104 protein-coding genes and 1 riboswitch (2 of these 105 cut by a window edge) are annotated in these 113481 nt (G+C 70.0%); of the genes, 56 read left to right on the forward strand and 48 right to left on the reverse strand.

Annotated elements, in window-relative coordinates:
* A protein-coding gene (locus ACFC14_RS10855; protein WP_376104081.1) for a fumarylacetoacetate hydrolase family protein crosses the window boundary here: on the reverse strand, nt 1-1319 show its 5' portion. The gene continues 268 nt to the left of window position 1, outside the view; the window shows 1319 of its 1587 coding nt (coding positions 1-1319); it begins with the start codon at nt 1317-1319; its stop codon lies off the left edge, out of view.
* Nucleotides 1320-1407: 88 nt separating this feature from the next.
* On the opposite strand from ACFC14_RS10855, the gene ACFC14_RS10860 reads away from it, so the two are divergent.
* Nucleotides 1408-2787, forward strand: coding sequence for an MFS transporter (locus ACFC14_RS10860; protein ID WP_376104084.1), 1380 nt, complete (start codon nt 1408-1410; stop codon nt 2785-2787).
* 123 nt (nt 2788-2910) lie between these two features.
* Here ACFC14_RS10860 and ACFC14_RS10865 read toward each other — a convergent pair whose 3' ends face one another.
* Entirely contained in the window at nt 2911-3621 is a 711-nt protein-coding gene (locus tag ACFC14_RS10865) for an IclR family transcriptional regulator (protein WP_376104086.1), read from the reverse strand.
* 147 nt (nt 3622-3768) lie between these two features.
* Between ACFC14_RS10865 and ACFC14_RS10870 the strand changes: the two genes are divergently transcribed.
* The 6 genes from ACFC14_RS10870 (at nt 3769) to ACFC14_RS10895 (ending at nt 9958) form a co-directional block, all read left to right on the forward strand.
* Nucleotides 3769-5640: an FAD-dependent monooxygenase gene (locus tag ACFC14_RS10870; protein ID WP_376104089.1), complete on the forward strand. Its 1872-nt coding sequence runs from the start codon at nt 3769-3771 to the stop codon at nt 5638-5640.
* A gap of 187 nt (nt 5641-5827) precedes the next feature.
* Complete coding sequence (locus ACFC14_RS10875; RefSeq protein WP_376104092.1) at nt 5828-6811, forward strand: ABC transporter ATP-binding protein; 984 nt, start codon at nt 5828-5830, stop codon at nt 6809-6811.
* A gap of 1 nt (nt 6812) precedes the next feature.
* Nucleotides 6813-7568, forward strand: a complete 756-nt coding sequence (locus tag ACFC14_RS10880) for an ABC transporter permease (protein ID WP_376104095.1) — start codon at nt 6813-6815, stop codon at nt 7566-7568.
* Nucleotides 7569-7608: 40 nt separating this feature from the next.
* Nucleotides 7609-8823: a sensor histidine kinase gene (locus ACFC14_RS10885; RefSeq protein WP_376104097.1), complete on the forward strand. Its 1215-nt coding sequence runs from the start codon at nt 7609-7611 to the stop codon at nt 8821-8823.
* Entirely contained in the window at nt 8817-9449 is a 633-nt protein-coding gene (locus tag ACFC14_RS10890) for a response regulator (protein ID WP_376107162.1), read from the forward strand. Before ACFC14_RS10885 ends, ACFC14_RS10890 begins: the two co-directional genes overlap by 7 nt.
* A gap of 128 nt (nt 9450-9577) precedes the next feature.
* Nucleotides 9578-9958, forward strand: coding sequence for a VOC family protein (locus tag ACFC14_RS10895; protein ID WP_376104100.1), 381 nt, complete (start codon nt 9578-9580; stop codon nt 9956-9958).
* Here the strand turns inward: ACFC14_RS10895 and ACFC14_RS10900 are convergent.
* Together ACFC14_RS10900 and ACFC14_RS10905 are read right to left on the reverse strand one after the other, a co-directional pair.
* On the reverse strand, nt 9955-10374 hold the full coding sequence (locus tag ACFC14_RS10900) for a VOC family protein (RefSeq protein WP_376104103.1): 420 nt from the start codon (nt 10372-10374) through the stop codon (nt 9955-9957). The two genes, ACFC14_RS10895 and ACFC14_RS10900, sit on opposite strands and share 4 nt — an antisense overlap.
* 21 nt (nt 10375-10395) lie before the next feature.
* The gene (locus ACFC14_RS10905; protein ID WP_376104106.1) at nt 10396-12045 is read right to left on the reverse strand and encodes a thiamine pyrophosphate-binding protein; all 1650 of its coding nucleotides are present in this window, start codon (nt 12043-12045) and stop codon (nt 10396-10398) included.
* Between the two features lie 163 nt (nt 12046-12208).
* On the opposite strand from ACFC14_RS10905, the gene ACFC14_RS10910 reads away from it, so the two are divergent.
* Nucleotides 12209-12718, forward strand: a complete 510-nt coding sequence (locus tag ACFC14_RS10910; RefSeq protein ID WP_376104108.1) for a phosphoribosyltransferase — start codon at nt 12209-12211, stop codon at nt 12716-12718.
* Nucleotides 12719-12737: 19 nt separating this feature from the next.
* Here the strand turns inward: ACFC14_RS10910 and ACFC14_RS10915 are convergent, their stop codons facing one another.
* From ACFC14_RS10915 to ACFC14_RS10950, 8 genes are all read right to left on the reverse strand, one after another.
* The gene (locus tag ACFC14_RS10915) at nt 12738-14261 is read right to left on the reverse strand and encodes an ATP-dependent DNA ligase (protein WP_376104111.1); all 1524 of its coding nucleotides are present in this window, start codon (nt 14259-14261) and stop codon (nt 12738-12740) included.
* A gap of 177 nt (nt 14262-14438) precedes the next feature.
* Complete coding sequence (locus ACFC14_RS10920; protein WP_376104114.1) at nt 14439-15209, reverse strand: enoyl-CoA hydratase/isomerase family protein; 771 nt, start codon at nt 15207-15209, stop codon at nt 14439-14441.
* Nucleotides 15210-15221: 12 nt separating this feature from the next.
* Nucleotides 15222-16385: a 1,2-phenylacetyl-CoA epoxidase subunit PaaE gene (gene paaE, locus ACFC14_RS10925; RefSeq protein WP_376104117.1), complete on the reverse strand. Its 1164-nt coding sequence runs from the start codon at nt 16383-16385 to the stop codon at nt 15222-15224.
* Between the two features lies 1 nt (nt 16386).
* Nucleotides 16387-16881 carry a 1,2-phenylacetyl-CoA epoxidase subunit PaaD gene (gene paaD / locus ACFC14_RS10930; protein ID WP_376104120.1) on the reverse strand — a complete coding sequence of 165 codons (495 nt, stop codon included), beginning with the start codon at nt 16879-16881 and terminating at the stop codon, nt 16387-16389.
* Nucleotides 16875-17726, reverse strand: coding sequence for a 1,2-phenylacetyl-CoA epoxidase subunit PaaC (gene paaC / locus ACFC14_RS10935; RefSeq protein WP_376104123.1), 852 nt, complete (start codon nt 17724-17726; stop codon nt 16875-16877). Before paaC ends, paaD begins: the two co-directional genes overlap by 7 nt.
* On the reverse strand, nt 17723-18052 hold the full coding sequence (gene paaB, locus ACFC14_RS10940; RefSeq protein ID WP_376104126.1) for a 1,2-phenylacetyl-CoA epoxidase subunit PaaB: 330 nt from the start codon (nt 18050-18052) through the stop codon (nt 17723-17725). Before paaB ends, paaC begins: the two co-directional genes overlap by 4 nt.
* Nucleotides 18052-19026 carry a 1,2-phenylacetyl-CoA epoxidase subunit PaaA gene (paaA, locus tag ACFC14_RS10945; RefSeq protein ID WP_376104129.1) on the reverse strand — a complete coding sequence of 325 codons (975 nt, stop codon included), beginning with the start codon at nt 19024-19026 and terminating at the stop codon, nt 18052-18054. Before paaA ends, paaB begins: the two co-directional genes overlap by 1 nt.
* A 96-nt stretch (nt 19027-19122) precedes the next feature.
* Complete coding sequence (locus tag ACFC14_RS10950) at nt 19123-19542, reverse strand: pilus assembly protein CpaE (protein ID WP_376104132.1); 420 nt, start codon at nt 19540-19542, stop codon at nt 19123-19125.
* Nucleotides 19543-19635: 93 nt separating this feature from the next.
* On the opposite strand from ACFC14_RS10950, the gene ACFC14_RS10955 reads away from it, so the two are divergent.
* Nucleotides 19636-21756, forward strand: coding sequence for a RecQ family ATP-dependent DNA helicase (locus ACFC14_RS10955; RefSeq protein ID WP_376104135.1), 2121 nt, complete (start codon nt 19636-19638; stop codon nt 21754-21756).
* A gap of 24 nt (nt 21757-21780) precedes the next feature.
* Here the strand turns inward: ACFC14_RS10955 and ACFC14_RS10960 are convergent, their stop codons facing one another.
* A complete protein-coding gene (locus ACFC14_RS10960) occupies nt 21781-22548 on the reverse strand; it encodes an IclR family transcriptional regulator (RefSeq protein ID WP_376104138.1) in 768 nt (255 codons plus the stop codon).
* 159 nt (nt 22549-22707) lie between these two features.
* Between ACFC14_RS10960 and dhaK the strand changes: the two genes are divergently transcribed.
* The 6 genes from dhaK (at nt 22708) to ACFC14_RS10990 (ending at nt 29482) form a co-directional block, all read left to right on the forward strand.
* A complete protein-coding gene (gene dhaK, locus ACFC14_RS10965) occupies nt 22708-23700 on the forward strand; it encodes a dihydroxyacetone kinase subunit DhaK (RefSeq protein ID WP_376104141.1) in 993 nt (330 codons plus the stop codon).
* The gene (dhaL, locus tag ACFC14_RS10970; RefSeq protein ID WP_376104143.1) at nt 23700-24344 is read left to right on the forward strand and encodes a dihydroxyacetone kinase subunit DhaL; all 645 of its coding nucleotides are present in this window, start codon (nt 23700-23702) and stop codon (nt 24342-24344) included. Before dhaK ends, dhaL begins: the two co-directional genes overlap by 1 nt.
* Nucleotides 24341-26830, forward strand: a complete 2490-nt coding sequence (ptsP, locus tag ACFC14_RS10975) for a phosphoenolpyruvate--protein phosphotransferase (RefSeq protein ID WP_376104146.1) — start codon at nt 24341-24343, stop codon at nt 26828-26830. Before dhaL ends, ptsP begins: the two co-directional genes overlap by 4 nt.
* A gap of 148 nt (nt 26831-26978) precedes the next feature.
* On the forward strand, nt 26979-28274 hold the full coding sequence (locus tag ACFC14_RS10980; protein ID WP_376104149.1) for a hypothetical protein: 1296 nt from the start codon (nt 26979-26981) through the stop codon (nt 28272-28274).
* 112 nt (nt 28275-28386) lie between these two features.
* On the forward strand, nt 28387-28815 hold the full coding sequence (gene paaI, locus ACFC14_RS10985) for a hydroxyphenylacetyl-CoA thioesterase PaaI (protein WP_376104152.1): 429 nt from the start codon (nt 28387-28389) through the stop codon (nt 28813-28815).
* 52 nt (nt 28816-28867) lie between these two features.
* Nucleotides 28868-29482: a TetR/AcrR family transcriptional regulator gene (locus ACFC14_RS10990; RefSeq protein ID WP_376104155.1), complete on the forward strand. Its 615-nt coding sequence runs from the start codon at nt 28868-28870 to the stop codon at nt 29480-29482.
* Nucleotides 29483-29576: 94 nt separating this feature from the next.
* Here the strand turns inward: ACFC14_RS10990 and paaZ are convergent, their stop codons facing one another.
* The 7 genes from paaZ to ACFC14_RS11025 form a co-directional block, all read right to left on the reverse strand.
* A complete protein-coding gene (gene paaZ, locus ACFC14_RS10995; RefSeq protein ID WP_376104158.1) occupies nt 29577-31658 on the reverse strand; it encodes a phenylacetic acid degradation bifunctional protein PaaZ in 2082 nt (693 codons plus the stop codon).
* Between the two features lie 11 nt (nt 31659-31669).
* Entirely contained in the window at nt 31670-32539 is an 870-nt protein-coding gene (locus ACFC14_RS11000; RefSeq protein ID WP_376104161.1) for a 3-hydroxyacyl-CoA dehydrogenase family protein, read from the reverse strand.
* Nucleotides 32536-33306, reverse strand: coding sequence for an enoyl-CoA hydratase/isomerase family protein (locus tag ACFC14_RS11005; RefSeq protein WP_376104164.1), 771 nt, complete (start codon nt 33304-33306; stop codon nt 32536-32538). The genes ACFC14_RS11000 and ACFC14_RS11005 overlap by 4 nt, the downstream gene beginning before the upstream one ends.
* Entirely contained in the window at nt 33306-34496 is a 1191-nt protein-coding gene (locus ACFC14_RS11010; protein ID WP_376104167.1) for an acetyl-CoA C-acyltransferase, read from the reverse strand. The genes ACFC14_RS11005 and ACFC14_RS11010 overlap by 1 nt, the downstream gene beginning before the upstream one ends.
* Before the next feature lie 120 nt (nt 34497-34616).
* Entirely contained in the window at nt 34617-36122 is a 1506-nt protein-coding gene (locus ACFC14_RS11015; RefSeq protein ID WP_376104170.1) for a dihydrolipoamide acetyltransferase family protein, read from the reverse strand.
* Nucleotides 36119-37147, reverse strand: a complete 1029-nt coding sequence (locus ACFC14_RS11020) for an alpha-ketoacid dehydrogenase subunit beta (protein ID WP_376104173.1) — start codon at nt 37145-37147, stop codon at nt 36119-36121. Before ACFC14_RS11020 ends, ACFC14_RS11015 begins: the two co-directional genes overlap by 4 nt.
* On the reverse strand, nt 37144-38268 hold the full coding sequence (locus ACFC14_RS11025) for a thiamine pyrophosphate-dependent enzyme (protein WP_376107165.1): 1125 nt from the start codon (nt 38266-38268) through the stop codon (nt 37144-37146). The genes ACFC14_RS11020 and ACFC14_RS11025 overlap by 4 nt, the downstream gene beginning before the upstream one ends.
* Before the next feature lie 152 nt (nt 38269-38420).
* On the opposite strand from ACFC14_RS11025, the gene ACFC14_RS11030 reads away from it, so the two are divergent.
* Nucleotides 38421-38858, forward strand: coding sequence for an Lrp/AsnC family transcriptional regulator (locus tag ACFC14_RS11030; RefSeq protein ID WP_136042309.1), 438 nt, complete (start codon nt 38421-38423; stop codon nt 38856-38858).
* A gap of 195 nt (nt 38859-39053) precedes the next feature.
* The gene (locus tag ACFC14_RS11035; protein ID WP_376104177.1) at nt 39054-40640 is read left to right on the forward strand and encodes a DUF222 domain-containing protein; all 1587 of its coding nucleotides are present in this window, start codon (nt 39054-39056) and stop codon (nt 40638-40640) included.
* Nucleotides 40641-40672: 32 nt separating this feature from the next.
* Here the strand turns inward: ACFC14_RS11035 and ACFC14_RS11040 are convergent, their stop codons facing one another.
* The 3 genes from ACFC14_RS11040 to ACFC14_RS11050 are packed head-to-tail and all read right to left on the reverse strand — an operon-like array spanning nt 40673 to nt 42111.
* The gene (locus ACFC14_RS11040) at nt 40673-41059 is read right to left on the reverse strand and encodes a DUF202 domain-containing protein (RefSeq protein WP_376104180.1); all 387 of its coding nucleotides are present in this window, start codon (nt 41057-41059) and stop codon (nt 40673-40675) included.
* Nucleotides 41056-41412, reverse strand: a complete 357-nt coding sequence (locus ACFC14_RS11045) for a YidH family protein (protein ID WP_376104183.1) — start codon at nt 41410-41412, stop codon at nt 41056-41058. The genes ACFC14_RS11040 and ACFC14_RS11045 overlap by 4 nt, the downstream gene beginning before the upstream one ends.
* Nucleotides 41413-41460: 48 nt before the next feature.
* Complete coding sequence (locus tag ACFC14_RS11050) at nt 41461-42111, reverse strand: HAD-IA family hydrolase (protein WP_376104186.1); 651 nt, start codon at nt 42109-42111, stop codon at nt 41461-41463.
* A 66-nt stretch (nt 42112-42177) separates the two neighbouring features.
* On the opposite strand from ACFC14_RS11050, the gene ACFC14_RS11055 reads away from it, so the two are divergent.
* Nucleotides 42178-43308, forward strand: a complete 1131-nt coding sequence (locus tag ACFC14_RS11055; RefSeq protein ID WP_376104188.1) for a DUF998 domain-containing protein — start codon at nt 42178-42180, stop codon at nt 43306-43308.
* 30 nt (nt 43309-43338) lie between these two features.
* Here the strand turns inward: ACFC14_RS11055 and ACFC14_RS11060 are convergent, their stop codons facing one another.
* Entirely contained in the window at nt 43339-44196 is an 858-nt protein-coding gene (locus ACFC14_RS11060; protein WP_376104191.1) for a MurR/RpiR family transcriptional regulator, read from the reverse strand.
* A 129-nt stretch (nt 44197-44325) separates the two neighbouring features.
* On the opposite strand from ACFC14_RS11060, the gene ACFC14_RS11065 reads away from it, so the two are divergent.
* The 6 genes from ACFC14_RS11065 (at nt 44326) to ACFC14_RS11090 (ending at nt 50115) form a co-directional block, all read left to right on the forward strand.
* Complete coding sequence (locus ACFC14_RS11065; RefSeq protein ID WP_376104192.1) at nt 44326-45222, forward strand: N-acetylglucosamine kinase; 897 nt, start codon at nt 44326-44328, stop codon at nt 45220-45222.
* Nucleotides 45212-46147 carry an N-acetylmuramic acid 6-phosphate etherase gene (murQ, locus tag ACFC14_RS11070; RefSeq protein WP_376104195.1) on the forward strand — a complete coding sequence of 312 codons (936 nt, stop codon included), beginning with the start codon at nt 45212-45214 and terminating at the stop codon, nt 46145-46147. Before ACFC14_RS11065 ends, murQ begins: the two co-directional genes overlap by 11 nt.
* A gap of 43 nt (nt 46148-46190) precedes the next feature.
* Nucleotides 46191-46721 carry a hypothetical protein gene (locus ACFC14_RS11075; RefSeq protein ID WP_376104198.1) on the forward strand — a complete coding sequence of 177 codons (531 nt, stop codon included), beginning with the start codon at nt 46191-46193 and terminating at the stop codon, nt 46719-46721.
* A gap of 43 nt (nt 46722-46764) precedes the next feature.
* Nucleotides 46765-47430 carry an SDR family oxidoreductase gene (locus ACFC14_RS11080; protein WP_376104201.1) on the forward strand — a complete coding sequence of 222 codons (666 nt, stop codon included), beginning with the start codon at nt 46765-46767 and terminating at the stop codon, nt 47428-47430.
* Between the two features lie 148 nt (nt 47431-47578).
* Nucleotides 47579-49027, forward strand: coding sequence for a glyceraldehyde-3-phosphate dehydrogenase (locus tag ACFC14_RS11085; RefSeq protein WP_376104203.1), 1449 nt, complete (start codon nt 47579-47581; stop codon nt 49025-49027).
* Nucleotides 49028-49068: 41 nt separating this feature from the next.
* The gene (locus tag ACFC14_RS11090; RefSeq protein ID WP_376104206.1) at nt 49069-50115 is read left to right on the forward strand and encodes a winged helix DNA-binding domain-containing protein; all 1047 of its coding nucleotides are present in this window, start codon (nt 49069-49071) and stop codon (nt 50113-50115) included.
* Nucleotides 50116-50148: 33 nt separating this feature from the next.
* On the opposite strand, the gene hisC is transcribed toward ACFC14_RS11090, so the two are convergent.
* The gene (gene hisC, locus ACFC14_RS11095) at nt 50149-51258 is read right to left on the reverse strand and encodes a histidinol-phosphate transaminase (protein ID WP_376104208.1); all 1110 of its coding nucleotides are present in this window, start codon (nt 51256-51258) and stop codon (nt 50149-50151) included.
* Nucleotides 51259-51406: 148 nt separating this feature from the next.
* On the opposite strand from hisC, the gene ACFC14_RS11100 reads away from it, so the two are divergent.
* From ACFC14_RS11100 to ACFC14_RS11120, 5 genes are read left to right on the forward strand one after another with little or no spacing between them, the layout of a single operon-like run.
* Complete coding sequence (locus ACFC14_RS11100) at nt 51407-52375, forward strand: PDR/VanB family oxidoreductase (RefSeq protein WP_376104211.1); 969 nt, start codon at nt 51407-51409, stop codon at nt 52373-52375.
* Nucleotides 52376-52397: 22 nt separating this feature from the next.
* Entirely contained in the window at nt 52398-53600 is a 1203-nt protein-coding gene (locus ACFC14_RS11105; RefSeq protein WP_376104213.1) for a Rieske 2Fe-2S domain-containing protein, read from the forward strand.
* Between the two features lies 1 nt (nt 53601).
* Nucleotides 53602-54132 carry a hypothetical protein gene (locus ACFC14_RS11110; protein WP_376104216.1) on the forward strand — a complete coding sequence of 177 codons (531 nt, stop codon included), beginning with the start codon at nt 53602-53604 and terminating at the stop codon, nt 54130-54132.
* Nucleotides 54129-55310: an amidohydrolase gene (locus tag ACFC14_RS11115; protein WP_376104219.1), complete on the forward strand. Its 1182-nt coding sequence runs from the start codon at nt 54129-54131 to the stop codon at nt 55308-55310. Before ACFC14_RS11110 ends, ACFC14_RS11115 begins: the two co-directional genes overlap by 4 nt.
* Entirely contained in the window at nt 55307-56488 is a 1182-nt protein-coding gene (locus tag ACFC14_RS11120; RefSeq protein WP_376104222.1) for a M20 family metallopeptidase, read from the forward strand. Before ACFC14_RS11115 ends, ACFC14_RS11120 begins: the two co-directional genes overlap by 4 nt.
* A gap of 36 nt (nt 56489-56524) precedes the next feature.
* Here the strand turns inward: ACFC14_RS11120 and ACFC14_RS11125 are convergent, their stop codons facing one another.
* Entirely contained in the window at nt 56525-57253 is a 729-nt protein-coding gene (locus ACFC14_RS11125; RefSeq protein ID WP_376104225.1) for a FadR/GntR family transcriptional regulator, read from the reverse strand.
* A 156-nt stretch (nt 57254-57409) separates the two neighbouring features.
* Here ACFC14_RS11125 and ACFC14_RS11130 point away from each other — a divergent pair, with 156 nt between their 5' ends.
* From ACFC14_RS11130 to ACFC14_RS11160, 7 genes are all read left to right on the forward strand, one after another.
* Nucleotides 57410-59077 carry a thiamine pyrophosphate-dependent enzyme gene (locus tag ACFC14_RS11130; RefSeq protein ID WP_376104228.1) on the forward strand — a complete coding sequence of 556 codons (1668 nt, stop codon included), beginning with the start codon at nt 57410-57412 and terminating at the stop codon, nt 59075-59077.
* Nucleotide 59078: 1 nt separating this feature from the next.
* Nucleotides 59079-60518 carry an aldehyde dehydrogenase family protein gene (locus ACFC14_RS11135; RefSeq protein WP_376104231.1) on the forward strand — a complete coding sequence of 480 codons (1440 nt, stop codon included), beginning with the start codon at nt 59079-59081 and terminating at the stop codon, nt 60516-60518.
* A gap of 102 nt (nt 60519-60620) precedes the next feature.
* Nucleotides 60621-62195 carry an ABC transporter substrate-binding protein gene (locus ACFC14_RS11140; protein ID WP_376104233.1) on the forward strand — a complete coding sequence of 525 codons (1575 nt, stop codon included), beginning with the start codon at nt 60621-60623 and terminating at the stop codon, nt 62193-62195.
* Nucleotides 62196-62199: 4 nt separating this feature from the next.
* Nucleotides 62200-63222: an ABC transporter permease gene (locus tag ACFC14_RS11145; protein ID WP_376104236.1), complete on the forward strand. Its 1023-nt coding sequence runs from the start codon at nt 62200-62202 to the stop codon at nt 63220-63222.
* On the forward strand, nt 63219-65144 hold the full coding sequence (locus ACFC14_RS11150; protein WP_376104239.1) for a dipeptide/oligopeptide/nickel ABC transporter permease/ATP-binding protein: 1926 nt from the start codon (nt 63219-63221) through the stop codon (nt 65142-65144). Before ACFC14_RS11145 ends, ACFC14_RS11150 begins: the two co-directional genes overlap by 4 nt.
* Nucleotides 65141-65944 (forward strand): ABC transporter ATP-binding protein, encoded by an 804-nt coding sequence (locus ACFC14_RS11155; protein WP_376104241.1) that lies wholly within the window; start codon nt 65141-65143, stop codon nt 65942-65944. The genes ACFC14_RS11150 and ACFC14_RS11155 overlap by 4 nt, the downstream gene beginning before the upstream one ends.
* Nucleotides 65945-67129, forward strand: coding sequence for a M20 family metallopeptidase (locus ACFC14_RS11160; protein ID WP_376104244.1), 1185 nt, complete (start codon nt 65945-65947; stop codon nt 67127-67129).
* Nucleotides 67130-67151: 22 nt separating this feature from the next.
* On the opposite strand, the gene ACFC14_RS11165 is transcribed toward ACFC14_RS11160, so the two are convergent.
* Genes ACFC14_RS11165 through ACFC14_RS11175 form a run of 3 tightly spaced genes read right to left on the reverse strand, consistent with a single transcriptional unit; the run spans nt 67152 to nt 71494 of the window.
* Nucleotides 67152-68543 carry a hypothetical protein gene (locus tag ACFC14_RS11165; RefSeq protein ID WP_376104247.1) on the reverse strand — a complete coding sequence of 464 codons (1392 nt, stop codon included), beginning with the start codon at nt 68541-68543 and terminating at the stop codon, nt 67152-67154.
* Entirely contained in the window at nt 68540-70006 is a 1467-nt protein-coding gene (locus ACFC14_RS11170) for a S10 family peptidase (RefSeq protein ID WP_376104250.1), read from the reverse strand. The genes ACFC14_RS11165 and ACFC14_RS11170 overlap by 4 nt, the downstream gene beginning before the upstream one ends.
* Before the next feature lie 45 nt (nt 70007-70051).
* Nucleotides 70052-71494: a helix-turn-helix domain-containing protein gene (locus tag ACFC14_RS11175; RefSeq protein ID WP_376104252.1), complete on the reverse strand. Its 1443-nt coding sequence runs from the start codon at nt 71492-71494 to the stop codon at nt 70052-70054.
* A gap of 112 nt (nt 71495-71606) precedes the next feature.
* Between ACFC14_RS11175 and ACFC14_RS11180 the strand changes: the two genes are divergently transcribed.
* On the forward strand, nt 71607-73469 hold the full coding sequence (locus ACFC14_RS11180) for a phosphoenolpyruvate carboxykinase (GTP) (protein ID WP_376104255.1): 1863 nt from the start codon (nt 71607-71609) through the stop codon (nt 73467-73469).
* Nucleotides 73470-73710: 241 nt separating this feature from the next.
* Here the strand turns inward: ACFC14_RS11180 and ACFC14_RS11185 are convergent, their stop codons facing one another.
* The gene (locus tag ACFC14_RS11185; RefSeq protein WP_376104258.1) at nt 73711-75597 is read right to left on the reverse strand and encodes an ABC transporter ATP-binding protein; all 1887 of its coding nucleotides are present in this window, start codon (nt 75595-75597) and stop codon (nt 73711-73713) included.
* Between the two features lie 97 nt (nt 75598-75694).
* Nucleotides 75695-75901 carry an AsnC family protein gene (locus ACFC14_RS11190; RefSeq protein ID WP_376104260.1) on the reverse strand — a complete coding sequence of 69 codons (207 nt, stop codon included), beginning with the start codon at nt 75899-75901 and terminating at the stop codon, nt 75695-75697.
* 127 nt (nt 75902-76028) lie between these two features.
* On the opposite strand from ACFC14_RS11190, the gene ACFC14_RS11195 reads away from it, so the two are divergent.
* Both ACFC14_RS11195 and ACFC14_RS11200 read left to right on the forward strand, forming a co-directional pair.
* Nucleotides 76029-76280 (forward strand): antitoxin, encoded by a 252-nt coding sequence (locus ACFC14_RS11195; protein ID WP_376104262.1) that lies wholly within the window; start codon nt 76029-76031, stop codon nt 76278-76280.
* Nucleotides 76277-76654 carry a type II toxin-antitoxin system VapC family toxin gene (locus ACFC14_RS11200; protein WP_376104265.1) on the forward strand — a complete coding sequence of 126 codons (378 nt, stop codon included), beginning with the start codon at nt 76277-76279 and terminating at the stop codon, nt 76652-76654. The genes ACFC14_RS11195 and ACFC14_RS11200 overlap by 4 nt, the downstream gene beginning before the upstream one ends.
* A 79-nt stretch (nt 76655-76733) precedes the next feature.
* On the opposite strand, the gene ACFC14_RS11205 is transcribed toward ACFC14_RS11200, so the two are convergent.
* Entirely contained in the window at nt 76734-78194 is a 1461-nt protein-coding gene (locus ACFC14_RS11205; protein ID WP_376104268.1) for an MFS transporter, read from the reverse strand.
* A 144-nt stretch (nt 78195-78338) separates the two neighbouring features.
* On the opposite strand from ACFC14_RS11205, the gene ACFC14_RS11210 reads away from it, so the two are divergent.
* Entirely contained in the window at nt 78339-78833 is a 495-nt protein-coding gene (locus ACFC14_RS11210; RefSeq protein WP_376104271.1) for a metallophosphoesterase family protein, read from the forward strand.
* 39 nt (nt 78834-78872) lie between these two features.
* Here the strand turns inward: ACFC14_RS11210 and ACFC14_RS11215 are convergent, their stop codons facing one another.
* From ACFC14_RS11215 to ACFC14_RS11230, 4 genes are all read right to left on the reverse strand, one after another.
* Nucleotides 78873-80621: a beta-galactosidase family protein gene (locus ACFC14_RS11215; RefSeq protein WP_376104274.1), complete on the reverse strand. Its 1749-nt coding sequence runs from the start codon at nt 80619-80621 to the stop codon at nt 78873-78875.
* A 65-nt stretch (nt 80622-80686) separates the two neighbouring features.
* Complete coding sequence (locus ACFC14_RS11220) at nt 80687-82042, reverse strand: ABC transporter substrate-binding protein (protein ID WP_376104277.1); 1356 nt, start codon at nt 82040-82042, stop codon at nt 80687-80689.
* Nucleotides 82043-82107: 65 nt separating this feature from the next.
* Complete coding sequence (locus tag ACFC14_RS11225; RefSeq protein ID WP_376107168.1) at nt 82108-82953, reverse strand: carbohydrate ABC transporter permease; 846 nt, start codon at nt 82951-82953, stop codon at nt 82108-82110.
* Between the two features lie 46 nt (nt 82954-82999).
* Entirely contained in the window at nt 83000-83917 is a 918-nt protein-coding gene (locus ACFC14_RS11230; protein ID WP_376104280.1) for a carbohydrate ABC transporter permease, read from the reverse strand.
* Between the two features lie 159 nt (nt 83918-84076).
* Here ACFC14_RS11230 and ACFC14_RS11235 point away from each other — a divergent pair, with 159 nt between their 5' ends.
* Complete coding sequence (locus ACFC14_RS11235) at nt 84077-85063, forward strand: LacI family DNA-binding transcriptional regulator (RefSeq protein WP_376104282.1); 987 nt, start codon at nt 84077-84079, stop codon at nt 85061-85063.
* 21 nt (nt 85064-85084) lie between these two features.
* Here the strand turns inward: ACFC14_RS11235 and ACFC14_RS11240 are convergent, their stop codons facing one another.
* The 7 genes from ACFC14_RS11240 to ACFC14_RS11270 all read right to left on the reverse strand — a co-directional run bounded on the left by ACFC14_RS11240 (nt 85085) and on the right by ACFC14_RS11270 (nt 90793).
* A complete protein-coding gene (locus ACFC14_RS11240) occupies nt 85085-85438 on the reverse strand; it encodes a Fe-S protein (RefSeq protein WP_376104284.1) in 354 nt (117 codons plus the stop codon).
* A gap of 171 nt (nt 85439-85609) precedes the next feature.
* Nucleotides 85610-86083 carry a 6,7-dimethyl-8-ribityllumazine synthase gene (ribH, locus tag ACFC14_RS11245; protein WP_376104287.1) on the reverse strand — a complete coding sequence of 158 codons (474 nt, stop codon included), beginning with the start codon at nt 86081-86083 and terminating at the stop codon, nt 85610-85612.
* On the reverse strand, nt 86080-87348 hold the full coding sequence (gene ribA, locus ACFC14_RS11250) for a GTP cyclohydrolase II (RefSeq protein WP_376104289.1): 1269 nt from the start codon (nt 87346-87348) through the stop codon (nt 86080-86082). Before ribA ends, ribH begins: the two co-directional genes overlap by 4 nt.
* Nucleotides 87345-87974, reverse strand: a complete 630-nt coding sequence (locus ACFC14_RS11255; RefSeq protein ID WP_376104292.1) for a riboflavin synthase — start codon at nt 87972-87974, stop codon at nt 87345-87347. Before ACFC14_RS11255 ends, ribA begins: the two co-directional genes overlap by 4 nt.
* Nucleotides 87974-89017: a bifunctional diaminohydroxyphosphoribosylaminopyrimidine deaminase/5-amino-6-(5-phosphoribosylamino)uracil reductase RibD gene (gene ribD, locus ACFC14_RS11260; RefSeq protein WP_376104295.1), complete on the reverse strand. Its 1044-nt coding sequence runs from the start codon at nt 89015-89017 to the stop codon at nt 87974-87976. Before ribD ends, ACFC14_RS11255 begins: the two co-directional genes overlap by 1 nt.
* A 63-nt stretch (nt 89018-89080) precedes the next feature.
* Nucleotides 89081-89224, reverse strand: a riboswitch (FMN riboswitch).
* 68 nt (nt 89225-89292) lie between these two features.
* Nucleotides 89293-90156: an Fpg/Nei family DNA glycosylase gene (locus tag ACFC14_RS11265; RefSeq protein WP_376104298.1), complete on the reverse strand. Its 864-nt coding sequence runs from the start codon at nt 90154-90156 to the stop codon at nt 89293-89295.
* Between the two features lie 73 nt (nt 90157-90229).
* Entirely contained in the window at nt 90230-90793 is a 564-nt protein-coding gene (locus ACFC14_RS11270; RefSeq protein WP_376104301.1) for a GNAT family N-acetyltransferase, read from the reverse strand.
* A gap of 98 nt (nt 90794-90891) precedes the next feature.
* Between ACFC14_RS11270 and mfd the strand changes: the two genes are divergently transcribed.
* Nucleotides 90892-94479, forward strand: a complete 3588-nt coding sequence (gene mfd / locus ACFC14_RS11275) for a transcription-repair coupling factor (protein ID WP_376104304.1) — start codon at nt 90892-90894, stop codon at nt 94477-94479.
* A 46-nt stretch (nt 94480-94525) separates the two neighbouring features.
* On the forward strand, nt 94526-95140 hold the full coding sequence (locus ACFC14_RS11280; RefSeq protein WP_376104307.1) for a gamma carbonic anhydrase family protein: 615 nt from the start codon (nt 94526-94528) through the stop codon (nt 95138-95140).
* 126 nt (nt 95141-95266) lie between these two features.
* On the opposite strand, the gene gdhA is transcribed toward ACFC14_RS11280, so the two are convergent.
* Both gdhA and ACFC14_RS11290 read right to left on the reverse strand, forming a co-directional pair.
* Nucleotides 95267-96637: an NADP-specific glutamate dehydrogenase gene (gene gdhA, locus ACFC14_RS11285; RefSeq protein WP_376104309.1), complete on the reverse strand. Its 1371-nt coding sequence runs from the start codon at nt 96635-96637 to the stop codon at nt 95267-95269.
* A 133-nt stretch (nt 96638-96770) separates the two neighbouring features.
* Nucleotides 96771-99482 (reverse strand): phosphoenolpyruvate carboxylase, encoded by a 2712-nt coding sequence (locus ACFC14_RS11290; protein WP_376104312.1) that lies wholly within the window; start codon nt 99480-99482, stop codon nt 96771-96773.
* Nucleotides 99483-99595: 113 nt separating this feature from the next.
* Here ACFC14_RS11290 and nhaA point away from each other — a divergent pair, with 113 nt between their 5' ends.
* The 4 genes from nhaA to ACFC14_RS11310 all read left to right on the forward strand — a co-directional run bounded on the left by nhaA (nt 99596) and on the right by ACFC14_RS11310 (nt 103798).
* A complete protein-coding gene (nhaA, locus tag ACFC14_RS11295) occupies nt 99596-100765 on the forward strand; it encodes a Na+/H+ antiporter NhaA (protein WP_376104315.1) in 1170 nt (389 codons plus the stop codon).
* A gap of 106 nt (nt 100766-100871) precedes the next feature.
* Complete coding sequence (locus ACFC14_RS11300; RefSeq protein ID WP_376107171.1) at nt 100872-101474, forward strand: MazG family protein; 603 nt, start codon at nt 100872-100874, stop codon at nt 101472-101474.
* A 72-nt stretch (nt 101475-101546) separates the two neighbouring features.
* Nucleotides 101547-102797 (forward strand): histidine--tRNA ligase, encoded by a 1251-nt coding sequence (gene hisS, locus ACFC14_RS11305; protein WP_376107174.1) that lies wholly within the window; start codon nt 101547-101549, stop codon nt 102795-102797.
* A gap of 194 nt (nt 102798-102991) precedes the next feature.
* On the forward strand, nt 102992-103798 hold the full coding sequence (locus ACFC14_RS11310; RefSeq protein ID WP_376104318.1) for an SGNH/GDSL hydrolase family protein: 807 nt from the start codon (nt 102992-102994) through the stop codon (nt 103796-103798).
* Here the strand turns inward: ACFC14_RS11310 and ACFC14_RS11315 are convergent.
* On the reverse strand, nt 103767-104309 hold the full coding sequence (locus ACFC14_RS11315; RefSeq protein WP_376104319.1) for a VOC family protein: 543 nt from the start codon (nt 104307-104309) through the stop codon (nt 103767-103769). The two genes, ACFC14_RS11310 and ACFC14_RS11315, sit on opposite strands and share 32 nt — an antisense overlap.
* An 87-nt stretch (nt 104310-104396) precedes the next feature.
* On the opposite strand from ACFC14_RS11315, the gene ACFC14_RS11320 reads away from it, so the two are divergent.
* Entirely contained in the window at nt 104397-105191 is a 795-nt protein-coding gene (locus tag ACFC14_RS11320) for a helix-turn-helix domain-containing protein (protein WP_376104322.1), read from the forward strand.
* A gap of 2 nt (nt 105192-105193) precedes the next feature.
* On the opposite strand, the gene ACFC14_RS11325 is transcribed toward ACFC14_RS11320, so the two are convergent.
* Together ACFC14_RS11325 and ACFC14_RS11330 are read right to left on the reverse strand one after the other, a co-directional pair.
* Complete coding sequence (locus ACFC14_RS11325; RefSeq protein WP_376104323.1) at nt 105194-106423, reverse strand: APC family permease; 1230 nt, start codon at nt 106421-106423, stop codon at nt 105194-105196.
* Between the two features lie 43 nt (nt 106424-106466).
* The gene (locus tag ACFC14_RS11330) at nt 106467-106937 is read right to left on the reverse strand and encodes a PaaI family thioesterase (RefSeq protein WP_376104326.1); all 471 of its coding nucleotides are present in this window, start codon (nt 106935-106937) and stop codon (nt 106467-106469) included.
* Nucleotides 106938-107045: 108 nt separating this feature from the next.
* Here ACFC14_RS11330 and ACFC14_RS11335 point away from each other — a divergent pair, with 108 nt between their 5' ends.
* From ACFC14_RS11335 to ACFC14_RS11370, 8 genes are all read left to right on the forward strand, one after another.
* Nucleotides 107046-107444: a GntR family transcriptional regulator gene (locus tag ACFC14_RS11335; protein WP_136043498.1), complete on the forward strand. Its 399-nt coding sequence runs from the start codon at nt 107046-107048 to the stop codon at nt 107442-107444.
* Nucleotides 107441-108499: a DUF1648 domain-containing protein gene (locus ACFC14_RS11340; protein WP_376104330.1), complete on the forward strand. Its 1059-nt coding sequence runs from the start codon at nt 107441-107443 to the stop codon at nt 108497-108499. Before ACFC14_RS11335 ends, ACFC14_RS11340 begins: the two co-directional genes overlap by 4 nt.
* Nucleotides 108496-109446, forward strand: a complete 951-nt coding sequence (locus ACFC14_RS11345) for a lysostaphin resistance A-like protein (RefSeq protein WP_376104332.1) — start codon at nt 108496-108498, stop codon at nt 109444-109446. The genes ACFC14_RS11340 and ACFC14_RS11345 overlap by 4 nt, the downstream gene beginning before the upstream one ends.
* Before the next feature lie 46 nt (nt 109447-109492).
* Nucleotides 109493-110152, forward strand: coding sequence for an O-methyltransferase (locus ACFC14_RS11350; protein ID WP_376104335.1), 660 nt, complete (start codon nt 109493-109495; stop codon nt 110150-110152).
* Nucleotides 110153-110270: 118 nt separating this feature from the next.
* On the forward strand, nt 110271-111551 hold the full coding sequence (eno, locus tag ACFC14_RS11355) for a phosphopyruvate hydratase (protein ID WP_136043502.1): 1281 nt from the start codon (nt 110271-110273) through the stop codon (nt 111549-111551).
* Nucleotides 111552-111733: 182 nt separating this feature from the next.
* Nucleotides 111734-112216, forward strand: a complete 483-nt coding sequence (locus ACFC14_RS11360) for a septum formation initiator family protein (protein WP_376104338.1) — start codon at nt 111734-111736, stop codon at nt 112214-112216.
* A 47-nt stretch (nt 112217-112263) separates the two neighbouring features.
* Complete coding sequence (locus ACFC14_RS11365; RefSeq protein WP_376104341.1) at nt 112264-112806, forward strand: DUF501 domain-containing protein; 543 nt, start codon at nt 112264-112266, stop codon at nt 112804-112806.
* Nucleotides 112803-113481: the 5' portion of a S8 family serine peptidase gene (locus ACFC14_RS11370; RefSeq protein WP_376104344.1), read on the forward strand. 629 nt of this gene lie beyond the right edge of the window; 679 of the gene's 1308 nt are visible here — the first part of the coding sequence; the start codon lies at nt 112803-112805; its stop codon lies beyond the right edge, outside the window. Before ACFC14_RS11365 ends, ACFC14_RS11370 begins: the two co-directional genes overlap by 4 nt.

The following is a 113481-nucleotide window of genomic DNA, read 5'->3' on the forward strand; positions in this document are numbered from 1 at the left end:
TGCTTGCGGCCGAGGACCGAGGGGTGCCCGCCCTGCGAGAACACGGGGAGGCCGATCTCGGCGACCGCGTCGAAGTCGCGGACCCCGCCGTCGGTCACGACGCCGGCAGCACCACGGGCCTTCGCGCGGAGGGCGAGGATGTCGCCGAGGGTTCCGGTCGTGGCGTCGCCTCGGGCTTCGATGACGATGATCTCGCCGTCTTCCACCGCGTCGAATGCGCGCTTCTGGGCGTTGTAGCCGCCCCCGTGCGTGGCGAAGAGGTCTTCGCGGAACGGCACGAACCGCAGGGTCTTCGCGGTGCCGACGATCTTCTGCCCGGGGATGTTGACGGAGACGCCATCGATGAAGCAGGAGTGGTGTCCGCGCTTGCGAAGCTGTGCGGAGAGTCCGGCCGTCGGAGCTTCGAGCAGCTGGGCGCGCAGCTCGGGCGAGAGGCGCGAGGGGCCAGGAATCGCCGCGTCGGCAGGGGTGCGCGCGGCATTCTGCGACCCCTCACCGGTGGTGGGCGCGAGCCCGGCGGCCTCGGCCGAGCCCCAGGCCTCGGTGCGCTGCAGGTCGTCGACGGCGGGGAGCGAACCGAGGTCGCCGTCGAACGGAACGTCGCCCTGGGTCACGGTCGTCACCAGACGGCCGGATGTCGGGGCTCCGGGGGCCTCGGGTGCGTCCACCTCGACCTCGACGACATCGCCGGGGACGATGACGGAGGAGCCGGCGGGGGTGCCCGTGAGGATGACATCGCCCGGTTCGAGCGTGAAGTGCTGGGACAGGTCGGCGACGAGCTGCGCGAGGGGGAAGATGAGCCCGGCCGTGGTGTCGTCCTGGCGGAGCTCGCCGTTGACCCAGGCGCGGACGCGAAGGGCTGCCGGGTCGACCGTGCGGGCATCGATCAGGTCGGGGCCGAGAGGCGTGTAACCGTCGCCGCCCTTGGAGCGGACGTTGGAGCCCTTGTCGTTCGCGCGCAGGTCGTACAGGCCGAGGTCGTTCGAGGCGGTGACCCACCCCACGTGGGCCCAGGCCTCGTCGAGCGAGACACGACGGGCGGTGGTGCCGATCACGAGCGCGATCTCACCTTCGAAGGCGAGCAGCTCGGTGCCGGCCGGTCGCTCGACCGTGCCGCCGGAGACGCCGACGGAACTGGCCGGCTTGAAGAAGTAGGAGGGGGAAGCGGGGCGCCTGCCGCGCTGATCGGCGCGGGACGCATAGCTCAGATGAATCGCGATGATCTTGCCGGGGCGGTCGATGGTATCCGTCACGGGGCGCCTCCTCGCGCTCGTCTGCGTTGTCGTGCAGGACGCCTTGTGCGTCGTATTCGAAATCATATATCATCGGTTCACCCCTCGGCAAGCACTCCGGATCCGCATCCGCTGCACGCCGTGACAATGCGGTCACAACCAAAGGAGACACCCCATGAGCGGGCAGTCACAGGGTGGGTTCACGCCCACCGGAACCATCGCGACAGCGGCAGACCGGCGCCGCGTCGTCTTCGCCACCGTCGTCGGCACCACGGTCGAGTGGTACGACTTCTTCATCTACGCCACGGCGGTCGGGCTCGTGTTCGGGCAGCTGTTCTTCGAGCCGCTCGGTGCGAACAGCGCGCTCGTCGGCTTCGCCACGGTCGGCGTGAGCTTCCTGTTCCGCCCGCTCGGCGCCTTCCTCGCCGGTCACTACGGCGACAAGCTCGGACGCAAGGCCGTGCTGATGTGGACGCTGATCCTGATGGGGGCGGCGACCGCACTGATCGGCCTGCTGCCCACGTACGAGACGATCGGCATCATGGCTCCGATCCTGCTGGTGCTCCTGCGCATCGTCCAGGGCATCTCGGCCGGTGGCGAGTGGGGCGGTGCCGTGCTGATGGCGGTCGAGCACGCTCCGCGCAAGAAGCGCGGCATCTTCGGCGCCTCGCCGCAGATCGGTGTGCCCCTCGGACTGCTGCTCGCGTCTGGGGTGATGGCGCTGATGACCGTGGTGGCTCCCGGCGAGCAGTTCGCCGCCTGGGGCTGGCGTGTGCCGTTCCTCCTCAGCGTGGTGCTGATCCTCATCGGCTACTACGTGCGGCGCAAGGTGGAGGAGAGCCCGGTCTTCACAGAGCTCGCCGAGCGCAAGGAGAAGGCGCGGATGCCGATCGCGCAGCTCTTCCGCAAGCACCTGCTGCTCGTGATCGTCGCCGCGTTCGTCTTCGCCGGCAACAACGCGGTCGGGTACATGACAACCGGCGGATACATCCAGGGCTATGCCACCAACCCCGAGGGGCCGATCGGCCTCGAGCGCGGTCCGGTGCTCTGGGCGGTCGCCGGTTCCGCGGTCACCTGGCTGCTCACGACGCTGCTCGCCGGGTGGATCTCGGACCGGATCGGTCGCCGAACGACCTACATCATCGGCTGGGTCATGCAGCTCGTCGGAGTGTTCACGCTGTTCCCACTGGTGAACACGGGCGAGATCGGCCTGCTGTTCGCCGGGCTTGCGATCCTGACCATCGGCCTCGGCTTCACCTACGGCCCGCAGGCGGCGCTCTACGCCGAGCTGTTCCCCGCCAGCATCCGGTTCTCGGGAGTCTCGATCTCGTATGCGATCGGTGCCATCGCGGGTGGGGCCTTCGCGCCGACGATCGCCACGGCCATCGTGAGTGCCACGGGCTCGACCGACGCGGTCACCTGGTACCTCGCCGGGATGACGGTGCTCGGCCTGATCGCCACGCTCCTGCTGCGCGACCGCTCGGGCATCCCGCTCGGACCGGACCACGAGGAAGAGCAGTCGGTCAGCCCGATCCGCGGCTTCGCGAAGGTCTGACTCCTTCCGCGCGCTGACCTCGCTCCCGTCGCACTTCCTGTCGCTCCCCGTTGCGGGGACCGACAGAAAATGCGTCGGGAGCGTTCGGCGGTCGGGGGATCGAGCGAGGCGTGCGGGGAAGGGTCAGCCGTCGAGGGCCTCGCGGATGACGGCCGCCGAGCGGTGCAGGCGGGCGGCGATCTGGGCGTCGTCGAGATCCGTCGCGACATGCACCACCGCGATCGCCGCCAGGCGCTGGCTCCGAAGGACCAAGGGCACGGCCACGGACTGCACCGTGGGGATGACCTCGTCGTGGCTGGTGGCGTAACCGCGGACCCTGGTCGCCTCGACGTCGGCGGACAGCGACGTGGGCGCGTCGGCGGGCCACTCACCCACGGGCAGCCGGGCGAGGATCGCCTTGCCGGGCGCACCGACCGTGACGGGGTGCCGCGCGCCAGGACGCTGGGCGACGCTCGCGACCGCGTGCCGCGGTTCGACGCTGGCCAGGGTGATGCACTCGGCGCCGTCGAGCACGGCGAGGAAACACGTCATCCCGAGTTCGTTCGCGATCGCGGTGAGCTCGGGGAGCGCCTCGGCCTGCAGGTCGTGCGCGACTCCGGCCGCGAGGGCCGCCATGCGAGCGCCGAGACTCACCGCCCCCGCCGAGTCCCGCGTGACGAGCCCGTGGTCTTCGAGCGTGCGCAGCAGGCGATAGGCGATGGAGCGATGCACGCCGAGGCGGCTCGCGATCTCGTCGATCGTGAGGGCGCCGCGCGCGTCGGCGAGGACTTCGAGGATGCGGATGCCGCGACTCAGCGTCTGCGAGGCGGGAGAGGCGCTCGGGCTCTCGGGCATGCGTGCGCTCCTCCTTGCGATCGTCAACGTGGCGGTTTACGCTGTGTTCAATAGTAGAACAGTGTGTTCGAATATAGAACACGGATCTGCTGAGCGCAAGACCCGAAGCACAGGACCGACGAAGAAGTCCGGAAGGAATCGACGACGATGCAGTTCCACCACCACGGCTACGTCTCCGCTGACCCGCGCGTGCAGGACGCCGCCGGCGTCGGGCTCGACCGACCGAGCGACCTCCCCGATGAGATCGATGTGCTGATCGTCGGCTCCGGGCCTGCCGGGATGCTCCTCGCCGCCCAGATGTCCCAGTACCCCGGCATCTCCACCCGCATCATCGAGAAGCGCGACGGCCGCCTCCCGCTGGGACAGGCCGACGGGATCCAGCCGCGCAGCGTCGAGACCTTCCAGGCGTTCGGCTTCGCCGAACGGATCGTCGCCGAGGCCTACAACATCGGCTGGATGAACTTCTGGGGCCCGAACCCCGACAAGCGCGGCGAGATCATCCGCACCTCGCGCACCGCCGACTACGCCTACGACGTCTGCGAGTTCCCGCACCTGATCGTCAACCAGGCGCGCGTCCTCGACTACTTCGCCGAGGCCGCGGCGAACGGGCCGGCGCGGATCGTCCCCGACTACGGGGTCGAGTTCGTGGGCCTGACCGTTCACGACGAGGGCGAGTTTCCGGTCGAGGTGCGCATCCGCTACGTTGCGGGGGAGCACGCGGGGGACGAGCGGACCATCCGCACCAAGTTCGTCGCCGGGTGCGACGGCGCCCGTAGCGGCGTGCGACAGGCGATCGGGCGCACCCACGTCGGCGCCTCCGCCGCACACGCGTGGGGCGTGATGGACGTGCTCGTCAACACCGACTTCCCGGACTGGCGAACCAAGTGCGCCATCAACTCCGAGGCGGGCAACATCCTGCACATCCCGCGCGAGGGCGGCTACCTCTCGCGCATGTACATCGACCTCGGCGAGGTCGCAGCCGACGACGACCACCGCGTGCGGCAGACGCCGATCGAGGAGATCATCCGTCGTGCCAACGAGATCCTCCACCCGTACACGCTCGATGTGCGCGAGGTCGCCTGGCACAGCGTCTACGAGGTCGGCCACCGCGTCACCGACGGGTTCGACGACGTGATCGACGAGTCGGGGCGTACACCGCGCGTGTTCCTCACCGGCGACGCCTGCCACACGCACAGCGCCAAGGCCGGCCAGGGCATGAACGTCTCGATGCAGGACGGCTTCAACCTCGGCTGGAAGCTCGGCTCGGTGCTCACCGGCCGCGCTCCCGAGGCGCTCCTCGCGACGTACGGTGCCGAGCGGCGTCCGGTGGCGCAGCAGCTCATCGACTTCGACCGCGAGTGGTCGAGCCTCATGGCACGCAAGCCCGAGGAGATCTCCGACCCCGACGACCTCGCGACCTACTATCTCGCCACCGCCGAGTTCCCATCGGGCTTCATGACGCAGTACACCTCGTCGATGATCACCGGCAGCGACGCGCACCAGGCTCTCGCCGTCGGCTACCCCCTCGGCAAGCGCTTCAAGTCGGCCGAGGTCATGCGCGTGGGCGACGGCAACGTCACCCACCTCGGACACCACGCGAAGGCGGACGGCCGCTGGCGCGTGTACGCCTTCGGCGACCGCACCGGTGAGGCTCTCGCGGCCTGGGCCGCCGAAGCCGAGCCCCTGTTCGCCCGCTTCACCCCGGCGGATGCCGACGTCGACGCCGTGTTCGACGTGAAGGCCGTGTACCAGCAGCCTTTCGAGGAGGTCGAGGTCACGTCGGCGCCGGCGCTGTTCCAGCCGAAGACCGGTCCGCTCGGGCTCACCGACTGGGAGAAGGTCTATGCGGCGGGCCCCAGCAAGTGGACCGAGACCGACATCTTCGCCGCGCGCGAGCTCTCGCGCGACGGCGTGGTGGTCGTCGTGCGGCCCGACCAGTACGTGGCGGCGATCCTGCCGTTGGACGCGGTGGACGAGCTCGCGGGCTTCCTCGACGGGGCGCTGCTGCCGGCACGCTGAGGTATCCGCTCGTCTTGAAGGAGAACTCGCGTTCTGAAGGAGCGTTCCGGCGGATCCCTCCTTCGGAACGCGAGTTCTCCTTCAGAACGCGAGGCCCGGTTCGCCTCTCCTCGGCATGACACGTGTCATGCCGAGGAGATGACACCTCCCTCCGGCGCGGGGAAGCTCCTCCCGCGAGGCTGGAGGCATGAACAACACCTCTGTGGACGGGTCGGCGACGCAGGTCACCGCGCGTCCGGCATCCGAAGCCCCGAACCATGATCCGGTCGTGCTCGAGCTGAACGGCGTCACCCGCCACTTCGGCTCGGGAGACCGACGTGTGCAGGCCGTCCGCGGGGTCGACCTCTCGATCCGTCGCGGCGAGGTCGTCGCGCTGCTCGGCCCGAACGGTGCGGGCAAGACGACGACGCTCGACATGCTCCTGGGGCTCACGCAGCCCAGCAGCGGCAGCGTCCGGGTGCTCGGCGTGGCTCCCGAGCAGGCGACCTCGAGTGGGGCGATCGGCGCCGTGCTGCAGACCGGCGGCCTGCTGGGCGACTTGACCGTGGGCGAGACCGTGCGCCTCATCGCTTCGCTGTACGGAGCGGAAGCAGCCGCGCGGGTGCCGGAGGTCATGGCCCGTGCCGACCTGGAGCACCTCGCCCGCCGCCGCGTGTCGAAGTGCTCGGGGGGAGAGCAGCAGCGGGTGAAGTTCGCGCTCGCGATGGTGTCCGATCCCGACATCCTCGTGCTCGACGAGCCGACGGCCGGAATGGACGTCACGGCTCGGCGGCACTTCTGGGACGTGATGCGGGCCGATGCGGATGCCGGGCGCACGATCATCTTCGCCACCCACTACCTGGAGGAGGCGGAGCAGTTCGCGCGGCGCACCGTGGTGATGCACCGCGGCGCGGTGGTCGCGGATGCGCCGACGGCTCTGCTGCGAGCGAGCCTGGGGGAGCGGACCGTGTCCGCGACGGTCGGCGAGACCGGTGCGGCCGGTGCGGCGCTCGTCGCGACGCTGAGCGCGACGGACGGCGTCGTCGACGTGCGGCTGGACGGCGACCGCCTCAGCCTGCGCGCCGCGGACTCCGACGCCGCCGCCCGCATCCTTCTCGACCACGGCGCTCACGACCTCGAGATCGCCGCACCCACCCTCGAAACCGCCTTCACGGCTCTGACGGAGAACTGACATGCTCGTCTCACCCACCATGCTGCGCATCGAAGGCGTCCGCCAGCTGCGCAACCCCTACACGCTCGCGTTCACCCTGGCGATGCCGGTCGCGATGTATCTGCTGTTCGGTGCCGGGATGGGCTACGGCTCGCTCTCGGCCGGGCACGGCAACGTCTCGTTCTATGTGATGACCTCGATGGCCGCATACGGCACGGCGGTCGCGATGAGCTCGCTGACCTCGCTCGCCGCGACCGAGGCGAAACAGGGCTGGGGCCGCCAGCTCGCCATGACACCGCTGACGACAGCGGGCTACGCGCTGACCAAGCTGCTCACGGCGGTCGCCTTCGCGGCGCTGGCATTGGTGGCGGTCTTCGCAGCGGGGATGATGACCGGCGCGGAGGTCGAGGACGGCTGGCGCTGGGTGGCGACCGCGGGCATCATCCTCGGCATCGGTCTGATGTACGGTCTGTTCGGCCTCGGCGTCGGGCTGTTCTTCAGTTCCGACTCGGCGGCCGCGCTCGCGTCGATCTCGATGACGTTCTTCGCGTTCTTCGGCAACGTCTTCATGCCCCTCGACGGGGTCATGCTCGACATCGCCCGATTCACACCTCTTTACGGTTTCGTCGCCCTGAGTCGCTGGCCGCTGACCGACGGCACCCTCACCACGGGGCAGACGGATGAGCTGTGGATGCTGTTCCTCAACGTCGCCGTGTGGCTCGCGCTGTTCGTGCTGCTGGTCACCATGGGCATGAAGCGTTCGCGGGCGCGGCAGTAGCCGCGCCGGCAGCATCGCGGGACGACAGTAGGTTGGACGGATGACGCAGCACTCGAAGCGGGCCTCCTCGGAACCATCCGGGGAGGCCGGGCGGTTCGCCGCCCTGGGAGCGCCGCCCGCCGCATGGTCGGCTCCGGGAGCGAGGTCGTCGCGCGGAGCGGTCGGGAAGGACCCGTGGGCGCGATTCGGCTGGTTGATGGCCGTGATCTGGCTGGTCTTCCTCGTCTACCCGGTGATCGCGCTGCTGCGCTCCGAGGCGCCGCTCGCGTGGATCGTCGTGGGCTGGATCGCGCTGGTCACGTTCGTCGTGCTGTACGTCAGCGGCTTCATCCATGGCATGCGCGGCGGCGGAGGGTTGGGTCGGCCGCCGTCGGTGCGGCAGTGGGTCACGTTCGCGATCCTCATCGTGTGCGCTCTGGTCTCGGTGCCGGCGGAGGGCGGATCGGCGCTCAGCTTCCTGCCGTTCGTCATGTCGTTCGCCTCGTACGGGCTCACGCGCGTGTGGCACTGGATCGCGACGGTCGGCGCCTTCGCCGTCACGGCCCTCTGTGTCTTCCTGCTGCCCGGCGGACTGAACTACCTTTCCGTCCTGGCGATCGTCGGACTGCTCGGCGTGGTCAACACGGTGTCCACCTGGCTCATCATCCGCTCCGGTGAGGCGGAGCAGCTCGGTCTCGAGTTGGCCACCAGCGAGGGGCGCGAAGCCGTCGCCCGCGACGTGCACGACCTGATCGGTCACTCGCTGACGGTCGTCGGACTCAAGGCACAGCTCGTGCGCCGCCTCATGGACTCCGATCCGGAGCGCGCCAAGGCCGAGCTCGCCGACATCGAGCGACTGACCGCGGAGGCGATCGCCGGGGTGCGGTCGTCAGTGGCGGGTGCGCGGGCGACGACGCTGGTCGAGCAGCTCGCGTCGTCGCGGGACTCGTTCCGGGCGGCCGACATCGACCTGCGGGTCGAGGGGGAAGCCGATGCCCTGTCGCCGGTCCAGGCCATCACGGCGGGGTGGATCCTGCGCGAGGCGACGACCAATGCGCTGCGTCATTCCGAGGCGCGTACCGTGCGGGTGCTGCTGGCGCCGGGGCGGCTCGTGGTCGAAGACGACGGGGTCGGCATGAAGGAGGGCGCGGGGCGCGAGGCGGGCAACGGCATCCGTGGCATGCGCGAGCGTGCGGCAGCGGCGGGGGCGGGTTTCGTGATCGCCGCGGCGCGTGAAGCCGATGGCTCGGGAACCCGCGTGGAGGTGACCTGGTGACGGCCACCGGTGAGGGCACCGGCATCCGCCTGCTGATCGCCGACGACCAGGCGCTGGTGCGCGGTGCTCTGGGTGCACTGCTCGACCTGGAGCCCGATCTCACGGTGGTCGGCATGGCCTCCGACGGCGCGGAGGCGCTGCGGCTCGCGGAGGAGCTGCGGCCCGAGGTGTGCCTGATGGACGTCCAGATGCCGGGCATGGACGGGGTGGAGGCGACGCGACGCATCCGCGAGGCGAGTCCGCAGACCCGCATCCTCGTCGTGACCACCTTCGCGCGCCCGGGTTACCTGCGTGCGGCGCTGGATGCCGGAGCCAGCGGCTTCATCGTGAAGGACACTCCTGCCGAGCAGCTCGCGGAGGCCGTTCGTCGCGTGCATTCCGGATTGCGCGTACTGGACCCCGTTCTCGCAGCCGACAGTCTGTTCGAGGGGGCGAACCCGCTGAGCGACCGGGAGCGTCAGGTGCTGCGCCTCGCCGCGGACGGGCGCTCGGCCGCGGACATCGCGGCGGAGGTGTTCCTGTCCGCGGGAACCGTGAGGAACCACCTCTCCGCGGCGATCGGCAAGACCGGTGCGGCGAACCGGGCACAGGCCGTGCGGATCGCGGTCGACAAGGGCTGGATCTGACCTTCAGTCGTCCGACGGGGGTCGGGTGATCCGTCGGGATCTGGTCCGTCGGAGCTCTGGTGCGACGTCGGTGGCCGCGCGTACGGTGGACGCCGACGGGCGACGGCGCCCGACAGGAGGAGTGCGTGATGGATTGGAAGATCGAACTCATCTTCGTCCCGGTCTCGGACGTCGACCGGTCGAAGGCCTTCTACGAGAAGATCGGCTTCAACGCCGACTGGGACCAGACGCCCGTCGAGGGTCTGCGGTTCGTGCAGATGACTCCGCCGGGGTCGGCCTGCTCGATCGCGTTCGGCACCGGTCTCGGCATCGATCTCGAGCCGGGACAGCAGAACACGATCCAGGTCGTGGTTCCCGACGCCGATGAGGCGTTGGCGCATCTGCAGGGGCTCGGCGTCGAAGCCGGAGGCGTGGAGAACATGGACTGGGGGCGGTTCGTGTCCTTCGACGACCCGGACGGCAACAGCTGGACGCTGCAGGAGCTCCCGGATTACGGCGCTCAGAGCTAGACGGCAGAGGTGGTCGCCGGCATCGACGCGGTGTCGGCGACCACCTCGACCTTGAAGCCTGCGGCGTTCTCTAGCCACCCCGCGTAGTGCTGTTCGCCGCCGGCGTGTGGGTAGCGCTCGGCGTAGAGCGGGTGCCAGCCGTGCGCAGGAGCCTCGGCGATGAGCGCATCCACGGCAGCGGGGGTGCCACCGTGGAACGCCAGATGATTGAGTCCCGCGCGACGACGGTCGTGTGCGGCATCCGACAGATTCGGAGAGGTCGTGAAGGTGAGGTAGGTGCCGCCCGCGGCCCAGGATTCCCCGCCGCCCCATTCGCTGTCGAGCGTGAAGCCCAGGCGATCGAGGATCCAGCGCCATTCCGTGCGCACGGCATCGAGGTCGGCGACCCAGAGTTCGACGTGATGGAGACCCGGCATCCTCCGAGTCTGCCAGTCGCGTCAGGAGTTCACGCGGATGATCTCCTGCTGGTACGGCGCGATGACGTCCCCGGAGATGCGCAGGTCGAGGAGGAGGAAGCGGCGGGAAGCGGCATCCTCGGCGGTCCAGCTCTCGAGGCGGTCGAGGTCGGCGAGCGTGCGCACGACGATGCCCTCCGCTCCGACGGCTGCACCGAACGCGGCGAAGTCCACCTCGGGGATGCGCATCGGTCCCTCGGCCAGCCCCTTGAGGCCGTAGAGGTTGACCTCGGCCCCATAGGCCGCGTCATTCCAGACGACGGCCATGCCCCGGCCACCGGCCGCGCGGACAGCGGATTCGAGATCGGCGATCGCCATCAGCCCACCGCCGTCGCCCGAGGTGAGCACCACGGTCGATTCGCGCCGAGCCAGGGCGGCCCCGACGACGCTCGGCCAGCCCTGCCCGATCGACTGGAAGGCCGTGCCGATCATCATCATCCGATCGGGCGCGGCGACCGGCCAGTACATGTTCGCCCAGCCGATGAAGTGGCCGCCGTCGGACACGACGATGCGGTCTTCGGGGAGAAGCTCCGCGATACGACGCGCGGCCGACCGCGGGTCGAGACGTCCGTCGGCGGCGAGATCGTCGCCGGCCTCGTACGCCCGGGCCGCCACGACGTCGACGGTCTCCCGCCACGGGGTCGACGGCACGGAACCACCGAGCCGGGTCACGAGGGCCTCGGCGGCCAGACGCGCGTCGGCGCGCACGAACCCGCCGACGTGGGCATGAGTGGCCGCGGGGGAGATGTCGACCTGGAACACCTTCGTCCCCGGCGCGAAGAGCTCGCCGAAGCGCATCGTGAACTGGTTCAGGGAGGCCCCGAACACCACGGCGACGTCGGCCGAGCGGATGAGTTCCATCGCCCTATCGGCGCCGAAACCGCCGGTGACGCCGAGGTCGTACTGCGTGTCGGGGAAGACGCCGCGGCCGAGAGCCGACGATGCTGTCAGGGCGCCGATGGCCGCGGCGAGCTCGCCCAGGGCCGCGCCGGCGCCGGAGAGCCACGCGCCGCGGCCCGCGAGGAGGAACGGGCGCTGCGCCGTGCGCAGAGCATCCGCGATCTCGTCGAGCATCCCCTCGGCGAACTCGCCACGCGGGGCGAGGGGAGCGGGCACCCGCGGCGACGGGGCCGCAGGAACGTCGCCGGCTTCGAGGGCCGCGACGTCGTAGGGGATGGCGAGGACCACCGGGACGCGGTAGGTCAGCGCGTGCTCGATGGCGATGACCGTCGTGGCGGCGGCATCGGCTCGGCCGACCGTATAGGTGCGGGCGCCGACGGCGGAGGCGAGCGCGATCTGGTCGACATCCCACGGGCGCGGGCCCGACGTGGGCTCGTCGCCGACCACGAGCACGAGCGGCACGTGCGCCTGCACGGCCTCGGCCAGAGCGGTCAGCGTGTTGGTGAATCCGGCGCCGTACGTCGAGGTGCCGGCGGCGATGCGCCCGGACGCGCGGAAGTGGGCGTCAGCGGCGACCACGGCGCCCTGCTCGTGGCGGACGGCGGTGAAGGAGGCGTCCGTCTGCGTCTCGATCGCGTCGAGGAAGTAGGCGTTGCCGTTGCCCATCACGCCGAAGACGGAGTCGATGTGCTGGGCGAGGGTGAGAGCGACGTGTGCGGAGACGGTGGGCATGCAAAAGCCTTTCGAGACAGGGACGGAGGAACTGCGGGATCCGTATGTGTCTCGCCTCCGCGTCTTCGCGGAGTGCTTCGTGCCTCTTTTTCAGGCACCGGCCGGGCCGGACCCGCTCAGTCTAGCGGCGAGAGTGCATACCGGGATGCGGGAGAATGCAGAGATGACGGATGCGGCGCTCGAGCGCGAGACACTGACCTGGGACGGCTTCGGAGCGGCGACACGAGAGCTGGCGCGGAACATCCTCGCCACGGGCTTCGAGCCGGAGGTGGTCGTGGCGATCGCCCGCGGCGGGCTGCTCCCGGCCGGCGCCATCGCATACGGTCTCGGGGCGAAGAACTGCGGCGCGATCAACGTCGAGTTCTACACCGGGATCGGCACGGTGCTGGATGCGCCCGAGGTGCTTCCGCCCGAGCTCGACATGGCGTATCTCGACGGCCGCCGGGTGCTGCTCGTCGACGATGTGGCCGACTCCGGGCGCACGCTCGCGCTGGCGGTGCAGCTGCTGCAGGAGAAGGGGGCCGACGTGCGGTCGGTCACGATCTACACCAAGCCCTCGACGATCATCCAGCCCGACTTCGCCTGGAAGGACACCGACCTGTGGATCAACTTCCCGTGGTCGTTCCAGGGCACGGTGCGCGAAGAGGACCTGGGGCTCACGCCCTCGGCCTGAGCCGCCCTCACCCGGCGGGTCATCCGCGCAGCAGTGACCGCAGCGTCTGGATCGTGTCGGCCTCTGCCGCGGTCTTGTCCGGACGGTAGCCCTTCACCCGGGCGAAGCGCAGCGCGATGCCACCCGGATACCGCGGGGAGCGCTGCACGCCGTCGATCGCGATCTCGACGACGATGTCGGAGCGCAGGAACACGGTGGACGCCGTGCGATGCGACTCGTGCTCGGGGAACTCGGAGGTCTGCCACCGCAGCAGCTCGTCGGTGAGCCCCTTGAAGGTCTTGCCCACCATCACGAACCCGCCGGAGTCGCCGAACTCGCCGTCGGGATCGCGCGCACCGAGGTGCAGATTCGAGAGCCACCCCCGACGACGCCCTGAGCCCCACTCTGCGCCGAGCACCACCAGGTCGAAGGTCAGCACCGGCTTGACCTTGACCCACGACTTCCCTCGGCGCCCTGCGGCGTAGGGCGCATCGATCGCCTTGACCACGACACCCTCGTGCCCGGCGGCGAGGGCCTCACGCGACAGCTGCTCGGCGGCATCCGCGTCGGCCGTGACGACGCCGGGCATCCGCCATGCACCGGCCACCCGTTCCAGCTCGGTCAACCGGGTCGAGAGCGGCTCGTCGAGCAGGTCGCGCCCATCGATGTGCAGCACGTCGAAGAACCACGGCCGCAGCACGAGCTCCCGCGAGACCTCTGCCCCGAACCGCGACATGGTCTCCTGGAACGGTCGCGGCCCGCCGTCTTCGTCGAGCGACAGCGTCTCGCCGTCGAGGATGATGTCGTGCACCGGCAGCGACCGCACGATCTCGACGATCTCGGGCACTCGGTGCGTGATGTCGGCGAGGCTCCGCGTGTAGACGCCGACCGCGTCACCGTGGCGGTGCACCTGGATACGGGCGCCGTCGAGCTTGTATTCCACGGATGCCTCGCCGGTGACCTGCAGTGCCTCCGACGCCGTCGCCGCCGTCGAGGCCAGCATCGGCAGGACCGGACGCCCCACTTGGAGCCCGACCGCCTCGAGGTCACCGGGTGCTCCGGTGAGGGCGATGCGCGCGGTCTCGCCGAGGTCGCCCGACAGCATCGCGGCCCGTCGGACGACGGCCGCCGGACGGTCGGACGCTCGGGCGATCGCGTCGAGGAGCACGCCCGACAATGCACCGGTGCGCAGCTCGCCGAGCATCGCGCGCACGAGGAAGTCCCACTCAGTTGCGGTCGCCCGCGAGCCGAGATCGACGAGGATGCCGGTGCGGCCCGCCGCCGAGCCCGAACCCGACGTCGCGGCGAGGGCATCGAGAGACGCGTCGACATCGTAGACGGTGAGTGCGGACTCGTCGGCGTGCGCGATGTCGATGGCCGAGAGTCCGCGCCATCCGACGCCCAATCTGCCCTGGCGTGGTGAGGCGAGGAGCAGGCCCATGACGACCGGAAGCTCGGATGGGTCGGCACGTGCGAGCAGTTCGGCGAGGGCATCGATCTTGGCGAGCCGGGACGACGTGGCCCCGACGCGGTCGGTCGTGGTGACCAGCTCTGCGAGCTTCATCCGAGCATTCTCGCACCGGCCTCCGACATCGGAAGGTTCCGTAGACCGGGGCGCACGGCGTGGACAGGCAAAAGCCCCGCATCAGGCCGATTCGCGGACGAATGGCCTGATGCGGCGTGATGGCCTGATGCGGCGTGGTGGCCTGCTGCGCGCGTGCATGCGCCGGACGTCGCGCCCTCAGCGCCCGCGGAACTCCGGCTTGCGCTTCTCCTGGAACGCGGCGAAACCCTCGCGGTAGTCGTCGGTGTCGCACAGGGCGGCCTGCGCGGCGTTCTCGATGCCGACCGCATCCCACAGCGCGAGCCGCTCGTCGCGGATGCGCGCGATCAGCTCCTTGCTCGCGAGGAAGGCCGCCGTGGCGCCGCGGGCGGCCGTCGCGGCGGCGTCCGTCGTCGCCTGCACGACCTCGTCGTCGGGGAAGACCCGCGAGAAGAGCCCCGAAGCCACGGCCTCGGCCCCGCTCATCAGGCGCCCGGTGTAGATGAGGTCGAGCGTCTTGTGCGCCCCGAGCCGGTCGAGGAAGAGCGCGTGACCGCCGGAGTCGAGCGTCGCACCGAGTGCGGCGAACGGGGAGCCGATCTTCGCGGACTCGGCGACGTACACCACATCGGTCGCGATCAGCAGGCCGAGACCGACACCGAGGCAGGCGCCGTGCGCGACCGCGAAGGTCGGTGCGGGGAACCGTGCCATCCGCTGCAGCAGCGGGGTCACCAGACCACCGAGGTAGCCGAGGACGTCGTCGTCTCGCGGGTCGACCGCCGAGATGTCGCGCCCGGCGCAGAAGGCGCGACCCTCGCCGCGCAGCACCAGCGCCCGCACGCCCGCGGCCTCCGCGGCCGCGTAGGCGGCATCCAACTCGCCCAGCGCGTGCTCGTCGAGCGCATTCAGCTTCGTCGGCGCATTCAGCACGATCGTCGCGACGTCGTCGGTGACGGTGAGGTCGATCATGGGGGCTCCTGGTCAGACGTCGTAGTCGACGACCACACGGTCGCTGGTGGGGTGGGACTGGCAGGTGAGCACGAACCCGCGTTCGAGTTCGTCGGGCTCCAGGGCGTAGTTCTCGGTCATCGTGACGCTGCCCTCGAGCACCCGTGCGCGGCAGGTGCCGCAGACCCCGCCCGCACAGGCGAAGGGCGCGTCGGGGCGCACGCGCAGGGCGGCGTTGAGCACCGACTCGTGCGCGTCCACCGGACTCTCCACGGTCGAGGAGACGCCGTCGAGCGTGACCTCGATGCGCACGGTCTTCTCGCCGGTGCGCACCTGCACCGGGCGGGCCGCACGGGCCGGTTCGTCACCGGTCGTGAACAACTCGAAGCGGATGTGCGAGCGGTCGACGCCGACGTCGGCCAGCACTTCGCGGCAGAGGTCGACGAGGGCGAGCGGGCCACACAGGAACCATTCGTCGACGGTGGCGGGAGGGATCAGCGTGCCGAGGATCGTGCGCAGCTTCGCCTCATCGATCCGGCCGGACAGCACCGGTGCCGCCCGCTGCTCGCGGGAGAGCACGTGGTGCAGCACGAGTCGCGTCGGATACCGGTCCTTGAGGTCGGCGAGGTCCTCGAGGAACATCACGTCGAGCGTGGCGCGGTTCGTGTACAGCAGCGTGAACCGCGAGGAGTCGGAGCGGGTCAGCACCGTGTGCGCGAGCGCCATCAGCGGCGTGATCCCGGAGCCCGCGGCGATGCCGACGACATGCCGGTGGTCGAGGTCGTCGAGCCCAGAGGTGAACGTGCCCTGCGGGCTCATCACGTCGATCCGGAATCCCGCGTGCAGCCCCGTCTGCGCCCACGTGGAGAAGAGCCCGCCCTCGTCGCGCTTGACGGCCACGCTGAGGCGCGTGTCCTGCCCGTCGTCGCGGTGCTCCGGCGCGCGGCACAGCGAGTAGGAGCGCCGAACCTCGACCCCGTCGAGCGTGATGCGCAGGGCCACGTACTGGCCGGGAAGGTGGTCGTACTCGTCGGCGAGCGCGGCGGGCACCGTGAACGTCACCTCGACCGCGTCGTCGGTGAGGGGGCGCACGTCCTCGACGGTGAGCGTGTGGAAGCGGGCGCGCTTTCGGGGGGCGGTCTCGCGCGCTGTCGTCGCACGGGGGACGGATGCCGGCGCGGACGTGAAGAGCGACATGTCAGTGCACCTTGAAATGGTCGAAGGGCTCGAGGCACGCGCGGCATTCGAACAGCGCCTTGCACGAGGTGGAGCCGAAGCGGGAGACCTCACGGGTGTCGAGGGAACCGCAGCGGGGGCAGCGCACGCTGAGCGCGAGCCGGATGGGACCGGTCGACACCGCAGCACGGCCGGACGGCGGTGCGATTCCGTAGGCGGCGAGCTTGGCCTTGCCGGCATCCGACATCCAGTCCGTCGTCCAGGCGGGGGAGAGGACGAGGCGCACCTCGACCCGGTCGAACCCCGCGGCCGTGAGCGCGAGGATCACGTCGTCGCGGATCGTGTCCATCGCGGGGCAGCCGCTGTAGGTCGGGGTGATGTCGACCCAGACGCGATCGCCGTCGGCCTCGACCGCCCGGAGAACGCCGAGGTCTTCGATCGTGAGCACGGGGACCTCGGGGTCGGGCACACCGGCGGCGATGCGCCAGGCCGCCTGGGTCGGGGTGAGGGTCACCATGACGCCCCAGGATGCCGTCGCGCGAGCACCTGCATCTCGGCGAGGATGTGGCCGAGCGGAGTCGCGTGGGCGCCGTGCCGTCCGCCAGCGGAGGAAGCCGCGACCGCGGGCACCGACAGCTCCGCCTCGGCGAAGACCGTGGCGACCACACCGTCGAATCCGGGTCGCAGACTCGACGGGCGCACCGCCGCATCGCCGAGTCGCTCGATCAGGTCGTCGTCGCGGAACAGCTCATCGACGTACGGCCAGACGTCTCCGATCGCCCGGATGGTCCGGGTGCGGGACTCCTCGGTGCCTCCCGCGAGGCGCAGCACCCACTGCACCGCGTGATCGCGGTGGTAGTCGACCTCTTTGAGCGACTTCTCCGCGATCGCCGCGAACGTCTCGTCGCTGCTCGCCCGGAGCGCGGAGTAGAGCTCGAACATGTAGGTGGCCACCACGAACTGCCGGGCGATGGTCTGGGCGAAGTCGCCGTTGGGCTGCTGCACGATCCAGGCGCACCGGAACTCGGGCTCGTCGCGGAAGAAGGCGAGGTCGTCTTCGCTGCGGCCGTCGTACGACCCGGCGTAGTGCAGGAAGGAGCGCGCGTGCCCGAGCAGGTCGAGGGCGATGTTGCCCAGGGCGACGTCTTCCTCCAGCTCGGGGGCGCGGGAGATCCATTCGCCGAGCTGCTGGGAGAGGATGAGCGCGTCGTCCCCGAGGCGCAGGGCGTACTCCGCGATGTCTGCCGATGCCGCGACCGCGCCGGTGCCGGAGAGCTCCTGCGAGAGGCGGAGCTCGTCGACCGAGACGTCGCCGTGCACGTCGGTGTCCTCGTGCGCGGTGTCCAGGTGTGGCGCGCTCACAGGTGCGGCACCCCCTCGGAGGCGGTGTAGTAGACGGCGTGGCGGTAGTTCTTGCCGGCGGGGCTCTCGAAGTAGGCGCCCTTGGCATCCGGGTCGCTCGTCGTGATCGCCTCGGCCGGTGCGACCCAGATCGAGACGCCCTCGCCGCGGCGCGTGTAGAGGTCACGGGCGTTGCGGATCGCCATCTCGGCGTCGGGCGCGTGCAGCGATCCGACGTGCACGTGACTCAGCCCGCGATTGGCGCGGACGAACACCTCCCACAGCGGCCACAATTCCCCACCATGGGTCCCTGAGCGTGCCGAAGGGTCGGCTCCCGGAGTCGCCATCACGCCACCGCCTTCGTCTTCAGGGACTGCTTGCGGGCGTACTCGGCCGCGGCCTCGCGCACCCAGGCGCCCTCTTCGTGCGCGGTGCGTCGGCGCTCGAGCCGCTCGGCGTTGCAGGGTCCGTTGCCGCGGAGCACCTCGAAGAACTCGTCCCAGTCGATCTCGCCGATCACGTACTGCCCGGTCTCATCGTCGAAGCGCAGGTCGGGGTCGGGGAGGGTCACGCCGAGGATCTCCGCCTGCGGCACGAGCATCCCGACGAAGCGCTGACGCAGCTCGTCGTTGGAGAACCGCTTGATCTTCCACTTCATCGACTGCGCCGAGTTCGGGGACTGATCGTCGGGCGGCCCGAACATCGCCAGGCTCGGCCAGTACCAGCGGTTCACGGCGTCCTGCGCCATCTCGCGCTGCTCGTCGGTGCCGCGCATGAGGGAGAGGAGGATCTCGAACCCCTGCCGCTGGTGGAACGACTCCTCCTTGCAGACCCGCACCATCGCGCGTCCGTAGGGACCGTATGACGCCCGGCACAACGGCACCTGGTTGCAGATCGCTGCTCCGTCGACGAGCCAGCCGATCGCGCCCATGTCGGCCCAGGTGGGCGTGGGGTAGTTGAAGATCGACGAGTACTTGGCCTTGCCGCTGATGAGCTGGTCCATCATCTCGTCGCGGGTGGTGCCGAGCGTCTGCGCGGCGGAGTAGAGGTAGAGGCCGTGGCCCGCCTCGTCCTGCACCTTGGCCATCAGGATCGCCTTGCGCTTGAGGCTCGGGGCGCGCGTGATCCAGTTGCCCTCCGGCTGCATGCCGATGATCTCGGAGTGCGCGTGCTGGGAGATCTGGCGCACCAGGGTCTTGCGGTATGCGTCGGGCATCCAGTCGCGCGGCTCGATGCGCTGCTCGTTCGCGATGAGCTCGTCGAAGAGGCGCTCCTCATCGGAGATCTCGCCCACGAGGGACAGGTCTGCGGGACTGGTCATCATCGACTCCTCGGCATCGGGTCATCTTTACTGACCGATCGTTAGGTAATTCTGACACAGTGGATGGCCGGTTTCAAGACGGCATCCGCGCGCGGCTCAGTGCGAGCGGGAGATCAACTCCAGCAGAGCGCGCCCGTACGCCTCGGACGGGTCCGGATGCTCGAAGACCGAAGTCGCGTCTGCGATCTCGATCTCGACGCGGAAGGCGTCCTCGACGCGCGTCAGTGAGCGGAAGGTGCCGCGCAGCAGCTCGCGCAGCTGGTCCTCGCGCGGCAGCCAGACCGCGTCGGCGAGCGTCACCGCGTCGAGCGCCCACTCGGTCGTGCCGTTGAAGGCGAGGTCGGTTCCGCTCGGGGTCTGCCTGGCCTCGATCGTCATCTCGCTGACCGTGAAGATCTCGGCCTCCGCCTCGAGCTCGACCTCGTCGGGCAGATCGAGCTGGAAGCGATCGCCCTCTGCCGGGTGCCAGACGAGTCCGGCCTCTCGAAGGGTGACGGCGAGCTCGCGAGTGATCATCCCTTCACGCTAGACGACGGAGGATCGCCCGGGATGCGAGCGGGCTGAGGAGGAGGGGCCGGTCGTGTCGGCGGGGTGAGGCAGAGTGGGGGGATGACCTCCCCAGCCCCTGCCGACACCCGCGATGCCGCACTTTCGGCCCTGCGCGAGCTCGTCGGCCGCCCGGACGCCGACTTCCACGACGGCCAGTACGAGGCGATCGAGGCGCTGGTCGAAGGGCGCCGGCGTGCGCTCGTGGTGCAGCGCACCGGATGGGGCAAGTCGGCGGTGTACTTCGTCGCGACGCTGCTGCTGCGACGCCAGGGCGCGGGGCCGACCGTGCTCGTCTCGCCGCTGCTGGCGCTCATGCGCGACCAGATCGCCGCCGCCGAGCGCGCGGGTGTGCGCGCGGTCGCGATCAACTCCACCAACGCGCACGAGTGGTCCGACGTGCTCGCGCAGCTCGACCGCGACGAGGTCGACGTGCTGCTGGTCTCCCCGGAGCGGCTCAACAACCCGGCCTTCCGCGAGCAGCAGCTGCCCGCGCTCGTCCGTCGCATCGGCATGCTCGTGGTCGACGAGGCACACTGCATCAGCGACTGGGGTCACGACTTCCGCCCCGACTACCGGCGGCTGCGCGACCTGATCGCGCAGATGCCCGCCGACGTGCCGGTGCTCGCGACCACCGCGACCGCGAACAGCCGGGTCGTGGCCGATGTCGCCGAGCAGCTCGGCAGTCTTCATTCCGGCGAGGGCGACGCGGCGCCCGTGCTCACGATCCGCGGGCCCCTCGCGCGCACGTCGCTGCGGTTGGGGGTGCTGCGGCTGCGCGACTCGGCGAGCCGCCTGGCCTGGCTGCTGAGCCACCTCGACGACCTGCCGGGGTCGGGCATCATCTACACGCTGACCGTCGCCGCCGCGGTCGACACCGCCCGGCTGCTGCGCGATCACGGTCATGACGTCCGTGCGTACACCGGGCAGACCGACACCGACGAGCGCGCGGAGTCGGAGGGGATGCTCAAGCGCAACGAGGTCAAGGCGCTGGTGGCCACCAGTGCGCTCGGCATGGGGTTCGACAAGCCCGATCTGGGCTTCGTCCTGCACCTCGGTGCGCCGTCGTCGCCCGTGGCCTACTACCAGCAGGTCGGCCGTGCGGGGCGTGCGAGCGAGAGCGCCGACGTGCTGCTGCTCCCCGGCGTCGAAGACCGCGACATCTGGCACTACTTCGCGACCGCGTCGATGCCCGACCGGGAGCGCGCGGAGCGCGTGATCAGTGCGCTCGGAGACGCCCCGATCTCGACGCCGGCACTCGAGGCGATGGTCGACATCCGGCGGACGCCGCTCGAGCTGCTGCTCAAGGTGCTCGACGTCGACGGTGCGGTGCGACGCGTGCAGGGCGGCTGGGTCGCGACGGGCGAGCCTTGGACCTACGACGCGGAGCGCTACGAGCGCATCGCCGCCGAGCGCCTCGCCGAGCAGCAGCACATGATCGACTACGAGCAGACCGACGGATGCCGCATGGAGTTCCTGCAGCGCGCCCTCGATGACGACACCGCGGCTCCCTGCGGGCGGTGCGACAACTGCGGGGGCGGATGGTTCCCGCGCGAGATCGGGGAGTCCGCGACCACGCAGGCCGCGGAGTCGCTCGACCGGGTCGGTGTTCCGATCGAGCCTCGTCGCGCCTGGCCGACCGGTGCCGATCGGTTGGAGGTGCCGGTCAAGGGTCGCATCGCCGCGGAGGAGCAGGCGGGGGAGGGGCGGGCGCTGGCTCGACTCACGGACCTCGGGTGGGGCGGTGCGCTGCGCGACCTCTTCGCCGCGGGGGCAGCGGATGCCCCGGTGACGCCGCAGTTGCTGCAGGCCTGCATCCGTGTACTCGCCGGATGGGGCTGGGACGAGCGGCCGGTGGCCGTGGTCGCCCTGCCCTCCCGGTCGCATCCGCTGCTCGTCGACTCGCTCGCGCGCGGTCTCGCCGATGTCGGGCGACTGCCCTACCTCGGGGCGCTCGAACCGGTCGGCGGTGGGCCGACCGGACAGCCCGGCGGCAACAGCGTGTTCCGTCTCGCCGACCTCTGGGATCGGTTCAGTGCCGAGCACCTCGACGTTCCGACGGGACCGGTGCTGCTCGTGGACGACCTGGTCGACAGTCGGTGGACGATGACGGTTGCCGCCCGGGTGCTGCGGCAGGCCGGCGCGTCTCAGGTGCTGCCGTTCGCCCTGGCGCTGCGCGGCTGAGGAGGGCCGGACCGGCGATCGCCGTCAGTCGTCGGCGGGCGCGACGCGGGGCGGCCACGAGGTCGCGCCGAGTTCCCGCGAGATGTTCCTGGCGGTCTCCCGCAGGGCGTTCATGATCGCGTCGGAGGCCGGCGTCTGAGAGGTCGGCAGGACCACCGCGACCGCCGCGACGATGTCGTTGGAGGCATCGGCGACGGGTGCGGCGAGCGAGGATTCGCCCAGTACGGCCTCATCGAACTCGCCGGCGGTGCCGCGCTCCGCAATCGCGGGCAGTTCCAGGGTCAGGCGGGCGATGTCGGTGATCGTGTCGCCGGTGAGGCTGCGCAACGGCTGCTCGAAGACGGTCTGCTGGAAGCCCTGGTCGTAGGCGAGCAGCACCTTGCCCATGGCGGAGGCGTGCGCGGGGATGGCGACACCGGTCTCCAGCATCTGCTGGCTGTCATCGGGGCGCAGGTTGTGGTGGATCACGAGCACGTCGGTGAAGTGGGGGGCGCCCAGCCGCACCGAGAGGTCGGTGCGACGAGCGAGCTCCTGTGTCCAGCGCATGGCCCGCGCACGCACGTCGAGGGTGTCAAGGTACACGTTGCTCAGGCGCAGCAGCGTCGGCCCGAGCATGTAGCGCTGGCCACCGCGCTCTTTCGCGACGAGGCCGTGCGAGCGCAGCGACTTGACGATCCCGTGCACGGTCGACGGCGGCAGGCTGAGCGCTGTGGCGAGGTCGGTGATGCCGAGGTGGCGTGCTCCCTGGAGCAGCTCGAGGATCTTCGCCGCGCGGTCGATCGCCTGGATCACGGGGGGAGCCTCCTTCCGGTGCGTCGTCGAGCCGGTGCGTCTGCCGTGCCGGTCTTCAGGATGATCTTGACAACCTGGCAGGCTCCGAGCATATTCGACATTAACGAATTGCTTTCGGATTCTGCGAAAGAAATCCCGAGGATCAAAGGAGATCGAACGATGAAGAAGCTCATCAACGCCCCCGAGGACGTTCTCGTCGAATCCCTGAAGGGGGTGGCTCTCGCTCATCCCGAGCTCTCCGTCGACCTGGAGAACCACGTCATCACGCGGGCGACGCCCAAGGCGCAGGGCAAGGTCGCGATCGTCTCCGGCGGCGGGTCCGGCCATGAGCCGCTGCACGGCGGCTTCGTCGGCACCGGGATGCTGGATGCCGCCGTCGCCGGCGAGGTCTTCACGTCTCCGACGCCCGACCGTGTCCAGGTCGCCACGAAGGCGGTCGATCGCGGAGCCGGCGTGCTCCACATCGTGAAGAACTACACCGGCGACGTGCTGAACTTCGAGATGGCCGCCGAGCTCGCCTCCATGGAGGGGATCGAGGTGGGCAGCATCACCGTGGACGACGACGTCGCCGTGCAGGACTCGCTGTACACGGCAGGTCGCCGAGGAGTGGGTCTGACGGTGCTGCTCGAGAAGATCGTCGGCGCCGCAGCCGAAGAGGGCCGCGACCTCGCCGCCGTCGTGGAGCTGGCCCAGAAGGTCAACGGCCAGGGCCGCTCGATGGGCATGGCGCTCACCAGCTGCACCGTTCCGGCCGCGGGCAAGCCCACCTTCGACCTTCCGGACGACCAGATGGAGATCGGCATCGGCATCCACGGGGAGCCGGGTCGTCATCGTGAACCGCTCGCTCCGGCCTCCGACATCGCCCGACAGCTCGTCGAGCCGATCCTCGCCGACATCGACGCGGCGGGCCCGGCGATCGTGATGCTCAACGGCATGGGGGCGACGCCGCTGATCGAGCTGTACCTCATGTACGCAGAAGTCGCGGCGATCCTCGAGAAGTCCGGGGTGCAGATCGCCCGGAACCTGGTGGGCAACTACATCACCTCGCTCGACATGGCGGGGTGCTCGGTCACCGTGCTCAAGGCCGATGATGAACTGCTGCGTCTCTGGGACGCTCCCGTGAACACCCCCGGCCTGCGGTGGGGTGCGTGATGGCGGCTGTGGACACCGCTGTCCTCACCGACTGGGTCTCCCGTTTCGGTACGGCCGTGACGGAGAAGCGCGACTGGCTCACCGAGCTCGACTCGGCGATCGGCGACGCCGACCACGGCGCGAACATGGCCCGGGGGATGAACGCCGTGAGCGAGAAGCTCGCGGCGGGCGCTCCCGCCACGGTCGATGACCTGCTGAAGACCGTGGGCATGACGCTGGTGAGCTCCGTCGGCGGGGCCAGCGGACCGCTCTACGGCACGTTCTTCCTGCGGATGGGGATGGCGGCCGGTGCCGAGTCCGAGCTCGACGGGCCGGCGCTCGCCGCCGCCCTGCGCGCAGGGCTCGACGGCATCGTGGCGCGGGGGAAGGCCGAGCCGGGCGACAAGACGATGTTCGACGCGATGGCTCCGGCCGTCGATGCGCTCGATGCCGCGCTCGCCGGCGGTGCGTCCGTCGCCGATGCCGTCAGGACCGCGGCGGATGCGGCAGCCGACGGTCGCGACGCCACGCTCCCGCTCGTCGCCCGCAAGGGCAGGGCCAGCTATCTCGGCGAACGCAGCGCCGGGCACCTCGATCCGGGGGCTGCATCGACGGCGATCCTGTTCGACACGCTCGCCGCAGCCGTGGCGGACGGCGCCGGATGATCGGCATCGTCGCCGTCTCCCACAGCGCACAGCTCGGGGAGGCGGCACTGGAGCTTGCCCTGCAGATGGTGCAGGGCGACGGGGTGCGCGTACAGGTCGCCGCCGGCGCGGGAGTGGACGGTGACGGCGCACCGATCCTCGGAACGGATGCGGTGGCGGTGGCGGCCGCGATCGACGAGCTCGCGGCGGACTGCGACGGCGTCCTGGTCCTCATGGATCTCGGATCGGCCGTGCTGAGTGCCGAGCTCGCGCTCGAGCTGCGCGCGAGCGACGTCCCCGTGCGGCTCGCACCGGCTCCGTTCGTGGAGGGGCTGCTCGCCGCCGTCGTCTCCGCCGCGGCGGGCGGAGGGTTGGACGTGGTCGCTGCGGAGGCGACCGCCGCACTCGGCGCGAAGACCGGGCAGCTCGGAGTTCCCGACGACACGGAGCCATCGCCGGAATCAGAGGACGAGCCCGCCGGCGAGGAGCTCGTCCGGCGGGTGCGGGTGCGGAATCCGCTGGGTATCCATGCGCGCCCCGCCGCGCTGATCGCGGAAGCCTCGGCCGGGGCCGATGTGCGGCTGCGTCGTCTTCCCGACGGTCCCGACGCGTCGGCCGCGAGCCTCTCGCGACTGCTGATCCTCGGGGCTCGGCAGGGTGACGAGCTGGAACTGGTCGCGCGTGGGCCGGAGTCCGACGCGGTGCTGGAGAAGCTGGCGGCGCTGTTCGACGACGGATTCGGAGAGGGGACGGACGAAGCGACGCCGACGGCCGCTGCGGCGGGATCCGCGTCCCCGGTGCCCGACGCCCCGGGCTCCGACGCCCCGGTTTCCGTCATCGCGCCCGGTGCGGTGCTGCGGGGACGCGGTGTCAGTCCCGGCCGGGTGGCCGCGCCGCTCGTGCATCTCGCACCGGCGGTCGGCGAGCCGGAGGCGGGCGCCGTGGTCGCTGCGGAGGACCGCGACGCCGAGGTCTCGGCGATCGAGTGGGCAGCGGTGACCGTGGCGGATCAGCTGCGTGCGCGGACGTCTCAGGCGACGGGGGAGACCAGGGCGATCCTCGATGCGTCGCGCCTGCTGGCCTCCGACCCCGAGCTGGTGTCGGAGGCGACGGCGCTCGTCCGCGCGAAGGGCCGCAGCGCGGCGCGAGCGATCTGGGAGACCGCAGCCGCGCACGAGAAGGCTGTGGCCGCGCTGGGAGGGCGGATGGCCGAGCGTGTCGCCGACATCCGCGACGTGCGCGACCGGATCATCGCCGAGATCCTGCAGGTCGACATGCCGGGGGTGCCCGAGCGCGATGAGCCGTTCGTGCTCGTCGCGACAGACCTCGCGCCCGCCGACACCGCAGCGCTCGCCGGAGGGCACTGCGTCGCGCTCGTCACCGAGCAGGGCGGGCCGACGTCGCACACCGCGATCATCGCGCGATCGCTCGGCCTTCCCGCGGTCGTCGGCGTCGCCGGCGCGGTCGGCATCCCGGTCGGCTCGACCCTCCTCGTCGACGGCGGGCGCGGCACGGTCGAGGTCGATCCGACGGCATCCCGCGTCTCCGAAGCCCAGGCTGCCGCGACCGTCGTGGAGTTCGACGGATCAGGGCGCCTCGCCGACGGGCACCGCGTGGCGCTGCTGGCGAACGTGGGCGGCACCCCGGACGCGGTGAACGCCGCGGCCGCGCGAGCGGAGGGCATCGGCCTGTTCCGCACCGAGTTCTGCTTCCTCGACCGGGCCGAAGCACCGACCGTCGCAGAGCAGATCGCCGCCTATCGCGGGGTTCTCGCTGCATTCCCCGATCGCAAGGTCGTCGTGCGCACACTCGATGCGGGGAGCGACAAACCTCTCCCGTTCGCGAATTCCGACGCGGAGGACAACCCGGCGCTCGGCGTGCGGGGGCTCCGGATCGCGCGCCGTCGGCCTCAGCTGCTCGACGATCAACTGCGCGCGCTCTCCCTCGCCGCCGCCGAGGAGCCGGCCGAGGTCGAGGTGATGGCCCCGATGGTGGCCACCGTCGAAGAGGCCCGGGAGTTCGCCGAGCTCGCGCGCGCGGCGGGGGTCGGCCGCGTCGGCATCATGATCGAGACGCCGTCGGCAGCACTGCTCGCCGCCGAGCTGTTCGAGGTGGTCGACTTCGTGAGCATCGGAACCAACGACCTCGCGCAGTACACGCTGGCCGCCGACCGGCTGCTGAGCGACTTGAGTGATCTCAACGATCCGTGGCAGCCGGCGGTGCTGGGTCTGATCGGGATGGTCGGCGCGGCGGGGCGTGCGGCCGGAAAACCGGTGGGCGTCTGCGGCGAGGCGGCCGGCGACCCGGCCCTCGCCCCGGTGCTCGTGGGACTCGGGGCGACCTCGCTCTCGATGACGCCGCGGTCGCTCGGACGAGTGGCCGACGCGCTCCGTGATGTGACCGAGGAAGAGTGCCGTCGGGCTGCCGAGGTCGTATTCGAGGCCGCCACTGCGGAGGACGCCAGGGCCGCAGGAGCCGCCGCTCTGCAGCGGGCCGATGCCCGGTGATCGGGTTGCATATGCGCGCTCCGGCATGTTCAGAATCTCATTCTGATCTCGACATGAAGCAAACACCTCAGGGCGTCGGTGGGAGGCTCTAGGCTCGGCAGCACGGGGGTGCGCCGATGCCGGCGCCGAGTGCGGATCGGAGTCGGACATGTCGCGGTCGAAGATGTTCGTGCAGGGCCTGATCGGTGTGGTCGCGGTCGGGGCGTTGGTGGCGCTGTCGGGGTGCGCTCCGACTCCGCAGTCCACGCCCACCCCCAAGCCCACGGCCGCGCCGGAATCCCCGGCTCCCGATCCGTACGCCGGACCGATCGCCTTCGTCGGCGACGAGCTGGACTGGTTCCTGCTGAGCGCCGAGGAGATCTCCGGCCTGCTTCCCGATGTGGGTGATGTCAGCCCGGCGGTGCCCTCCTTGATCCAGGTGTCCGACGGGGGCGGCTCTGAGCCGGATCCCACCATCTGCAACGCGGTCTACGCCGAAGCCTCGCTGGGCTCCATCGGTGCACGGTCCGTCACGTGGACGACGACCGTTGCCGAAGGGCGAGACGGTTGGCTCCACGTGATGCAGTTCGCCGATGAAGCGGCCGCTACGGCGCGCATGGACCAGTACGCCCAGGCCGCGGAGCAGTGCGGCGAGTTCACCTTCGGCGGGGCGCCTTCTTCCTTCGCATCGTCGACGGCCGAGGGCGACGGGGGCGTCCGTGCCATCGCCGGCTCCCTGATCCTCACCTACCCGGGTGGCGACGGTCACTCCCTCTACAAGACCTATTCGTCCGTCGGAAACGTGATCGTCGAGATGTGGCAGCCGTTCACCGGCGAGCCCGCATTCGACACCGAGGCCGCCGCAGCGCTGCTGCGCGATCGCGCGAGCGAGGCGAGGGCGAACCTGGTCGACGAGCTGACGGAGAACCCGCCGGTTCCCGTCGACGTCCCTGCCGCCGACCCCGCTGCGCCCTGGAGCGAGTGGGAGATCACGACGGCGGGAGTCGGCCCGGTTCGCCTGGGTGTCGAGCTCGATGAGGCCATCGCCGCCGTGCCGGGGGCCCAGGTCGAAGAGCCAGAGTGGGTGGGCGGGACGACGCGACTGATCTCGGCTGACGGCTCGGCCTCGCTGCTGCTCTGGACGCAGGAGGGCGCGAGCGTCGTCTCGGCGGTCTCCGTCGGCGTCGGAAACGTCGCGGGCGAGCCGACCCACGATGGCGCGTCTCTTCCGTCCGCCGGTGGTGTGCGCGTCGGCGATCCCCTGAGCGCCGCGGTGTCCGCCTTCCCTCAGGGCACGGCAGTGCGCATCGTCTCCTCGGGTGAGTACTTCTACGACTGGTCCAGCCGGGAGGGGGTCGTGATGCGGTTCCGACTCGATCGCGACTCGACGGTCGACAGCGCTGCGGTCATCACCGGCATCACGGTGGAGGACGCCACGCTGCGCAAGGGACTGATCTTCGGCTGACCCGCGCGCGAGGAGCCGCCGCGGACAACCCTTCTTTACCGATCGATCGGTCAGTTAGTATGGGCCGCGCGGATGCTGTCGCTGCGGCGTCCGCGCGACGAGGAGGTCGACGATGACGGACGCGACGCCCCAGGCCGCGGAAGCCGTGCGCCCGAGCCGGGCCATGATGGAGCGCGATCGTGCTTCCGCCTCGCTGGGTCTCGTCATCGAACGCGATGACCCCGGTCACGCCGTGGTCTCGATGCGCGTGCGCGACGACATGACCAACGGGTTCCACATCACCCATGGCGGCTTCGTCTTCGCCCTGGCCGACACGGCGTTCGCGATCGCCTGCAACGAGGATGATCGGGTCACGGTGGCCGCGGGCGCCGACATCTCGTTCCTGAAATCGACCGTCGCCGGACAGACGCTGACCGCGACGGCCGTGCGGCGCACCCGCAGCGGCCGCTCCGGCATCTACGACGTGACGGTCGTCGACGAACTCGGCGATCCGGTCGCGGAGTTCCGAGGTCGCTCGCGCACCACCGATCAGACCTTCTGACCTCGCGCTGCCGCTCCCGGCCGACAGCGCGATCCGATGCGAGACTGTGGGGATGTCCGAGATGCAGAGCACGCGACGAGGCCGCCCCGGTTACGACCAGCAGGGCATCCTCGCCGTCGCCGTCGCCGCGTTCAACGAGCACGGGTACGACGCGACCTCGATCGGGAAGCTGGCCGAGCGCCTCGGCCTGTCGAAGTCGGCGATCTACCATCACTTCGGTTCGAAGGACGAGATGCTCGATCTCGCGCTCGACGCGGCGCTCAGCGGGCTCGAGGCGGTGGTGGACGACCCGCTTCCGGCCACGGTCGATCGTGAGGGGTCCCACGCCGTCGCCCGCCTCGAGCACGTGCTCCGCGGGGCCGTGCACGTGCTCGTCGACCAGCTTCCCGCCGTCACGCTGCTGCTGCGGGTGCGCGGCAACACCGATGTCGAGCGCCGGGCGCTCACCCGCCGTCGTGCGTTCGACCGCCGGATCACGGCGCTCGTCACCGAGGCGCAGGCCGAGGGCACACTGCGCGCCGACATCGACGCCAGCGTCGTGGCCCGCCTCGCGTTCGGAATGATCAACTCGATCGTGGAGTGGTACCGCCCAGGCGGACGCGAGGACGCGGACCGGCTCGCCGACGACGTCGTCGCCATCGCCCTCGACGGCCTGCGCCGTCGCTGAGGCCGTCCGCCGAGACCCCGTCTTCCCGCCGAGACCCCGTCGTATCCGAGTCGGAAGGACGGGGTCTCGGCGACAGCCCGGGGTTTCAGCCGGACTACACCGCGGCGAGTTCCTTCGCGACGAGGGTGAGCACGTCGTACGTGGCCACGATCTCGTCGCGCTGGTTCTTCAGCACCGCGTCCCAGCGCACCTCGCCGTACTCGTCGGTCTCACGCGGAGTGATCTGCTTGGCGGTGAGTTCGACGCGGATCTCGTCACCAGGGGAGACCGGGGTCAGGAAGCGCAGGTTCTCCAGGCCCGAGTTGGCGAGGACGGGTCCGGGTGCGGGGTCGACGAACAAACCGGCAGCCCACGACACCAGCAGATACCCGTGGGCGACGCGACCCGGGAAGAACGGGTTGGCGGCGGCGGATTCCTCATCCATGTGCGCGTAGAAGGTATCGCCGGTGAAGGTCGCGAAGGTCTCGATGTCTTCCAGCGTCACCGCGCGTGAGCCGCTCGCGACCTGGTCGCCGATGCGCAGCTCGGCCAGCGACTTGCGGAAGGGGTGGACGCCACCGCTCTCCTCGTACGGCCGTGCCTCCGTGCCCTGATGCCAGACGCCGGTGAGGGCGGTCAGCATCGCGGGCGAGCCCTGCACCGCGGTGCGCTGCATGTGGTGCAGGACGGCGCGGATGCCGCCGAGCTCCTCGCCGCCGCCGGCGCGGCCGGGGCCGCCGTGCACGAGGTTCGGCAGCGGCGAGCCGTGACCCGTCGAGCTGCGGGCGTCGTCGCGGTCGAGGAAGAGCACCCGTCCGTTGTAGGCGGCCATGCCGGTGGCGAGCGCCACGGCGACCTCGGGGTCGTGCGTGGCGACACTCGTGACCAGCGAACCTCCGCCGCGCGCGACCAGGGCACTCGCCTCGTCGAGGGTGCGATAGCCGACGATGCTCGAGACCGGACCGAACGCCTCGATCTCGTTGACGGCTGCACTCTCCGGGTCCGGGAAACGCAGCAGCATCGGGGCGAGGAAGGCGCCGTCCGGGGCGGGTCCCTGGCTTCCGTCGCTGCGCCGCACGTGCGGAGCATCCGTGGAGCCGATGACCAGATCGCCACCGCCCTCCTGCAGACGTGCCACCTGGCGCAGCACCTCGTCGCGCTGCGCGGTCGAGGCCAGCGGCCCCATCGTGACGCCATCCGCCCGCGGGTCGCCGAGCACGATGCGCTCGGAAAGTCGTGCCCGCACGGCGCCGATCACGTCGTCGACGACACCGGCCGGCACGATCGCGCGTCGGATCGCGGTGCACTTCTGCCCGGCCTTGCTGGTCATCTCCGCCACGAGCTGCTTGACGTAGGCGTCGAACTCGGGGGTGCCCGCGACCGCGTCGGTACCCAGGATCGACGCGTTGATGGAGTCGGTCTCGCTCGTGAAGCGCACCCCGCCCGTCTGCACCGCATCGTGCGCCCGCAGCCGTTCTGCGGTGGACGCCGACCCGGTGAAGGCCACGAGATCTCCCAGCCGCAGCTCGTCGAAGAGACCGGGGACACTGCCCGAGACGAGCTGCAGGGAGCCCTCGGGCAGCAGCCCGGAGTCGACCATGATCCGCACCATCGCTTCGGCGAGGTACCCGGTCGGCGTCGCGGGCTTCACGACGGTCGGCACGCCGGCCAGGAACGCCGGGGCGAACTTCTCCAGCGACCCCCAGACCGGGAAGTTGAAGGCGTTGATCTGCACGGCGACTCCGGGGAGGCGTGTGTAGATGTGGCGCCCGAGGAAGGAGCCGTCCCTGGACAGGTTCTCCACCGCGCCGTCGACATAGACCTTCGCGTTCGGCAGCTCGCGCCTGCCCTTGCTGGAGTAGGCGAACAGCACGCCGATACCGCCGTCGATGTCGACCCACGAGTCCTGGGCAGTCGCGCCCGTGCGGCTCGAGATCTCGTACAGCTCCGCCTTGCGCTCGGTGAGCGCGAGCGCAAGCTGCTTGAGCCGCACTGCGCGCTGGTGGAAGGTCAGCTCGCCGAGCGAGGCCTGCCCCGCGGAGCGTGCATGCGCGAGAGCCGCGGCGAGGTCGATGCCCTCGGTGGACACGCGGGCGACGAGTTCGCCCGTCGATGCGTCGCGCACCTCGGTCGCCTCGGCGCCGGCATCCGGTGACCACCAGGATCCCTGCAGATAGCTGGGGAGGATCTCGGTCATGTCAGTTCCCTTCATGAGGCGTCCCATTCGTAGAAGCCGCGTCCGCTCTTGCGCCCGAGGTGGCCCTCGGCGACGAGACGGCGCAGCAGAGCCGGCGGTTCGAAGCGCTCGCCGAGGTTCGCAGCGAGGTACTCGGAGATGCCGAGCCGCACATCGAGTCCGACGATGTCGGTGAGGCGGAGCGGCCCGACCGGATGCTTGTAGCCCAGCGTCATGGCGGTGTCGATGTCCTCGGCGGAGGCGACGCCCTCCTCGAGCATCCGGATCGCCTCCAGGCCGATCGCGACGCCGAGCCTCGACGACGCGAACCCGGGGGCGTCGGTCACGACGATCGGCGTCTTGCCGAGCGCGTGCACCCAGCCGCGCGCTGCGTCCACGAGCGGGGGAGCGGTGGCCGCGCCTCGCACGATCTCGACCAGGGTGGATGCCGGCACCGGATTGAAGAAGTGCATTCCGAGGAAGCGCGACGGGCGATCCAGCACCGCTGCGAGCTCATCGATCGAGATCGAGGAGGTGTTCGAGGCGAGCGCCGCGTCCGGTCCGATCTGCGCTTCGACGCGGGTGAGCGCGTCGACCTTCAGAGCCAGATCCTCCGGCACCGCTTCCACGACGAGGTCACACGCCGCGAACGAACCGACGTCCGTGCCGGTGTCGACGCGTGTCCGATAGGCGTCTCCCGGTTCCGCCGCTGTGCCTCGGGCGATCGAGGCGTCGACCGATTCGAGCACACGGTGTGCGGCGGCCTCGGCGCTCTCCGGATCGCGTTCGACCACGGTGACCCGGGAGCCGGCCAGCAGGAACGCATGGGCGATGCCGGCGCCCATGCGTCCGCCGCCGAGCACCCCGACATGCGCCGGCGCGAGGGGCGTGGTCTCGATCATCGGTCTCTCCGCTCCAGGAAGTCGGTCATCCGCCGGAACTTCTCCGGGCTCTCGAAGAGGTCGGCCTGGGCTTCCAGATCGACGGCGGGGTGGCGGTCGCGGGGCGCGCGGAACACCCGCTTGGTCGCGATGGTGGCGGCCGGGTCGTTGCGGGCGATCCGGTCGGCGATCGTCTCGGCCGCGCCCAGCAGCTCCTCGGGGTCGTGGACCGCCGAGACGAGACCGATCCGCAGCGCCTCCTCGGCCTTGACCGTGCGGCCGGTGAGCAGCAGCTCGATCGCCCTGGCGTCGCCGACGATCTCCTTCAGCCGCCAGCTCGCTCCGGCGGCGGCGAGGATGCCGAGGCCCGTCTCGGGGTTTCCGATCGCGAGCGAGGGTGTGGCGATGCGGATGTCGGCGGCGTAGGCGAGTTCGGCGCCGCCGCCCAGGGCATAGCCGTCGATGGCCGCGATGACGGGCATCGGCAGCTCCGCGACCCGCACGAAGGCGTGCGCGTTGATGCCGCGCAGCGCGTCGGCGGCCCGGCGTTCGCGCAGTTCGGCGATGTCGGCGCCTGCCGCGAAGACACCGTCGGCGCCGACGAGGATCAGGGTGCGCGGAGCCTCCTCGAGCTCATCGCAGAGGAGGTGCAGGGCATCGATCGTGGCCTGGTCGATCGCGTTGCGCTTGTGCGGACGGTTGAGCGTCGCGATCACACGGTCGGGGCGCCGCTCGACGAGCAGCGGCTCTTCGGCGGCTGCGTCCTCGGCTGGCGATTCCGCGGGCATCACACCTTCTCCAGGATCACGGCCGCACCCTGACCGACCCCCACGCACATCGTGGCGAGGCCGTGCCGTGAGCCCTCGCGCTCCATGCGTCCGAGCAGCGTGATCAGCAGACGGGAGCCGGACGAGCCGAGCGGGTGACCGAGGGCGATGGCCCCGCCGTCGGCATTGACCCGCTCGTCGTCGAGACCCAGTCGACGGATGCAGGCGATCGACTGCGCGGCGAAGGCCTCGTTGAGCTCGACGGAACCGATGTCGTCGATGGTCAGTCCGGCGCGGCGGAGCGCCTTCTGCGTGGCGGGCACGGGCCCGAGGCCCATGACCTCGGGGGCTAGGCCGGCGCTGGTGCCGACGACGATCCGGGCGCGGGGCACGAGACCGTGGCGCTCGACGGCCTCGGCGCTCGCCACGACGATCGCCGAGGCGCCGTCGTTGAGGGCGCTGGAGTTCCCGGCCGTCACGACGCTGCCGCCGGCGACCACCGGGCGCAGTCGGGCGAGTGCGTCGAGTGTCGTCTCGGGCCGCGGTCCCTCATCGACCCGCACCTCTCCGGTGGCGGTCGGCACGCCGACGATCTCGGGTGCGAAGCGTCCTGCCGCGATCGCGGCGGCGGCGCGCTGCTGGGAGCGGAGCGCGAAGGCGTCGGCCTCGTCGCGCGTGATCCCGTCGGTCCGGGCGACCTCCTCCGCGGTCTCGGGCATCGTGAAGGTCGCCTTGTCGCGGGCGACGAGACGGGGGTTCGGGAAGCGCCAGCCGATCGAGGTGTCGAACGCCGCGCCCGGCTTGGACCAGGCCTTCTCGGGTTTGGCCTGCACCCAGGGCGCTCGGGTCATCGACTCGACGCCGCCGGCGACGATGAGGTCGGCGTCTCCGGCGCGGATCGCCTGCGCGGCCATCGTCACGGCCGACATGCCGGAGGCGCACAGCCGGTTCACCGTGATGCCCGGAACGCTGTCGGGGAGCCCGGCGAGCAGCACCGCCATCCTCGCGACGTTGCGGTTGTCCTCGCCGGCCTGGTTCGCCGCGCCGAGGATGACCTCGTCGATGTCGATCTGTGCCGCGTCGATACCGGCCCGACGCACGGCCTCGGCCACCACGATCGAGGCGAGGTCGTCGGGGCGGATGGTGGCGAGCGCGCCGCCGTACCGTCCGACCGGGGTGCGCGCCCCTCCGACGAGGAATGCCTCGGTCATGCGGATCTCCTGACTTCGTCGTCTCGGCGGGTCGTCGCCCGGCTCTTCGGTCCGGAATTACTGACCGATCGTATGGTAATTATGGCACAGGCGCGATGCCCGACCGTGGGCGCGGCGGAGTCAGACCCGCCCGAAAGCACGCAGCGGATTCTCGATGAGCTCGGTGACGCGCCGCAGGAACCCCGCGGCGTATCCGCCGTCGCACACGCGGTGGTCGAACGCGAGTGAGAGCTGGACGATACGACGGGCGACGATCGCGCCATCGACGACCCACGGCCGCTCGATGATCCGGCCGATGCCGAGGATCGCGACATCGGGGTGGTTGATGATCGCCGCGGAGCCGTCGACCCCCAGCCCGCCGTAGTTGTTGAGCGTGAAGGTCGACCCGCGCAGCCGCTCCGGCGGCATCGTGCCGGCCCTGGCCGTGGTGGCGAGGTCGCGCAGTGCCGCGTCGAGCTGCTCCACGGTGAGGGCGTGCGCACGGGGGACGACGGGGACCAGGAGACCGCGCTCGGTGTCGGCGGCGATTCCGAGGTTCACGCCGTCGAACGAGATCAGCTCCTCACCGCTGGCGTCGAGTCGCGATGCGAGCACCGGGTAGTCCTCGAGGGCGAGCAGCACGAAGCGCGCGAGCAGCGCCGTGATCGAGGGGGCCTTGCCGCCCGCCGGAGCCATCTGGGCGCGGATGTCCCAGAGAGAGGTGGCATCGACGTCGACCCAGACGGTCGCCTCGGGGATCTCGGTTCGACTGCGCGTCAGCTTCGCGCTGACTGCGCGCCGCAGCGGCGACATGCGCTCTCGGGAGACGACATCGAGTCCGTCGACCGACTCTCCCTTCCCGTTCGCGGCGCGGTGATGCGCGGCGGCGCCGTCGACGGCGTTCTCGACCGCGGCTTGCAGCACGTCGGCGCGGGTGATCGCCCCGTCGGGGCCGGACGCCGCGATCGTGTGCACGTCGAGTCCCAGATCGCGGGCCAGACGACGCACGAGGGGGGAGCGCACGGCCACCGGGCGGCGGGCGGATGCTGCACCGGCGGAGGTCGCGGCGGGGTCGACGGCGGCGGGTTTCGGCGCAGGGGTCGGAGCGGCTGCCGGTGGGGCTGCCGGTACCGATTCCGGTGCGGGCGTCGGTGCGGTCGGGCGGTCGGCTCGGACCGGCGTGGCGGCCGGCCGGCGACGGCCCTTCGTCGTGTGCGCCGTGGTGCCGTAGCCGATCAGCACGTTTCCCGATCCGGCGCGTTCCTCCTCGCGGTACGCCTCGTGCCCGGGGGTGCTCGATGCAGCAGCCTCGGCGGCATCCGGAACCGTTCCCTCCGTGCCCGTGCCCGTGCCCGTGCCCGTGCCCGTCTCCGCCTCCGAGGCCGATTCCGGGTCGGCCACCTCGAGCACCGGCGCGCCGACATCGATGGTGTCCCCGGCGGTGCCGTGCAGGGCGGTGACGACGCCGGCGAACGGCGACGGCAGCTCCACCACGCTCTTGGCGGTCTCGACCTCGGCGATCGGCTGGTCGGTCGTGATGGTGTCGCCCACCGCGACGAGCCACTGCACGAGACCCGCTTCGGTGAGTCCTTCGCCGAGGTCGGGCAGGCGGAAGATCTGCGCGGACGGCTTCAACGGGGCGCTCATACGTCGTCCTCCCAGTGCAGAGTGTCGATCGCATCGAGCACGCGGTCGACGTCGGGCAGGTACCAGTGCTCGAGCTTCGGGGGTGCGTAGGGGGTGTCGAAGCCGGTGACGCGCCGGACCGGGGCAGCGAGGTATTCGAAGCAGCGCTCGAACACGCGGGCCTGGATCTCCGAGGCGACGCTCACATATCCGGGGGCCTCGGCGATGACCACGGCGCGGCCGGTGGACTTCACCGCGGCGGTCACGGTCGCATCGTCGAAGGGGGAGAGCGAGCGCACGTCGACCACCTGCACGCTGCGCCCCTCCGTGGCGGCGACCTCCGCGACCTCGAGCGCGAGCGGCACGGAAGCGCCGTACGCCAGGAGCGTCACGTCGGTGCCGTCGCGGGCGATGCGGGCGGTGCCGAGCTCGGTGGTGAGGGAGGTGTCGACTTCGCCCTTCGACCAGTACAGCTTCTTCGGCTCGAGGAAGATCACGGGGTCGGGTGAGGCGATGGCCGCGCGCAGCAGCGAGTAGGCGTCCTGCGGCGTCGACGGGCTGACGACCGTGAGTCCCGGGGTGTGGGCGTAGTACGCCTCGGAGGAGTCGCAGTGGTGCTCCACGCCGCCGATGCCGCCGCCGAACGGAATGCGGATCGCCAGCGGCATCCGCATCCCGCCGCGCGTGCGGTTGCCGAGCTTCGCGACATGGCTGACGACCTGCTCGAACGCCGGCAGGGCGAACGCGTCGAACTGCAGTTCCACCACGGGACGCATCCCGTTCATGGCCATGCCGACCGCGGTGCCGACGATGCCGGACTCGGCCAGGGGAGTATCGAAGCAGCGGTCCTCGCCGAACCGCGCGGTGAGTCCGTCGGTGATGCGGAAGACGCCGCCGAGCGCCCCCACGTCCTCGCCGAAGACGACCACATCCGGGTCGGACTCGATGGCATCCGCGAGTGCTCTGTTCAACGCGGCCGCCATGGTCATGGTCGTCGCAGCGGCGGCCTCGACCTCGGCGCGGGTGTCGTCGTGTGCGATCGTCATCGGTGGCCTCCGTTCGGGGTGGTCCCTGCGCCCGCGTCGGCGAGGCGCGAGCGTTCGATCTCGTCGTGCAGCAGGTGCCATTGCTCGTCGAGCTGTGGCGAGCGTGTCGCGGTGACGAAGCGGAACAGATCCTCTGGGTCGAGGTCGGCGTCGGTGTTCAGCGCAGTCCGCATCGCGACGGCGATCTCTTCGGCTCCGGAGGCGAACCGCTCCTCGGCGTCGGCGTCGAGGGCGCCGATGCCGGCCAGGTGGGTGCGCAGGCGCAGCAGCGGGTCGCGGGCGATCCAGGCCTGCACCTCGTCGCGCTCCCGGTAGCGGGTGTCGTCGTCGGCATTGGTGTGCGCCTGCATCCGGTAGGTGTGCGCCTCGATGAGGGAGGGACCGCCGCCGGTGCGGGCGCGATTCACCGCTTCGCCGAGCACGGCGAGCACGGCGGCGACGTCGTTCCCGTCGACGCGCTCTCCGGGCATCCCGTAGCCGACGGCCTTGTGGGCGAGGGAGGGAGCCGCGGTCTGCCGCGAGAGCGGCACCGAGATCGCGAACCCGTTGTTCTGCACGAAGAAGACGACCGGCACCTGGAAGACGGCGGCGAAGTTCATCGCCTCGTGGAAGTCGCCCTCGCTGGTGGCGCCGTCGCCGCACAGCGCGAGCACGACCGTGTCCTCGCCGCGGTGCTTGGCCGCCTGCGCGAAGCCGACCGCGTGCAGCAGCTGGGTGGCGAGCGGGGTGGCCTGCGGCGCGACCCGGTGGGCGCGCACATCGTAGCCCGAGTGCCAGTCGCCCTTGAGGAGCACCATCGCATCGGCGGGTTCGACTCCGCGCGCGATGACGGCGACCGAGTCGCGGTAGGTCGGGAACAGCCAGTCCGTGTCTCCGAGCACCATGGCGGCGGCGATCTGGCACGCTTCCTGGCCGTGGGAAGACGGGTAGACGGCGAGGCGTCCCTGACGAACGAGCGCGCCGGCCTGGTCGTTGATCCTCCGGCCCTCGACGAGTCCGCGATAGGCGGCCAGCAGGGTCTCGCTGTCGGGGAGCGTGTAGTGCTCGTCCACGACAGGCTGTCCGTCCGCATCGATCAGTTGCACCGCGGTGTCTCGCGGAAGCATGTCGGTGTGCCGCATGCGTTCGCCCTCCTTGCCGAACTCGATGGGGACAGCATGCCCCTGTGCGCGACAATCATCCAAGATCATCCGCGAAATACTGGATGAACGAGCGACTCATGGGGCATTCTTGATCGAAGTGTCAGAGTTTCTGGCTCGATGAGAGGGGTGCCATGGCTGCGCTGGACGACACCGACCGAGCGATCATCGAAGAGCTGCGCCGCGACGCGCGCTCATCGATGACGGCGATCGCGGATGCCGTTCACATCTCGCGCGCCGGTGCGCACGCGAGGATCAAGCGCCTCACGGATGCGGGTGTCATCACGGGCTACACGGTGCGCACGGATCCCGTACTGCTCGGGCATCATGCGAGCGCCTACGTGACCCTCGCCATCGAGCAGGCGACCTGGCAGGCGGTGAGCGACCGGCTGCGCGCGATCCCCGAGATCGAGCACATGGCCCTCGTCGGCGGCGACTTCGACGTGATCCTGCTGGTGCGCGCCAACGATGCCCGCGACCTCCGTCGCATCGTGCTCGAGGACATCCAAGCGATCCCTTCGATCCGCTCGACCCGGACCACGCTGATCTTTGAGGACTACACGCGGGACTGAGGGTGCTCGGGCGGGTTCTGTGTGGCGGGGTCTGCGGGGCGTGTTCTGTGGGGCGGGCTCTGCGGTGGGTGTGGAGAAGTGCTGTGTTGGTGTTTCTGTGGAGGGCGTGTGGGTGTTTCGAGTGTTTCGGAATATTGCTCTGAACGGGGGTTATTCGGGGTTCGAATGTCGGTGGCCCTCGGTTGACTGGGGGGTATGAACAACCCCGTGGAGGTGCTGGACCGGGTCGTCGCCGACCTGGATTCGGTGCTGCGCTCGGACGTGATCGCGGGGCTCGGTGACGACGTGAAGATGGGGCTGTTGCGGGTCGCGGGGCAGGTGCAGCGTCGGGTGGAGGCGGTGGTCGTGGAGGCGGTCGCGTCGGTGGATGAGCGTCCGGCGGGGTCGGGAGAGCCGGCGTTCTGCGGGCGGTTCGGGTGTCGCACGGTGAACGAGCTGCTGCAGCGGGTGCTGCGCACCGACGGCCCGGGTGCGGCCCGGGTGGTGAAGGCCGCGAAAGCGGTGCGGCGGGAGGTGGAGTTGTCGTCCGGGGCGTGGTTGCCGCCGCGGTGGCCGGCGTTGCGGGAGGCGGTGGTGGACGGGACGATCGGGGTCGCGGGGCTGTTGGCGGCGATCGGGCCGATCGAGCAGGCCGGGTCCCGGATCGGGACGGTCGACCGGTTGCGAGCGGACGCGGAGTTGGCCGCGTACGCGCGGGGAATCGCGGTCGCCGACGCGGACACGGAATCGGACGCGGATGCGGATGCGGGTGCAGATGACACTGTGCCGGCGGCGACGCCGGAGGATCTGCGGTTGTTGGCGCAGGTGATCGTGCAGTACCTCGACCCGGACGGTGCGGAACCCGCGGACGATATCGCGATGCGGGCACGGGGTCTGACCCTCGGGCGGGCGAAAGACGGGGTGATCCCGATCCGGGGACGGCTGCTGCCGGAGGTCGCGGGGCAGTTGCAGCGCCTGTTCGACGCGTACCTGAACCCGAAAGTCGACGGGCCACCCGTCCCCGGGGTCGCGTTCGAGCCCTCAGACCGGAGCGATGCGGGTGCCGAGACGCCGGAGGGCACCGACGGAGACGCCGGGGCCCGGGATGGCATCACCGACGACGGCCCCGGTGCGGGTGTTGATGACGGTGTCCTCCCGTCCGGTGACCCGGGGCGGATGATCGACCCGCGTTCCCGGTCGCAGAAGCAGCACGACACCCTCGCCGCGATCCTCGGCATCGCCGCTCGCCACGACCACACCCCACGCCTGGGCGGCGGGGCACCCACCCTGGTCGTGTCCGTCACCGCCGACGACTACACGACCGGGCGCGGTTGGGCGCACGTGGACGGCATCGACACCCCCGTCTCCACCCGTGTCGCCGCGCACACCGCGTGCGCGGGCGGCGTGCAACGGGTGCTGTTCGACCCGAACGGGCGCATCATCGGCATCAGCACCACCGACCGGATCTTCACCGCCCACCAACGCCGCGCGATCACCCTCCGCGACACAGAATGCCTCATCCCCGGCTGCCACGTCCCCGCATCCTGGTGCGAGATCCACCACGTCCACGAACACGCCAGAGGCGGACCCACCCACACCGACAACGGCGTCGCCCTCTGCTGGCACCACCACCGCACCCTCACCACCTCCGGATGGGAAATCCGAATGCACCACGGCACCCCGCACGTCCGCGGACCCGCCTGGTGGGACCCCACCCGACAATGGCGCACACCACGACCCCCCACACGACCGACGACGAGGTCGTCGCTACATGACGGGCGCGCTGTTCCGCTGCGAGTGTGAAGCGCTGCTGCGGGAGCGAAGCGCCAGCCGACTCAGCGCACCAGGAGTGACACCGCGACGATGGCGAGGGACACGAAACCGAAGCCGGTGGCGAGCATCGTGAAGGCGAGAAGCGTCCCGCCTCCGGGCAGATCAGCGGGCGACGCCTCCGGCGCCAGCGAGGACTGCAGCGCAGCGGTCGTCTGCAGCTGTCGGCGCCGTGCGGCCACCCAGAACGCACACGCGGCGCCGATACCGATAACTCCCGGCGCGAACCCCCACGCTGCGGCGTCGGCGGGCAGCAGGAGGGGGAAGATCCGCAGCGACACGACGGAGCCGATCGCGATCGCGAGCGCAGTCCGCCGCCACGCGAGCTCGGTCCGCTCCGGCTGCAGTCCCGGATCGAACGGCCCCTGGGCGGTCTGCCCCTGATCGGTCACCGCCAGAGCACCCCGGCCAGTACCAGCAGACCCACGACCGTCACGACGACCGTCAGCACGATCGCGGAGAACGCTCCCGGGAGCGGGCGTGACTGCCGCAGAGCCCGCTCGGCGCGCATCCACTCCCACCACGCGAGTGGGGCGACCGCCGTTCCGGCGAGCATGAGCAGAAGTGAGGCGGCGAGGCGGAACCCGGCATGCAGGTCGAGTCCCAGGACCTCGAGAGCGACGCCACCCGCGATCAGCGCGAGCCCGGTGCGCGTCCAGGCGAGGAAAGTGCGCTCGTTCGCCAGGGAGAAACGCGGATCGGGTTCTTCTCCGATGCCGTACACCGAGGCGGGGAAACGTCGCATCGCCTCATCGTAGCGGCCGAGGTGCGGCGGTCGAGGGAGGGATTCTCGTCAGGAGATCGTGATCTCGAACCCGGTCGCGGTGGGGGCCACGGCCACTTGGGAGAGGTCCGTCACCAGGACGGTCGGGTTGTGCGCCGCCGCGTGCTTACCGACCCCGACGACCCGCATGCCGGCTGCGAGACCCGCCTGGATCCCCGCGCCGGAGTCTTCGAACACGATGCAGTCGGCCGGGTCGATCCCCAGCAGACCCGCAGCGCGGACGAACCCCTCCGGATCCGGCTTGGAGGCGGACACGTCTTCCGCGGTCACGCGGCGCTCGGGGACGGTGAGCCCGGCGGCCTGCATCCGCGCGGTCATGAGAGCCACGTTGGCGGAGGTGACGATCGCGTGCGGGAACGGCTGAAGAGCCTCGAGCAGCGCGCGCGCACCCGGAATCTCGATCACCCCGTCGACGTCGCCGGCCTCGGTGGCGAGCATGATGTCGTTCTCGTGGAGATTGATGGCGTGGTCGCGGTCGGGCAGCATGATCGCCATGCTCTGATGGCCCTGTCGGCCGTGCACGACACGGAGCACCGTCTCGGGGTCGATGCCGTGCGGCTCCGCCCAGGCGAGCCAGAGTCGCTCCACGACAGCTGTCGAATCGACGAGTGTCCCGTCCATGTCGAGAAGGACGGCGCGGGCAGCGAGAGTCTGAGGCACCCCTCCAGGCTAGCGCCGCCCGGTTCCGACGCCGGCGACTTCTATGATGTGGACCGGGAGGCTCGGATGATGAATGCGCTCGCGACGAGAGTCATGAGGGTGCTGCGGCAGGTGCGGGGTCCAGAGACTGCGGATGCCGTCTTCGAGGCGACCGCACTGATCGTCGGCGCGGGCTTCCTCGTGATCGGCTTCTTCATCGCGCTCCCGGTGTTCTGGGGCCACGAGCTGGCGATCAGCGGCAGCGGTTCGATCGGTGTCTTCGCCGCGTTCGGAGGGGCGATCACCGCGGCCGTCTCCTTCGCGCTCGGGCGCATCGCGGTGCGGCCGGAGCAAGTGGATCCGGCCGCGGCCCGCGACGGCTTCACCGTGCCGGGCGACCGACTGCGCTGGTACGACCTCGCCGCCATCGCGTTCGCACATGCGGCGATCGCCTACCTCGGCTGGCTCGGCATCGCAGAGCTGCTCGAGCGGAGCTTCACGGACGCGCCGGTGTTCGCCTTCCCCGGCGCGGTGCTGGTGGCGGTCGCGTTCGCCCTGACCGGCTACGTGTCCTTCCTCAGCGCTGTGGCACTGACCCCGATGGTCCTCTCGCTGGTGCTCGCGGTCTTCCTGGTCGTCGGCGCCTTCGCCAGCATGCTCGCCTCCAGCGACGTGCACTGGTGGCGCGACAACCTGTCGGCGCTCGGGATGAGCAGCAACAGCTCGTCGGTCGCCTTCAACGCGACGCTGATCATCGCGGGCGTCATGGTGACGACCATCGCCCGGTACGCGACAGCCGGACTCCCCGCCGACGATCCCTCCGACCGCCGCGGACGATTCCTCGTGCGCGGAGGTCTGATCCTCCTCGGGATCTTCCTCGCCTGCGTCGGGCTGTTCCCCGTCGACGAGTTCTTCCTCCTGCACAACACCGTCGCCACGGGCATGACCGTCGTCTTCGGAGTGATCGTGGTGGGGCTGCCGTGGTTCCTGCCCAGCATCCCGCGAGTGTTCGTGGCCTTCGGCTGGGCGTTCGTGCTGGTGATCATCCTCCTCGCCGCATTCTTCGCGGTGGGCTACTACAACCTCACAGCGGTCGAACTCATCGCCGCGGTGCTGATCTTCAGTTGGATCATCGTCTTCCTGCGCACGGCGGGCTCGATGGGATCAGTACCGCCTGCTTCCGCCGACGAAGTCGAGGGGGCGGTCGCCACAGGCTGACGGGGTCTTCCCGTGAACTGCGGGGCCTCTTCAGTCGCGCAGCTCCTGCATCGCCTCGTGCGTGCGTCGCAGGGCATCGACGGTCTCGTGGAACCGCCGTTTGGCGACCCCGACGAAGAGACAGTCGACGAGCGTGAGCTGTGCGATGCGACTCACCATCGCACCCGCGCGGAACGTCGACTCCCGCACCTCGGTGAACAGGGCGTGATCGGCTGCCCGGGCGAGCGGCGAGTCCTTCGCCGAGGTCACGGCGATCGTCGCCGCGCCGTGCCGGCGAGCGGTCTCGAGGAAGCGCACGGTCTCGATCGTCGCGCCGGAGTGCGAGAAGCCGATCGCGACCGTGGGTGCCGTCTGCAGAACCGTGGCGGCGACGGCCTCGTGGGGATCGGCGAGCACGTGGGCATTGCGCCCGACGCGCAGGAGCTTGTGAGCGAGGTCTTCCGCGACGAACTGGCTGGCGCCGATCCCGTACAGGAGGATGCGGTCGGCGCCGTCGATCGCGGTGATGGCGGCCTCGAGCACGCCGAAGTCGAGCCGGGCGACGGTCTCCTCGATCGCGAGCAGTTCGAGTGCGGCAAGCTTCGACACCGCCTCCTGAAGCGTGTCCTCATCGGAGATCTCGGACCCGAAGGCGCCCCGTGCGGAGAACTGGGCGGCCTCCTTGCCGAGTTCGGTCGCCAGGGCCATCCGCAACGCGGCGTAGCCGGCGAAACCGATCGCCCGGCAGAAGCGGACCACGGATGCCACCGACGTCCGGCACTCCTGGGCCAGCTCGTTGATCGTCATGTCGATCACGATCGACGGGTTCTCGCGGATCGCTGCCGCGATGCGGGAGAGCGAAGGCGGCAGCGTCGAGGCAGCGGCTTCGATGGTCGATTGGATGCTCACACGGCCCTCCGGTCGTACGTTTTCCGTGATGTCTCGAGAGTGCGGCGGGGTGGTAAATTCTTTCCGGTGAGTCTACTTCGTATGTAGTCTCTTTCCATAGCTCTGCGACCGCGTCTGTGAGGAGAACCGATGCCCGTCCATCCGATCGCGTCCGTCGATCTCGGCAAATCCCGCTGCCGCATCACGATCACGGGCGACGGTGGACGGATCGAAAGATCAGGCGTCGGAGCGCCCGGTCTCGCGGCGGCCGGGGGCGTCAGCGCATCGTTCGACGCGATCATGCCGCTGCTCGAGGGGAGTTCCGGTCTGGAACGGATCGGCGTCGGTGCCGCCGGGGCCTGGCTCGCGCCCGACGCCGCCCGTGAGCTGGCCGAACGACTCGCCGTCGCGACAGGTGCCCGCATCGTCGTGGCCTCCGATGTGGTCACCGCCCACGTGGGAGCGCTCGACGGCGGGACGGGTGTGCTCCTCATCGCCGGAACCGGCGCCGCCGCGCTCGGCATCGACGACGACGGCGCACGACTCGTCGACGGCTGGGGACCCGAACTGGGCGACCTCGGCAGCGGTTCCTGGCTGGGACGCGAGGCGCTGCGTGCGGTGCTGCGCGCCGCTGACGGGCTCGCGGCGCAGACCGGCCTCACCGACGCGATCGCGGGTCCGGTCGGAGCCGTGTCGGACATTCAGGAGTGGATCGCCCGGAGTGAGCCGTTGCCGCGGCGCCTCGCGACACTCGCCCCTCTCGTGCTTGACGCCGCGGAGGACGGCGACCCCGTCGCCCGCGAGATCGCGGCGGAAGCCGTGCGCCTGCTCACCGCCACGGCCGTCGCGGCCTCTACGCTGACCAGCGATGTCGTGCTGCACGGCGGCCTCACAGACCATGCCTGGTTCCGCGACTCGCTCGTCTCTGCCCTGCATGCTGCCGGCCGACGGGTCGTCCCCGCTGCCGGCGATGCCCTCGACGGTGCGCTGCTGCTCGCACGCCGCACCGACCTCCCCCACGAAAGGTTCGTCCACCGTGCCGAATGACGACTCTCGCCTCGCCTCCCTCCTCTCCGTCCTCGAGGGCCTCGACACGGAGGCGTCCACGACCGAGCGCGGGGATCTGGACCTGTTGGACACGGCCGAGCTCGTGCGCCGGATGAACGCCGAGGATCGCCGAGTCCCCGAGGCCGTCGCCGAGCGGGCGGAGGAGATCGCCGCGGTCGTCGATGCCGTCACGGAACGATTCCGGCGCGGTGGTCGACTGATCTACATCGGCGCCGGAACGGCAGGGCGCATCGGCGTCCTGGACGCGAGCGAGTGCCCGCCCACCTTCGGCACGGATCCGTCGATGGTGGTCGGACTGATCGCCGGCGGCGAGACCGCGATCCGCTCGGCCGTGGAGAACGCGGAGGACGATGAGTCGGCCGCGGGCGAGTCCCTGCGGGAACTCGGCCTCTCCGCCGATGACACGGTGGTCGGCATCTCGGCGTCCGGACGCACGCCGTATGTCGTCGGCGGCCTGAACTATGCTCGCAGCGTCGGCGCGTTCACCGCGGCGATCGCCTCGAACGCGCATTCCGAGATCGGAGCCGTGGCCGAGGTCGCCATCGAGGTCGTGACCGGGCCCGAGTTCATCTCCGGGTCCACGCGGCTCAAGGCCGGCACCGCGCAGAAGCTCGTCGTGAACATGCTCACGACGCTGTCGATGATCAAGCTCGGCAAGACCTACCGCGGGGTGATGGTGGACCTCCTCGCCACCAACGAGAAGCTCCACGCGCGCTCCATCCGCACCGTGGCACAGCTCGCCGGAGTCGACATCGAGGTCGCGGCCGCCGCGCTGCAGGGGGCCGACGGCTCGGTCAAGCGGGCACTGCTGATGCTGGCGGCCGACGCCACCCCGCAGGACGCGGCAGCCGCACTCGACGAGGCCGACGGGGTGCTGCGCGACGCGATCGCCGCTCTCGTCTGACTCGGGACGACCCGTGCGGTCCGCCGCTCAATAGGATGCGGTTGTGGATGATCTCGTGCCGGCCGCGCCCTGGCTGCTGGCGGTCGCGGCAGTCGTCGCTGCGGCGGCGTCCGTCGCGGCGGGGCGAGCGGTTCCGTGGCAGGGCCGACAGGTGGTCCTGGTGATGGCTGCGGCGATGCTGGTGACGGCGATCACCGACGGCGCACCGATGGGGGGACTCGTGCTCGGCGCGGTCCTGATGCTCTCGGCGATGCTGGGCACGGTCGGCGTCCGCGGGACCCGGGATGCTGCCGAGTGCTTCCGACGAGCGCTCGTCGCGCTGCTCCTCGCCGTCTGCTCCTTCGAGAGCGTGGCGACGGGGACGGCGCCCGACCCGGGTCCGCACGGGGGGCACGGCGGACTCTCGGGATTGTTGGCGGTGCTGGTGGTCGCCGGGGTGATCGGCGTCGTGTTGTGGAACGTCATCGAATCCTGGATCGTCGAACCCGTGCATCACGGTCGCGTCGCGCGGTTCGTGACGATCGAGTCGTGGGCGCTCGCGGCCGGTGCCGTCGTGATGTGCCTCGGCACCTGAGCGCGGCGCCGGGGTCGTAGCTCCGGTCGGGTAGCGTGGCCGGATGCCCCTCGCTCTGATCACCGGCGCCGCCCGCGCGAACAGCATCGCCGCCGGCATCGTTCCCCGCTTGCGCGCAGCCGGCTGGACCGTCGTGACGAGCGACCTCCGCGACGCCGACCATCCCGCCGACCTGTCCACCCCGGAAGGGCCGGAAGCCCTGGTCGCCGAGGTCGTGGCCGCGCACGGCCCGATCTCCGCGCTCATCCTCAGCCATGCGCACGACGTGCAATCCGGCATCCTCGACACCACGGCCGAGAGCTTCGACCTGCACGTCGCCGTGAACGCACGGGCCAGCCTGCTGCTGATCGCGGCCTTCGCACGGCAGGTGGGCGACGACGGGGGAGTGATCCTGGCGCTCACCAGCGATCACGTGACGGGAAACCTCCCGTACGGCGCATCCAAGGGTGCTCTCGACCGGTTGGTCATCTCCGCGGCCCGGGAGCTGGGTCCGCGGGGTATCTCGGCGAACGTGCTGAACCCCGGCCCCATCGACACCGGGTGGATGGACGACGAGACGCGCACGGGGCTCACCGGCATGACGCCGCTCGGACGACTCGGCCGCCCCGCGGATGTGGCCGCCGTCGTGGAGTTCCTCGTGTCGGACGAGGGGCGCTGGGTCTCGGGACAGCTGCTGAAGTCGGACGGGGCGTTCTCGGCGCAGTACTGACCGAGCGCGCTCGGCACGCCTCCCGTCCGTGCACACGACCGATTCGGCTCGTCATCTCACGGCTTGTACGCTGGTGGCATCCCCCGATCCACCCGGCACATTCGCGCGCCGGCGATCTCGGCGCGCGCTCACACATGCAAGGATGCAGATGAACGATTCCGCGGCACACCGCGACGACTGGGCTGAGAGCGAAGAGCTGGCGGAGCGGATGATCCCGCTCATCGGGGCGCTTCGACGCGAACACGATGTGGTCACCTCGCTGCACGGGCACCGATTGCTCGGACTCTCGGCGACGGGACTGGTCGAGGTACACGAGCGCGTCGCCCAGCTCGGACACGAGCGGCTCCCCATCGAAGACACCCTCGCCGTGCTGGAGGCGATCCACGCACTCGCTCCCGGTGCCTCTTCCCTCGACGTCGCGCGGCTCGTCGCCGGCCACGCCGAGAGCGGCCGGTCGCTGGAGGCCTACCTCGCCGAGGAGCTCGCGCCCGCCATGGGAGCCGTCGCCGCCGAGCCCACCGACGTGGTGCTGTACGGCTTCGGACGCATCGGGCGCCTCCTCGCCCGCATCCTCATCGCCCACACCGGCGGCGGCAGCGGATTGCGGCTGCGCGCCATCGTGGCCCGCCGCGGTGCGGAGAACGACCTTGCGAAGCGCGCCTCGCTGCTGCTGCGCGATTCGGTGCACGGTCGCTTCGCCGGCTCCGTCACCGTCGACGAGGAGGCCGAGCAGATCATCGCGAACGGCACCCGCATCCAGGTGATCTACTCCGACGACCCGGCATCCATCGACTACACCGCCCACGGCATCCACGACGCGATAGTGGTCGACAACACCGGACGCTGGCGCGACGAAGAGGGCCTCTCCCAGCACCTGCGCTCGAACGGCGTCGCCCGCGTTCTGCTCACCGCGCCGGGCAAGAGCCCGCTCAAGAACATCGTGCACGGCATCAACGACGAGACGATCGCCGACTCCGACCGCATCCTGTCCGCGGCCTCCTGCACGACGAACGCCATCACCCCGGTGCTCGCCGCGATCGACGAGGCGTACGGCGTCGTCAAGGGGCACGTCGAGACGGTGCACTCGTTCACGAACGACCAGAACCTGATCGACAACTTCCACAAGGGTGACCGTCGCGGGCGCTCGGCGGTGCTCAACATGGTCATCACCGAGACCGGAGCCGCGAAGGCCGTCGCCAAGGCGCTGCCGCAGCTGGAGGGCAAGCTCACCGGCAGCTCGATCCGTGTGCCCACCCCCGATGTGTCGCTCGCGGTGCTGCACCTGACCATCGAGCGCCCCGCCACCAAGGAGCAGGTCAACGACTACCTGCGCCGCGTCTCGCTGCACTCGAAGCTGCGCCAGCAGATCGACTACGTCGAGAGCCCCGATGTCGTCTCCACCGACTTCGTCGGCTCGCACCGCGCCGGCATCGTCGACGGCCTCGCCACGATCGCCGACGACGACACCCTGATCCTCTACGTCTGGTACGACAACGAGTTCGGATACTCGTGCCAGGTGATCCGCGTGCTCGAGGTCATGGCGGGCTCGCACCCGATCGTGCTCCCCGAGCGCCGTGAGGTGACGCTGCAGGGCTGAGGCTCCTGCGCCGCGTCGGTGGCGCCCGGCATGATGGGGGCATGAAGACCGCGGCCCTGCTCGCCGAGCGCCTCCGATCGCATCGTCTCAGCGCGCCGGCGCGCACGGTGACGGATGCTGCGCACCACATGCTCGCAGTACAGAGTCAAGACTTCACCGCAGGCCGATGGGCGCTCGCCGCGCGCGCCCGTGGGCCGGTGCGACTCCGCGATGTCGATCGTGCCTTCGACCGCGGCGACCTCGTGCGCGCGTGGACCATGCGCGGCACGCTGCACATCGTTCCGGCACGTGACCTGGGCTGGATGCTCGATGTCACCGCTGCCCGGCAGCGGCAGCAGGCGGCCTCCCGTCACCGCCAGCTGGGCATCGATGACGACATGGTCGCGACGGCGGTGCGAGCGCTGATGCCGCAGCTGCGCGACGGCGGACGCACACGCGCCGAGGTGTTCGAGATCCTCGAGGGCGTCGGCATCGATCCCACGGGGCAGCGCGGCATCCACCTGCTCTTCACCCTCACGATCGACGGCCTCATCTGTCAGGGGCCCGTCGCGACGCGGTCGGGCATCACCAGGGACCAGCGGTTCGTGCTGGCCGAGGAGCACATCCGCGAGCACACGCGTCCGTCAGACCCGCTCGCCGAGCTGTTCGTGCGGTACATCGACGGACACGGACCGGCGGGTGTCACCGACTTCGCCTGGTGGTCGGGACTCACTCTCGGTCAGTCACGCGAGGCGGTCGAGCGCGCGGCGGGGCGGGTCGAGGAGGTGGACGAGGGGCTGTTCGTGTCGCTTCAGCGTCCGCGGCGCGCGTCGGGTGCGGCGACGGTCCACGCCCTCCCCGCGTTCGACGAGTACTACATTTCCTATGCCGACCGCACGACCGTCTGCGCGCCCGAGCACCTCGCCATCGTCGGCCCGGGCAAGAATGGGATGGTGCGGGCCACGATCGTCGAGCAGGGACGCGTCATCGGATGCTGGACGCACGCGAGCGCGACCCGCGAACTGCCCCCGGAGCTGTTCGTGCAACCCGCCGACCCGGCAGCCGTCGAGGCCGTGCTGGCGCGCTTCGCTCACTTCGCCGGCGACTGAGCGCGCCGCCGGCGAAGAAGGCGAAGAAGGTAGTCACCGCGAGGCGAGCACGGCCTCAGCAGGAGCGACGAGTGCGGCGATCCGGGGAGCCAGTGCGATGAGCCGCTCGTTGGCCTCGGACTCGGCGACGGTCGCCCGGAGCCCTTCGCCCGGGAACGGTCGCACGAGCAGGCCGTGACGTTCCAACAGCTCGGCGGCAGCGGAGGTGGCATCACCGAGGGGAAGCCAGACGAAGTTGCCCTTGCTCTCGGGCAGTGCCAGGCCGGCGGCGGTGAAGGCGGCGACGACGCGCTCCCGCTCGACGACGAGTTCGGCGACCCTGGCCGCGAGCTCGTCCTCGGCGGCGAGGGAGGCGATCGCGGCCGTCTGCGCCAGGTCGGTCACGCCGAACGGGATCGCGACCTTGCGCAGCGCGATGCCCAACTGCTCGGGGGCGATCGCATAACCGATGCGCATGCCGGCCAGGCCGTATGCCTTCGAGAAGGTGTGCGCGACGGCGACGTTCGGGTAGCGGCGGAAGTACTCGATGCCCACGGGGGAGTCGTCGCGGTCGTTGAACTGCACGTACGCCTCGTCGATCACGACCACGATGTGCGGGGGGACCTGTGCCAGGAAACGATCGAGCTCGGCGTCGCCGATGGTGGTGCCCGTCGGGTTGTTGGGGTTGCACACCAGGATCAGGCGCGTGCGGTCGGTGATGGCCGCCCGCATCGCGTCGAGGTCGTGACGGTGATCGTCGGTGAGGGGAACCATGACGGGCACGGCGCCGGCCGCGCGAGCGAGCATCGGGTACGCCTCGAACGACCGCCACGCGAACAGGATCTCGTCGCCCTCGCCGGCCGTCGCCCGCATCAGCTGGGAGACGACCTCGACCGATCCGCTGCCGAGCACGACGTTCACGGGCTCGACGCCGAACCGCTCGCACAGCACCGCGGTGAGGGCGGTCGCCGCGGTCTCGGGGTAGCGGTTGATGTGTGCGAGCCGGTCGGCGATGGCCGCGGTCACCGACGGGAGCGGGGGATAGGGGTTCTCGTTCGACGACACCTTGAACACCGGTGCGATGGTCTCCGCCTGCGGCGCGGCCTTCCCCGGCGTGTATCCGGGGATCGCGTTCAGGTCCTCCCGCAGTCTCAGCTCCGACATCCGTTCCGCCTCTCTCATGATCCGCTCGTGCGGCACCCGTCCGTCCGTTTGACAGTGCCGGGCAGGATCCATACTATCGCAATTGAATATATCGAATGTGGTCAATTCGGTCGATGGTGGCCGGAACGACGGAAGGAGCGGAGCGACGGTGCCCCAGTCTGCGGTGGATTCCCCGGAAGCGCCCCTCGCCCTGCGCGTGCGGGCGATGCGGTGGGAGGCGCGTGACGTGCTGTCCCTCGAGCTCGACGACCCGACGGGCGCGCCCCTGCCGGCGTGGGAGCCCGGCGCGCACATCGATCTCCGCTTCGCGAATGGAGTGGAGCGCCAGTACTCGCTGTGCTCCGACCCGGAAGACCGTTCGGCATGGCGGGTCGCGATCCTCGCCGAGAGCCCGAGCCGCGGTGGCTCCCGCTACGTGCACCAGAGTCTCCGCGTCGGCGAACTCGTGACCGTCTCCGCCCCCATCAACCACTTCGCGCTCACCCCGGCGACGGAGTACGTGTTCGTCGCGGGCGGCATCGGCATCACGCCGATCCTGCCGATGCTGGCCGAGGCCGTCCGACGCGGGATCTCCTGGCGTCTGGCGTACCTCGGGTCGACGGCGGAGCGGATGGCGTTCCTCGACCACGCGCCGCTCACGGGCGGCGAGACGCTCCTGGTGCGCGGCGACGCCGACGAGCGACTGGACCTCGCGGCGTGGATCGGCATCCCCGCCGCCGGGACCGCCGTGTACGCGTGCGGCCCGGAACGCATGCTCGATGCCCTCGAAGCACTCAGCCTCGACTGGCCGCACGACGCCCTGCACCTCGAGCGCTTCCAGCCGAAGACGTTCGGCGAATCGCAGGGCGCCGACACGTTCGAGGTCGTGGCGACCAGGTCGGACCTCGTCGTCACGGTCGACCGCGGCTGCAGCATCCTCGAGATGCTGGAGAACGCCGGGATCGGGGTGCCGAGTTCCTGCCTCGAGGGTGTCTGCGGCACCTGCGAGACCGCCGTGATCGACGGCGCCCCCGAGCACCGCGACTCGATCCTCACCCCCGACGAGCGCGAGAGCAACGAGACGATGATGATCTGCGTGTCCCGCTCTCTCGGCGAGCGTCTCGTCCTCGACATCTGACCCCCGCACGAACGGAGCGAACATGGACACCGGAACCGCATACGGCCTACGCCTCGGGCAGCCGCTCAACGAGCTCGCCCAGGTCGGCCCCGGCACCCCCTACGGCGAGGTTCTCCGCCGTTACTGGCACCCGGTCGCGAAGGTCGAGGATGCGACGACGCGCCCGATCTCGCTGCGGGTGCTGGGTGAGGAGCTCGTGCTCTTCCGCACCCGCAAGGGCAAGCCCGGTCTGCTGCACCCGCGCTGCATCCACCGTGGTGCCTCGCTGTTCTACGGCGGCGTCGAGGAGGAGGGGATCCGCTGCTGCTACCACGGCTGGGTGTTCGACACCGAGGGGCACTGCCTGGAGCAGCCCTGCGAGCCGGAGCTGGGTCTGCACCGTGACCGCGTGCGCCAGCCCTGGTATCCGGTCGAAGAGCAGTACGGCCTGATCTGGGCGTACCTCGGACCGCCCGAGAAGAAGCCCGTGCTGCCGCGCTACGACACCCTCGAGGAGCTCGCCGACGACGAGCAGCTGATCGTCAACGACCAGGGCGTGGGCGGCGGCGGACCCGCCCAGCTCGACTTCAACTGGCTGCAGCACTGGGAGAACGTGATGGACCCGTTCCACGTGCCGATCCTGCACGCGCGCTTCAGCGGCAACCAGTTCACGCCCGAGATGGCGCTGATCCCCGAGGTCAGCTACGAGTACACGCCGCTCGGCGTGCGCAGCATCCAGATGCGCGAACTCGGCGACGGACGTCAGCTGCGCCGCGTCACGGAGGTCATCTTCCCGAACCTCCGGGTGGTCGCGAGCCCCAAGCTCAGTTCGGGGCAGACGAACATGATCGGCTGGGTGGTGCCGATGGACGACACGAACTTCCGCATCTTCACCGTGGCGCGCGACGCCGACCCCGACTTCCTCGCGAAGCTCCGCTCCACGCACGAGGGAAAGCCGTGGAAGGAGCTCACCGACCTCGAGCACCAGCGCCTGCCCGGTGACTACGAGGCGCAGAAGTCGCAGGGTCCGATCTCGCTGCACTCCGAGGATCACCTCACGACCACCGATCAGGGCATCGCGATGATCCGGCGCATGATGGCCAAGCAGCACCGCGCCGTCGCGGGCGGGGGAGACCCGGTAGGAGTGTTCTTCGACGAGTCCGAGCGGCTGGTGCGCATCGAGGGCGGCAACTACTTCGAGGGCGCCGCCGACGCTCCGCTGCTCGCCGACGCGGTGGACGACTGACATGGCGAAGTACACGGCGCGACCGCCGCGCGGAGACCGCCCGGTCCTCGTGCTCGGCATCAGCGACGTGTTCGTGATCGAGGGCGAGCCCTCGGTGCCGGTGAGCATGCACCACCTCTCCGCCTGGGGCCGGTGGGTTCGCGACGTCGCCATCCCGGACTCGGCGGCCCGACGGCTGCACGAGCTGGCCGAGCACTTCGACATCGTCTGGGCATCGGAGTGGGGACACAACGCGCACACCGCGTTCCGCGAACCGCTCGAACTGCCAGAGGAGCCGTGGCCCTTCCTGCCCGTGCAGTTCGACAAGCTCGCGCACATCCGCCGCTATGCCGACGGTCTGCCGTGGGTCTGGGTCGACGATCCTCTCGTGGATCTCCGCGGGGAGCCGCCGGAGTGCGAGGACGGGATCGTCGTGCGGGTCGACCCCGCCGCTGGCATCCTCAGCCTCGACCTCGATGATCTGCTGGCACGGACGCGCGCGCTCGTCGAGCGACGCGCGGGAGGGAACGCGATGAGCGAGGAGCGGGAATGAGCGCAGACGTCGCGATCGTCGGTGGACACGTGGTCACCGGCCTCGGCGAGGAGTTCGACGGCGGCACGGTGCTCGTGTCGGACGGCCGCATCGAGGCCGTCGGCGTCGGAATCGCCGTGCCGGACGGTGCGCGGGTGATCGACGCCACCGGATGCTGGGTGCTTCCGGGACTCATCGACCCGCACAGCCACATCGGCGTGCACGAGGAGGCGAACGGCCCCGCGGGCTTCGACGGGAGTGAGGTCTCGTCGCCCGTCACCGCGGGGGTGCGGGCGATCGACGCGATCAACATCGAGGACATCGCGTTCCGCGACGCTCTGGCGGGAGGCATCACCGCGGTCGTCGTGAAGCCGGGATCGGGCAATCCGATCGGCGGACAGAGCGTGGCCATCAAGACCGCGGGCGGGCGCTCCGTCGACGAACAGGTCATCCGGGCGGCGCTCGGAATGAAGTCGGCGCTCGGCGAGAACCCGAAGCAGGCTTACGGAGAGCGCAAGCAGCTGCCGTCGACCCGTCTCGGCATCGCGCTCGTCATCCGGCAGGCGCTCCTGGATGCGCGCGACTACGCCGCGCGACGTGATCGCGCACGGGAGGAGGGCACGCCCTTCGCCGTCGATCTCGGGAAGCAGGCGCTCACAGAAGCGCTCGACGGTACCCTCACCTGGGAGCAGCACGCGCACCGGCACGACGACATCGCCACCGCGCTGCGCATCGCGGAGGAGTTCGGGCTGCGCCTCGTGCTCAACCACGGGACGGAGGCGCACAAGCTCGCCGACGTGCTCGCGGAGCGCGACATCCCCGTCATCTTCGGCCCCATCCTGTCGAGCCGATCGAAGGTTGAGGTGCGCGAGGCCGACCCGACGAACCTCGCGACCCTCGCTGCAGCGGGGGTCCGCGTCGCCCTGACCACCGATCACCCGGTGGTGCCGATCGGGCTCCTCGCTCTGCAGGCCGCGGTCGCCGTGCGCGCCGGCCTTCCCCGCGAGACCGCGATCGCCGCCATGACCTCGGCCGCGGCCGACATCGCCGGCATCGGCGACCGCGTCGGTGCGCTGGCACCGGGACGAGACGCGGATGTGGTTCTGTGGACCGGAGACCCGCTCGACGTCACCTCGACCGTGCGGGAGGTGCTCATCGACGGACGCACCGTCCACACCGCCATGAAGGAGACCTTGTGACCCTGCGCGAGGATGCCGCCCGCCTGTTGCCCGAGCTGGTCGAGCTGCGACGCCGTCTGCACCGGATCCCCGAGGTCGGCTTCGACCTGCCGCAGACGCAGGCCGTCGTGCTCGAAGAGCTCGCCGACCTCGGTCTCGAGATCACCACCGGCAGCGACTTGAGCTCGGTCACCGCGGTGCTCCGCGGTGCGGCGGACGGCCCGTCGGTGCTGCTGCGCGGCGACATGGACGCGCTGGCGATCGTCGAGGAGACCGGGCTCGAGTACGCGTCCGCGAACGGTGCCATGCACGCGTGCGGCCATGACCTCCATGTGGCCGGACTCGTCGGCGCCGCCCGGCTGCTCGCGGCGCGGCGGGAGAGGATCGCGGGGTCGGTCGTGTTCATGTTCCAGCCCGGCGAAGAGGCAGGCGGCGGCGCACCGCTGATGATCCGCGACGGTGTGCTCGACGCCGGGGGACGCCGGGTCGAGGCGGCCTACGGCATCCACGTCGGACCGGGGGAGCGCGGCACGTTCCAGCTCAAGCCGGGCACGATCATGGCCGGCGCGAACGTGCTGAACGTCACCGTGCACGGACGCGGCGGCCACGGCTCCCGTCCGCACCAGGCGGTCGATCCGGTCCCGGCGGTCGCCGAGATCGTGCTGGCGCTGCAGAGCTGGGTCACCCGACGCGTCGACGTGTTCGACCCCGTGGTGCTCTCGGTGACGAAGCTGTTCGCGAGCGAGGTCGTGAACGTGATCCCCGAGCAGGCCGGTCTCGCGGCGACGCTGCGCACGTTGTCCGAGGCCTCGATCGCGCAGGCTCAGGCGGAACTCCCGCCCCTTGTCGAGCGCATCGCGGCCGCGCACGGGTGCACGGCCGATGTCGAGGTGATCGTCGGCTATCCGGTGACCGTCAACACGGCTCCGGAGACCGCGGCGGCGACGGCGGTGCTGCGCGAGGAATTCGGCGACGACCGGGTCGAAGAGCTCGCCGTGCCCTGGATGGCATCGGAGGACTTCTCGTTCGTGCTCCGCGAGGTTCCCGGGGCGTTCCTGTTCCTGAGTGCCACGCCGCCGCATGTCGACCCCGACGACATCCCGATGAATCACTCCCCGCACGCGGTGTTCGACGATGCGGTGCTCGGCGATCAGGCCGCGGCGCTGGCCGCGCTCGCTCTCCGGCACGTGGCCCGCTAGGCGCGCCGGCGCGGACCGGCGCCGAGCCCGCGCTGTTCAGCGACCGAGCGTGCGGTGGTCCAGCACGGCCTTGCGACCGGCTTCGACGTCGCTGCTGCGGATCGCCTCGATGAGCGCCTCGTGGATGTGCAGGCGCTCGTCCGTGTCCTGGCGGAATCCGGGGACGGCCAGTGCATCCTCGTCGACCGCGCCGGCGGTCTCGCCCTCGATGTAGTCGACGAGGTTGAGGTAGAACGTCCGCAGCACCGCGTTCGGCGAGATCTCGGCGATGCGGCGATGCAGCCGCCAGTTGCCGTGCAGCCCTTCGATGGGGTCGTGCCAGTGCTCGGCGAGGTCGGACATGACCGCGTCGAGGTCGGCCATGTCCGCGTCGGTGCGGTTCAGGACCGCATCGTGCATGACCGCTTCGTCGAGGGCATCGAGCACCTTGATCACATCGTTGACCGGAGCGCCGGTCTGACGCAGGCGGAGCACGCTGTGGGCGAGTCGGATGAGGGGCGACTGGTCGGCGACGAAGATGCCGCCGCCGGGACCGGGTCGCAGGTCGACGGACCCGCGGGCCCGCAGCACGCGCAGCGCCTCGCCGAGCGTGGCCGGCGCGACACCGAACTGCTCGCACAGCTCCTGGCGCGTGCCGATGCGGTGGCCGGGGGCGAGGCCCTCGGACTTGATCATCGCTTCGACCTCGGTCACCACGCGGTCGGCGACGGACTGTGCGGGCGCGACGCGTTGGAAGGTGCGCGCGTCATCCTGGGTGCTGGCCACGGGAGTCCTTCGGTCGGGGCATGTTCTGGCGGATCTCTCACATCCTAGGGACGCCCTGCCGCCGGGGAGCGGCGGTTCCGGGCGATTCTCCTATTTGCAGTAATTGAATGTATCTAATACAGTCAATCACGCAAAGCTGCTCACGAGAGGAAACAGATGACCGACCACACCGGTGGCGATCTGCTCGCAGACTCCCTCATCAACCAGGGCGTCTCACGGATCTTCGGCATTCCGGGCGTCCAGCTCGATGCCGCCGCAGACGCCCTCCACGCCCGCACCGACCAGGTCGACTTCATCTGCGCCCGCAACGAGCAGGCCACGACCTACATGGCCGACGGGTATGCGCGCAGCACCGGAGACGTCGGCGTCGCCATGGTCGTTCCCGGCCCCGGAGTGCTCAACGCACTCTCCGGCGTGGCGACGGGCTACTCCGCGAACTCGCCGATGCTCCTCATCGCCGGGCAGATCGATTCGAAGGCCATCGGCCGCGGGCTCGGTGCCCTGCATGAGATCCCCGACCAGACGGGCATCCTCGAACGGCTCACCAAGTGGACCGGCATCGCCCGCTCCGCCGACGAGATCCCCGGACTCGTGCGCGAGGCCTTCGTGCAGCTGCGCAGCGGACGCCCGCGTCCCGTCGCGATCGAGGTGCCGCCGGACGTGCTCGCCGCCACCTCGCGCATGGCCGCGGCCGAGAGGGTCGCCGACGCTCCGCTCGTCCCCGACGAGCAGCAGATCCGCGACGCGGCCGCCCGACTCCTCGCAGCTAAGCGCCCGATGATCGTCGTCGGCGGCGGAGTACTCGCCTCGAACGCATCCGTCGCACTGCAGGCGCTCGCCGAGGCGCTGGAGATCCCCGTGCTGATGACTGAGAACGGCCGTGGAGCGCTCGACGCCCGGCACCGCCTCGCGTTCGACGCGCTCGCGCTCCGCGCCTTCCGGGAAGACGCCGACCTCGTGCTGGCGGTCGGAACCCGCTTCGTCTCCACTTTCGGCACCCAGGTCGACACCCACGGCGCACCGGTGATCCTCGTGAACGCCGAAGAGGCGGACCTCGCCGGCCCGCGCGCCGCCGTGCAGACACTCCACGCCGACGCCCGGCTGGCGCTCGCCGCGCTCGCTGCCGAGGTGGGGTCCCCGCAGCGGGATTCCCGTGAGAGCGAGTTCGTGCGCGTCCGCTCCTGGCTCGCCGAGCAGTTCGACGACATCGCCCCGCAGCGCGAGTACCTCGCGGCGATCCGCGGCGCGCTGCCCGACGACGGCGTCTTCGTGAGCGAGTTCACCCAGGTCGGCTACGCGGCCAGCGCTTGCTACCCGGCCTACCAGCCGCGCACCTACATCGGCCCCGGCTACCAGGGCACGCTGGGCTACGGCTTCGCGACGGCCCTGGGCGTCAAAGCCGCAGATCCGACCCGCTCGGTGGTCTCGGTGAACGGCGACGGCGGATTCTCCTGGACGCTGCAGGAGCTGTCGACGGCGAAGCGCTACGGCCTGGGGCTGGTGACCATCGTCTTCCACGACGGGTTCTACGGCAACGTGCGCCGCATCCAGAAGAACCGCTACGGCGCCCGCTACTTCGCCAGCGACCTGACGAACCCCGACTACGGCAAGCTCGCCGACGCCTACGGCATCCGCTCCGCGCGGGCGTACACGCCGCAGGAGCTGGCGGGGGTGCTCGCCGATGCGGTTCCCGCGAACGAGCCGATCCTCATCGATGTGCCGGTGGGGGAGTTCCCCTCGCCGTGGCATCTCATCCATGAGGGCGTGCCGCGCCCTGTGCCGCTCGCCCCCGACGCGCACCTCGTACAGCGGGCAGGGGTCTGACATGATCATCGGGCACGACATCGCAGGCATCAGGGAAGATGTCGATGGCCTCAGGGCGATCGATGTCGTCAGCCCGGCCGACGGCACCGTGATCGGCGCCGTCGTCGCAGGCGGCCCCGCAGACGTAGATCGTGCGGTGGCTGCGGCCGCGGACGCGTTCGGCGGCTGGTCCACGACGCCGATGGCGCAGCGGATCGCTCACGTAGAGGCGCTCGCCGAGGGGTTGGCGCGCCACCGTGAGCTTCTCGCCGCGACCCTCAGCGCCGAGATGGGCTCGCCGATCGCGTTCGCGCGTTCCGCGCAGGTGGGGGTGGCGATCGCCGACCTGCACATGCTCGTCGACGCCGCCCGCGCGCACGTCGAGCGCGAGGCGGTGTCGAACTCCCTCGTCGTCTCGGAGCCGGTCGGGGTCGTCGCCGCGATCACCCCGTGGAACTTCCCGCTGCATCAGATCGTGCTCAAGGTCGGCGCCGCGCTTCTCGCCGGCTGCACGGTCGTGCTCAAGCCGAGCGAAGTCGCCCCTCTCAACGCCGCGATCATCGGCGACATCCTCCGCGAGATCGGATTGCCGGCCGGTGTCGTGAACATCGTCCACGGCGATGGCGCAGGAGTCGGCTCGCCGCTCGTCGCCCACCCCGGCGTCGACATGGTCACCTTCACCGGCTCGCGCCAGGTGGGGGAGCACGTGGCCCGTGCCGCTGCGGCGACCATCAAGAAGGTCGCCCTCGAACTGGGTGGCAAGTCCGCGGCGATCGTGCTCGACGACGCGCCGCTCGAGGACTCGGTGCGGGGCGTGCTCGCCTCGTGCTTCGCGAACGCGGGCCAGACCTGCGCGGCACAGACCCGGGTCCTGGTGCCCGAGAACATGCTCGACGCCTGGCAGGACGCCGCGCTCGAGGTGGCCGCGGGCTGGGCCCCCGGCGATCCGCGCGAGGAGGGGACGGCGACCGGCCCGCTCGCCTCCGCTCTGCAGCGCGACCGAGTCCTGGCGCACATCGCCACGGCGATCGACGAGGGGGCGCGGGTGCTGACCGGTGGTCTCGATATCGTCGAACCGACGGCCGGCGGCGCCTACGTGCAGCCCACGATCTTCACCGACGTGACACCGGACATGCGGATCTTCCACGAGGAGGTCTTCGGTCCGGTGCTCACGATCACCCCCTACGGCACGGTCGATGAGGCTGTCGACCTGGCCAACGACAGCGTCTACGGACTGTCGGGCGGCGTGTGGTCGAGCGACCCTCGACGCGCCCTCGACATCGCTCTGCGCATGCGCACGGGGACCGTCGGCATCAACGGCGCAGGCCTCGATGTCGGCGCACCCTTCGGCGGGTACAAGCAGTCGGGTGTCGGTCGGGAGTGCGGTGTCCACGGGTTCGAGGAGTTCCTCGAGCTCAAGTCGGTGATGGGCGCCGCTGCCCTCATCGACGACCGCTCGTGACGTTACATACCCGAAACACCGGCGACACGAGCCAATAAAGAGTAATTCATAACATTCAATTGGGTTGACCCGCACCGTGCGGAACCCGTGAGAGAGGACACCATGAGACGCAGCATTGTCGCCGCGGCCGCCGTCGGCGTGACGGCCCTCGCCCTGTCCGGCTGCGCCGGTACGGCGGAGCCCGGGGGAGGAGAGGCGCAGACGATCAAGATCGCCGTGCAGTCGGACCCCGGTACGCTCAACCCGATCACGAACGCGACGAACGCGAGTGAGTCCGTATCCACGTTCGGGTACGAGTCGCTGCTCTTCTACCCGACCGGGGAGGAGCCCCGCGGGCTGCTCGCCGATTCGTGGGAGTCGACCACGACCGGCGTGGAGTTCACGCTCAAGGACGGCATCCTCTGCGCCGACGGCACGCCGTTGACCGCGACGGACGTCAAGTCCACGTTCGAGTACGCCGCCGCAGACGAGACGGGCTCGCCCTACAAGGGCGTGTACTTCCCCGCCGAGGGCCTCACGATCGAGGCGGACGATGACGCCCGCACGGTCACCTTCACCAGCGCGAACGCCCAGAGCTTCCTCGCCGAGACGATCGGCGCCCTGCCGATCGTGTGCGCGTCCGGTCTCGCCGACCCGACCATCCTCGACACCGAGTTCCACGGCACCGGCGCGTACGCGTTGAAGGCGTCGTCCCCGGGGCAGTCGTACACGTTCACGCTGCGTGACGACTACACCTGGGGTCCCGACGACACGACCAGCGAGACGGCGGGGCTGCCCGGCACGGTGGAGATCTCGATCATCGAGAGCGACTCGACCGCCGCCAACATGCTCCAGACCGGCGAGGCCAACGTCGCAGAGGTCGGCGGCAGCGAGCGCGACCGGCTCGACAACACCGAGTTCGCGAAAGAGCTCGAAGTGCCGCTGCGTCCGGGGCTGATCTTCTTCAACCAGGCGGAGGGCCGGGTCGGCCACGATCTCGCCGTCCGTGAAGCTCTCGCCCAGGCGGTCGACCGCGAAGCAGTCGGCCCCGTCGCCTCCGCCGGTCGCGGCGAGCAGATCACGACACTCGTGTCCGAGTTCGGCGCCGCGTGCACCGCGATGGACAGCTCCTCGGCCATCCCCGACTACGACGTGGATGCGGCGGCGGCCGCACTCGACGCCGCGGGCTGGGTCGAGGGCGCCGACGGCATCCGTGCGAAGGACGGTAAGCCGCTTTCCATCCTCATGCTCTACCCGGCATCCGAGAGTCAGGGCGTGACCGCGGCGATCGAGCTGCTGCAGACGGAGTTCCAGAAGATCGGTGTGGATGCCGTGCCCACCCCGTCCGCGTCGTACACGGATGTCATCTTCTCCGGTGGCGACTGGGACATCGTGTGGGCGCCGATCTTCACGAGCCTGCCGAGCGACTGGGCCGGCATCCTGGGCGGCGAGTTCCCGCCGAACGGCGGCAACTGGACCTACAACAGCAACCAGGAGTACTTCGACCTGGTGGGCGAGGCGCAGGCGCTGGCCGGATCCGACTCGTGTGACGCCTGGCAGGCTGCGCAGGACTCCCTGTTCCGCAACCTCGAGGTACTGCCCGTCTACTCGTCGACGTCGACGTTCTACGGCGTCGGCGTGGAGTTCGGCATGTCGAAGAGCATCCTCGCTCCGACCACGATCCGCGTGACAGAGTGACAGGATGACGTCGCAGATCGTGACGCGGCCGAAGACCGTCGTGGTGGCCACCCCTCGGGGTGGTCGCCGCGGCGGCGGCCGCTGGGTCCCCTTCCTCCTCCGGCGCATCGGCCGGATGCTCATCGCGATGTTCGTGATCGTGACGGCGGCGTTCGTCGTCCTCCGCGCCGCCGGAGGAGACCCGGTCCGCGCGGCTCTCGGGCCGACCGCACCCGCCTCCGTCGTGGCGGAGCGCCGGGCGCAGCTCGGTCTCGATGAGCCGCTCGTGGTGCAGTTCTGGAACTACCTGACCGGCATCGTGTTCCACGGCGATCTCGGCGTCTCCCTGATCACCGGGCGATCGGTGAACGAGCTGGTGGAGTACCGGCTCCCCGCCACCGTGCAACTCGCCGGCATCGCGTTCGTCGTGATCCTCCTCATCGCGATCCCGCTGGGGCTCGCGATCGCGATCCTCACCGCCGGCAACCGCCGTCGCCCCGTCGAGGTCGCCTTCACCTCGGTGACGGGCTTCTTCGCCGCCGTGCCGGAGTACCTGATCGGCGTCGTGCTGCTGACACTGTTCGCCATCACCATCCCGCTCCTCCCGGTCGCGGGCATCAGCGGACCGCAGTCGTACATCCTCCCCGTTCTCGCGCTCGCACTCGGCGCTTCCGCGTCGCTGTCGCGCATCGCCCGAGTCGAAGCCCTCAACGTGCTCGGCGACGACTACATCCGCACCGCGCGCTCCAAGCGGCTCCCGGCCGCCATGGTGTACTTCCGGCACGCGCTGCCGAACATGCTCACCGCCACCCTGACCCTCGGCGGCGCCCTGCTCGCGACGATGATCGCCGGCAGCGTCCTGGTCGAGCGGGTCTTCAACTGGCCGGGCATGGGAAGCGCGTTCGTGCAGGCGATCATCACCAAGGACTATGGCATCGTGCAGGGGCTCGCGATCGTCTACGCGGCGATCATCCTCGTCGTGAACCTGCTGGTGGACGTGGTGCTCGCCATCCTCGACCGTCGCACGACCATTCTGGAGACCGCATGACCTCCTCGCACCGGCGGCGTTCCTGGCTGCTGCAGTCGCCGATGGCGCTGATCTCGCTGACCTTCATCGCCCTCTTCGCCCTCCTCGCCGTGTTCGCCCCGATGCTGTGGGGCACCCAGGCCGAGACCCCGTCGCCGACCGACCTCCTGCAGCCGCCGAGCGCCGAGCACCCGTTGGGCACCGATGCTCTCGGGCGGGACCTGCTGCTGCGCACGCTCGTGGCCACGCGGCTCTCGCTCGTGATGGCGCTGACCGCGACCGCACTGGGTGCCGTGGCCGGGCTGATCCTGGGCGCGCTGCCGGTGGTCGCCGGTCCGCGCGTGCAGCGCATGTTCGGCTCGGTCATCAACACCTGGCTGGCCTTCCCGGTGCTGCTGGTGGCGATGCTCACCGTGATCCTGCTCGGCACCGGATCCACGACGGCCGTGATCGCGCTCGCGCTCACCATGACGCCGTCGTTCGCCCGGCTCGCGCAGACGCTCTCGTCACGCGTCGGCGGCTCGGAGTACCTGGCGGCCGCCCGCCTGCTCGGAGTGTCGAAGACGCGTCAGTTCACCCGCTACATCCTTCCCAACATCGCCGAGCCCGTGATCGTCAACGTCACGATCTCGATCGGCGGGGGCCTCCTCGCCCTGTCGAGCCTCAGCTTCCTCGGCGTCGGCGTACAGCCGCCCGAGTACGACTGGGGTCGCCTGCTCAGCGAAGGCTTCGAGCAGGTCTACAGCCAGCCGTCCGCGATCGTCGGCCCCGGCGTGATGGTCGTGCTCGCCGGCATCATGTTCGGAATGTTCGGCGAGGCCCTGGCCTCCCACATGCGCGGCCGGGGACGCACCCGCACGCTCAGCGCCCGCGAGCTCGGCGACCCGGCCCGCGTCTCCTCGACCGGCGCGGCCGAGGAGCGGACGGACGAGGTCGAACCGCTGCTCGACGTGGCCGGCCTCAGCGTCTCGTTCCCCGGCGAGCACGGCTGGGTGCGCCCCGTGCAGGACGTCTCGTTCCGCATCGCGCCCGGCGAGATCGTCGGCGTGGTCGGCGAGTCCGGCAGCGGCAAGAGCGTCACCATGATGGCGATCGCGCAGCTGGCCCCGACCGGTGCCGCCGTCAGCGCACAGCGTCTCACCTTCGCGGGCGAGGAGCTGTCCGGGCTGTCGAGCGAGCGCGCCGCGAAGAAGCTTGGCACCCGGGTCGGCGTCGTGTTCCAGGACTCGCTCACCGCGCTGAACCCGGCACTCCGCGTGGGCACGCAGCTCGCCGAGGTGCCCCGGGTGCACCAGAAGGCGACGCGACGGGAAGCGGATGCCGCGGCCGTCGACGCTCTGGCGGCCGTGTCGATCACGGATCCGGCGCGTCGGGCCAAGCAGTTCCCGCACGAGTTCTCCGGCGGCATGCGTCAGCGCGCGCTCATCGCGATGTCGCAGATCGGCAAGCCGCGGCTGATCATCGCCGATGAGCCCACCACGGCGCTCGACGTCACGGTGCAGCAGCGGGTGCTCGCCCTGCTCCGCCGCGAGTGCGAGGAGACCGGGGCCGCGGCGATCGTCGTCTCGCACGACATCGCGGTGCTGGCCGAGCTCTGCCAGCGCATCCTGGTGATGTACGGCGGCCGGATCGTGGAAGACGTCGACGTGCGCCACCTCGCAGAACCCGAGCGGCTGGCGCACCCCTACACCCGCGCGCTGGCGGAGTCGCTGCCCGATCTCGACACCGACCGCACCGCACCGCTCGCGACGATCCCCGGAGAGCCGCCGGACCTCGCACAGCCGGTGGTCGGCTGCGCGTTCGCGCCGCGCTGCGCGTTCGCCACCGAGCTCTGCCGCACCGAGACCCCTCAGCTCGTCGCGCACGGCTCCGGACGTGTGGCGTGCTGGCACCCGCAGGACGTCGGCGTGCACGAAGACGATTTCGCGAAGGCGGGTGCATGATGGCCGATCTCGTCATCGAGAACCTCGTGGTCACGTTCGGTCGCGGGCCCCATGCCGTGAACGCGGTGGACGACGTCTCGCTCACGGTGCCGCACGGCACGACGGTGGGACTGGTGGGCGAATCGGGGTCGGGCAAGTCCACCGTCGCGCGCACGGTCGCCGGGCTCCAGAAGCCGACCTCGGGCCGGATCCTGCTCGACGGCAAGGACCTCGCCGTCGGGCGCCGCGACCGCCGCGCCCACGCCCGAGATGTGCAGATGATCTTCCAGGACCCGTACTCGTCGCTGAACCCGCGCATGTCGGTGGGCGAGACCCTGGATGAGGCCCTGGCCACGCACGGCACCGGCAACGCCAAGGCTCGTGCCGCCGGCGTCAAGGAGCTGCTCGAACTCGTGCGCCTGAAGCCGGGGGTGTCCGAACTGCATCCCTCGAGCCTGTCCGGCGGCATGCGGCAGCGCGTCGCAATCGCCCGCTGCCTCGCGGTGAGGCCGCGGCTGATCATCGCCGATGAGATCACCTCCGCTCTCGACGCCTCGGTGCAGGGCGCCGTGCTGAACCTGATGCGCGATCTGCAGCAGGAGCTGGAGCTGTCGGTGCTGTTCATCACCCACAACCTCGCCGCGGTGCGCTACATCGCCGACACCACGGCCGTGATGCGCAGCGGCGAGATCGTGGAGCACGGCGACGCCGACGCCATCGTCACGAACCCGCAGCATCCGTACACCCAGGCGCTCGTGGCGGCCATCCCGCGCATCCAGAACGCCGGCACCGACAGTCTCCTCCACTCGATCGGATCCTGAATGACCCTGCTCGACGACGCCCAGGCCCTGCTGCCCGAGCTCGTGGCCCTGCGCCGCGCCATCCACGCCGACCCGGAGCTGGGTCTCGAGTTGCCGCGCACCCAGCGGCGCGTGCTCGAGGCGCTGGAGCCGCTCGGGCTCGACGTGGTGCTCGGTGCCGGACTGAGCTCGATCGCCGCCGTCGTCCGCGGTGCCCATCCCGGCCCCACGGTGCTGCTGCGCGCCGACATGGATGCGCTTCCCCTCACCGAAGACACGGGGCTCGACTACGCGGCGTCCGGCGAGCGGATGCACGCCTGCGGGCACGACCTGCACGTCGCCGGCCTCATCGGGGCCGCGCACCTGCTGGCCGGCCGCCGCGACGAGCTCCACGGCGACGTCCTGCTGATGTTCCAGCCGGGCGAGGAACTCGGCGACGGGGCGAAGCGGATGCTCGCCGACGGACTCCTCGAGACCACGGGCTCTCGACCGGTCGCCGCCTTCGGCATCCATGTCGTGCCGGGGGAGTACGGCGTGTTCTCGACCCGGCCCGGCGCGCTCATGGCCGGCGCGATCGAGGTCGAGATCACCATCACGGGCTCCGGCGGCCATGCCTCGGCCCCGCACCTGACGCGGGACCCCGTGCCGGTGGCCGCGGAGCTCGTGACCGCGCTGCAGACCTTCGTCACCCGACGCTTCGACGTGTTCGACCCGGTCGTCCTCAGCGTCACGCAGTTGCACGCCGGAGGCCCGGCCCGCAACATCATCTCCGACACCGCGACGCTCGTCGCCTCGGTGCGGGTGCTGTCGCACGAGTCGAGCGCACGCGTGCAGGAGGAGATCCCGGCCCTCGCCCGCGAGATCGCGGCCGCCCACGGCTGCACGGCCGAGGTCGACGTGACCGTGCTGTGCGCTCCCACCGTGAACGACGCGCGCGCTGTGGAGCGGGTGCGTGGCACCTTGCAGCGGCTCTTCGGCGAAGAGCGCGTGTGGGAGACCGCGCACCCCGTGATGGGGTCGGAGGACTTCTCCTTCGTGCTCGAGCAGGTGCCGGGGGCCTTCCTGTTCCTGCGGGCGACGCCGGCGGAGGTCGACCTCGAGTCGGCGGCACCGAACCACTCTCCGACGGTCGTGTTCGACGATGCCGTGCTCGCGGATCAGGCCGCCGCGCTGGCGGCGTTCGCGCTCGAGACGCTCACGGCCTGATCCGCGGCACGGGTCGCGTCGCTCAGCGGGTGAGGAACGCGCGGAGATCGGCGTTCAGGCGCACCGCGACCTCGGGGTCGCTGTACATCATGTGCCCGGCGCGGTACTCGTGCATCTCGGTGCGCTCGCGCGGCAGGCCCCAGTGCCGCAGCAGGTGGTCGGCCGCGCCGACCGTGGTGAGCGAGTCGTACACGCCGGTGCCGATGAACAGGCGCCCGCGCGGTGTCTGCTTCATCCAGCGCGACAACCTCGCCGGGTACGGGTAGGTGTGGAACGGGGAGGGGCGCCCGTAGGCGACGAACTCCGGCCCGCCCTGCTCCTCCCACTCCCAGTCGCGGCCCGCCTCGGGGTCGACCACGCGATACGGCTGCTCGGGGGCGGCGCCGAAGACGCGGCGCAGCAGCTGCTGCAGCCCCGCCACGTACCGCGGGGAGAGCGCCACATCGGCGGGGTCGTACTCGATCTCCCCGGTGCGGCGGTCGGCCGCCGGCGCGGAGTACCGGCTGTCGGTCACCCCGAGCACGCGCCCCGGGAGCAGACGCGATCGGAAGTCCTGTTTGCTGACCCAGAATCGATCGTCGGCGAGCTCGTCCGCGGGAATCCCGATCATCCGCGAGAGGCGCTCCGAGATCGCGGCGCGCTCGTCGTCCGGCAGCAGGTCACCCTGCAGCATCGCCGTCGCGAGGTCGCCGCGGGCGAAGTCCAGAGCGGCGTCGATCGCCTCCTCCACCGTCGCATGCTCGCGCGAGCCGACGCCGTGGTGCCAGGCCGTCGCCGCCTTGTACGGCAGGTTGGCGAGGGCTCCGACCACGTTGCCCGGACGATCCAGCGTCTCCTGGATGTTGACGGCCTGTCCCAGCAGCACCAGCCCGTCGACGGGCGCGGTGTCCATGCTGTGCGATGAGGTGGCGAGGAATGCCGCGCGCAGGGTGCCGTAGCTTTCACCGAGGAAGTACTTCCGGGCGTTCCATCGCTGGTGCCGGTCGACCCAGTCCGAGAGGGCGGCGGCGATCGCGTCGGCGTCTCCCTCCACGGAACGGAAGGCAGACGCCTCGGCGTCATCGGTGAAGGCTCCGAATCCGGTGCCCGGTGCATCGAGGAACACCAGGTCGACGACGTCGAGGATCGTCGACGGGCTCTCCTCCACGCCGTAGGGAGGATGCCCGGCATCGGCGAGGTCGACGGGGACCTGTGCGCGCATCGGCCCGATCCCGCTCAGGTGCAGATACAGCGAGGACACTCCCGGACCGCCGTTGGTGAGGAACAGCACGGGGCGATCCGGCCCGTCCACCGTGTAGCTGAAGGCGGACAGAGTGCCCTGCGCGGAGCCGTCCGAGCGCCGCAGCGGGAGCTCCTCGAGGCGTGCGGTGTAGGCCAGGTCGCCGATCCGACCCGCGGCCTCGAGCTCGATCATCCGTGCGTCGTCGCGTTGCGGTAGAAGTCGTCGAGGTCGCTCTTCATGCGCTCCACCGCCCGTTCGTCCACGAAGGTCATGTGGCCCGACTCGTAGAACGTGAAGCGGATGTTCTCGCGCAGGCTGGGCGCCAGATACAGGTGTGCGACGTCGACCTCGGGCCCGAAGAAGGGGGTGGCCAGGTCGTAGAAGCCGCCCATCACGTAGACCTTCAGGTTCGGGTTGCGGCGTACGGCGGCGGAGAGGTCGAGAGAGACGTCCGGCACCAGCTGCGGGGCATCCACGCCCGGTGCCTTGTGCTTCCAGTCCCAGGCGCGGGAGATGGGCATGTTGTGCAGGTGGCGGTAGTGCAGGTCGCTGGTGAAGCCGATGTCGTCCACGAGGTGGGCGCGGTACGTCGAGAGGTGCGCACTGTTGACTCCTGCCGTGGCGGCGTCGTCGGTGGCCGGGTCGTGCGAGCCGTTGCCGACGACGTACTGGTGCTCGGCGGTGAAGCGGGTGTCGAAGCGGCCGATCACGCGTCCTTCGTCGGCGAGCAGCGCGTAGCGGTACTGCTCCATTCCGATGCGGAAGTGGTGCTTCTTCAGGTAGTCGGCGTCGAGCCCGATGAGGGCGCTCATGCGCTCGGCGACGGCCTCTTCGAGGTCGGCGGGCAGCAGATCGCCGCGCAGCAGCGCCTCCGCGAACGCGCCCTGTGCGAACTCGCGCGCCTCCACCAGGAGCGGCTCGAGCTCGGTGTGTGCGGTGCGAGCCTTGCCGTGGTACCAGGCGGTCGCCGCGTACGAGGGGAGCAGATTGATGTACTCGCGCGGGCCGCCCAGGTTGCTCTCGCCCCAGTTCAGCACGGTCGACAGGAGCACGACGCCGTTGAAGTCGAGGCCCTGGTTCTGCAGCCGGTGCACCAGCGCTGCGGCGCGCGTGGTGCCGTAGGACTCGCCGAACAGGAAGCGCGGCGCGTTCCAGTTGTTCGTGATCGTGAGCCACCGCGTGATCGCCTTCGCGAAGGCGTCGACGTCCTGGTCGACGCCCCAGAGCTCGGCCGGGGTCGCGTCGCCGAGGAGACGCGAGTATCCGGTGCCGGGCGCATCGATGAACACGAGGTCCGAGGCGCTGAGCAGCGTGTAGGGGTTGTCGCCGCTCGTGTACGGGGCAGGCGGCGTGGCAAGGGGAGTGTTCGTGGGGGTGCGCTTGGGGCCGAAGCCGCCGATGTTGAGCCAGAGACTCGCCGAGCCGGGCCCGCCGTTGAAGAGGAAGGTCACGGGGCGTGCGGGGGCGCCGTCTTCGCGATCGGCGACGTACGAGGTGTAGAAGACGCTCGCGAGGGGGCGGTGCTCGTCGTCGCGGACGATCACGGTGCCCGCCCCAGCGGTGTAGTCGAGCGAGCGACCGCCGACGACGATCCGGTGGCGCCGCGAGGTGAAGGTCTCCGCGTCAGGTGCGTCTGCGGGGGTCGGCTCGGTCACAGGTCTCCCTCGGGAAAATGAATGAGTGAATTGAATATATCTTAATCACTCGCTCGCGTGCCGCCCGAGGAAGTTGTAGACCTCGTTGTCATCGACGCCGGGGAACGCGCCGCGGGGGAGAGGCGAGAACATGTGCGTGTGCACGCGCGCGCTCGGCCACGCCTTGCCGTTCCAGCGCTCGGTGAGTTCGGCGGACGGCCGCCGGCAGCACGACTCGTCGGGGCAGGTGGACACCGCGCGATCGCTGGTCTCGCGGCCGCGCCACCAGCGCGCGTCGTCGAAGGGGACGCCGACCGTGATGGAGAACTCCCCGTCGGTGGACGCCCCGGTCTGCGTCGAGCACCAGAACGTGCCGGAGGGGGTGTCGGTGTACTGGTGATGCTCCGTGGTGCGGTTCTGCTGCGTGAACGCGGCGCGCGCCTGGAACTTGCGGCACACCCGCTGTCCCTCCACTGCGCCGGTGACGTCCATGGGCAGCGGCAGGTCGTCGTTCTCGTAGACGCGGGTGATCGCGCCCGTGGCGTCCACGCGGAGGAAGTGCAGAGACATCCCGAGGTGCTGCGTGAGCAGGTTCGTCATGCGCATGCCCGCACCTTCGTGCGTCACGCCGAATGCGTCGCGGAAGTCCTCGACCGCGAGGTTGCGATCTTTCTTGGCCTGCTGCAGGAACGCGACGGCGGCGGTCTCCGGCATCAGGCAGCACGCGGCGAAGTAGTTGATCTCGAGTCGCTGCTGCAAGAAGTCGGCGTAGTCGGTCGGGGGCGTGTGCCCCAGGTAGCGGTGTGCCATTGCCTGCAGTGCCATCGAGCGCAGGCCGTGCCCGCCGGGGATCGACGCCGGCGGAAGGTAGATCCGCCCGTTCTCGAGGTCGGTGACCGATCGGGTGGAATGCGGCAGGTCGTTGACGTAGATCAGTTCGAAGCCGAGCTTCTCGGCCATGATGCTGACCGTGCGGTGGGTGAGCGCGCCCTGCACGTGACCGGCGGCCTTCAGATGCTTCTCCGCGAGCTTCTCGATCTCGGGGAGGTAGTTGTTCTGCGCGCGCATGCGCAGCCGCATCTCGGTGTTCGCGCGCCGCGCCTCCTCCGGGGTGGCGATGGCTTCGCGCTCGCGGCGCTGCAGTTCGCGGTGCAGTCCGAGGACCGACTCGATCGTCTCGTCGCTCATGCCCTTGGTCACGCGCACCGGCGCGACACCGAGCTGACGGAAGACGGGACTCTCCTGTGCGCGCTCGAGCTCGATCTCGAGGGCGGCGCGACGGTTCGGCGGCTCACCCGAGATGAGGTCGGTCACCTCGGTGCTCGTGGCGTGCGCGATCGCCTGCAGCAGCGACAGCTTGGGTTCGCGCTTGCCGTTCTCGATCAGGCTCAGCTGCGACCCGGCGACGCCGACGAGCGCGCCGAGCTCGTCGAGGGTGAACCCCTTCTCCTGCCGGTGGTGTCGGATGCGGTGACCGAGAGTCGTGAGGTGAATGCCGGAGGACGCCATTCCTTGAGTGTAGCGAAAGAATCGCGGTTCTTATCGCCTGATTTGTCCGAAAGTCCGGCCGGAAGCGGAAGAAGATAGGTGCAACGCCCCACAGTTCAAAGGAGCACACGTCATGGCCTTCGCCGAAGTCTTCACCCCCCGCACGTCTCCCGTCGCACCGACGCGTACGTTCGGCGCGGCTCCGACGTATGACACCCCCGCCATGGCCGAGCTGGCCGCGTGGGTCGAGGAGATCCGCGCGCTCACCCAGCCCGACTCCGTGCACTGGGTCGACGGTTCCCGCGCCGAGAACGACTGGCTGCTGCGCGGCCTGGTCGACGAGGGCAAGCTCATCAAGCTCAACCCCGAGTGGCGTCCCGGCTCTTACCTCGCCCGTTCGCACCCCAGCGACGTGGCCCGCACCGAGGGACGCACCTTCATCGCCTCAGAGCGCGAAGAGGATGCCGGCCCCACGAACAACTGGGCGGACCCCGCCGAGATGCACACCAAGATGGACCAGATCTTCGAGGGTTCGATGCGCGGGCGCACGATGTACGTCGTGCCGTTCTCGATGGGACGCGTCGGCGGCCCGCTCTCGCACATCGGCGTGCAGATCACCGACAGCGCCTACGCGGTCGCCTCGATCGGCATCATGACCCGCGTCGGCGACGCCGTCACGCGTCAGATCGCCGAGGGTGCGCCCTGGGTCAAGACGGTGCACACGGTCGGCGCCCCTCTCGGCCCGGGCGAGCAGGATGCCGAGTGGCCCTGCAACGACGACAAGTACATCGTCCACTTCCCGGAGACGCTGGAGGTCTACTCCTACGGTTCGGGCTACGGCGGCAACGCGATCCTCGCCAAGAAGTGCTTCGCGCTGCGCATCGCCTCGGTCATCGCCCGTGACGAGGGGTGGCTCGCCGAGCACATGCTGCTCATCCGCGTGATCGACCCGCAGGGCAAGGCGTACCACGTCGCTGCCGCGTTCCCCTCGGCGTGCGGCAAGACGAACCTCGCCATGCTCCGTCCCACGATCCCGGGGTGGAAGGTCGAGACCCTCGGCGACGACATCGCCTGGATCCGCCCGGGCGAAGACGGTCGCCTGTGGGCGATCAACCCTGAGGCCGGCTTCTTCGGTGTCGCCCCCGGCACCGGCGAGTCGACCAACGTCACCGCAGTCGAGACGCTGTGGGGGAACACGATCTTCACGAACGTCGCGCTCCGCCCGGACGGCGACGTGTGGTGGGAGGGTCTGACCGACGAGGCTCCCGCGAACCTGGTCGACTGGGAGGGCAATGACTGGACGCCCGACTCCGGTCGTCCGGCCGCGCACCCCAACTCCCGCTTCACGGTGTCGGCGGCGCAGTGCCCGCAGATCTCCGACGACTGGGAAGAGGCCGTGCCGCTCGATGTCATCCTGTTCGGCGGGCGCCGCGCCAGCAACGTCCCGCTCGTGGTCGAGGCCACCGACTGGACGCACGGCGTCTTCCTCGGCTCGAACATCTCGTCGGAGCGCACGGCAGCAGCCGAGGGCACGGTCGGTGAGCTCCGCCGCGACCCGTTCGCGATGCTCCCGTTCTGCGGCTATAACATGGCCGACTACTTCGGTCACTGGCTGAAGGTCGGTCGTGGTCTGCGCTTCGACCGGGCGCCGCGCATCTTCCAGGTGAACTGGTTCCGCCGCGGCGACGACGGCCGGTTCCTGTGGCCCGGCTTCGGCGACAACTCGCGTGTCGTCGACTGGATCATCCGCCGCATCTCCGGCGACGTCCCGGCGGTCGACAGCCCGATCGGACGCCTGCCGCGCGTGGAGGACCTCAACCTCGACGGGCTCGACATCCCCGCCGCCGACCTCGACGAGCTGTTCGCCGTCGATGCCGAGGCGTGGCAGACCGAGGCCGACCTGACCGAGGAGTTCTACGACACCTTCGGCGACAGGGTTCCGGCGGCGCTGCGCGCCGAGCTGGCCTCGCTGCGCTACCGCCTCGCGAAGGCGTAACCCCCAGACCGGTGCCGGTTCGGGGGAGCCGGCACCTTCAGGGCCTCGTGCCCTGCAAACCCGCGAAGGCGGGACATCAGAGACGAACCCATGGCTGAGTGGTCTCCGACGTCCCGCCTTCGTGTTGCGTGTGCTCCGCCCCATCGCCGAGACCCCGCTTTGTCGCCGAGACCCCGGCTTGCTGTCGTCAGCAGGCCGGGGTCTCGGCGTGAACCCGGGGTCTCGGCGGGAACGGCGTGCGTCAGGTGAGCAGCTGGTGGCGGGCGAGGTCGCGATAGAGCGGCGTCGTCTCGACGAGCTCGGCATGCGTGCCCTGACCGACCACGACGCCGTCCTGCAGCACCACGATCAGATCGCTGTCGACGACGGTCGAAAGACGGTGCGCGATCACGATGAGCGTGCGGTCGGTCGAGACGGCATCGATGGCCTCGCGCATCCGCTGCTCGTTCACACCGTCGAGCGATGACGTCGACTCGTCGAGCAGCAGGATCGGGGCGTCGGTGAGCAGGGCGCGGGCGATCGCGAGGCGCTGACGCTCACCGCCGGAGAGCATCACTCCGTCCTCGCCGACGGGTGCCTCGATGCCGAGCGGGTTGCGCTCGAGCACGTCGCCGAGGTTCACGGCACGCAGCACGCGCTCGCAGTCGGCGTCGGAGGCTTCTGGGGAGGCAAGACGCAGGTTCTCGGCGAGTGTGCCGGCGAGGGTCGGTGCGTCCTGCTCGACGTATCCGAAATTGGCGCGCAGGTCGTCGCGCGGATAGGTGCGCGCATCGTGACCGTGCAGGCGGATCGATCCGCCGGTCGGGTCGTAGAAGCGCTCGATGAGCGAGAGGATCGTGCTCTTGCCCGCACCGCTGGGGCCGACGAGAGCGACGCGGGAGCCGTGCGGCACGGCGAACGAGACTCCGCGGAGCACCTCGTGGTCCTGCACCGTCGGGGCCGCGTCCTCGGCGGATTCCAGATGCGCGTCGGCGAGCAGGTTCCGTGCTTCCTTGGCCGCGGCCTGGCGGGCTGCCACGACGTTCGCGGGGTAGTGGAAGCGCACGTCGCGGAACTCGATGGCCGGTGCTCCGGGTGCTGCGTCCTCGCGAGGCAGCGCCGCGGCGATCTTCTCGTCGTCCTGTGACTCCGTCGGCAGGTCGAGCACCTCCTGGATGCGCCCGAGCGCGCCGAGCGCCTGGTTCACCGAGGTGATGGCGCCGAAGGTCGTGGCGAGCGGCATCACGAGCAGGAACAGGAACATGATGAACGAGATCAGCGACGCGATGGTGATCGCGCCGGCGGCCACCCGGAACCCGCCGACGCCGAGGACCACCAGCAGCGACAGCTGCAGCGCGATGCCGGAGACGGGCACGACCATCGAGGAGATCTTGGCGATGCGCACGCCGATGCCGTACGCGTCGGAGGCGAGCTGCGACACCGCGGCAGTCTCGCGCTCGGTGGCGCCCGAGGCGCGGATGGTGCGGATCGAGCCGACCGCGCGCTCCACGCCGGAGGCGAGCTCGCCGACCTTCTCCTGCTGGGCGGTCGACGCGGTGCGGATGCGGCCGCTGAGCAGCACGACGACCGTGACGGAGATGCCGATCACGACGACGATGAGCAGCAGCAGGATCGGGTCGATCACGAGCATCGCGATCAGCGCGCCGAGGAACAGCACGGCGCTGCCGACGGCATCCGCGAGGCCCTGCGTGAGCACGGCGTAGAGGAGAGTCGTGTCGGTGCCGACGCGCGAGACGAGGTCGCCGGTGCGGCGGGCGTCGAACTCGGAGGTCGGGAGGTGCAGGATGCGGGCGATCAGCTTGCGGCGGCTCGAGTGCACGACCGCGGTGCCGGTGCGCTGGAGCAGGTAGTGCTGGAAACCGGAGATGACGGACGACACGATCACGAAGCCGACCAGCAGCCACACGAGGATTCCGATGCCGGTGTCGGACTGCACCGCCTCGATGACCTGGCCCACGAGCAACGGCTGCACCAGTGAGGTGGCGGCACCGACGACGCTGAGCACAGCGACCGCGATGAGGGTGCGCTTGTGTTCGAAGAGGAAGGGGAGGAGCTGGCGGAAGGTGGCGCGCGGGCCTTCGGGCTGTGCGCCACGTCCGCGGCGGCGTGCTGTCGCCGAACCGGACATGCGGGACCTCGATCTGGAGATGGTACTTCGACCGTACTTCGTGCGCGGTCGAATCCTATGTGCGGGCTGTAAGGGGTGTGCGGTGCCGGGGTCGGCGTCAGGAGCGACCGAACCGCCGGTGCGCGGCCTGCTTGCTCACGCCGAGCGCGCTCGCGATCGCCTGCCAGGAGTACCCGAGGTTCCTGGCGCGGCGCACGTTCGCCTCTTCGGCGCGGGCGATTTCCTTGCGCGTCTCTGCGAGCCTGTGCAGCGCGGCCAGCGGCTCGCTGCCATCGTCCTGTGCGATCGCGGTCGGTAGCGTCATGATGGACCTCCTGCGTCAATACTTGTTGACTTCTGCAGGGAAGTCAATTTCTGTTGACGCTGCGAGTTATCCACAAACGCCTCTTTCGCGCATGTGCAGCGCATGCGATCCTGGAAGAGTGGGTCGGATGCTGCAGGTACGAAATCTCCCGGACGATGTTCATTCACGCCTCAAGGAACGCGCAGCCGCGGAGCGAATGTCGCTGTCCGACTATGTCGCCCGCGAACTCGCGGACCTCGTGCAATACCGGACGAACGCGGAGATCATCGCGGCTGCGCGCGAACGGTCGGCGGAGCAGGGAGGCGCGCTCACGCGCAGGCAGATCCTCGCGGCGCGTGACGCGGCTCGTGCCGACAGAGACGATGCGCTCGCTCCGTGACCACCGCGGTCGTGCTCGATGCCTCCGCGGCGATCGATGCGCTGTTGGGCACAAGTGAGTGGGTGCACGGTGACGACTTCCACGCGCACGCCGGACTCGACATCGAGGTGCTGTCGGTGCTGCGGCGGCAGACGCTCCACGAGCGTCTGCCCGCCCACCGTGCACGGGAGGCGCTCGACCTCTTCGGTGAGCTGCAGATCACGCGGCACCCGCTGCGTCGACTGATACCGCGGATCTGGATGCTGCGAGACGATGTCACCGCCTACGACGCCGGGTATGTCGCTCTTGCCGAGGCCCTCGGTATTCCGCTGCTCACGCTCGACCGGAAGCTCGCGAAAACGGCGGCGCGCTACTGCGAGGTCATCGTCCTCTGACCGGTGTCGCGGCCGCGTACTGATCTGAGTCCTGCGGGAGCGGCAGCCTGCCGATGCAGGAGGCTGCCGCTCTCCGTGATCAGAGTTCGACGGCGGCGGCGACCCCGAGGTCGTCGTCGTAGTCGTGGTCCTTCGTCTCCGGGGAGAGGAGCAGTGCGATGAAGGTCAGCACACCCATCGCGGACAGGTAGAGGCCCACCAGCCACGGCGCGCCGTCGCCGAGCGCCCACAGCCAGAGTGCGATCAGCGGTGCCACAGCCGCGCCGAGGATCGACGACACGTTGTAGGCGATCGCCGACCCCGTGTACCGCACGTTCGTCGGGAACAGTTCGGGGAGCAGGGCGCCCATCGGGCCGAACGTCGCTCCCATCAGCATGAACCCGAACACGAGGAACGCCTGGGCGAGTGCACCGGTGAACTTCGGGTCGACGGCGGGGAGCAGGAACGTGTTGAACGTGAAGCCGAACACGATGATGGCGCCGGTGACCCAGAGCAGCAGCTTCCGGCGTCCGACAGCGTCGGCGATCGGGCCGGAGAGCAGCGTGAAGATGCCGAAGAACACCACGCCGATGATCTGCATCAGCACGAAGTCGGTGTAGCCGAAGCCGAGGCCGGGATAGAACTGCGCGGCGAACTTGGTCGGGTCGAACGGGGCGCCCGTCGCTTCGGCTGCGGCCTTCGCGGCGGCCGAAGCGGTCTCGAGCGACGCGGGCTTGGTGCCGTAGGCGAGCGTGAAGTTCGTCATCAGATAGAAGAGCACGTACGTCGCCAGCATGATGAACGTGCCGAGGATGAGCTGCTTCCAGTGGTGACGGAACACGGTCGCGAGCGGGAGCTTGCGGATCACGCCCTTCGTCTCGGCCTTCTTGAACGTGTCGGACTCGACGAGCTTGAGTCGCACCCACAGGCCGATGATGACCATGACAGCCGAGAACAGGAACGGGATACGCCAGCCCCAGGAGAGGAACGCCTCGGACTTGAGGACCGGGTTCTCGGCGTGCGGCAGCAGCCAGTTGATCGAGAGGAAGAGGAAGTTGGCGATGATGAAGCCGAGCGGTGCGCCCAGCTGCGGGAAGGTGCCGTACCAGGCGCGCTTGCCCTTCGGGGCGTTCTCGGTGGCGACCAGTGCCGCCCCCGACCACTCGCCACCGAGTGCGAATCCCTGGGCGAGACGCAGGATGAGCAGCAGGAGCGCCGCCCACCAGCCGATGTCCTGATAGGTGGGGAGCAGGCCGATCACGAAGGTCGCGATACCCATCGTCAGCAGCGATGCCACCAGGGTGGCCTTGCGACCGAACTTGTCGCCGAAGTGACCGAACACGACGGCGCCGATGGGACGAGCGACCATCGCGGCGCCGAAGACCGCGAACGACGAGAGGAGCGAGGTGGTGTCGTCCCCGGTCGGGAAGAACAGCACCGGGAAGACGAGCACGGCTGCTGTCGCATACGCGTAGAAGTCGTAGAACTCGATCGTCGTCCCGACCAGGCTCGCCGTGATGACGCGCGAGCGCGGGTTCGCGGGCGCAGTGGCAGTACTCATGAGGCTCCTCCGTTCAGCCCCTTGGTATACCGGGGACTCGGTGAGTTTACGCCTACCTGAGTGTTGGCTGTGTACGCGTTTCGCGTGTCATCCGGCGAGCGACGCCGTTGCATAGAGTCGGAGGCGGCGAAAGGCGGGGGAACGATGACGACGAGGATGCTGCTTCTGGCCGACACGCACGTGCCGAAACGGGCACGGCGTCTGCCCGACGCGGTGCTGCAGGCGGTCGACGAGGCCGACGTGGTCGTGCACGCGGGCGACTGGGTCGACGAGGCCACGCTCGATCTGCTCGCGGCGCGGTCGCGGGTGCTGCACGGCGTGTACGGCAACAATGACGGGCCCGAGCTGCGCGCGCGGCTGCCCGAGGTCGCCCGGTTCACGGCCGAGGGTGTCGAGATCTCGGTCGTTCACGAGACGGGGGAGTCCCGCAAGCGCGAGGAGCGGATGGACCAGGCGTACCCGGGCATCGACCTCCTGGTCTTCGGGCACTCCCACATCCCGTGGGACACCGTGTCGCCCTCGGGCATGCGGCTGCTCAACCCCGGGTCGCCCACGGACCGCCGTCGGCAGCCGGCGTGCACCATGATGTGGGCCGAGGTGGACGGACGCCGGATGGACGCGACGCTGGTGCCGCTGTGAATCATCCGCCTGTCTAGCGCGCTCCGATGCGCTCCTGCGTCACTCCTCCGTGACGCCGAGTGCCGGTGCGTCGATGAAACGGGCGGCGGGCGTCAGAATCTGCTCGAGCTCGAGCACGACGAGCCGGTTGCCGCCGGGGCGTGTCGCAGGAGCCGGCACGTAGAGCGTGCGCTGCGGCTCGTTGCGCCAGTAGCGGCCGAGGAAGAAGCCGTTGACGAACGCATAGCCCTTGCTCCATGAGGCGGTGTCGAGAAAGAGGTCGCTCGCGGTGTCGAGGTCGAACTCGGCCGTCCAGGCGGTGGGGCCACCGGGCACCTCGCCGCTCGCCGATTCCGAAATGAGCGCGTCGGTGATGGCGTCGGCGATGGCGGTGATGTCGAGCGGTGTCGAGCGCCACCCGGTCACGGCAACGCCGTCGAGAGTGATCTCGCCGATCAGCCCCTTCTCCTCGCCGAGCCGGTGGTCGTAGTTCACCCGGCCCTGGTCCTCGACCAGGATGCTGAGGGTGCGGCCGTCCGGAATGCGGAGCGCACGGTCGTGTCGCGTGCGGGAGAGGGTGCCGACGGCCACACCGTCGACGCTGACCCAGGCGAGGTCGCGCACCTCGTCGATGAGGAGGAGGCCGCCGTTCCTGTCCGGAAGGTCTACGTCGTACCGCACCAGGGCGCTCAGATGTCCGAGGGCGTCGAAGGTCTGCGGCTGGGCCGCGACCGCACCGGATCCGGCGGCATCCGTCCACGCCCCGGCGGGGGAGAGCGGGACGTCGAAGGCGGGCGCGGTGCTCGCGGGTGCAGGCAGGTCGTCCGGCACCGGGGCGTACTTCGCGATCACCTCTCGGAAGGCGAAGAACTTCTCCGTGGGGTTGCCGGCCTCGTCGAGCGGCGCGTCGTAGTCGTAGGACGTCACGAGCGGCAGGTAGCGGCCCTTGTCGTTCGCGCCGTTACTGAGACCGAAGTTCGTTCCGCCGTGGAACATGTAGATGTTGACCGAAGCCCCGGCCGCGAGGAGGGCATCGAGATCGGCTGCCGCAGCGGCGACATCCGTCGTATGGTGCACTCCGCCCCACCAGTCGAACCAGCCGTCCCAGAACTCCGAGCACATCAGGGGCCCGGTCGGCTGATGACGGCGCAGGGTGGCGAGCCGTTCCGCGCTGCGGGATCCGAAGGAGCCGGTCTTGTGCAGCTCGGGAAGACTGCCGTCGCTCAGCATCTGATCGACGGGTTGATCCACGGTCGTCAGAGGCACCGTGATGCCGGCGTCCCGTGTGACGGCGACCAGGGCTTCGAGGTAGGCCTCGTCCGAGCCGTACGCGCCGTACTCGTTCTCGATCTGCACGAGCACGACGGGGCCGCCCCGGTCGATCTGGCGCGGCGCGACGATGTCGTACACGCGTCGCAGGTAGGCGCTCACCTCGGCGAGGAACTCGGGTGCGGACGAACGCAGATCACCCATGCTCCCCGTCAGCCACACCGGCAGCCCGCCGTTGTGCCACTCGGCGCAGATGTAGGGTCCGGGGCGCACGATCGCGTCCAGGCCCTCGGCGTGCACGAGGTCGAGGAAGAGTCCGAGGTCGTTCCATCCGGTCGCATCCCACTCGCCGCGCCGGGGCTCATGCGCGTTCCAGGCGACATACGTCTCGATCGTGTTCAGGCCCATCAGTCGTGCCTTGCGGATGCGGTCCTGCCACAGGTCCGGGTGCACGCGGAAGTAGTGGATGGCGCCGGAGATCACCTGATGCGGCTGACCGTCGCGGAGGAAGTCGGTGTCGCCGAGAGAGAACGTGGTCACGTGTGGGAGTGCTTTCGATCGAGGGGCTGAGCCGGCCCCGCCCGGAGCCGGCTCAGCCGCGGGTGTTACTTGTTGACGGTGAAGCCCTGCGCGTTGCCGTACTCGACCAGCGCGTCCTGCCAGGCTGTGAGGCCCTCGTTCAGGTCGGTGCCGTTCTGGTACGACTGGCCCACGGTGTCGCCGAAGATGCTGTTCGCGTACACCTGGTAGGGCAGGTAGCTCCAGTCCTCGACCACCTCGTCGGCTGCGGTCGCGAGGACCTCATTGATCTTCTGTCCGCCGAAGTACTCGGGGGCATCGGAGAGGAACTCCTCGCTGGAGAGCTCGGCGGTCGTCGACGGGAAGCCGCCGGACTCGAGGAAGATCGAGATGCTCTCCTCCGAGTTGTTCAGCCACCACAGGAAGCCGGCCGCGAGCTCCGGGTTCTTGCTCTGCGACGTGACGGCCTGGCCGCCGCCACCGTTCTCGGCGCTCGCCGGGGTGCCGTCATAGGTCGGCATCGGCGCGACGCGCCAGTCGCCGGCGCCGTCCGGGGCGCCGGTGATGAGGTTGCCGGGCATCCAGGCGCCGATCACGAGGGTCGCGAGGCTGCCGTCACCGAGGCCACGGAACCACTCGTCGCTCCAGCTGCCGTAGGGCGCGACCAGGTCCTCCTCGACGAGGCGGTTCCAGTTCTCGGTCCACTTCTTCGACCCCTCGTCCTGCAGATCGATCGTGACGTCGGTGCCCGAGGTCTCGAACGGCTTGCCTCCGGCCTGCCAGATCATGGAGGTCGCGAACCCGGCGTCGCCGGTGTCGTTGGTGATGTAGGCATCCGGGTTCGCGGCGTGGATCTTCTTCGCCGCCTCGTAATACTCGTCCCAGGTGGTCGGCACCTCGACGCCCGCGGCGTCGAACACCGTCTTGTTGTAGAACAGCGCCATGGGGCCGGAGTCCTGCGGCAGGCCGTAGATCGCGTCGCCGCTGGTGACCGAGTTCCAGGTGGACGCGGTGTAGTCGTCCTCGAAGTCGGCGAAGCCGTACTTCGACAGGTCGGCGAATGCATCGGTCAGCGCGAACTGCGGGAAGGCGTAGTACTCCACCTGCACGACGTCGGGAGCGCCGGAGCCCGCCTTGATCGCGTTCTGCAGCTTGGTGTACTCCTCGTTGTTGGTGCCGGCGTTGACGAGGTTGACCTTGACGTTCGGGTATTCCTTCTGGAACGCCTCGACTTGGGCCTCGGCAGACGGTGTCCACGACCAATACGTGATCTCGCCGCCCTTCTCGAGCGCGGCCTCGACGGAGTCGAAGGAGCCGGAGCCGCCATCGGAACCGCTGCCGGCGTCGCTGCCGGTGCTGCAGCCGGCCAGCGTCAGCGCTGCCACGGTTCCTGCGGCGAGCACCGCGAGGGCGCGCCGTGCGGGTGAGGGAAGGTGCTTCATTGCTGTGTCCTTTCGGGAGGTGCGGTCCGACATCGGATCGCGAGGGGTGATGCAGGAGTGCGGGGCTACTGCTTGACGCTTCCCGCGGTGAGACCTGACTGCCAGAAGCGCTGCAGCAGCAGGAAGGCGATGACGATCGGGATGATCGTGAGGAGCGAGCCCATGATCACGAGGTTGTAGATCGGCTGCGAGCCCGCGCCGATGGCCTGCGCACTCCACTGGTTCAGGCCGACCGTGAGCGGGTACCACGCCGGATCCGAGAGCATGATCAGGGGCAGGAAATAGTTGTTCCAGGTCGCGACGACGGTGAACAGCGCGACCGTCACGATGCCGGGTGCGAGCAGACGCATCGAGATCGTGAAGAAGGTGCGGAACTCTCCTGCGCCATCGATGCGCGCGGCCTCCAACAGCTCGGTCGGCACGGACTCGGTGGCGAACACCCAGATCAGGTACAGCCCGAAGGGGCTGATGAGTGAGGGGATGATCACGGCCCAGGGGGTGTTGGTCAGGCCCAGCTCACTGAACAGCAGGAACGTCGGGACGGCGAGTGCCGTGCCGGGCACGGCCACCGCGCCGAGGACGACGGCGAACACCGCGCGCCTGCCGGGGAAGCGGAACTTCGCGAGACCGTATCCGGCCATGGTGGCGAGCAGCGTCGCACCGCCCGCGCCGACCACGACGTAGAGGAGTGTGTTGCCGAGCCAGCGGAGGAAGATGCCGTCGCGGTACGAGAACGTGGCGACGAGGTTGTCGAAGAACGCGAAGTCGTCGGCGAACCAGAGCCCGAACGAGCTGAAGAGCCCGGCCTGGGTCTTGGTCGAACTGAACAGCAGCCAGACCAGCGGGACGAGCGTGTACAGCGCGTAGACGATCATGACGATCAGCAGCGTGTTGGACTTGCGCGGATTCATCGGATCGTGGCGTCGGCGGGAGGGGCGGGCGAGGGGGAGAGCCATGTCAGCGCACCTCCGACTTCGAGCCGCGCAGCTGCACGACGTAGGCGATGACCGCGGTGATGATGCCCATGATGATGGCGATCGTGGCGGCGTAGTTGAACTGCTGTCCGGCGAACGACAGGTTGTAGGCGTACATGTTCGGCGTGAAGAACGTGGTGATCACGTTCGGAGCCAGGGGACGCAGGATGTTCGGCTCGTTGAAGAGCTGGAAGCTGCCGATGATCGAGAAGATCGTCGCGATCACGAGCGCGCCGCGCACGGACGGGATCTTGATGGAGAAGATCGTGCGCCATGCACCCGCGCCGTCGAGGGAGGCGGCCTCGTACATGTCGGTCGGGATGGTCTTCAACGACGAGTAGAAGATCAGCATGTTGTAGCCGACGAACTCCCACGTGACGATGTTGCCGATCGAGAGCAGCATCCATTCCTTGGCGAACGGCGTGATGGCGTCGACGCCGAGGAAGTCGTTGATGTTGCTCGTGAGGCCGAACTGATCGCCGTAGATGTAGCCCCACATCAGCACCGCCACGACGGCGGGCACGGCGTAGGGCAGGAAGATCAGGATGCGGAAGAACGATGCGCCGCGCAGGCGGGCGCTGTCGAGGGCGAGAGCGGCGCCGAGTGCCAGGAGCAGCATGATCGGCACCTGCACCACGAGGAAGATCAGCACGCGGCCGAACGCCTCCCAGAACTGGGGGTCGGTGAGCGCGCGGACGTAGTTGTCCAGCCCGACGAATGCGTTGCCGCCGATGAGCTTCTCCTGGAAGAAGCTCAGGTACAGCGCGTAGGCGAGCGGTGTCAGGAACACCAGGGCGAAGACGACCATGAACGGGCCGACGAAGGCCCAGCCCTTCCAGTCGCGCTTGTCGCGGCGCCGGACGCCGGGGGCACCCAGGGTTACGGGGGTTTCAGTCGTCATCGACGATTCCTTCTTACGTTCCGGGCGCATGTCGCGCCGTGTGTCAACGTCAACATATTCGATGCGCTGCTAGTGTGTCAACGTCAACATATGAGGGGATGGGTGATCGTGATCCCAGCGCAACCGACAGAGACGTCGACACGTCGTCGTGAGCCCTCGATGGAAGACGTCGCCCGTGAGGCCGGTGTCTCCGGGCAGACGGTCTCGCGCGTCGTGAACGCCAGGGGCTACGTCGGCGCCGCCACCCGCGAGCGCGTCGAAGCCGCGATGCACAGCCTCGGCTATCGCCCCAACAGTGCCGCCCGCGCGCTGAGATCAGGGCGGTTCCGCACCATCGGCGTCGTGATGTTCTCGTTCAGCTCCTACGGCAACCAGCGCACGCTCGACGCGATCGCCGTGCGCGCCGCCCAACTCGGCTATGCCCTCACCCTCATCCCCGTGGAATCGAGTGCCGGCGAGACCGTGGCCGGTGCGTTCCGGCGACTGGAGGAGCACGCGGTCGACGGCATCATCATCGTGATCGAGGCGCACCAGCTCGACGAGGCCGACATCGAGATCCCCGAGGCGCTGCCCGTGGTGTTCGTCGACTCCAACCGCGGTGAGACGCATCCGTTCGTCGACACCGACCAGGCTCAGGGGGCGCGACTGGCCACCGAGCATCTACTCGAACTCGGCCACGACACGGTGTGGCACGTCACCGGCCCCTCGCGCTCGTACTCCGCGGAACGACGTCGTGAGGCCTGGAAAGAGACCCTCGAGAAGCATGGACGGCCCGTGCCGGAGCCGCTGCAGGGAGACTGGTCGGCGGCCTCGGGATATGCGGCGGGCCTCGCACTCCGGGAGATTGACGACGTCACCGCGGTGTTCGCGGCGAACGACCAGATGGCGATCGGCGTGCTCCGCGCATTCCGTGAGGCCGGGCGCGACGTGCCCGGCGATGTCAGCCTCGTCGGATTCGACGGATTGCCGGATGCGGCGCAGCTGTGGCCGCCGCTGACGACCGTGCAGCAGCACCCGGAACGGGTCGGCGCACTCGCGGTGGACGCGCTGCTCGCCGAGCTCGACGGCACCGGCCGTCAGCCGACGCCGCTGGTGAGCACCGAGCTCGTCGTCCGGGAGAGCACGGCGGCGCCGCGGAAGCGCTGAGACTCAGCGGAAGCGGGAGGCTCAGCGCCAGATGACGGCGAGGCCCGCGTTCAGGAGCGCCAGGATGCCGATCAGCCAGAACACGGCGGGCGGCACGGTCACGCCGCGCTTCTGACGTGCGGAGCCGATGCCCAGCAGGGCGCCGATGATGAGCAGCACCACGAGCTTCACGCCGATCTTGACGTAGTTGAGCTCGTACTCGATGCCCCACGGAGCGGCCAGCGCGAGGCCGGCGACACCGGCGATGGCCAGGCCGTAGTCCATGATCTTCGTGATCTGACGCTTGCCGCCGAAGGCCTGAGCCGCCCACGCTCCGAAGAGCACGGCGAAGCCGATGAGATGGACGAACAGCACGATGTGGCGCAGAGTCTCCATGCCCTCACCGTAGGAGGTGTCGGTCGGTCTGCGCTAGCAAGGTCAGGCTGACCTGCGCCGGTGTGCGGCTGGCTCGCCTCGTCCACCTGTCGGGAGATTGCACGGATGTCGGACGGAAACGCCGATCTCGCCCCTACGCCCGGTCATTCTCCCGACAGGTGGACGGCATACTCAGCCGCGCAGCTCCCGGACCACGAGCGCGGTGCGCAGCGCGGCGTCCGCAGCCTCCGCGCCCTTGTCTTCCTTGGAGCCCTCGAGGCCCGCCCGATCGAGACCCTGCTGCTCGTCGTCGAGGGTCAGCACGCCGAAACCGACCGGCTTGCCGGCGTCGAGCGCGACGCGGGTGAGACCGTCGGTGGTCGCGGCCGACACGTACTCGAAGTGCGGTGTGCCGCCGCGGATGATGACGCCGAGCGCGACGACCGCATCGGCGCCGCCGGCGAACGCGGCCTGCGCGGCGAGAGCGAGCTCGAAGGAGCCGGGCACCCGCACGAGGCGGTGCGTGGCCTGAGCGTCGTTCAGCACGCGCTCCGCACCGGCGATCAGGCCGTTCGAGATCGTCTCATGCCAGGTGCCGGCGACGATCACGACGTTCAGACCGCGTCCATCGATGTCACCGGTCTCGGGTGCTCCTGCGCCGCTCATTTCTCGTCCTTCCCGTGGGCGAGCGCCTCTGCGAGTTCCGCTTCGCCGATGATGTGACCCATCCGGTCACGCTTGGTCTCCAGGTACTGGTGGTTGTTCGGTCCGACGCCCACGATCAGGGGCACCTGCTCGATGACGTCGAGCCCGAGCTCGCGGAGCTGTTCCACCTTGTCGGTGTTGTTGGTCAGCAGCCGCACCTTCGACACGCCCAGATCAGCGAGGATGCCCGCCGCCGCAGCGTAGTCGCGCGCATCGGCCGGCAGCCCGAGCGCGAGGTTCGCGTCGACCGTGTCGAGGCCCTCCTCCTGCAGGCTGTACGCCCGCAGCTTGTTGATGAGGCCGATGCCGCGCCCCTCGTGACCGCGCATGTAGATGACGACGCCGCCCTGCTTCTCGATCGCATCGAGCGCCGAATCCAGCTGCGGGCCGCACTCGCACTTCAGTGAGCCGAACGCCTCGCCCGTCAGGCACTCCGAGTGCACCCGCACGAGAGCCGTCTCGCCCAGCTCACCCGAGACGACGGCGATGTGGTCGGTGCCCGTGACCCGGTCCTTGTAGGCGAGGAAACGGAAACTCCCGTGGGTGGTGGGGACCGTGGCATCGGCGCGCAGGCTCACGCGGCGCCCGCGATGCGCCGACGGGGTGGCGCCTTCGGGGTCGATCTCGTTGAGGTGCGCGATGAGCTGCTCGATCGTGATGACCGGCACTCCGTCGCGAGCGCCCAGGTCGATCAGGCCGGGCAGTCGCATCATGCTGCCGTCTTCGGCGACCACCTCGGCGATCGCACCGACCGGCCGCAGGCCCGCGAGCTTCATCAGCTCGACGGCGGCCTCGGTGTGCCCACTGCGCTCGCGCACGCCGCCGTCGACGGCGCGCAGCGGCAGGACATGGCCGGGCCGGATGATGCTGGTCGCCGTCGAACCGGGGTTCGCCAGCACGTTCAGCGTGTGCGCGCGGTCGTGCGCGCTGATGCCGGTCGTGACGCCCTCGGCGGCGTCCACGCTCACGGTGTAGGCAGTCGAGCGGGCGTCTTCGCTGGCGGCCACCATCGGCGGCAGGTTCAGGTGATCGGCGAGGTCGGTCGGCATGGGGGCGCAGATGAAGCCGGACGACCAGCGCACCGTCCAGGCCACCCACTCGGGCGTGGCGAGTTCGGCCGACAGGATCACGTCGCCCTCGTTCTCGCGGTTCTCGTCGTCGGCGACGAGCACGGGGCGCCCGGCGCGCAGCGCCTCCAGGGCCTCGGCGATGGTGGAAAGGCTCATCGCGAGCCTCCTTCCGGTGCGGCACGGAACGCGAGCAGGCGCTCGACGTGGCGGGCGAGGATGTCGGTCTCGAGGTTCACGTGGTCGCCGACCGCGCGACTGCCCAGAGTGGTCGCGGCGAGGGTTTCCGGGATGAGCGAGACCTCGAACCAGGGGGAGGCGTCGGCGGGCTCGCTGACGGCACTCACGGTCAGCGACGTCCCGTCGACGGAGATGGAGCCCTTGTCGACCACGAGTGGGGCGAGGTCGGACGGCAGGCTGATGCGCAGGACGCTCCACTGGGCACCGGGGCGCACTTCGAGCACGTCGCCGACTCCGTCGACGTGCCCCTGCACGATGTGTCCGCCCAGTCGTGCGCCGACCGGCATGGCCTTCTCGATGTTGACGCGCGTGCCTACCGTCGCCGACCCGATCGCGGCGACGTCGAGCGTCTGCTTCATCACGTCGGTGTCGAAGGTGTCTGCGGTCGAGCCGACGACCGTGAGGCAGACGCCCGAGACGGCGATCGACTCGCCGTGTACGGCATCCGATGCCGCGCGGGGGGCGCGCACGGTCAGGCGCCAGCCGTCGCCGGCGGGCGCGATCGCGGTGATCTCGCCGATCTCCTCGATGATTCCGGTGAACATCAGGCGGCTCCTTCGTTCTGAGGGTCTGTCGGTGCTGCGGGGTGTGCGATCGCGAGCAGATCGGAACCGAGGGGTACCCACTCGTCGATCGTGAGGCGGCGCGCCTGGTCGATCGACGCGACGCCGATGTCCCGGAGGGCGAGATTGTCGCCGCCGAGCAGCACCGGGGCGATGTAGGCGAGCACCCGGTCGGCCAGACCCGCCTCGATGAAGGCGCTGGCCAGGGTCGGCCCGCCCTCGACGAAGACGCTCTGGATGCCGCGCGCGTGCAGATCGGCGGTCACCGTCTGCAGATCATGGGTCGCGTAGAAGAGAGGGGAGTGCGGATGCCGGTGCACGGCGGCCTCCGTCGGCGTCGGGCGCGCACCGATGACCACCGGGATCGGCTGGTGCGGCAGCAGCTCGTCGCCGTCGCGGGCGGTGAGCGCCGGATCGTCGGAGAGCACGGTGCCGGTGCCGACGACGATCGCGTCGGCCTCCGCGCGGCGGCGGTGCACGTCGGCGCGGCCGGCCGGCCCGGTGATCCACTGGCTCGAACCGTCGGCAGCAGCAGCGCGGCCGTCGAGGCTCTGCGCCCATTTGACCGTGATGCGAGGGCGCCCCAGCCGCTGCGCCGTGAGCCAGCCGTCGATGAGCGCGTGCCCGGCATCCGCCTGCTCACCCGATTCGACGTCGACGCCGGCGGCGCGCAGGCGCTCCGCCCCGCCTCCCGATTCGGCGCCGGGATCGTCGAGGGCGTACACGACCCTGGTGACTCCCGCCTCGATCAGGGCGACGGCGCACGGGCCGGTGCGCCCGGTGTGGTTGCAGGGCTCGAGCGTCACGACGGCGGTGGCGCCGTGGGCATCGCCGCGCGCGAGCTTCGACAGTGCGTCGACCTCGGCGTGCGGGGTGCCGGCTCCGTGATGCCAGCCCTCGGCGAGGACGGTGCCGTCGGGGGAGAGGATGACCGCTCCGACCTGCGGGTTCGCCCCGCGGGGGCCACGCGTGGCGAGTCGGAGCGCGCGATCCATAGCGCTGCGCTCTGCCGCGTTGACTGCCATCCCTCGTCCTCCTCTGAGGCTGCGGGGTCAGACAGGGATGGCGGAACGGACGCACGGATGCGTCTCGTGCGCCTCCCTTCCGGACTAGCGAGGTCTCCCTCGCATCACCGTCGGTCCCGGAATTCCACCGGATCGGCATCCCGATCTCTCGAGACGCTCGCGGACTGTCACCGCCGGTTCGGATTCCCACCGACCCCGGAGCACGTTGTTGCTCTGAGTGTACTCAACGCATCTGCGCACATTTCATTCCAAGACATGGACCGGCAGGGCCGCGATCACTTCAGCAGTCGAGAGAGTCGCCGATCGGCGAGCACCTTGCCGCCGGTCTGGCAGGTGGGGCAGTACTCGAGCGAGCGGTCGGCGAAGAACACGCTGCGAACCGTGTCACCGCAGACGGGGCAGGTCTCGCCGCGGCGGGCGTGCACCTGCATCCCCCGGCGTTTGGCGTCTTTGAGGTCGGCCGGCGGCTTGCCTGACGCTTCGGCGACCGCCTCGGTGAGCGTCTCGCGCATCGCCCCGAATAGGCGGTCGATCTCCGCATCGTCGAGCTTCCCGGCGATCGCGTACGGCGACATCCGGGCGGCATGCAGGATCTCGTCGGAGTAGGCGTTGCCTATCCCCGCGATCACCGCCTGGTCGCGCAGCAACCCCTTGATCTGCATCCGCCGATCTTCCAGCAGCGCGGCGAACGCATCACGGGTGAACGAATCATCGAGCGGATCGGGGCCGAGCCGTGCGATGCCGGGAACCTCCTGCGGATCACGGACGACGTACACGGCCAGCGACTTCTTCGTTCCGGCCTCGGTCAGATCGAACCCGCTGCCGTCGTCGAGCGCGATCCGCAGGGCGATCGGCGACTTGCCGGGTTTGATGAGCGTCGTCGGCAGCGTCTCGTACCACCGCAGCCACCCGGCCTTCGCGAGGTGGAAGACGAGGTGCAACTCATCGCCGCAGGACAGCACGACGAACTTGCCGAGCCGGACGGACGCCGTGATGGTGGCGCCCTGCAACGCGGTGATCGGGGGATCGTACGTCTTCAACGCGGCGATCGCCGACACGGTCGCGCGGGTGATCGTGCGCCCCACGGCACGGTCGGCGAGGAACGTGGTCAGGCCCTGGACTTCCGGCATCTCCGGCATGCGTTCATCCTGTCACCGGCCGCCGACACTGTCACCTGGCCCCGACACTCCGGGTCGTGGCCGCGATCGCGCCTCAGAGGATCGGCCAGTCCACCGGTGCGCGGTCGTCATCGTGCAGCAGGCCGGCGATCCAGCCGTCGTCGCGACCGCGCGGGCTCGTGAGGGCTTGCCGCTGCAGACCCTCGTAGCGGAAGCCGAGCGCGCGGGCGGCACGCGCCGAGGGGATGTTCCCGGCGACGGCCTGCCAGCGGATGCGGACGAGGCCGAGGTCGGCGAAACCCCAGTCGATCACGGCGCGGGCCGCTTCGGAGAGATGACCCTTGCCCCGAGCGGCCGGACTCAACCAGTACCCGAGCTCGGCGGATGCGCCCGTGAAGTGGGCGGCGATTCCGTGCAGACCGATCATGCCCACGAGCTCGTCGTCGGCGTACATGCCCCAGACGGCCTCTGAGCCTTCGGCCCACGATCCCGCGACGAGACGCACGAAGTGCTCGGCATCCTCGCGGTTGTAGGGGGTCGGAACCGTCGTCCAGCGCGCGATCTCCGGGTCCTGGCACGCCTCCGTGATCGCATCGATGTCCGCCTCTGTCGGTGCATGCAGGACGAGGCGTTCGGTGGTCAGGGTGACGGATTCCATCCCGACAGCCTACGGAGCGCGCCTCTCGTCCCGCGAACCACGGGGGAGGGGGAGACGCGGCGGGCCGGAGTGTCCGTGGGCGCGACTAGTCTTATCCGGTGACTGTTCCGGGGATTCTGCGCGCCTTGGAAGAGGCGTCTCTGTACCGTGACGCCCTGCAGTGGGCGCACACCGACGCCGACCTCGGACTGGTCGACGGGCTCGATGCGCCGGCGCTCGCGGGTCTGCTCGCCAAGCGCGCGGCGGCGGGGCATCCCCCGGCGCTCCTCGCCGTCGTCCCCACCGGGCGCCGTGCCGAGAGCCTGGCGCTGGCGATGCACGCCTACCTGCCCGAGGCAGACATCCTGACCTTCCCGGCCTGGGAGACGCTGCCGCACGAGCGCCTGAGCCCCAGCGTCGACACGGTGGGCCAGCGCCTGCAGACGCTGCGCCGCATCGCCGAGTGGTCGGGCGGCCACCCGCTCGTGATCGTCGCCTCGGTGCGCGCGGCGCTGCAGCCGATCGCGGGCAACCTCGGGGAGGTCGCGCCGCTCGAGCTCTCCGTCGGCAGCAGGGGCAACGAGCTAGACCGCGTGGTGGAGCAGCTCGTGGAGCGCGCCTACTCCCGCGTCGACATGGTGTCGCGTCGTGGCGAGTTCGCCGTACGCGGCGGCATCCTCGATGTCTTCCCTCCCGTCTCAGAGCACCCGTTCCGCGTCGAGTTCTTCGGCGACGAGATCGACCAGATCCGCGCCTTCTCCGTCGCCGATCAGCGCTCGCTCCCGGGCGACGTGCCCGGCGTCGACCTTCCGCCCAGCCGCGAACTGCTGCTGACCGCCGACGTCCGCGAACGAGCGCGTGGTCTGATCGAGGGCTTCCCGGCGATCAGGGGCATGCTCGAGAAGATGGCCGAGGGCATCCCGGTCGAGGGCATGGAGTCGCTCCTGCCCGCGGTCGCGGGCCCGCTGAAGTCCCTGGCCGAGTACCTGCCGGCGGGCGCGGCGACGGCCGTCGTCGACCCCGACCGCTCCACCGCGCGTGCGATCACTCTGGGCGACACGAACCGCGAGTTCCTCGATGCCGCCTGGAGCGCGGCCACCTCCGGCGCGTCGGCGCCCATCGACCTCGGGGCGGGCGACTTCCTCACGATCGCCGAACTGCGCGAGGTCGTGCGCGACCGGGGTGGTGTCTGGTGGCAGCTGAGCCCCTTCGGCATCAGCGTCGGCGACGGCGATGCGGCCTCCGATGCGGATGCCGCTGCCCTCGGCGCCGCCATCATCCCGTCGTTCCACGGCAACGTCGACGGGGCGATCTCGTTCGTCGAGGCCAAGGTCACCGACGGCTGGCGCGTGGTGGTGATCGCCGCCGGCAGCGGCCTGGTCGACCGGGCACGCGACGTGCTGTCCGACCGCGGCCTCGCAGCCCGCGTCGTCGAGAGTCTCACCGATGCGCCGGAGGCGGGTGTCGCGACCCTGGTCACGGGGTCCGTCGAGGCCGGATTCCAGGTGCCGGAGGCGAAGCTCGCCGTCCTCACCGACAACGAGTTCTACGGGCGGACGATCGGTGGCGACCAGCGTGTCGTCAAGAAGCTCGCCTCACGGCGGAAGAACGTCGTCGACCCGCTGCAGCTGAAGCAGGGCGACTTCGTGGTGCATGCCACCCACGGCATCGGGCGGTTCGTCGAGATGACGCAGCGCGAGGTGTCCACCGGTGGCCGCAACGCCACCAAGTCCGTGCGCGACTATCTCATCCTCGAATACGCGCCGTCCAAGCGCGGCTACCCGGGCGACAAGCTGTACGTCCCCACGGATCAGCTCGACTCCCTCTCGAAGTACGTCGGCGGTGAGGCTCCGACCCTCTCGAAGATGGGCGGCAGCGACTGGTCGCAGGCCAAGGGCAAGGCCCGCAAGGCCGTGCGCGACATCGCCGTCGAGCTCGTCAAGCTGTACTCGGCACGCATGAGCGCCAAGGGTCATGCTTTCGGCCCGGACACACCCTGGCAGCGCGAGCTCGAAGAGGCGTTCCCGTTCGCCGAGACGCAGGACCAGCTGCAGACGATCGACGAGATCAAGGCCGACATGGAGCGGCCGATCCCGATGGACCGGCTGCTCTCCGGCGACGTCGGCTTCGGCAAGACCGAGGTCGCCGTGCGCGCGGCGTTCAAGGCGATCCAAGACGGCAAGCAGGTCGCGATGCTCGTGCCGACGACGCTCCTGGTCAAGCAGCACATGGAGACTTTCACCGAGCGCTTCGCCGGCTTCCCGGTGAAGGTGCGCGCGCTGTCGCGGTTCCAGACCGACAAAGAGGTCCGCCTCACCCTCCAGGGGCTGCTGGAGGGGTCGGTCGACATGATCATCGGCACCCACCGCATCCTCACGGAGGGCGTCATCTTCAAGGACCTCGGCCTGATGATCATCGACGAGGAGCAGCGGTTCGGCGTCGAGCACAAGGACGCGCTGAAGAAGCTGAAGACCAACGTCGACATCCTCGCCATGAGCGCCACCCCGATCCCGCGCACGCTGGAGATGGCGGTCACGGGTATCCGCGAGATGTCCACACTCGCGACGCCGCCCGAGGACCGGCATCCGATCCTCTCGTTCGTCGGACCCCGCAGCGACAAGCAGATCGCCGCGGCCATCCGGCGGGAGATCCTGCGCGAGGGTCAGGTCTTCTTCGTGCACAACCGTGTGCAGTCGATCCAGCGCGTCGCGGCGCAGCTGGCGGAACTCGTGCCGGAGGCGCGCATCGCCGTGGCCCACGGACAGCTGGGCGAGCACCAGCTCGAGCAGGTCGTCGACGACTTCTGGGAGCGCAAGTTCGACGTGCTCGTCTCGACCACCATCATCGAGACCGGCCTCGACATCTCGAACGCGAACACCATCATCATCGACCGCGCCGACAAGTACGGGCTCAGCCAGCTGCACCAGCTCCGCGGCCGGGTCGGGCGAGGGCGTGAGCGGGCGTACGCGTACTTCCTCTACGACGAGATGAAGCCGCTCTCCGAGACCGCGGCCGACCGGCTGCAGACCATCGCGGTCAACAACGAACTGGGTTCGGGCATGCAGGTCGCGTTGAAGGACCTCGAGCTCCGCGGCGCGGGCAACATGCTCGGCGCCGAGCAGGCCGGGCACATCGCGGGCGTCGGCTTCGACCTCTATCTGCGCATGATCGGCGAGGCCGTGGCGACGTTCCGCGGCGACGAGGTCGAGACGGGGCAGGAGCTGCGGCTCGAGCTGCCGCTGGACGCGCGCATCCCCGAGTACTACATCGACAGCGAGCGGCTGCGTCTCGAGGCGTACCAGAAGCTGTCGGCGGCGTCGGCGGCCACGGCGAAGGACGGTGCCATCGACCTCGTGATCGAAGAGCTCGTCGACCGCTACGGCACGCCGCCGGAAGAGGTCGAGGGACTGCTGGCGATCTCACGGCTGCGTCGTCGGGCTGCGCGCGCCGGACTGACGGATGTTGTCGTCATGGGGTCGAACCTGCGCATCGCGCCGGCGCGGCTCGAGGACTCGATCAAGGTGCGGCTGCAGCGGCTGTATCCGAAGGCGAAGCTCGTGGCCGGGGGAGAGGCGCTGGTCGTGCCGATGCCGACCGTTCCGGCCGCTGTCGGGGTCGGGCTCGAGCCTCTGCCCGACACGCAGCTCCTCGAATGGGTCGAGCAGCTTTTCACCGCGATCTTCCCGGAGCCGGTCAAAGTCGAGTAGCGTGCGGCGGCTGTTTTCGCGGCTGTGGCGGGACTAGTCTGGCCGCATGTTGTACGAGCACCTCGGGGCTCGCCCCCGCATCCATGACACCGCCGTCATCGCCCCCACCGCCGTCATCTCCGGCGATGTGGAGGTGGGGCCGGGCTGCCAGGTGCTGCACGGCGCCGTGATCACGGCCGAGGGCGGACCGATCACCCTCGGCGAGAACGTGATCGTGATGGAGAACGCGCTGATCCGCGCCACCGCGGCCAATGCGGTCCATATCGGCGCGCACACGCTGATCGGGACGCTGGCGAGCATCGCCGGGGCGACGGTGGGCGAGGAGGTCTTCTTCGCATCCGGCGCCCGTGTCTTCAACGGCGCGCTGGTGGGGGCTCGCTGTGAGGTGCGGGTCAACGCGATCGTGCATCGCCGTGCCGTGCTTCCCGAGGGCACGGTGGTCCCGATCGGATGGGTGGCCGTCGGCGACCCCGTGCAGCTGCTCTCGCCCGACCGGGATCAGGAGATCGCGGCGGCGCAGCCCGAGCTCGACTTCCCCGGTCATGTGTTCGGCGTCGACCGCGACACCCCCGACCTGATGGTGCAGCTCACCGAGCGCTACGGGAGCTCGCTCGCCCGGCATGCCAACGACCGCCCTCTCCCCGACGCCCCCACCCGCTGAGCTCTCTCACCCTCCTTCCCGTGAGGGGTCAAGACACGCCCCGTCCTCGTGCGGACTCGCGGCGTGTCATGACCCCTCACGGAATGAGCGCGCGCGAGAGCGGGTGAGGGAGAGGTCGAGTGCGGATCAGATGACGCCCTGGGCGAGCATCGCGGCGGCGACGCGCTCGAAGCCCGCGATGTTGGCGCCCGCGACGTAGTCGCCGCCGACGTCGTGACGCTCTGCGGCGTCGAAGGCGGCGTCGTGGATGTCGGCCATGATCTCGCGCAGCTTGTTCTCGCTGTCGGCGAAGGTCCAGCGCTGACGTGAGGCGTTCTGGCTCATCTCGAGAGCCGACGTCGCGACACCGCCGGCGTTCGCGGCCTTGCCGGGGGCGAACAGCACGCCCGCCTTCTGGAAGGCTTCGACGGCGTCGGGAACGCAGGGCATGTTCGCGCCCTCCGACACGGCACGGACGCCGTTGGCGATCAGCGCCTCGGCATCCGCGAGACTCACCTCGTTCTGCGTGGCGGAGGGGACGGCGATGTCGACCGGGACCTCCCAGACGCTGCCGCCCTCGACGAAGCGCGCGCTCGGACGACGGTTGGCGTACTCGACGATGCGGGCGCGCTCGACCTCCTTGAGCTGACGGAGCAGGTCGACGTCGATGCCGGCGTCGTCGATGACGTAGCCGGACGAGTCGGAGGCCGTGACGGCGGTCGCGCCGAGCTGGGTGGCCTTCTGGATCGCGTAGATGGCGACGTTGCCCGAGCCCGAGATGCCGACGCGCTTTCCGGTGAGGGAGTCGTTGTGCACGGCGAGCATCTCCTGAGCGAAGAACACCGCCCCGTAGCCGGTCGCCTCGGTGCGCACCTCGGCGCCGCCCCAACCGGTGCCCTTGCCGGTGAACATGCCCGACTCGTGGCGGTTGGTGACCTTGCGGTACTGGCCGAAGAGGTAGCCGATCTCGCGGCCACCGACGCCGATGTCGCCCGCGGGGACGTCGGTGTGCTCGCCGAGGTGGCGGTACAGCTCGTTCATGAACGACTGGCAGAAGCGCATGACCTCGGCGTCGGAGCGGCCGTGCGGATCGAAGTCGGACCCGCCCTTGCCGCCGCCGATGCCCTGACCGGTGAGCGCGTTCTTGAAGATCTGCTCGAAGCCGAGGAACTTGATGATCGACAGGTTGACCGAGGGGTGGAAGCGCAGTCCGCCCTTGTACGGCCCGAGGACCGAGGAGAACTGGATGCGGTAGCCGCGGTTGACCTGCAGCTTGCCGGCGTCGTCGATCCACGGCACGCGGAAGAGGATCTGCCGCTCGGGTTCGACGAGGCGCTCGAGGATGCCGCCGTCGACGTACTCCGGGCGTCGCTCCAGGACGGGTGCGATCGAGTGCAGCACCTCGTGGACGGCCTGGTGGAACTCCGGCTCGTACGGGCCGCGGGACAGCACGGTGTCGAACACGGGCTGCACGGAGGCGGCGAGCGGATGGAAGTCGGCGGGAGTCGTAGCGGTCACGCGGAAGAGACTTTCTGATGGGGGATTGTGGTGCAGGCGATCGTGTCGCGTGAGGCATCGCCGGAGTCGGCGGAGGTTTCACTCTAGCGGCCGGCCGAATGCGGATCGCGCACCCGGCCAGACGGCATATCGGTCACCCGGTGTTCTGCAGGCCGGCGGCGACACCGCTGACCGAGAGCAGGAGCAGGCGCTGCTGTTCGGCATCGGCGCCGGACCCGGTGGGCTCCTCGGCCGAGCGCAGTGCCCGCAGAGCGCGCAGCTGCAGCAGCGAGAGTGCGTCGACGTAGGGGCTGCGCAGCTGCACGGCACGCTGGAGAACCGGCTTGTTCTCCAGCAGGCGCTCGCCGCCGGTGAGGCGGATCACCCACTGCCGCGTGATCGCGAGTTCGTCGAGCACGAGCTGTGCCAGGTCGTCGCGGTCGCCGAGTGCCAGATACTGCCGGGCGATGCGCTCGTCGGTCTTGGCGAGGCTCATCGCGACGTTGTCGATCATGGTGCGAAGCAGCGGCCACTCGCGGTACGCCTCGATGAGCAGCTCCTCATCGCCCACGGCGTCCAGAGCGGTGCCCAGACCGAACCAGCCGGCGAGGTTGATGCGCGCCTGCGTCCACGCGAACACCCACGGGATGGCCCGCAGATCCTCGAGGGACTCGACGGACAGTCCGCGTCGAGCGGGCCGCGAGCCGAGCGCGAGCAGGCCGATCTCCTCCATCGGGGTGACCGTGGCGAACCAGGGCGCGAATCCCTCGGCCTTCACGAGCGAGAAGAAGCGCTCGCGGGAGGCGGCATCCATGATCGAGGCGACCTCGGCGTAGCGCTCGGCCGCGCGGCTGGTGCGCTGCTCCTCAGTGGGCGACGACGCGAGCAGAGTGGCGGCGGCGACCTGGTCGATGTGCCGCATCGCGATGGCCGGCTCGCCGTAGCGCGCGAAGATGACCTCACCCTGCTCGGTGAGCTTGAACCGGCCGTCGACCGAATGCGGCGGCTGGGCGAGGATCGCGGAGTTGGCGGGGCCGCCGCCGCGTCCGAGGGCGCCGCCGCGACCGTGGAAGAGCGTCAGCTCGATCTCGGACTCCTGCGCCCAGCGTGCGATCTTCTCCTGCGCCTCATACAGCGCGAGGTTCGCGGCGACGGGACCGACATCCTTCGACGAGTCCGAATACCCGAGCATGACCTCGAGGCGGTTGCCGGTGGCGGCCATGCGCTCGCGGAACTCGGGGAACGTCACGGCCTCGGCCAGGATTCCGGGCGCCGACTGGAGGTCGGCGAACGTCTCGAACAGCGGTACGACGTCGAGCACCGGTGCGTCGTCGCCGAGCGCGTACCGGGCGAGGCGGTGCACGTTGGCCAGATCCGAGGCCGCCTGAGTGAAGGAGACGACGTAGCGTCCGGCCGCCCGCAGGCCGCGGTCGCGCTGGATGTCCGCGATCGCGCGGAACACTTCCAGCACCTCCTCGGTCTGGGCGCTGATGGCTTCACCCGCGTCGAGCTCGGCCAGCGCCTTCGCGTGCACCTGCGAGTGCTGACGCACCTCGAGCTCGGTGAGGTGGAAGCCGTAGGTCTCTACCTGCCAGATCAGATGCTGCACGCCGCCGAAGGCATGGCGCTTCGCGCCGGCGGCCGCGAGCGAGGACTGCACGGTCCGCAGGTCTTCGAGCAGCTCCTCGGGGCGGGCGTAGCCCTGCGCGGAGTCTCCGCGGCGGGTCGCGGCGACGCGGCGGGAGAGGACGAGCAGCACGCGGCGGTGGGGCTCATCAGGGGAGCGGGTCGCGAGTTCGGCGGCGAGCTCCGGCTCCTCGGCGGCGAATCGCTCCCACACGGCGACGACCTCCGCGTTCGGCGGGGTGTCGTCCGCGGAGAGCGTGAGGGTCCGGCCGATGCGGTCGAGCGCACGCTCGAGCCCGCGGAGGACGTGGTCGGCAGCGATCTGCGAGGCCTCGCGTGTGACGGATGCCGTGACGAACGGGTTGCCGTCGCGGTCGCCGCCGACCCAGGAGCCGATGCGCACGAAGGCGGGCACCACCGGGGCGCTGGATCCGGATTCCTCGCCACGGAGGGCGTCGTCGATGCGGCGGTACACGTGGGGCACCGTCGTGAACAGCGTCTCGTCGAACACGCCCATCACGGTGCGGACCTCGTCCGTCGGGGAGGGCTTCTGCGACCGCAGCGGTGCGGTGCGCCAGAGCGTGTCGATCTCCTCCAGCATCCGGCGGCGGGCGCGGTGCTCCTCGGACCCTCCGGCGCTCGCCGCGTCGTGCTGGGTCAGCAGCTCGGACAGGCGGCGGATGCTCGAGGACACTGCACGGCGGCGGGCCTCGGTCGGGTGCGCGGTGAACACCGGGTGGAAGCGGAGGCCGTCCAGGCGGCGGCGGGCTTCGTCATCACCGACCTCGCTGCGCAGCCGGGCGTAGGCGGTCGCGACGGTGTCGGCCGTCTGGCCCTGGGTCCCTGAGCCCGTCGAAGGGACCGGCTGACCGGCGCGCTCGCGCAGCACCCGCACGCGCTGATGCTCCTCGGCCAGGTTCACCAGGTGGAAGTAGCAGGTGAAGGCGCGGGCGACCTCGTCGGCCCTGGCGATCGTGAACGATTCGGCGATCGCCGCGGCGCGCTCGAACGCGTCGGGCGTCTCCTCGTCGTACGCCTGGATCGTCGCGAGTCGCAGACGCTCGACGTCTTCGAAGAGACCGTCGCCGCCGGCTTCGCGCAGGACCTGCCCGAGCAGCTGCCCGAGCATCCTGACGTCGGTGCGCATCGCGTCCGGCGTGCCGCGACCGGCTTCGAATCGGCCGATCACACGGATCGCCTCGGTGTTCGTGGGCTCGGAGAAAGAGTGTGCGGGGGTCACCCTTCGAGAGTATCCCGGGCGATGGGGGTGTCCTGCACGCATGACGCCCGGAGCCGGAGGGGCAGAGCGAGACCGCGGGCACGGCGATATCCCGGCGACCTACGATGGAGGGGATGCGCATCTCAGCGAACCCCCTCCGCGGTCAGCAGTTCCCCGCCGTCCTCCTTCTCGTCGCCGCCGGCCTCGGCCTGCTGCTCGCGAACCTGCCGACGCACGACGCGTTGGCGGCGTTCCTCGACTTCCACATCGCGGTGCCGGGCACCGATCTCGACCTGTCGATCTCGCACTGGGTGTCCGACGGACTTCTCGCCGTCTTCTTCCTCGTGGTGGCCATCGAACTGCGTCACGAACTCACGCACGGCGAACTCGATTCGCCGCGCAAGGCCGTGCAACCCGCGATCGCCGCGGCCGGCGGAGTGCTCGTGCCGATCGCGGTATACCTGCTGATCGCGGGTGGCGACAGCTCCACCGCGTCGGGGTGGCCGATCCCGACCGCGACCGACATCGCCTTCGCGCTCGGCGTGCTGGCGATGTTCGGCAAGGGGCTGCCCTCGCGGGTGCGCGTCTTCCTCCTGGCCCTGGCGATCCTCGACGACATCATCGGCATCATCTTCATCGCGGTGCTTTTCGCCGACGATGTGCAGTGGCTGCAGCTGGTTCTCGCCGTCGTCGGCGTCGCCGTTTTCTGGGCGCTCAGCCGCCTCCTGCACGCGAAGGGGCACCCGCTGATCGCGGTGGCCATGGTCGTGGTCGGCCTCGTCACCTGGGGCCTCGTCGCGTCCTCCGGCATCCATGCCACGATCGCCGGCGTCCTGCTCGGGCTCGTCATGTCGCCGGTCCCCGCGGGGCGCACCCGCCACGCGCTGGAGCCGACCGTGAACGGCGTGATCCTCCCTGTCTTCGCGTTCGTCGCCGCATTCGTCGTGATCCCCGCCCTCTCGCTCACGCAGCTGTCGCCCGCGTTCTGGGCGATCGTGGTCGCACTGCCGGTCGGCAAGATCGTCGGCATCTCGCTGTTCGGCTGGATCGCGATGCGCATCCGTCCGAAGGGCGCGGAGCCCGCGCTGCCCTTCGCCGACATCCTCGCGGCCGGTGCACTCGGCGGCATCGGCTTCACGGTCTCGCTGCTCCTGGCCAACCTCGCTTTCGCGAGCGACGGCGGCATCCGTGATCAGGCGATCCTCGGTGTGCTCGTCGGCTCGCTGATCGCGCTCGTGCTCTCCGCGTTCATCGTGTCGCTGCGTGCCCGCTGGTACCGTCGGGTCGCATCCGTCTCGTCGTGAACGCGGCGCGGAACCCGGACCGATCGAAGGAGGACGCGTGAACGCGCAGCCCGAGTCTGAGTCCCGTGCCGAGGGGGAGGACCCGCTCCGTACCGCCGCCGACACCATGCACGCGGTCCGTGACCGCTGCGCGTGGTCGCAGCAGATCACGCACCGCGACCTCGTGCCGTACCTGATCGAGGAGTCGCACGAGGTGATCGATGCGGTCGAGTCGGGCACCCGCGACGACCTCCGTGAAGAGCTCGGCGATCTGCTCTGGCAGGTGCTGTTCCATGCGGCGATCGCGGCGCAGGACCCGGATGACCCGTTCGACATCGACGACGTGGCACGAACCCTGACCGAGAAGATGGTGCGACGGCACCCGCATGTCTTCGCCGGGGAGGTGGCCGAGACGCCCGAGCAGGTGCTGGTGCACTGGAACGCCGCGAAGGCCGCCGAGAAGCGCACGCGTCGCAGCGTGCTCGACGGGGTGCCGCGGGGGATGCCGGCGCTCGCGCTCGCGCAGAAGCTGGCCGGGCGTGCGGCAGGAGTCGGCGTGACGGTCGCTCCGACCGAAGCGGTGCCCCCGGCATCCGAAGCCGAGCTCGGCGATGCGCTGCTCGCGCTCGTGGCGACAGCCCGCGCCGAGGGGTGGGACGCGGAACGCGCACTGCGCGAACGGCTCCGTGTACTCGAAGACGAGGTGCGGGCGGCCGAAGCCGGCTCCTGAGGCGTCGGCGCACGGCCGAGCCGGGCGACCTGGGAAGATGGAGCCGTGGCTACTGTGAACCCGCCGCGCGGTATGCGCGACATCCTCCCCGCCGACAAGGCCCGCCGTGAGCGTGTGCTCTCCGTCATCCGCGACCGCTACCTCGCGCACGGATTCGACGAGATCGAGACGCCCGTCGTCGAGGACTACGACCGTCTGCATGCCGGGATCGGCGGCGACAACGAGAAGCTCTCGTACAACATCCTGCGGCGCGGCCTCGACGCCGACGCGATCCGCGCGGCCGCCGACGACCCGGCTGCACTCTCGGACCTCGGCCTCCGCTACGACCTCACCGTGCCGCTCGCTCGTTTCTACGCGAGCAACCGCGGACAGCTGCCCACCGTCTTCCGCTCGATCCAGATCGGTCCGGTCTGGCGTGCGGAGCGTCCGCAGAAGGGCCGCTACCGACAGTTCGTCCAGTGCGACATCGACATCATGGGCGACGACTCCGCGCGGGCCGAGGCCGAGCTGATGGTCGCGTCGCTCGACGCGGTGGACGCGCTGGGCCTCGAGGGCGCGACGGTGCGCATCAACGATCGCCGCGTGCTGGACTGGATGCTGGACAGCTTCGGTTTCACGGCAGAGGAGCGCCCGGGGGTGCTCATCACGATCGACAAGCTCGACAAGATCGGCCCCGAGGGCGTGGCGACCGAGCTGCGTGAGCGCAGTGCGTCGACTGCGGCCGCCGACGCGTTCGACGCATTCCTGCGTCGCCCGCAGACGATGGAGTACAACCCGTTCGGCGAGCGGCAGATCCGCAAGGCGCTGCCCGATGGTGCGCCGGCCGAACTCGTCGAGCACCTGGTCGGCATCGGCGAGGCGGTGGCTGCGGGGCGTGGTCAGTCCGACATCCCGCTCGTCTTCGACCCGTTCCTCGTGCGCGGCATGGGCTACTACACGGGCACGATCTTCGAGCTCGCGCACCCGTCCGTCGGGTACTCGCTCGGCGGGGGCGGGCGCTACGACGGCATGATCGGGCGTTTCCTCGGGCAGCAGGTTCCGGCGGTCGGGTTCTCGCTGGGCTTCGAGCGACTGGTCGATCTGATCGCCGATGACGACGCCGCCGCCGCGCAGGCGGTCGTGCTGATCCACGACGCCGACGTGCCGGTGCACGAGCTCGTCCGCCACAAGGCCGCGCTCATCGCCGGGGGTGCCCGGGTTCGGCTCGAGCGACGCACGAAGAACGTCAAGGCGCTGCTCGAGCGCTCGGCGGCCGACGGGTACACGGCGTTCGCGACCGTGTCCGCGGGCGCCGGTGACCTCGAGGTCAAGCCGCTCTCCTGACGCGAGCCTGTCGCGCCCGCTCCGGTGCAATCCGGTCCACCCGGTCCACCTGTCGGGAGAATGCACGGTTGTCGGGAGAATCGCCGAGGTTCCGTCCGACATCCGTGCGATCTCCCGACGAATGAACCCGGACGGACGGAAAGTCCCCGCGTCGCGTTCACGCCGCGTTCACGGTGACGGGGTGGAATCGGGGCGTGAGCCGTATCCGCACCCTCGCCGTCGTGACGCTCGCGCTCGCGGCCGTGCTCGGCGGAGCTCGTTTCGCCCTGATGCAGCAGGCTGCCATCGCGCGGAAGCGGATCGGGAAGCCGCTGGGGGAGGAGTCGCTCGATGCCGACCGCGTGTGGCGGCGCGCACTCGACGGCGAGACCCTCGATCTCCTCGTGCTCGGCGACTCCATTGCCGCGGGTCTCGGCGCGGAACACCGCAAAGAGACGCTCGGCGGTCGTCTGGCGAAGACGACGGGGCGCCGGATGCACCGTCCCGTCCGGCTGCGCACCGTCGCGGTCGTGGGGTCGGAGTCGCCCGACCTTCCCGCGCAACTCGATGCGCTCCCCGCCGACTATCGCCCGGACGTGGCCGTGATCGTCGTGGGTGGGAACGATGTCACGCACCGTCTGCCGGTGGCACTGTCGGCACAGCATCTGCACGAGGCGATCCGGCGACTGCGGGAGACCGGTACCGAGGTCGTCGTCGGCACCTGCCCCGACCTCGGTGCTCTCCGCGCCGTTCCGCAGCCGCTCCGCCGGATCGCGTCGAGCCTGTCACGCCGTCTCGCCGAGATTCAGGACGAGACGGCGCGACGGGCGGGCGCCGAGCCGGTCGATCTGCGCCGTGCGGTGGGGCCGATGTTCTTCGACGACCCCGAGGGGATGTTCAGCCTCGACCGCTTCCACCCGAGTGCTCTCGGCTATCGCCGCACCGCCGAGGCCCTGCTTCCCGCCGTATGCCGTGCGGCAGAGGTGGCGCTCAGCTCGCGCCGTCGGCGGGCGCCGCGCTGAACGAAGCAGCCCATTCGGCCACCCGTCGACTGCTCTCCTCTTCGGAGATGTCCTCGACACGGGTCATCACCGACCAGCGCACGCCGAACGGGTCGCGGATGCTTGCGAACCGGTCGCCCGAGACGAACGGCGCCGGTGCCTCGCGCACGGTGGCTCCGGCGGCGACGGCCTTCGCCACGACCGAGTCCACGTCGGAGACGTACAGGCCCATCGAGTAGCAGTCGTCATCGCCTTCGGGCGAGCGCACGAGGTGATACTCGGGGTTCGGCTCGCCGAGCTGGAGGATGCCGAGCCCGAAGTCGAGGTCTGCGTGTGCGACCACGCCGCCGAACTCGGTCAGGTCGATGACCCTGGCGCCGAACACGTCGCGGTAGAACTCGATCGCCTGTTTCGCATCGGGGATCGCCAGGAATGGTGTGAGCGAGGTCGCGCTGTTCGGGCGCCCGTCGGTCGTGTACGTCCCGGTCGCGCCGGTCATGGGGGCATCTGTCAGGGGGGTGTCGTTGCTCATGCCGCCACGCTAGGGCGGGGGGAACCCGCGCGACTTGAACATCCGCGACAACCTCCCGACGTCGGTGCCGGAGCCTACGCTGGGCGCATGGTGAACCCGACCCGAGGCGTGCTCTACCCCGCCCGCCTGCCCGAGTTCCACCGCCTTCCGGCACCGGCCGCGGTGGCGGATCTGGTGGCCTGGTTCTGGATCCCGGAGTGGGACATCGAGCCCGGTCTATCGTCGCGCCAAGAGGTCGTCGCCTATCCGGCGCTCAATCTCGTCGTCGACGCCGAGGCCGTGACACTGTCCGGGGCGACGACCCGGCTGTCCCACCGCGACCTGCGCGGAAAGAGTTGGGCCGTGGGTGCCCTGTTGCGCCCCGCCGCTGTCGCCGCCCTGATCGATGACCCCACCGCGTTGGTCGACGGCGGGCGAGCGCTGGATGCCCGGGGCGGCGATGTCGCCGAGCTGCAGGGGGCCGTGGTGGCGGCGATGGGTTCCGGAGACGGGCATCGCGATCGGGCGGTCGAGGTCTTCGCCGGGTGGCTCGCGGAGCGGGTCGGTCCGGTCGAGGAGCCGGCCCGCCAGGCCAACGCGCTCATGGAGATCCTGATGGGGGAGGGGGCCGCGCTCACCCCGGAGGAGGCGGCCGCGCGGCTCGCCGTGTCGGTCCGCACGCTTCAGCGGATGACCCACCGTCACGTCGGCCTCTCTCCGGGAGCGATGATCCGACGGCGGCGCCTCCAGGAGGCGGCCGTGCGCGTGCGGGAGCAGCCGGACGTCGACCTCGCGTCGATCGCCGCCGATCTCGGGTACGCGGATCACGCCCATCTCACGCGCGACTTCCAGGCCGTCCTCGGGCTAGCACCTCGCACGTACCGTTCGGAGTCGAGCCGCTGACCTCAGACGCGCGCGCGTCGCAGCCGCAGCATCCGGTATCCCACGCCGAGCACGACCACACCTGCTCCGATGGCGGAGGCCAGCACGGGGAGGGTTGCGACCAGCACGAGGCACCCGAGCGCGCCGACGACCTGCAGCGCGCGGGGGTGGCGGCGTGCCGATCCCTGCTGCCGGAAGGCCGACGCGTTGGCGATGAGGTAGTAGAGCAGCACTCCGAACGACGAGAAGCCGATCGCGCCGCGAAGGTCGGCGAGCAGCACGATCACGATCACGATCACGGCGATCGCGATCTCGGCGCGCTGCGGTACGTGGTGGCGCTCATCGATCTTCGCCAGGAACCTCGGGAAGTCGCTCTCCCTGGCCATCGCCAGCGTCGTGCGCCCGATGCCGGTCAGCAGCGCCAGCAGCGCGCCCAGTGATGCGGCGGCCGCCGCCACACGGATGATCGGCGCCCACGCCGAGACGCCCGCCGCGTCGAGCAGGTCGACCAGGGGCGCCGTCGATCCGATCGCATCGGCGCCGAGCACCAGGATGACCGCGACGCAGACCAGGGTGTAGACGACGACAGCTCCACCGAGGGCGAGGATGATCGCGCGCGGAATCGTCTTCGCCGGGTCGACCACCTCCTCGCCCATGGTCGCGATGCGCGCATATCCCGCGAATGCGAAGAACAGCAGCCCGGCCCCCTGCAGCACGCCGTAGACGGTGGCGTCGGGCAGCGGGCTCGGAGTGGCCGTCGGTGCGGCGGCGATCCCGAATCCGACCGCGACGGCGATCCCGAGCAGCGAGCAGACGACCAGGATGCGCGTGAGCAGAGCGGTCCGGGTCACGCCGAAGCAGTTCACGACCGCCAGTGCCGCGACCGCGATGACGGCGACGGGCACCTGCCATCCCTCGGGTGCGGCGTAGGCGGCGAAGGTCATCGCCATGGCGGCGCAGCTCGCGATCTTGCCGATGACGAAGCTCCAGCCGGCGACGAATCCCCACCACGGGCCGATCTCGGCGCGCGCGTACGCATACGTGCCACCCGCGACGGGATGCACCGCGGCGAGCTGCGCCGATGCGGTCGCGTTGCAGTACGCGACGACGGCGGCGATCGCGAGGGCGATGAGGATGCCGCTGCCGGCGGCCCCGATCGCCGGAGCCCACACGGCGAACACTCCGGCGCCGATCATGGATCCGAGGCCGATGGCGACGGCGTCTCCGAGCGTCAGTCGGCGAGCGAGGGGCATCCGTCCATGGTGACAGTTCGCGGTGAACGGCGGGTGACGGGGTTCAGCCTCGGGACGCTGTGACCCGTTTCTTCTCCCGGATGTACACCTCGCGGCGGACCTTCGCGACCACGTCGCCCTCGCGGTCCGTGATCACCGTATCGAACCACTCGAGCACCTTCGCGCCACCGCGGGCGCGCTCGCGGATCTCCTCCGCCTTCTCCTTCGACACCTCGAACTCCGCCGTCAACACCCCGCGGCCGGGCTTCAGGAACTCGATCTCCCCACGGGTATCCCACACCACGTGGTCGCGCCCGAGCTGATGCATGACGAGCATGAAGAAATACGGGTCGGTCATGGCCGACATCGACCCGCCGAACGCGGTCTTGACGTAGTTGCGGGTGAAGACGTTCACGTGCAGCTCGACGGTGGCGTGCGTCCAATCCTCACTGAAGCGGCGGATGCGGATGCCGCTGAAGAGGTTCGGGATCCAGAGGCTCATGCCGAGGGCGAGGCGGCGGGGCGTGATGCGCATCCCGCCAGTGTGGGGGAGACAGGGCCGGGGGACGAAGACGTCTGGAGGGTAGCTACAGTTGTTCTAGTTCGTATAGAATAACTAGCGATACCGGAGAAGGAGAGTCGGATGCTGATCCGCGTCGATCCCGACAGCCCCCGCGCGCTGTACGACCAGGTGGCGGCGTCCGTGCGCTCGGACATCCTCGCCGGAGTGCTCGCGCCAGGAGACCGCCTTCCCGCGGCGCGAGATGTCGCCGAGGCGCTGGAGATCAACCAGCACACCGTTCTGCACGCCTATCAAAGGCTGCGCGACGAAGGTCTCGTCGATCTGCGTCGAGGCAGGGGGGCCGTCATCGCGACCTCGGCTGCGCCGCTCGCCGAGCTCGCGCACGACATCGATGAGCTGGTGCGTCGGGCCGCAGCTCTCGGGGTGTCCGCCGACACGCTCGCCGGCATCGTCCAGGCGCATCGCCAAGCCCGCACCGTCATGAACCCGATCGAGAACCCCGAGGAGGATTCGCCATGACCGCCCACGACCTCACCCGCACGCCGCCTCCGCTGCTGCGACGTGCACGGCTGACCTTCTTCGTCGTCGCGGTGATCGCGCCGATCACGATCACTGCGATCGCCGTCGTGGTCATGCTCACGTGGCTGCCCACGATGCCGGAGCAGGTCGCGACTCACTGGGGCGTCGGCGGTGCCGACGGCTTCGGGGCTCCGTCCACCTATCTCTGGCTCCTCGTCGGGATCGGACTCGGGCTGCCGTTGCTGATGGCGATCACCACCCTCGCCTCGGTCGGCGCGCACTGGGGCGGCGCGGGACGCCTGATGGGTGCTCTGGCGGCTGGCATGTCACTCTTCGCCGCGATCATGAGCCTCGGCTCGCTCGCGATCCAGCGTGATCTCACCGATATCGCGGACGCGCCGGGCATCGGCGGGATCATGGCGCTGGCGTTCGGGGGGCTCATCGCGGCTGGGGGCATCGCCTGGGCCGTGCAACCCCGCGTGAGAGCGGAGCAGGGACGCACGCTGGAGCCCCGGCATGCCGTCCGTATCGCGAACGGTGAACGCGTCGTGTGGGTCGCCACGACGACCATGCCCCGCGGAGCGCTGGCCTTCCTCTTCATCGTGCTTCTCGGCCTCGTCGCGCTCGCCGCGCACATGCTGGGCACCGGCGTCGCGGGCGGTTGGATCGTGGCCGTGGTCGTGCTCGTCGTGGGCCTCGCACTGGCAGCGACCGCATCCTTCCGCGTCAAGGTCACTCCGGAGGGCTTCGCTGCGCGGGCTCTGTTGGGCTGGCCGCGCATCCGCATTCCGCTCGACGAGATCGAGTCCGCTCGTGCGGTGGAGATCTCGCCGTTCGGTGAGTTCGGCGGTTGGGGCTGGCGTATCTCGGTCGACGGGCGGACCGGCATCGTCATGCGGCAGGGATCCGCGATCGAGGTCAGCCGTCGGGGTCGGCGGCCCTTCATCGTCACCATCGACGGAGCCGAAGAGGCTGCAGCACTGCTCCAGGCCTATGCGGACCGTACTCGAACGCCGGGCGTGACGCCCGCAGAACCCGGAAAGGCCGACTCATGACCGAATCGACTCCACACCCCCGCGCCGTGCACTGGCCCGCCGTCATCGTCTTCGTGGTCGTCGCCTGCGCGCTGGCGTGGCTGGTGGCGCTGCCCCTCTGGCTGGGGGCCGGTCTCGCCGAGCCGATGTCCGTGTTCCTCCTGCCGATCATGATGTTCACTCCTGCCATCGCGGTGCTGGTCGTGACCTTCGCGATGGGGGTGCCCGCCCGGGGCCAGCGTGCACGCTTCCTCGGACTCTGGCCGCTGCGGCCCGCGAAGCGCGTGGTCTGGCTGATGGTCGCCGCCTGGCTCGTGCCGCCGGTGCTGGTCGGGCTCACGATCGTCGTGTCCGCGGCGCTCGGGTTCGTGCAGCTCGATCTGACCTTCGCCGGTTTCGCGGCGGAACTCGCGAAGGCACTGCCCGCGGGTGCCCCCGTGCCGCCGGTCGAGGTCGTGGTGTTCGCCCAGATCGCGATGGTTCCGCTCGGGGCGCTGTTCAACAGCATCTTCGCTTTCGGGGAGGAGATCGGATGGCGGGGCTGGCTGCTTCCGGCGTTGCGGCCGCTCGGCACCTGGCCCGCACTGATCCTCAGCGGCGCGATCTGGGGCCTGTGGCACAGCCCGATCATCCTGCTCGGCTACAACTTCGGGCGCACCGACATCACGGGCGTCCTGTTCATGGTGGGCGGCTGCGTCGCCTGGGGCGTTCTGCTCGGCTGGCTCCGACTGCGCTCCGCATCCGTCTGGCCGGCGGTGATCGCGCACGGATCGCTGAACGCCGCTGCCGGCCTCATCGTCCTGTTCGCGGCGACGCAGCCCGATCTCGCTCTCGCCGGGCCGCTCGGCGTCTCGGCATGGATCGTGGTCGCGGCGGTGGTCCTGGTGCTCGTGCTGACCGGCCAGTTCCGGAAGCAGCCCGAGCTCGCCGACGCCCCCGGTCGTCTGCTCTCGCCGCCGCGGGGCTGATGCCGCGGGGGTTGACGGCGATCCGAGGCGGCGGTTGGCTGAGGTCATGGACTCCACCCCCGCCGCCTGGTCGCAGGCCGATTCGTATCTCGCCGACACGCTCATCGGGCCCGACGCCGAGCTGGAGTCGGCTCTCGCCGCGCAGCGCGAGGCGGGGATGCCCGAGATCGAGGTCGCGCCCGTCGCGGGCAAGCTGCTGAACCTGCTCGTCCGCATCAGCGGTGCGCGACGGGTGCTCGAGATCGGCACCCTCGGCGGTTATTCGACGATCTGGCTCGCCCGGGCCGTCGGGGCCGACGGTCGAGTCGTGACCATCGAGGCGGAGGCGGATAACGCCGCCGTCGCCCGGTCCAGCATCGACGCCGCCGGTGTCGGCGACCGCGTCGACATCCGCATCGGCAGAGGTGCCGACGTGCTGCCGACCCTGGTCGGCGGGTTCGATCTGGTGTTCATCGACGCCGACAAGGAGTCCAACACCGTCTATCTCGACTGGGCCGCGAGGCTCGGTCACGCGGGCACGGTCGTCGTGCTGGACAACATCGGGCGCGAAGGCGAGATCGTCCGCGACGACAGCAGCGACCCGAAGGTGATCGGCACCCGTGACGGCCTCCGCATGCTGGGGGAGGACCCGCGCTTCGACGCCACGGCTCTGCAGACGGTCGGGGCGAAGGGTTGGGACGGCTTCGCGATCGCCGTCGTGGTCTGAGCCCGCTCCGTGCGGAATGCCCGGACGCGTCCCTGATCCGGTCGCACGGCCGGGCTAGACTGGGCGCGGATCGACGACGCTCCACACCACGTTTTCCCCCTGAGCAAGGAGCACATCAGTGGCACTGATCGAGGCTGTAGGCGCACGCGAGATTCTCGACTCGCGCGGAAACCCGACCGTCGAGGTGGAGGTCCTCCTCGACGACGGCATCGTGCAGCGGGCGGCCGTGCCGTCCGGTGCATCCACCGGCGCGTTCGAGGCGTACGAGCTCCGCGACGGCGACAAGAGCCGCTACGGCGGCAAGGGCGTGCTCAAGGCCGTCGAGGCCATCATCGACGAGCTCGGCCCGGCCATCGAGGGTGTCGAGGCGAGCGAGCAGCGCATCGTCGACGAGATCCTCATCGAGGTCGACGGCACCGAGAACAAGAAGCGCGTCGGTGCCAACGCCATCCTCGGCGTGAGCCTCGCCGTCGCCAAGGCGGCCGCGGATTCGGCCGACCTCCCGCTGTTCCGCTACCTGGGTGGCCCGAACGCCCACGTGCTGCCCGTTCCGCTGTTCAACGTCATCAACGGCGGCGAGCACGCCGACAACGGCATCGACATGCAGGAGTTCTTCCTCGCCCCGATCGGCGCCGAGACCTACTCCGAGGCACTGCGCTGGGGCGTCGAGACCTACCACGTGCTGCGTGCCGAGCTGAAGGCCGCGGGCTACGCGACCGGCCTCGGCGACGAGGGCGGCTTCGCCCCCGACCTCCCCAGCAACCGTGAGGGCCTGGACTTCCTGGTCAAGGCGATCGAGAAGGCCGGCTTCACGCCCGGCACCGACATCGCCCTCGGCCTCGACGTCGCAGCGACCGAGTTCTTCAAGGACGGCGTCTACCGCCTCGACAACAAGGACTGGGACGCAGCAGCGCTCACCGAGTACTACGTGGGCCTCGTCAACGACTTCCCGATCGTCACGATCGAGGACGCGCTGGCCGAGGACGACTGGGACAACTGGAAGCACCTCACCGACGCCCTGGGCTCCAAGGTGCAGCTGGTCGGCGACGACCTGTTCGTCACCAACCCGCAGCGCCTCGCCGACGGCATCAAGCGCGGCGTCGCCAACTCGCTGCTCGTCAAGGTCAACCAGATCGGCACGCTCACCGAGACGTTCGATGCGGTCAGCCTGGCGCAGCGCTCCGGCTACACGGCCATGCTGTCGCATCGATCCGGCGAGACCGAGGACACGACCATCGCCGACCTCGTCGTCGCGACGAACTCCGGCCAGATCAAGGCGGGCGCACCCGCTCGCAGCGAGCGCGTCGCCAAGTACAACCAGCTGCTGCGCATCGAGGAGGAGCTCGGCGACGCCGCGGTCTTCGCCGGTCGCTCGGCTTTCCCGCGCTCGCAGGCCTGAGCGCGGCTGACACACGAAGAAGCCGCGGAAGCGGCGGCTGAGACGGCCGTCATCCGCGGAGCATGACGCCGTTGAAGCGGCACGACGAAGGAGGGGCCGTGGCACGACGACCGGCTCCTCCTTCGTCGGTTCCGGCCGCGAAGGCGGCCGGAAAGGGCGCCGGCAGATCGAGGGCGTCATCCGTGACCGCCCCCGCGCCCCGAGCCTCGCGCAGGAACCGCGGTGATGCACCGCGCGTCGATGTCCGCGAGTGGGCCTCCGGCATCCGTCTCTCGGCGTTCTCGGTGATCATGTTGTCGCTGGTGGTGTTGGGTGCCTGGGTCCTCGTGCCCACGCTCGGCACGTTCATCGACCAGCGTCAGAAGATCGCGGCGCTGGAGGCATCGGTGCAGGTGAGCGAAGACGAGATCACCGCGCTGATCGCCGAGCGCGAGCGGTGGAACGACCCCGCCTACATCACGACGCAGGCGCGTGAACGCCTCTACTACGTCAAACCCGGCGAGGTCGTCTATCTGATCGACAACGACCTCGATCCATCGGCTCTCCCGCGCGAGCAGGCACCGGTGAGCGACACGCTCGAGGAGAAGCCGTCGGACTGGATGCCGCAACTCCTGCGCACCCTGGTCGCGACAGGACTCAGCGACACGGCAGCGACCGCTCCCTGAGCGCTCCCTCCGAGCATCCTCTCGGGCGGCTCCCCTACGCTGGAGGGGTGACCACGCCGCCGTTCCCTGCCCCCACGTCCGCCGAGCTCGCCGTCGTCTCGGCCCAGCTCGGCCGTCCCGCCCGGGGTGTGGTGGGCATCGCGGCTCGCTGCGCGTGCGGCAACCCCACGGTCGTCGCCACGACGCCCCGCCTTCCAGACGGCACGCCGTTCCCCACGTTCTACTACCTGACGCACCCGGCGGCCACGGCGGCGATGTCGACCCTCGAGGCCACGCAGGTGATGCCGGAACTCGCGGCGCTCCTGGCCGATGATGAGGAGACCGCTGCCGCCTACCTCGCCGCGCACGAGGCGTACCTCGCCGACCGGACGCAGTTCGGGGAGGTCTCCGAGATCGACGGGATCTCAGCCGGAGGGATGCCCACGCGCGTGAAATGCCTGCACGCGCTCGCGGGACATGCCCTCGCTGCCGGTCCCGGCGTGAATCCGATCGGCGATGCTGCGCTGGCGCGGTCGTCCTGGTCGCCCGAGGTGTGCCGGTGCGAAGACCCCGGCGCCGCACTGCGCGAAGCGGCGGCGTCACCCGAATGACAGCCCGCCGGACGCTGCGCAGCGCTGCCGCCATGATGGTGGTCGCGGCGTCTGTGCTGCTCCTCGGTGCCACGGCGACGCCGCCGCCGATCCCCGACGACCCATCCGATCCGACCCGTGCGTCGGAGTACTGGCTCGACGGGGCGAGGATCCGCGAGGCGTGGCAGACGACCCGTGGCAAGGGCGTGACGATCGCCGTGATCGACACGGGCATCGGCAAGGTGCCCGAGGTGTTCGGCGACGCCGTGGTCGGCGGCACGGACGTGTCCGGCGCCGGCACCCCGGATGGACGGACGCCGCTGGGAGCGGTGGACGGCAATCACGGTTCCTGGGTGGCCTCGCTCGCGGCAGGACGCGGCGCCGCCGACGGTACCGGCATGATCGGCGTCGCGCCGGAGGCCAACCTCCTCTCCATCTCGGTCGGCTTCGGAGCGGCGGCCGCTGTGCCGTTCACGGAGCAGGTCGCGAAGGGGATGCGCTGGGCGGTCGACAACGGTGCCGACATCATCAATCTGTCTTTCACGACGAACACGCTCGACTGGGATGAGAGCTGGGACGACGCGTTCCTCTACGCGTTCGAGCACGACGTGGTCGTCGTCGTCGCCGCGGGCAACCGGGGGAGCGGCACGAACATCATCGGCGCTCCTGCGACGATCCCCGGCGTGCTCACGGTGG

The sequence above is a fragment of the Microbacterium sp. NPDC055988 genome (assembly GCF_042269505.1).
Classification (GTDB): domain Bacteria; phylum Actinomycetota; class Actinomycetes; order Actinomycetales; family Microbacteriaceae; genus Microbacterium.

Coding starts and splice junctions, on each gene's coding strand:
- ACFC14_RS11330 (WP_376104326.1), bottom strand. CDS start 106,937: ATGCGCATCACGCCCCGCCGCCTCGCCCTCGGCATGAGCCTCTGGATC.
- ACFC14_RS11025 (WP_376107165.1), bottom strand. CDS start 38,268: ATGCGGCACACCGACATGCTTCCGCGAGACACCGCGGTGCAACTGATC.
- ACFC14_RS11240 (WP_376104284.1), bottom strand. CDS start 85,438: ATGGAGACTCTGCGCCACATCGTGCTGTTCGTCCATCTCATCGGCTTC.
- ACFC14_RS10860 (WP_376104084.1), top strand. CDS start 1,408: ATGAGCGGGCAGTCACAGGGTGGGTTCACGCCCACCGGAACCATCGCG.
- paaE (WP_376104117.1), bottom strand. CDS start 16,385: ATGTCGCTCTTCACGTCCGCGCCGGCATCCGTCCCCCGTGCGACGACA.
- ACFC14_RS11255 (WP_376104292.1), bottom strand. CDS start 87,974: ATGTTCACCGGAATCATCGAGGAGATCGGCGAGATCACCGCGATCGCG.
- ACFC14_RS11015 (WP_376104170.1), bottom strand. CDS start 36,122: ATGAGCGCCCCGTTGAAGCCGTCCGCGCAGATCTTCCGCCTGCCCGAC.
- ACFC14_RS11180 (WP_376104255.1), top strand. CDS start 71,607: ATGGCCTTCGCCGAAGTCTTCACCCCCCGCACGTCTCCCGTCGCACCG.
- ACFC14_RS11265 (WP_376104298.1), bottom strand. CDS start 90,156: ATGCCGGAGATGCCGGAAGTCCAGGGCCTGACCACGTTCCTCGCCGAC.
- dhaL (WP_376104143.1), top strand. CDS start 23,700: ATGGCGGCTGTGGACACCGCTGTCCTCACCGACTGGGTCTCCCGTTTC.
- paaZ (WP_376104158.1), bottom strand. CDS start 31,658: ATGACCGAGATCCTCCCCAGCTATCTGCAGGGATCCTGGTGGTCACCG.
- ACFC14_RS10910 (WP_376104108.1), top strand. CDS start 12,209: ATGACGGATGCGGCGCTCGAGCGCGAGACACTGACCTGGGACGGCTTC.
- ACFC14_RS10950 (WP_376104132.1), bottom strand. CDS start 19,542: ATGATCACTCGCGAGCTCGCCGTCACCCTTCGAGAGGCCGGACTCGTC.
- ACFC14_RS11030 (WP_136042309.1), top strand. CDS start 38,421: ATGGCTGCGCTGGACGACACCGACCGAGCGATCATCGAAGAGCTGCGC.
- ACFC14_RS11175 (WP_376104252.1), bottom strand. CDS start 71,494: ATGGCGTCCTCCGGCATTCACCTCACGACTCTCGGTCACCGCATCCGA.
- ACFC14_RS11205 (WP_376104268.1), bottom strand. CDS start 78,194: ATGAGTACTGCCACTGCGCCCGCGAACCCGCGCTCGCGCGTCATCACG.
- ACFC14_RS11190 (WP_376104260.1), bottom strand. CDS start 75,901: ATGACGCTACCGACCGCGATCGCACAGGACGATGGCAGCGAGCCGCTG.
- ACFC14_RS11160 (WP_376104244.1), top strand. CDS start 65,945: ATGACCCTGCTCGACGACGCCCAGGCCCTGCTGCCCGAGCTCGTGGCC.
- ACFC14_RS11225 (WP_376107168.1), bottom strand. CDS start 82,953: ATGAATCCGCGCAAGTCCAACACGCTGCTGATCGTCATGATCGTCTAC.
- ACFC14_RS11115 (WP_376104219.1), top strand. CDS start 54,129: ATGAGCGCAGACGTCGCGATCGTCGGTGGACACGTGGTCACCGGCCTC.
- ACFC14_RS11210 (WP_376104271.1), top strand. CDS start 78,339: ATGACGACGAGGATGCTGCTTCTGGCCGACACGCACGTGCCGAAACGG.
- ACFC14_RS11135 (WP_376104231.1), top strand. CDS start 59,079: ATGATCATCGGGCACGACATCGCAGGCATCAGGGAAGATGTCGATGGC.
- ACFC14_RS11105 (WP_376104213.1), top strand. CDS start 52,398: ATGGACACCGGAACCGCATACGGCCTACGCCTCGGGCAGCCGCTCAAC.
- ribA (WP_376104289.1), bottom strand. CDS start 87,348: ATGAGCCTTTCCACCATCGCCGAGGCCCTGGAGGCGCTGCGCGCCGGG.
- ACFC14_RS11000 (WP_376104161.1), bottom strand. CDS start 32,539: ATGATCGAGACCACGCCCCTCGCGCCGGCGCATGTCGGGGTGCTCGGC.
- ACFC14_RS11280 (WP_376104307.1), top strand. CDS start 94,526: ATGTTGTACGAGCACCTCGGGGCTCGCCCCCGCATCCATGACACCGCC.
- paaA (WP_376104129.1), bottom strand. CDS start 19,026: ATGACCAGTCCCGCAGACCTGTCCCTCGTGGGCGAGATCTCCGATGAG.
- ACFC14_RS11195 (WP_376104262.1), top strand. CDS start 76,029: ATGCTGCAGGTACGAAATCTCCCGGACGATGTTCATTCACGCCTCAAG.
- paaB (WP_376104126.1), bottom strand. CDS start 18,052: ATGGCGACTCCGGGAGCCGACCCTTCGGCACGCTCAGGGACCCATGGT.
- ACFC14_RS11010 (WP_376104167.1), bottom strand. CDS start 34,496: ATGACCGAGGCATTCCTCGTCGGAGGGGCGCGCACCCCGGTCGGACGG.
- ACFC14_RS10990 (WP_376104155.1), top strand. CDS start 28,868: ATGTCCGAGATGCAGAGCACGCGACGAGGCCGCCCCGGTTACGACCAG.
- ACFC14_RS11035 (WP_376104177.1), top strand. CDS start 39,054: ATGAACAACCCCGTGGAGGTGCTGGACCGGGTCGTCGCCGACCTGGAT.
- ACFC14_RS11045 (WP_376104183.1), bottom strand. CDS start 41,412: ATGCGACGTTTCCCCGCCTCGGTGTACGGCATCGGAGAAGAACCCGAT.
- ACFC14_RS11350 (WP_376104335.1), top strand. CDS start 109,493: ATGGACTCCACCCCCGCCGCCTGGTCGCAGGCCGATTCGTATCTCGCC.
- ACFC14_RS11185 (WP_376104258.1), bottom strand. CDS start 75,597: ATGTCCGGTTCGGCGACAGCACGCCGCCGCGGACGTGGCGCACAGCCC.
- ACFC14_RS11315 (WP_376104319.1), bottom strand. CDS start 104,309: ATGAGCAACGACACCCCCCTGACAGATGCCCCCATGACCGGCGCGACC.
- ACFC14_RS11055 (WP_376104188.1), top strand. CDS start 42,178: ATGATGAATGCGCTCGCGACGAGAGTCATGAGGGTGCTGCGGCAGGTG.
- ACFC14_RS10865 (WP_376104086.1), bottom strand. CDS start 3,621: ATGCCCGAGAGCCCGAGCGCCTCTCCCGCCTCGCAGACGCTGAGTCGC.
- ACFC14_RS10980 (WP_376104149.1), top strand. CDS start 26,979: ATGTCGCGGTCGAAGATGTTCGTGCAGGGCCTGATCGGTGTGGTCGCG.
- ACFC14_RS10880 (WP_376104095.1), top strand. CDS start 6,813: ATGCTCGTCTCACCCACCATGCTGCGCATCGAAGGCGTCCGCCAGCTG.
- ACFC14_RS11230 (WP_376104280.1), bottom strand. CDS start 83,917: ATGACGACTGAAACCCCCGTAACCCTGGGTGCCCCCGGCGTCCGGCGC.
- ACFC14_RS10895 (WP_376104100.1), top strand. CDS start 9,578: ATGGATTGGAAGATCGAACTCATCTTCGTCCCGGTCTCGGACGTCGAC.
- ACFC14_RS10900 (WP_376104103.1), bottom strand. CDS start 10,374: ATGCCGGGTCTCCATCACGTCGAACTCTGGGTCGCCGACCTCGATGCC.
- ACFC14_RS10915 (WP_376104111.1), bottom strand. CDS start 14,261: ATGAAGCTCGCAGAGCTGGTCACCACGACCGACCGCGTCGGGGCCACG.
- ACFC14_RS10870 (WP_376104089.1), top strand. CDS start 3,769: ATGCAGTTCCACCACCACGGCTACGTCTCCGCTGACCCGCGCGTGCAG.
- ACFC14_RS10905 (WP_376104106.1), bottom strand. CDS start 12,045: ATGCCCACCGTCTCCGCACACGTCGCTCTCACCCTCGCCCAGCACATC.
- ACFC14_RS11300 (WP_376107171.1), top strand. CDS start 100,872: ATGCACGCGGTCCGTGACCGCTGCGCGTGGTCGCAGCAGATCACGCAC.
- ACFC14_RS11325 (WP_376104323.1), bottom strand. CDS start 106,423: ATGCCCCTCGCTCGCCGACTGACGCTCGGAGACGCCGTCGCCATCGGC.
- ACFC14_RS11065 (WP_376104192.1), top strand. CDS start 44,326: ATGCCCGTCCATCCGATCGCGTCCGTCGATCTCGGCAAATCCCGCTGC.
- ribD (WP_376104295.1), bottom strand. CDS start 89,017: ATGGCAGTCAACGCGGCAGAGCGCAGCGCTATGGATCGCGCGCTCCGA.
- ACFC14_RS11090 (WP_376104206.1), top strand. CDS start 49,069: ATGAAGACCGCGGCCCTGCTCGCCGAGCGCCTCCGATCGCATCGTCTC.
- ACFC14_RS11335 (WP_136043498.1), top strand. CDS start 107,046: ATGCTGATCCGCGTCGATCCCGACAGCCCCCGCGCGCTGTACGACCAG.
- ACFC14_RS10955 (WP_376104135.1), top strand. CDS start 19,636: ATGACCTCCCCAGCCCCTGCCGACACCCGCGATGCCGCACTTTCGGCC.
- hisC (WP_376104208.1), bottom strand. CDS start 51,258: ATGTCGGAGCTGAGACTGCGGGAGGACCTGAACGCGATCCCCGGATAC.
- ACFC14_RS11085 (WP_376104203.1), top strand. CDS start 47,579: ATGAACGATTCCGCGGCACACCGCGACGACTGGGCTGAGAGCGAAGAG.
- ACFC14_RS11345 (WP_376104332.1), top strand. CDS start 108,496: ATGACCGAATCGACTCCACACCCCCGCGCCGTGCACTGGCCCGCCGTC.
- ACFC14_RS11020 (WP_376104173.1), bottom strand. CDS start 37,147: ATGACGATCGCACACGACGACACCCGCGCCGAGGTCGAGGCCGCCGCT.
- ptsP (WP_376104146.1), top strand. CDS start 24,341: ATGATCGGCATCGTCGCCGTCTCCCACAGCGCACAGCTCGGGGAGGCG.
- nhaA (WP_376104315.1), top strand. CDS start 99,596: ATGCGCATCTCAGCGAACCCCCTCCGCGGTCAGCAGTTCCCCGCCGTC.
- ACFC14_RS10885 (WP_376104097.1), top strand. CDS start 7,609: ATGACGCAGCACTCGAAGCGGGCCTCCTCGGAACCATCCGGGGAGGCC.
- ACFC14_RS10920 (WP_376104114.1), bottom strand. CDS start 15,209: ATGATCGACCTCACCGTCACCGACGACGTCGCGACGATCGTGCTGAAT.
- ribH (WP_376104287.1), bottom strand. CDS start 86,083: ATGAGCGGCGCAGGAGCACCCGAGACCGGTGACATCGATGGACGCGGT.
- paaI (WP_376104152.1), top strand. CDS start 28,387: ATGACGGACGCGACGCCCCAGGCCGCGGAAGCCGTGCGCCCGAGCCGG.
- ACFC14_RS11220 (WP_376104277.1), bottom strand. CDS start 82,042: ATGAAGCACCTTCCCTCACCCGCACGGCGCGCCCTCGCGGTGCTCGCC.
- ACFC14_RS11320 (WP_376104322.1), top strand. CDS start 104,397: ATGGTGAACCCGACCCGAGGCGTGCTCTACCCCGCCCGCCTGCCCGAG.
- ACFC14_RS11150 (WP_376104239.1), top strand. CDS start 63,219: ATGACCTCCTCGCACCGGCGGCGTTCCTGGCTGCTGCAGTCGCCGATG.
- ACFC14_RS11110 (WP_376104216.1), top strand. CDS start 53,602: ATGGCGAAGTACACGGCGCGACCGCCGCGCGGAGACCGCCCGGTCCTC.
- dhaK (WP_376104141.1), top strand. CDS start 22,708: ATGAAGAAGCTCATCAACGCCCCCGAGGACGTTCTCGTCGAATCCCTG.
- ACFC14_RS11145 (WP_376104236.1), top strand. CDS start 62,200: ATGACGTCGCAGATCGTGACGCGGCCGAAGACCGTCGTGGTGGCCACC.
- ACFC14_RS11130 (WP_376104228.1), top strand. CDS start 57,410: ATGACCGACCACACCGGTGGCGATCTGCTCGCAGACTCCCTCATCAAC.
- ACFC14_RS11235 (WP_376104282.1), top strand. CDS start 84,077: ATGGAAGACGTCGCCCGTGAGGCCGGTGTCTCCGGGCAGACGGTCTCG.
- ACFC14_RS11155 (WP_376104241.1), top strand. CDS start 65,141: ATGATGGCCGATCTCGTCATCGAGAACCTCGTGGTCACGTTCGGTCGC.
- ACFC14_RS11080 (WP_376104201.1), top strand. CDS start 46,765: ATGCCCCTCGCTCTGATCACCGGCGCCGCCCGCGCGAACAGCATCGCC.
- paaD (WP_376104120.1), bottom strand. CDS start 16,881: ATGGTGACCCTCACCCCGACCCAGGCGGCCTGGCGCATCGCCGCCGGT.
- ACFC14_RS11165 (WP_376104247.1), bottom strand. CDS start 68,543: ATGATCGAGCTCGAGGCCGCGGGTCGGATCGGCGACCTGGCCTACACC.
- hisS (WP_376107174.1), top strand. CDS start 101,547: ATGCGCGACATCCTCCCCGCCGACAAGGCCCGCCGTGAGCGTGTGCTC.
- ACFC14_RS11270 (WP_376104301.1), bottom strand. CDS start 90,793: ATGGAATCCGTCACCCTGACCACCGAACGCCTCGTCCTGCATGCACCG.
- ACFC14_RS11140 (WP_376104233.1), top strand. CDS start 60,621: ATGAGACGCAGCATTGTCGCCGCGGCCGCCGTCGGCGTGACGGCCCTC.
- ACFC14_RS11340 (WP_376104330.1), top strand. CDS start 107,441: ATGACCGCCCACGACCTCACCCGCACGCCGCCTCCGCTGCTGCGACGT.
- ACFC14_RS11005 (WP_376104164.1), bottom strand. CDS start 33,306: ATGCCCGCGGAATCGCCAGCCGAGGACGCAGCCGCCGAAGAGCCGCTG.
- ACFC14_RS10875 (WP_376104092.1), top strand. CDS start 5,828: ATGAACAACACCTCTGTGGACGGGTCGGCGACGCAGGTCACCGCGCGT.